Raw genomic sequence first — 115,343 nt, 5'->3', positions numbered from 1 at the left:
GTCTGGATACAGGCTATGCTTGAAGGCGGACTATCGCCTAATGCAAGGGATGAAATAAACAATCAGCCAATAATTTTCAAAAGTTTTCAAGCGGTTAATACAGAGACATTGAGTGCTCTAATAGCTTACAAAGCTGATGTTAATATCAAAGGGGCTATGAACAGAACGCCATTAATTAATGCGCTGTATAACAGTTGCCCAGAACACATTGAGGTTCTTTTGGCTCATGGAGCTAATCCATTAGCCAAAGATGATTTTAATGACAGCTTCCTCTCTCTGATTTTTGCGGAAATAGCTAAAGGGGATAAGAGCAATGCGTATATAAAGAAACTAATTAAAATTAAAGAAAAAATAAAACAGGTGAATTAGATAGTCTCGACTATCATGGGGGACAATGCTGGTCTTCTTTCAGTGCGGTAACATGACGTTATGATATACAGGAAGATGATGGAATGAGCCACCAAAGAGCACCCAGCCGACGGCGACGAGAGTGCTGTTGTTAAGTCCCGTTTGTGACGCCATCTCTTTGAACAGTGGCGAACCCACAAGCAGCGTTTCTATGTTGAAACCTGCACATTGATAGGGATGCTGGCGTAAGCGACGCTCAGAGATAGGATGCTTTATGCCTGACGACAAGGCCGCGACAGCAGGTGTTGTGGGCTGCTTCAGGCAACAAAAAACCCGATAATCTTGAACCTAAAAGGCGGGATTATCGGGCTCCACAAAATGGGGACATCAAAGAAAAGCAGTGGCACTAATTCAGACTGCGGCCCCCAACGAAAGTTCTGGCCGGCGACAAAAAAATCAAAATATTTTTATCGCCGATCCATCTCTCTCGCTAATCGATCAGCCGAGTATGCCCGGCCATAGCACCACGATGAGTGAACCCGCTAGCGTTAACAGCACGTTAGCGATGGCGTAGGTGCCGGCGTAGCCCAGCGCCGGGATGTTGCTGCGCGCGGTATCGCTGATGATCTCCATCGCCGGCGCGCAAGTGCGGGCGCCCATAATCGCGCCGAACAGCAGGGCGCGGTTCATGCGCAGCACGTAGGCGCCGAACAGGAAGCAGATAATCACCGGCACCAGGCTGACGATCAGCCCGGCGATCAGCATCTGGCCGCCGACCGCGCCCAGACTGTGGCCAATGCCGGCGCCGGCGCTCAGGCCTACGCCCGCCATAAACACCATCAGGCCGAACTCTTTCACCATGTTCAGCGCCCCCTGCGGAATGTAGCCGAAGGTCGGGTGGTTGGCGCGCAGGAAGCCGAGCATAATGCCGGACATCAGCAGGCCGGCGGCGTTGCCGATGCCGAACGAGAAGTTGCTGAACTGTATGGTGATCTGGCCGATCAAAAGGCCGATGATGAAGAAGGCGCAGAACGCCAGCAGATCGGTCACCTGGCTGTGAATCGAGATAAAGCCAATTTTCTCCGCCACGCTCTTCACCCGGCGCGCGTCGCCGCTCACCTGCAGCACGTCGCCTTTGTTGAGCACAATGCTGTCGTCGATCGGCATTTCGATCTGGCTGCGGATCACGCGGTTGAGGAAGCAGCCGTGGTCGGTCAGCTTCAGCTGGCTCAGGCGTTTGTTCACCGCGTTGCTGTTCTTCACCACGATCTCTTCGGTCACGATGCGCATGTCGAGCAGATCGCGATCGAACACTTCCTTACCGTTGCGGAAGCTCGGATCCAGCCGCGCGTGGGCGTCCGGGTAGCCGACCAGCGAAATCTCATCGCCCACCTGCAGCACCGCGTCACCGTCCGGGTTGGCTAGAATGCCGTTGCGGCGGATGCGTTCGATGTAGCAGCCGGTCTGGCGGTAGATGCCCAGCTCGCGCAGGTTCTTGCCGTCGGCCCAGGCCACCAGCTCGGGGCCGACGCGGTAGGCGCGGATCACCGGCAGGTAGACCTTGCGCTGGCTGTCGGTGTCCAGGCCGCGTTCACGAGCGATTTGCTGGGCGGAGGTGGACAGATCCTGGTGCTGCAGCTTCGGCAGGTAGCGCGCGCCAAAAATCAGGCTGACCAGACCGATCAGGTAGGTGAGGGCATAGCCGAGGCTCAGATGATCCTGCGCCGCCAGCAGCGCCGGGCCGTTGACGATGGTGTTGCGCAGCGTATCGCCGGCCCCCACCAGCACCGGCGTGGAGGTCATCGAGCCGGCCAGCATGCCGGCGGTCAGGCCGATGTCCCAGTGGAACAGCTTGCCGAGACCGATGGCGATCACCATCGCCGAACCGACCATTACCAGCGCCAGCATCAGGTAATTTTTGCCGTCGCGAAAGAAAATCGAGAAAAAGTTAGGCCCGGCTTCCACCCCGACGCAGAAAATAAACAGCATGAAGCCGAGATTCAGCGCCTCGGTGTTAATGGCGAAGTGTTGCTGGCCGAGCAACAGGGAAACCACTAAAACGCCAATGGAATTACCGAGTTGGACGGAGCCCAGACGGAGTTTACCGAGGCACAGCCCCAGCGCGAGTACCACGAACAGTAACAGAATGTAGTTACCGTTTAACAAACTAGCGACGTTTATGTTCACGGAGGATAACTTATTGTTTACCAGTAAGTGCTTGATATAGATAACTATAAGAGATAAATTCAGCCTTAAAACGACGTCATAAATCACCACCAGCAGAAAGCGAAGCGAACCATCGTTCGGCGGCGTTCATTCTAGACGCTATGACCGATGACAGCCAGCACAGAAAGCTGATTTCCTGCGCCGCCGTGCGCATTTAACTCTCTTTTGACCAAGGAAAAAATTCGGTTCAGCGTCACCTCACGGGTGGCCGGGCTGATTTCTATTGATGCGGTAATTGGGCGGGGGAGAATTCGCATGACGAGTTATCGATATTGGCTGGGCATTCTCAGCTGTTTTCTGTTGTTCAACCTGGTGTTTCTCGGCCAGCAAACCGGCCTGTTCGGCAGCACGGATCATGAGCACCACGGGGAAACCGGCCTGCTGCTGTTTGTGATCCCCGGCGCGATCGCCAGCTATCTGTCGAGCCGCAAGCGGCTGCTGTGTCCGCTGCTGGGGGCGCTTTATGCCTTGCCGCTCTGCCTGCTGATCCGTCACTTCTGGCTGACGCCGTCCTATTCGTTCTGGCAGGAGCTGGCTTACGCCACCAGCGCGGTGTTCTGGTGCGTGTTCGGCGCGATGCTGATGCTGTTCGCCCTCGGTCTGTTGCACACGCTCCAGCAGCTGCATCGGCGGCAGCGGCAATAAAAAAAGGCGCGTTAAGCGCCTTTTTTGTCGTTCAAAAACTTACTGGAACAGGTTCAGGTGTTCTTTAGCGTAAGCTTCGAAATCGGTGCAACCGCCGATGTGCTTCTCGTCCAGGAAGATCTGCGGAACGGTTTCAACCGGTTTACCGACGGTTTTTTCCAGATCGGCCTTGGTGATGCCTTCCGCGTGGATGTCAACGTAACGGAAGTTGAAATCGTCGCGTTCTTCAGTCAGTTTTTCCGCCAGTTCTTTAGCGCGGACACAATAAGGACAGCCAGGACGCCCGAAGATTACTGCAAACATGCAACGCTCCTTAATTGGATTTTCAAAAAATTGTTCGCTACCGCAACGACATCCCGTCACCGAAAAAGTCATTACCTGCGTCAGATGGCGCCTACTATGCCCGTTGAGGCGGTGAAAAAAAAGCAGGAATTACCTGTTAATCTGATTCATGTAACCAATTAGTCTGCCGGGGCTGTCGCCGCCGACGGGAATTCACTACACTGGGGGCAGACCTTCTGGAGAAGAAAAATATGCGTTCATTCGGTGACTTACCGCGCCCGGTGCTGGTGTTGGAAGGGCTGGGCATCGTGATGCTGGTATTGGCCTACCTCAGCATTCACGGGCATCTGCAGCTGCCGGGCTGGCTGGCGTCGCAACAGGCGGCGGTCGGCATGATTTTCCTCGGCGTGGCGCTGATGGTGCCGGCGGCGGCGTTTCTGGTATGGCGCGTGGTGCAGGGGTTCGGGCCGCTGATGCGCGGCGGCCTGCCGCCGGAAAACGATCGCCGCAAGCCGCAAGATACGGACGCATCGAAAAATCATCAGGACAGCGATCCGCGCGCCTGAGCGCCGCGGCCGCTAACCCGCCTGCGGGGCAGGCGTTGGCCTTTTTGGGGTGACGAGTGAAAATTGCCATTCTTTCTCGCGACGGATCGCTCTATTCGTGCAAGCGGCTGCGTGAAGCGGCGGAAGATCGCGGGCACAGCATCGATATCATCGATCCGCTTTCCTGTTATATGAACATCAACCCGGCGGCGCCGACCATTCACTATCGCGGCCGTCAGTTGGAGCGTTATGACGCGGTGATCCCGCGCATCGGTTCCGCCATCACCTTTTACGGCACCGCGGTGCTGCGCCAATTCGAGCTGCTTGGCAGCTACCCGCTCAACGAATCCGTGGCCATTACCCGCGCCCGCGACAAGCTGCGTTCGCTGCAACTGCTGGCCCGGCAGGGTATCGATCTGCCGATCACCGGTTTCGCCCATTCACCGGACGATACCGGCGATCTGATCGAACTGGTCGGCGGCGCGCCGCTGGTGGTCAAGCTGGTGGAAGGCACGCAGGGCATCGGGGTGGTGCTGGCGGAAACTCGCCAGGCGGCGGAAAGCGTGATCGACGCCTTTCGCGGCCTGAACGCCCATATTCTGGTGCAGGAGTACGTGCGCGAAGCGCTGGGCCGCGACGTGCGCTGCCTGGTGGTGGGCGGCCGGGTGGTGGCCGCCATCGAGCGGCAGGCGAAGCCCGGCGAGTTTCGTTCCAACCTGCACCGTGGCGGCAGCGCCCGCAAAGTGACCATCACCGCCAGGGAGCGGGCGATTGCGGTCAAAGCGGCGAACACGCTGGGGCTGGACGTCGCCGGGGTGGATATCCTGCGCGCCGAGCGCGGCCCGCTGGTGATGGAGGTCAACGCCTCACCGGGGCTGGAAGGGGTGGAAACCACTACCGGGCTGGACATTGCCGGCATGATGATCGAATACATCGAGCAGCGCGGCCGGCCGGGGTTCCGCCTGAAATCGGGCGGCTGACGGTACGCGCGTTGCGCTTTTCCCGCCGAGCAATATCTTAATTAGTGAATTAAGCCGCATTGATCGTGGCGTATCGGGTGAATATTCCGTAAGCTATGCGCCTTTTCGCGTTTTGAATATTGTGAGGCTGGTTATTATGGATTCACTCATTGTCCCCGATTTGGCGCTGTTGCGGCGCTGGCTGGATCAGTCGGGCATTTCTTTCTTTGAGTGCGATTCCTGCCAGGCGCTGCACCTGCCGCACATGCAGAACTTCGACGGCGTGTTCGACGCCAAGATAGATCTGGTGGACAACGTCATTCTGTTCTCCGCGCTGGCCGAGGTGAAGCCGACCGCGCTGATCCCGCTGGTGGCGGATCTGAGCCAGATCAACGCCAGCTCGCTGACCATCAAGGCCTTTGTCGACATTCAGGACGACAACCTGCCGAAGCTGATCGTCTGCCAGTCGCTGAGCGTGGCGGTCGGCATCACCTACGAGCAGTTCACCCACTTCATGCAGCAGGGCGAAGAGCAGGTCTCGATGGTCATCCTCGAGGCGCGGGCGAACGATCTGCTGTTTATGGGGGACGAAGAAGAGATCCCCGCTGGCGCCGTGCGTCAGCCGATGCTGCACTGATCCTCGCTGTACCTTAAGCATGCCGTCGCTCCGGCGGCATGCTGCCGTGACTCCCCTCCGCAATTAAATATTCTGCACTTTGGCCTCTGCCGCCCGATCTTTCTCGGCTTTTACGCCGTTAATGCCGTATCACATAGAGAAAAATTGCATAAAAAATCGATAAATGGCGTTTTTTACCCTGGGGGCTGGCGGGTTGCGATGGCAGCGGCTATGCTGCTGATTCTGCAAAGGGCTTGCGATTTCCCTTGTAACCACGCGAGCAGGGCAGTGCAAAAAGGCGCATGCAATCATATGCATAGCCATTCATTTCGCGGTTGCAACGATTGCGCTCAATCAGGAAAGGTTTTGTATCGCTGCAGATACAAGTTCAATTCTATGATTTACCCTGTTTTGGAGGAAGTTACGGATGGTCACCCAACGTAAAAAGTGGTTATCGGGTGTGGTTGCCGGTCTGTTGATGGTCGCGTCCGTCACGGCGTCAGCCGAAGAGAAAACGCTGCACGTGTATAACTGGTCCGACTATATCGCGCCGGATACCCTGGCCAAATTCCAGAAAGAAACCGGTATCAAAGTGGTGTACGACGTCTTTGACTCCAACGAAGTGTTGGAAGGCAAACTGATGGCGGGCAGCACCGGTTACGATTTGGTGGTCCCTTCATCCAACTTCCTCGAGCGTCAGTCGCAGGCCGGCATTTTCGAGCCGCTCGACAAGAGCAAGATCCCCAACTACAAAAATCTCGATCCCGAGATGCTGAAGCTGGTGGCGCATAACGACAAAGACAACAAATACGGCATCCCTTACATGATGGTGACCACCGGCATCGGCTATAACGTCGACAAGGTGAAGACGGCGTTGGGCAAAGACGCGCCGGTCAACAGCTGGGATCTGATCTTCAAGCCGGAAAACCTGGAGAAGCTCAAGAACTGCGGCGTCTCCTTCCTCGATGCGCCGAGCGAGGTCTACGCCACCGTGCTGCATTATCTGGGCAAAGATCCCAACAGCACCAACGCGGCGGACTACACCGGCGCGGCCAACGATCTGCTGCTGAAGCTGCGACCGAACATCCGCTATTTCCACTCTTCTCAGTACATCAACGATCTGGCGAACGGTGACATCTGCGTGGCGATCGGTTGGTCCGGCGACGTGATGCAGGCGGCCAACCGCGCCAAAGAGGCGAAGAACGGCGTGAATGTGGCCTATGCGATCCCGAAAGAGGGGGCGCTGACCTACTTTGACATGTTCGCCATGCCGGCGGACGCCAAAAGCAAGGACGCCGCCTACCAGTTCCTGAACTTCCTGCTGAAGCCGGACGTGATGGCGGACATCAGTAACCACATTTACTACGCCAATGCGGTGAAAGACTCCACGCCGCTGGTGAACGCCGAAGTGCGCGATAACCCGAACGTCTATCCGCCGGCCGATTTGCGCGCCAAGCTGTTCACGCTCAACGTGCAGTCGCCGAAGCTGGACCGTGTCATTACCCGCGCATGGACTAAAGTTAAAAGCGGGAAGTGATGATGGGGGAGCCCCCCATCGTCGGTAAACCGGCAGGCGGGTGTTCCCCGCCTGCATTGCCGTTTTGGGCCACGGCGCTCGCCGTGGTTTTGTGCCGCTTTACGCCGGAGAGCACCCCGATTGAACGACGCTATTCCTCGTCCTCAAGCCAAGTCGCAGAAGGTTTTCACCCCTCTGCTGGAAATCCGTAACCTCACCAAAACCTTCGACGGGCAGAATGCGGTCGAAGACGTCAGCCTCACCATCTATAAGGGTGAGATCTTTGCGCTGCTTGGCCCGTCCGGCTGCGGCAAGTCCACCTTGCTGCGCATGCTGGCCGGTTTTGAACAGCCGACGGAAGGGCAGATCGTGCTCGACGGGCAGGATATGTCGCATGTGCCGCCGTACCAGCGGCCGATCAACATGATGTTTCAGTCGTACGCGCTGTTCCCGCACATGACCGTGGAGCAGAACATCGCGTTTGGCCTTAAGCAGGACAAAATGCCGCGGGCGGAGATCGCCGAAAGGGTGGCGGAAATGCTGGCGCTGGTGCACATGCAGGAGTACGCCAAGCGCAAACCGCACCAGCTTTCCGGTGGCCAACGGCAGCGGGTGGCGCTGGCGCGCAGCCTGGCCAAGCGGCCGAAGCTGCTGCTGCTGGATGAGCCCATGGGCGCGCTGGACAAGAAGTTGCGCGACCGCATGCAGCTGGAAGTGACCGACATTCTCGAGCGCGTCGGCGTGACCTGCGTGATGGTGACGCACGATCAGGAAGAAGCGATGACCATGGCGGGGCGCATCGCCATCATGAACCGCGGCAAGTTCGTGCAGATCGGCGAGCCGGAAGAGATCTACGAGCATCCGAACAGCCGCTTCAGCGCCGAATTTATCGGTTCGGTCAACGTCTTCGACTGCGTGCTGCAAGAGCGTCACGACGATGCGCTGATCCTGCAAAGCCCGGGGCTGCGCCATGCGATCAAAGTGGATCCGGACGCCTCGGTGGTGGACGGCGTGCCGATCCAGGTTGCGCTGCGGCCGGAAAAGATCCTGCTGTGCGAACAAGTGCCGGAAGACGGCTGCAACTTCGCGGTGGGGGAAGTGGCGCACATTTCCTATCTGGGCGATCTGTCCATCTACCACGTGAAGCTGCACAGCGGGCAGATCATCAGCGCCCAGCTGCAAAACGGCCATCGTTTCCGCAAGGGGATGCCCACCTGGGGCGATGAAGTGCGTCTATGTTGGGAAACCGACAGCTGCGTCGTGTTGACGGTGTAGTGGAGCCGGTGAGGAGTAACCCGTATGACCCTGCTTTCTGAACGCGCGCCGGAACCGCCGGCCAAAGCGCCCGGCGCCCTCAGGGCGCTGTTCCATCGCCTGCTGATGGCCCATGGCCGCAAGCTGGTGATCGCGCTGCCGTATTTATGGCTGACGCTGCTGTTTATGCTGCCTTTCCTGATCGTGTTCAAGATCAGCCTGGCGGAGTTGGCGATGGCGGTGCCGCCCTACACCGAGCTGATGAGCTGGGTGGACGGCAAACTGAACATCGCGCTCAACTTCGCCAACTACCTGCAGCTCACCGACGATCCGCTGTATATCGACGCCTATCTGCAGTCGCTGCGCGTGGCGGCGGTTTCGACGTTGTGTTGCCTGATCATCGGCTATCCGCTGGCCTGGGCGGTGGCCCACAGCAAGGCGTCGACTCGCAACATCCTGCTGTTGCTGGTGATCCTGCCTTCCTGGACCTCGTTCCTGATCCGCGTCTATGCCTGGATGGGCATTCTGAAAAACAACGGCACGCTGAACAACTTTCTGATGTGGTTAGGGGTGATCGACCAGCCGCTGGTGATCCTGCACACCAACCTGGCGGTGTATATCGGCATCGTCTATTCCTACCTGCCGTTTATGGTGTTGCCGATCTACACGGCGCTGATCCGGCTGGATTACTCGCTGGTGGAGGCGTCGCTGGATCTGGGCGCCCGGCCGCTGAAAACCTTTTTCAGCGTGATCGTGCCGCTGACGCGCGGCGGCATCATCGCCGGCTCGATGCTGGTGTTCATTCCGGCGGTGGGGGAGTTCGTGATCCCGGAGCTGCTCGGCGGGCCGGACAGCATCATGATCGGCCGCGTGCTGTGGCAGGAGTTCTTCAATAACCGCGACTGGCCGGTGGCCTCGGCGGTCGCCACCATCATGCTGCTGTTGCTGATCGTGCCAATATTGTGGTTCCACAAGCACCAGAACAAGGAAATGGGAGGCCAGGCATGAACAACTTGCCGGTAGTGCGTTCACCGTGGCGCATCGCCATCCTGACTGTCGGCTTTACCTTCCTGTATGCGCCGATGCTGATGCTGGTGATTTACTCCTTCAACAGCTCCAAGCTGGTGACGGTGTGGGCCGGTTGGTCCACGCGCTGGTATAGCGAACTGTTCCACGATTCGGCGATGATTAGCGCGGTGGGGCTCAGCCTGACCATCGCCGCCGCCGCCGCCACTGCCGCGGTGGTGCTGGGCGCCATCGCCGCGGTGGTGATGGTGCGTTTCGGCCGTTTTCGCGGCTCGACCGGCTTCGCGTTTATGCTGACCGCGCCGCTGGTGATGCCGGACGTGATCACCGGCCTGTCGTTGCTGCTGCTGTTCGTGGCGATGGGGCACGCCTTCGGTTGGCCGTCGGAACGCGGCATGTTCACCATTTGGCTGGCGCATGTCACCTTCTGTACCGCTTATGTGGCGGTGGTGATCAGTTCGCGCTTGCGCGAGGTGGATCGCTCAATTGAAGAGGCGGCGATGGACCTGGGGGCGCCGCCGCTGAAGGTGTTTTTCGTCATCACCTTGCCGATGATTGCGCCGGCGCTGATCTCCGGCTGGATGCTGGCGTTTACCCTGTCGCTGGACGATCTGGTGATCGCCAGTTTCGTCTCCGGCCCAGGCGCCACCACGTTGCCGATGCTGGTGTTCTCCAGCGTGCGCATGGGGGTGAATCCGGAAATTAACGCGCTGGCCAGCCTGATCCTGCTGGTGGTGGGCATTCTCGGCCTGATCGCCTGGTGGTTTATGGCGCGCTCGGAAAAACAACGATCGCGTGAATTGCAGCGGGCGGCCCGTAGCTGAATCGTAACAAACCTGCTATTTTTGCAATCAATAAGTATTGCAACTAACTACCTGACTTTACATGCGCCATTTGAATGGCTCCAATGAATTTCACACTGCCGCCAACAACGCGGCAATGTGAAAGGCGTAGGGGCAGTGGCGCGTCGTAGCGGAACACGGATATGTCAGACATGCTGAAAAGCGGGCAGGGAATAAGATCGACTTCGGATGCGCCGGTGCCGGTGATGGTGGCGGGCACCGCCATGGTGGCGATCAAGTGTATCAGCGTGGTGCTGCTGCTGGGCGAGCTGGGCGTCGACGGTGCGAAGGAGTTTGTCAGCACCAGCGCGCAGGCGTGGGATTCCACCTTTATCTTTCTGGCCGGGCTGATGCTGCTGTGCCTGCAAATCAGCTGCGGTTTTGCGGTGATGCGCGGCCGCAACTGGGGGCGCTGGGGCTACGTGGCCTGTCAGTGCATCGTGGTGCTTTACCTGCTGCTGGCCACCATCGGCAGCGTCTTCCCCGAGGTGTTCACCGTGGAAGGGGAAACCAGCGGCCAAATCCTGCACGTTCTGATCCTGCAAAAGATCCCCGACGCGGTGATCCTGGCGCTGCTGTTCGTCCCCACCGCCAGCCGCCGCTTCTTCACCGCGCGCAAGTGAGATTTTAGGCGCGTGGAGTGGTAAACTCTGCGCCCTTAATTCGTCATCCTGAACTTCACGGTATCTTCATGCATTGCGCTTTGTATACGGCGGGCACCTGCCGCTCCTGTCAGTGGCTGGAAAAGCCCTATCCGCAGCAGCTGGCCGACAAACAGCATCACCTGCAATCGCTGCTGGCCGGGCGCGATGTCGCGCAGTGGCTGCAGCCGGTGGCGGGGGAGCTGAGCGCATTTCGCAATAAAGCCAAGATGGTGGTCAGCGGCAGCGTGGAGCGCCCGCTGCTCGGCATGCTGCACCGCGACGGCACGCCGGTCGATCTGAGCGACTGCCCGCTGTATCCCGCCGGCTTTGCGCCGATGTTTGCGGTGCTGAAAAGCTTCATCGCCCGCGCCGGCCTGACGCCGTATAACGTGGCGCGCAAACGCGGCGAGCTGAAATACCTGCTGCTGACCCAAAGCACGCTCGACGGCGGCGTGATGCTGCGCTTCGTGCTGCGATCGGAAACCAAGCTGGCGCAGCTGCGCGCCGCGCTGCCGTGGCTGCAGCAGCAGCTGCCGCAGCTCAAGGTGATCTCCGCCAATATTCAGCCGGTGCATATGGCGATCATGGAAGGGGAGCGCGAGATCGCGCTGACCGATCAGCAGGCGCTGGAGGAACAGTTCAATCAGGTGCCGCTGTTCATCCGCCCGCAAAGCTTCTTCCAAACCAACCCGCAGGTGGCCGCCGATCTGTATGCCACCGCCCGCGACTGGGTGCGCGCGCTGGGTATCGACAGCATGTGGGATCTGTTTTGCGGCGTCGGCGGTTTCGGTCTGCACTGCGCGCAGCCGCAAACTCGCCTGACCGGCATCGAAATCAGCGCGGAAGCGATCGCCTGCGCGCGCCAGTCGGCGCAGCGATTGGGGTTGCTGCAGGTCGATTTTCAGGCGCTCGATTCCACCCGCTTCGCCACCGCCGAAGGGCAGGTGCCGCAGCTGGTGTTGGTCAACCCGCCGCGCCGCGGCATCGGCCTGGCGCTGTGCGATTATTTGAGCCGGATGGCGCCGGATTACATTCTGTATTCCAGCTGCAACGCCGAGAGCATGGCGAAAGATATCGAGATGTTGCCGGGATACCGCATCGAACGGGTGCAGCTGTTCGACATGTTCCCGCATACCGCGCACTACGAAGTGTTGACGCTGTTGGTGCGGCGTTAAAGGCGCTTTTTGGCAGCGGTGTAAGCCGCTGAACGTTCGCGTTTGCCCACAGACAGGACCAGAACCACGATCTCCGTTTCCATGACGCGATATACCAAACGAAAGCCTGAGGCTCTGAGTTTGATTTTGTAGCAATCGGGCAAACCGGCGAGTTTGTTGGCGGGGACGTGGGGATTAACCAGCACCGATGCCAGCTTTTTTTTTGAACTGTTCCCGGATCACCGGGGACAGTTTTTTAAATTCCTTCAGCGCGTGTTCTTCGAATTCAAGCTTATAAGTCATCCAAATTGACCTTAATGCGTTTGCCGTTCATCCGTGAACGAACGATTTCAGCGAGTTCGAGATCTTCCAGGTACTCCGCGATCGCCTCCCAGGTTTCCGGAGAGACGTAATATCCCGAAATCTTACCGTTGGTCAGGACGGCGACCGGTTGCCCTTGTGCCTCTTTAAGGGCGGCGTTGGGCGATTTTTTAAAATCGCTGATGCTGACTGCGGAGTCGGCGAGAATGGGTTGAACCGTCATGATGTTATCCTTGATGCTAAATTCAGTATCAAATTTAGCACTAACCGGATGCGGTAGCAATCCGATGGAGCCGCCGAAGGAGGGCGACTCCACATGCGGACTTACTGCGGGAACCACTTGTCGTTGATGGCCTTGTAGGTGCCGTCGGCCTTGATGGCGTCCAGCGCGGCGTTCAGCTTGGCCAGCAGCGCCTGATTGTCTGGGCGCACCGCGATGCCGAGGCCGGTGCCGAAGTATTGCGCATCGGTGATATGTTCGCCGACCGGCGCCAGCTGCGGGTTGGTTTTGAGCCACTCGTTCACTACGGCGGTATCGCCGAAGACGCCGTCGATACGGCCGTTTTTCAGCTCCAGAATAGCGTTCTGGTAGCTGTCGTAAGAGACGGTGTTAATCTCCGGGTGCTTGTCCTGCATATATTTCTGGTGGGTGGTGCCGTTTTCCATGCCGAGCTTTTTGCCTTTCAGATCAGCCAGCGAGCTGAACTTGCCTTTTTGCGCGATCACAATCGCCGAGTTGGCATAGTAAGGTTGGGTGAAGGCGACCTGTTTGCTGCGCTCCGGCGTGATGTCCATACCGGAAATCACCGCATCGTATTTTTTGAATTTCAGCGCGGCGATCAGGCTGTCGAACGCCTGGTTGGTGAAAGTGCACTGCGCCTGCATCTGTTTGCACAACGCGTTGGCCAAGTCGATATCGAAGCCGACGATCTGGTTGTTGGCGTCCAGCGATTCGAACGGCGGATAGGTGGCGGAGGCGGCGAAGCGGATAGTCTCGGCCGCGGTGGCGTTAAAGGTCATTCCGGCCAACATCGTCGCGGCAAGCAGCAGTTTTTTCATGCGTAGAGCTCCTGTCTGGATCCTGAAAGTGATTATTTCGCTATCGTTTGTTTTTACTGGTAATCGCCAGAGGTTTTTGCGAGGACACCTGCTGATAACCCTGCCATTGAGTGAATTAAAATGCAATATAAATGATTAAATATTGCAATGGGGGTAAAAAAAGCCCCGCGCAATGGCGGGGCTGGAAAGGGGGATGGCTTCAGTTGCGGCGCTCAAACGCCAACGCGCGGCGCTCCACCAGCCGCATCAGCAGCGTCAGCAGGCCGTTGACGCACAGATACACCAGACCTGCGGCGCCGAACACCATCACGTCGTAGGTACGGCCGTACATCAGCTGGCTATAGCCCATCACTTCCATCAGCGTGATGGTGTAGGCCAGCGACGTGCTTTTGAACACCAGCACCACTTCGTTGGAGTAAGACGACAGCGCGCGCTTGAAGGCGAACGGCAGCAGAATGCGCAGCGTCTGCCGGCGCGACATGCCCAGCGCTTCGCACGACTGCCATTGTCCGGCGGGGATGGCGCGCACCGCGCCGTAGAACAGTTGCGTGGTATAGGCCGCGCTATTCAGCGCCAGCGCAATCATCGCGCACAGCCAGGGCTGCGACAGCAGGTTCCACAGCCACGGGTAGTCGCGGATCGCCGGAAACTGACCGGGGCCGTAGTAGATCAGGAAGATCTGCACCAGCAGCGGCGTGCCGGTGAACAGCGTCACGTAGATCTTGACCAGCGGCGTCAGGATCGGCGTTTTCAGCGTCAGGATCACCGTCAGCAGCAGCGACAGCAGCAGCGCGACCAGCAACGCGGCGACGGTTAGCGTCAGGCTGGTATGCAGCCCTTTGAGGATTTCCGGTAAATATTCAATCATCAGACCGGCCCCCGTTCAAACCGCGTGGCGCGCAGCTCAATGCGCTTGATGACGTATTGGCTGAACAGCGTCACCAGCAGATAGATGGCCGCCGCGATCACGTACCAGGTAAAGGGTTCCTGGGTGCGGGTGGCGATGCTTTTGGTTTGCAACATCAGATCGTTCACGCTGATCAGCGACACCAGCGCGGTGTCTTTCAGCAGCACCAGCCACTGATTGCCGAGGCCGGGCAGGGCATGGCGCCACATCTGCGGCATGATCAGGCGAAAGAAGATCGCCGCTTTGCCGAGACCCAGCGCCTGGCCGGATTCCCACTGCCCCTGCGGCACCGCTTTGAGCGCGCCGCGCAGCGTCTGCGAGGCGTAGGCGGAATAGAGCAAGGCCAGGGCGATCACCCCGCACAGGAACGGGCTGACTTCGAAATTGTCGATCGCCAGCTGAATCGGCAACTGAAACAGACCGAGGTTAAGGGTAAAGCCGTCGGAGAGCATCAGCAGCAGCTGCGACGAGCCGAAATAGATAAACAGCACCACCAGGATTTCCGGCAGGCCGCGCAGCACGGTCACCCAGGCGGTGCCGAGCCAGCTGACGGCTTTCCAGCGGGACGATTCCCATACGGCGAACAGCATCGCCAGAATCAGCCCGAGGATCAGGGCGCAAACGGCAAGGCCGACGGTCATGCCGGCGGCGCTTGCTAAAGGTTGTAATTCATTCATCGGGGCGTATTACTGCTGGAACCATTTTTTGTAGATGGTTTCATAGGTCCCATCCTGCTTGATCTTGTCCAGGGCGGCGTTGAACTTGCCCTGCAGATCGGTATTTTTCTGGCGTACCGCGATGCCGAGGCCGGTGCCGAAGTAGTCTTTATCCGTTACTTTGGCGCCTACTGTCGCCAGCGCGTCATTCTGCTTCAGCCACTCGTTGACCACCGCGGTATCGCCGAACACCGCATCAACGCGGCCGTTCTTCAGATCCAAAATGGCGTTTTGGTAGCTGTCGTAAGGCACGGTGGTGATTTCCGGGTGCTTGTCGGTCAGGTATTTTTGGTGAGTGGTGCCGTTTTGCACGCCGACTTTCTTGCCTTTCAACGCCGCCACGTCGGCGATTTTGCCTTTCTGCGCGATGAACAGCGCCGAGTTATCGTAGTACGGCTTGGTGAACAACACCTGCTTTTCACGCTCCGGCGTAATGTCCATACCGGCCATGACCGCATCGAAACGCTTGAACTTCAGGCTTGGGATCAGGCTGTCGAACGCCTGATTGGTGAAGGTGCACTCGGCCTGCATCTCTTTGCACAGCGCGTTGGCCAGATCGACATCAAAACCCTGAATTTTGTTGCCGGCGTCAATAAATTCAAATGGAGGATAGGAGGCTTCGGTAGCGAAACGGATGGTTTCGGCTGCGGAGGCGGAAACGCTGATGCCGGCCAGAACGGCGGCGATTATTAGTTTTTTCATCGCAAACTCCCCAAATTACAGCAAGTTAATTGTTAGTGTGATAAGTAGTTGGCAAACTCGGTGGTCCGCGGCTGCGTGAAGTGGCTGCTGTCGCCTTGCTCCACCACATGGCCGTTTTCCATGTACACCACGCGGCTGGCGGTCTTGCGCGCCACTTCCACTTCGTGGGTGACGATCACCTGAGTGATGCCGGTGCCGGCCAGTTCGCGAATGATGCTGACGATCTGGGCGGTGATTTCCGGATCCAGCGCTGCGGTCGGTTCATCGAACAGCAGCACCTGCGGCTCCATCATCAGGGCGCGAGCGATCGCTACGCGCTGCTGCTGGCCGCCGGAAAGGTGCAGCGGAAAGCGATCGGCGAAGTCGGTCAGGCGCAGACGCTTGAGCAGCTTGTCGGCGCGCTCCATCGCCTGAGCCTTGGTCAGACCCAGCACGCGGCAAGGCGCTTCGATCAGGTTCTGGACCACGGTGAGGTGAGGCCACAGGTTGTATTGCTGGAAGACCATGCCGACATTTTGCCGCAGTTCGCGAATGGCTTTTTCGCCCGGCGCCTGCTTGAAATCGAATTGGTTGCCGGCGATCTTTAGCTGACCCGAACGCGGCATTTCCAGCAGGTTAAGCACCCGCAGCAATGAACTTTTCCCGGCGCCGCTTGGGCCAAGCAGCACCAGGGTTTCCCCGGCTGGACATTCCAGCGTGATGTCAAACAGCGCCTGGTGAGCGCCGTAATAGCAATTGATACCGTTAAGTTGAATACTCATGCGCCAGAATTGAATAGACATTGATGCCGCAAATGTTAACTTCCACAGAATACTTATGCAATCTTTGTGCGTTAAAATTTATGAGTGTGCGGCGGGACAGTAAAAGATTAGCACAAGATACCGCGACTCAGGCCGAGGGAGGGGATTTGTGGCGCAGGCTGTGAGATCGGTAGCGAAATTTTTTCTATCGGACGAAATCTGAGCGGCGCAAGGGGCGACGGGAACGACCGACGCGGCGGGCCCGCGTCGGCCGGGGAGTGCGGGTTATCGGTTTTCCAGCACCTGACGCACGCTGCCGTTGGTGGCGTGCGCTGGAACATTCAGGTAGCGAATATCATCAACCACCCAGCAGGTGCCTTCGCGCACCATCAGCACTTCGTCTTGCCAGTTCACGGTGCTGTTGGCGTCTTTCTGGTAGCTCAAGTCAACGCGCAGCGGGATGTTCTTCGCGTCGGTGTTGGGAATGGTCGAGGCGCTGGCGACGGACGCGCTGCTTGGCCCTTGCGCGTTGCCGGAGAACAGATCGCCGGTTATCTGATGCTTGCCCGGATTTTGAGCGGTGCTGACCAGATCCTGATACAGCACTTTGCTCAGATAAGGCTGCAGCTGCGCCAGGCGGTTGCTGTCCGGCAGGCTGGAACCTTGCTGGATGCGCAGGTCATAGAACTTTTGCGCGACCGTATCCGGGCCGCCTTCCACACAGCTGCCGCTGCGGGTGCCGATTTCCTTGTATGCCGGTTCCACCGTGGTACAGGCACTCAGCAACAGCGCTAAGGGTAAAACAGCCGCAATCGTTTTTGTTTTCATCTTATTACCTTATGTGAAAGTCTCTACCATGAAGACCGATAGCTTACAGTATAAATGCGTTTTTTGGCCTTGCATTCGTACTGCGTGCCATTGATTAAGCGAACATAATGACAATCTTCTGGTCATAGATACGTTGAATTAATCAAACAAGGAGTTCTGATGCAGCTTTCAACTACCCCGACCCTGGAAGGGTTTACCATCACCGAATACTGCGGCGTCGTCACCGGCGAAGCGATCCTCGGCGCCAACATTTTTCGTGATTTCTTCGCCGGCGTGCGCGATATCGTCGGCGGCCGCTCGGGCGCTTATGAGAAAGAGCTGCGCAAGGCGCGCCTCATCGCATTCGAAGAGCTGGAAGACCAGGCGAAAGAGCTGGGCGCCAACGCGGTGGTCGGCATTGATATCGATTATGAAACCGTTGGCAAAGACGGCAGCATGCTGATGGTGACCGTCAGCGGCACCGCGGTGAAAGTGAGCCGCTAACGCCATGCTTTCTTTTCGCCCCGGCCATTCCGCCGGGGCGACATCCTCTTGATTTATCCCACCTTGTGCTGCTCGACGATTGGGCGGTGTTCCTGCGGCTTCGTGGGCACCGGCTCCTGGCGATGCGGCATCGGCTGAACGGACGTCTGATGGCGCTGCGGCGCCGGGGCCGCATGCGGCATGATGCGCTGTTGCGGCGCCGGCATCGGGCTTATCGCCGCCGGATGCTGCGGCGCTGCCGGTTCGCGGAGCACCGGCTGAGCGACGTGCGGGGCCTGCAGAACCTGCGGGCGCGCGACGGCTGGATGCACCGGCGCAGCGGCCGGCATCGGATGCGTCTGTAGCGGCGCTGAATGTACGGCTGTCGGCTGCTGCGGGTGAGGTGCCGTCGGAACGGCATGCGTGAACGTCGGCGTGCTCATCGGCTGCTGTGCATGAGGCGCGATGACCGGCTGTCGCACGTGCGGGACGGCCGCTACCGGCTGGTGTATGGCTACCGGCTGCTGTACGTGAGGCGCCACCGGCTGGGTATGCGCAAAGTTCGGCAGCGTCATCGGCGCATGGGCCGCAGGCGCGACGTGCGGCTGTTGCGGCGCGCCGATGGGCGTCGGTTGAGTGACGCGGGGCGCCGGCGCGGCGGCGGTATTGTAGTTGTTCACCGTGCTGGTGCTGCTGCGATTCACAGTGTTCACGTTGTTATATTGGTTGATGTTGGTGACGCGATTCACCACGGTGGTGGAGTGTGAGACATAGGGCGCATTGCGGTAGACCACCGGCTGGCGGCGATCGTCCCAGCGCATATCCCAGCTGTGCCAGCCGCTGTCGTGCTGGTTAAGCAAGGTAGCCACCGCGATGCCGACGCCGAAGCTGATCACGCCGGCCGCCAGCATGTCGCCGCCGCTGTAGCCCGAGGGCTGATACTGATAGCTCGGATAGGCCGGGACCGGCGTGCCGTAGGCTTGCCAGGGATCGTAATGCGGGACGTAAACCGTATCCGGCTGGCTGGGTTCGATAACGATGGTCTCGCCCGGCGCCGCCACCACGCGCTGGCGATAGGGCTGCTGTTCGACATAACGCGTCGTCGGCGCCACGACGATGCGCTGCTGCGGGGTGTTTTTCAGCGTGCCTTGGTTGGCCGCCCGTTGACGCATCACCTGAATGGCGTTCATCACGTCGGTGGGATCGTTCAGGTAGGCACTGCCCAGGGCGGTGGTCCAGGGGATGTTTTTCGCCATTTGATCGAGCACGTCGGGGAATTGCACCAGGCCGCGCACGCTGGGATCCCAGGGCTGAGCGTCGGCCGCTGAGCTGAGCGCCGCCGGTTGCAATCCGCGGTTTTGCGCCAGCCAGGCATCCGCGGCGCTGATTTGGTCAGGATAGCCCGCGCCGGCCAACACCTGCGCCAGCAGCTTGTCGGGGAACAGCGCCACCGGGCTGACCAACTGGTACAGTTGATCGGCGCTCAGCGGCGTATAGGCCGGCGCGCTGGCACTCGCGACGGGCGCGGCCGAGGGCGGGGCGCTCCCGCCCATCGCATCGGCGACTTTTTGCCGATCGCAGCCGCTGAGCGGCAGCATGGCGGCACAGAGCAACCAGGACAGATAGCGTGGCGTGAACATGTTCGACTCCGCTCTTTCAGCGCAGATGATACTTTGAGACTATCATGGGCGGGAAAGGCCGCCAGCCGGGAGCAACACTCGCTTGCACATCGGCGCTATCTGTCATTATTTCTCGATGAGCGTGATGATTGGATACAGATCAATCGCGTCGCGTTACATCTTTCACGGACGTCAATCAGGAGGATAAGTGAAAATTTGGCCAGGGATCATCGCCGCCGCGCTGTTGGCGGGATGCCAAAATCCGCAGCAGGACACGCTCGTTGATCGTGGCGCTTACCAGCTCGAAACCTTGCATCAGGCGCAGGGTGCCGATCAGCGCATTCGGTTTCTGGTGATGCACTATACGGCGGAAGACTTTCATTCATCACTGAAAACGCTGACCGATGAACACGTCAGCGCACACTACCTGTTGCCGGCGCACCCGCAGCGCGAACACGGCAAACCGACGGTGTACCGGTTGGTGCCGGAGGCGATGCGCGCCTGGCATGCCGGCGCCAGCGGCTGGCGCGGGCGCAGCAATCTCAACGACACCTCGATCGGCATTGAAATCGTCAACAAGGGTTTCACCCGCAGCATGCTGTTCACCCGCTGGCAGCCCTACACGGCGGAACAGATCGCCGTGTTGATTCCGCTGAGCCGCGACATTATCCAACGCTATGGCATTCAGCCGCAGGACGTGGTGGGGCACAGCGACATCGCGCCGCAGCGCAAACAGGATCCCGGCCCGCTGTTCCCCTGGCGGCAACTGGCGCAGGCCGGCATCGGCGCATGGCCGGACGAGGCAGACGTGCAGCGGCTGCTGGCGGGGCGAGACAGACAGGCGCCGGTGCCGCTGGCACCGCTGCTCGAAAAGCTGGCGCGTTACGGCTACGCGATCGACCCGTCGTGGGATGCGCGGCAGCAGCGCAATGTGCTGGCGGCGTTTCAGATGCATTTCCGGCCCGACGATGTTCGCGGCGAGCCGGATGCAGAGAGTGAGGCGATTATCGATGCGCTGCTGTTGAAGTACGGCGCGTGGCGTTGATTACAGGCCGTGCAGTTTGCCGTGATCTTTCAGCCAGCGGGCGGTGCGCGCGATGCCTTCTTCCAGCGAGACGATCGGCTGATAGCCCAGCTCTTGCTGCGCGCGGGTGGTATCGAGCGTGAGATCGAAGTTGAGTTTGGCGACGCCGTAATGGGTCAGCACCGGCTCCTTTTCGCTTTTGCTGCCCAGGCGCTCCATGCCGCGCGCTATCATGTCGAGCATCGGATAGGGGACGGAGCGGATGCGGCACTTCATGCCCAAATCGTCGATCAGCTGCTGCACCACGGTGCGAAGCGGGCGCGGCTGCTGGTTGGTGATGTTGTAGGCGCGGCCGGACGGCGTGTCTTCTTTTAGCGTCGCCAGCCACATGGCGTGCACCGCATTCTCCAGATAGGTCATGTCCACCATCGCCGCGCCGCCGCGCGGCAGCAGCAGGTTGCCGTAGCGTTTGATCATCTGCAGCAACCGCGGCAGCATCACCTTGTCGTGCGGCCCGAACAGGCCCTGCGGGCGCAAAATGGTGAAATGGGTCTGCGGATTGGACAGCGCCAATTGCTGGATCACCTGCTCGCCGGCGGCCTTGCTGCGCGCGAACTCGTTGGCGTAACGCTGCGGGCGAAAGTCTTCGGTTACGTTGCGGTGATGGTGGTAGTCGAAATAGATCGCCGGGGAAGAGATGTGAATGAACTGCGCCACGCCATAGGCCGCCGCCCATTCGCCGAGGCGGCGGGTGGCGCGGACGTTGGCCAGTTCGAAGGCTTCTTCGGTGCCCCAGGGCGAGGTAAAGCTGGAGCAGTGCCACAGCACATCGACGTCCGCCAGCATCGCTTTGGCCTGCGAAGAGATCAGGTTGGTGAGATCGGCATGAATGAACTCCGCGCCCATTTTTTCCAGCAGGCCGCCCATCGCCTGATTACGACCGGTGGCGCGCACTTTGATGCCCTGGCGGCGCAGATATTCAACGGCGTTACGGCCTAACCCACTGGTTGCACCGGTGACCAATACCTTCATAACGGACTCTATTCTCACCCAAAATCGGAATACCGGCGGGCGCTTGCGGCGCTCCCAGCAAATAAGATGCCATTCTTCCGTGATTTCGTGCGCTATGCAATCGGAAAGCCCCGAAGCACAGCGGCAAACTGTGCGGTTGATCGACAAATGAACGGCATTCAGCGCTGTTGGCGGTCCAGGTTCTCGGCCAGCGTCGCGATGCGCTTCGCCATGCCGCGAAAAATGAACAGATGCGCGGGCATCATGGCGAACCAATACAGCAGCCCGCTGAAGCCGGCCGGATGCCACCAGGCGCGCACGTCCAGCGTGCGGCGATCGCCGCGATCGGTAATGGTGAAGCTCAGCCGCCCGAGCCCCGGCGCCTTCATGCCGAACAGCAGCGCCAGCTGCCGCAGCGGCTTCAGCGTGATGACTTTCCAGCCGTCGATCTCGTCGCCCAGCGCCAGGGACGCGCGCGCAGGGCGGCCATAGACCACGCCGTTGCCGATCATGTCGTCCATGCGGGCGCGGATCCGCCACAGGATATTGGCGTAGAAATAGCCTTCCTCGCCCCCCAACTGCTGCACCGTTTGCCACAGCGCCTGGCTGGAGGCGGCGGTGTCGAGCGAACACCCCGCCTGTTTCGGGTAATAGCCGTAGCCGGGGCGCCAGCGGGCCCGCGCCGCCGGATCGTAGCCCCAGTCGGCGGAATCGACCACCTCCAGCTCGCGCTGCAGCGTGGCGGTGACCGCCTGATCGAAGGTGTGCAGACGTTGCGGGATCAGGGCCTGCAACGGTTTGCCGTCGGCGGGCAGATCGTGCTTCAGGCCCTGAATCAGCGCGCGCGCGATCGGCGTCGGCACCGAGGTGATCAGGCTGATGAACCACACTGAAATCAGCCGCGTCGGCAAGGGGATCGGGATCAGCCAGCGCCGTTTGCCGCTGATGGCGATAAAGCGTTGGAACATGTCCTGATAGCTGAGGTATTCCGGCCCGGCGACGTCAAAGATGCGGTGTTCCTCCGCCGGGTGCGCCAGCAGATCGGCCAGATAAACCAGCAGGTTTTCCAGCGCCACCGGCGAGGACTTCGAGCGCACCCAGCGCGGCGGCGTCAGCACCGGCAGGTTATAGACCATGTCGCGCATCACTTCGAACGCCGCCGAGCCGGGGCCGACGATGATGCCGGCGCGCAGCTCGGTCACCGGCACGCCGCTCTGGCGCAGGATCTCGCCGGTCAGGCGGCGCGCCGCCAGGTGCGGCGAACTGTCGTCGTTCGGCTGCAGCGCGCCGAGAAAGATCACCTGCTTGACGCCGGTATTGCGCAGCGCGTCGCGCAGGTTTTCCGCCGCCTGGCGTTCCTTCTCGATAAAGTCGTCGCCGTCGCCCATCGCGTGCACCAGATAGTAAAGCGTATCTATCTCCCACAGCGCCGCGCTCAGGGTTTCCGGGCGGTACAGATCGACATACAGGCAGTTGACCTGCGGCCAGTTCTGCTCCTGCAGCCACTCGATGCGCCGCGCGGCGGCGGTAATCTGGTGCCCCTGTTCGATCAGGTGCGGGATCAGGTTCTGGCCTATATAGCCGCTGGCTCCAAGAACCAGTACGCGTTGGGGTGTCATCGGGCCGCCTTGTGCGGTAGAGGATTGGCAGAACGACAGGATGCCAAATTCAGGGTTTAAATGCACTTTTTGTATGGGTATAAGCCGGTTGCATCCGCCGCGGCGCGAGTTCACACTACGCGCCCCTTATCGCACGAAAAACCGAATGCCATGAAACTCAATGTGATTTGTTACGCCCTGCTGGGCCTGGCGCTGATCGCCAGCCTGTTCTCGCCGCATCCGGTGTGGATGTGGCTGCTGTCGGCCAACCTGCTGACGTTTCTGATCTACGGCGGCGATAAGCTGGCGGCGCACAAGGGATGGCGACGGGTGCCGGAGACGACGCTGTTGCTGTTCGGCGCGCTGGGCGGCTGGTTGGGCGCGCTGCTGGCGCAGCAGCTGTTTCGCCACAAGACCCAGAAGCAGCCGTTTAAAACCTGGTTCATCCTCAGCGTGGCGCTCAATCTGGCGGCGGTGCTGGGGCTGTGGTACTGGGTTTACGGCCGCTGGATCTTCTGAGTGCGGGGCGCGGTCTGCGCCCCGAGCGATCAGGCGTGCTGCAGAAGAAACTCCCGCCACAGTTCGACCACCCGCTGCAGATCCTGACGGCTGACGTCGAGGTGGGTCAGAATGCGCGTCAGCGGGCCGCTGCTGATCAGCACGCCGCGTTCGCGCATCCACGGGCCGAGTTTGGCCGCCAGCGCCGGCGTTTGGCGCAGGTACAGCACGTTGGTCTGCGCGCCGGGATCGGCGATCTCTACGCCGATCTGCCGCAGCTGTTGCTCCAGCCAGACCGCGTTGTCATGGTCTTCGCGCAGCCGCGCGACGTTATGCTCCAGCGCGTAGAGGCCGGCCGCCGCCAAAATGCCGGCCTGGCGCAGCCCCCCGCCGGTCATCTTGCGCCAGCGCAGCGCGCGTTGGATGAAAGCCTCGCTGCCGCACAGCAGCGAGCCGACCGGCGCGCCCAACCCTTTCGACAGGCAAATGGTGAAGGTGTCGCAGTATTGCACGATCTCTTTTAGCGGCAGGTTCAGCGCCACGGCGGCGTTGAAGATGCGCGCGCCGTCGATATGCAGCGCCAACTGCCGCTCGCGGGTAAACTGCCACGCCTGCTGCAGGTAGTCCTGCGGCAAGACTCTGCCGCTGATGGTGTTTTCCAGGCTCAACAGTCGGGTGCGGGCGAAGTGGATATCGTCGGGTTTGATGGCGGCGGCGAGCTTGTCCAGCGGCAGCGTGCCGTCGGCGTCGGCCTCGATCGGCTGCGGCTGGATGCTGCCCAGCACCGCTGCGCCGCCGGCTTCGTATTTGTAGTTGTGCGCCTGCTGGCCGACCAGATATTCATCGCCGCGCTGGCAGTGGCTCAGCAGCGCCACCAGGTTGGCCTGGGTGCCGCTGGGCAGAAACAGCGCCGCTTCTTTGCCCGACAGACGCACCGCTTCCGCCTCCAGCGCGTTGACCGTCGGATCATCGCCGTAGACGTCGTCGCCGACTTCTGCCTGAGCCATCGCCTGGCGCATGGCGGCGCTGGGGCGGGTGACGGTGTCGCTGCGTAGATCGATAAGCATAGGGTTCCTGGAATATAAGGGAGAGGAAAAGGGTACATGGCATCATATACCCTTTATTTCACCGGGGCAGCTTGCTTAGCGCAGCCAGTTGGTTTTCGCCAGCTCGACCACTTCGTCGCCGCGGCCGTTGATGATGGCGCGCAGCATGTACAGGCTGAAGCCTTTCGCCTGTTCGAACTTGATCTGCGGCGGCATCGCCAGTTCTTGCTTGGCGGTGACCACGTCCAGCAGCGCCGGGCCGGGGTGCGCCAACATCTCCTGCAGCGCGCCGTCCAGAACGGAGGCTTTTTCCACGCGGATGCCCTTGATGCCGGCGGCGTTGGCGATCGCCGCGAAGTCCGGATTATGCAGATCGGTGCCGTCGGTCAGGTAGCCGCCGGCCTTCATCTCCATCGCCACGAATCCCAGCACGCTGTTGTTGAACACCACGATTTTCACCGGCAGCTTGAGCTGCGCCAGCGACAGGAAATCGCCCATCAGCATGGTGAAGCCGCCGTCGCCGCACATGGCGATCACCTGTTTATCCGGCGCGGTGGCCTGAGCGCCGATCGCCTGCGGCATGGCGTTGGCCATCGAACCGTGGTTGAACGAACCGAGCAGGCGACGCTTGCCGTTCATTTTCACGTAGCGGGCGGCCCACACCGTCGGCGTGCCGACGTCGCAGGTGAAGATGGCGTCGTCGCTGGCATAGTGGCTGAGCTGCTGCGCCAGATACTGCGGGTGGATCGGTTGGTCGTCGCCGGCGGTCGCCAGCCCGTCGAGATCCTTGCGCGCGTTGCGGTAATGCTCCAGCGCCTTGTCGAGGAACGCCCGATCGCGCTTCGGCTCCAGCTGCGGCAGCAGGGCGGTGAGGGTGGTGTGGATATCGCCTACCAGAGCCATATTGACCGGGCAGTGCGCGCCGATGCTGCCGGGGTTGATGTCGATCTGAATGATGTTGGCGTTGGTGGGATAGAACGCCCGATAGGGGAACTGGGTGCCGAGCAGCACCAGCGTGTCGGCGTTCATCATCGCGTGGTAGCCGGAAGAGAAACCGATCAGCCCGGTCATGCCGACGCTGTAGGGGTTGTCCCATTCGATATGCTCTTTGCCGCGCAGCGCGTGCACCACCGGCGCCTGCAGCAGTTCGGCCAGCTTGACCACTTCATCGTGCGCGCCGGCGCAGCCGCTGCCGCACATCAGGGTGATGTTCTTCGCCTTGTTCAGCGTTTCCGCCAGCTTGTTCAGCTCGCTCATCGGCGGCTGCACCAGCGGCAGCGCCGGGGTATGCCAGGTCACGGCCGCGTCTTCCGGCGCCATGCGCAGCGCCACGTCGCCCGGCAAGACGACCACCGACACGCCGCGATTGAGGATCGCCTTGCGCATGGCGATCTCCAGCACGCGCGGCAGCTGTTCCGGGTTGGAGACCAGTTCGCAATAGTGGCTGCATTCGCGGAACAGCTCCTGCGGATGGGTTTCCTGGAAGTAGCCGCTGCCGATTTCGCTGGAAGGGATGTGCGCGGCGATCGCCAGCACCGGCACATGGTTGCGGTGGCAGTCGAACAGGCCGTTGATCAGATGCAGGTTGCCGGGGCCGCAGGAACCGGCGCACACCGCCAACTGGCCGGTGAGCTGGGCTTCGGCGCCGGCGGCGAAGGCGGCCACCTCTTCATGGCGGGTGCCCAGCCATTCGATGGTGCCCATGCGGTGCAGGCTGTCGCTGAGGCCGTTGAGCGAATCGCCGGTCACGCCCCAAATGCGTTTTACGCCGGCTTGATCCAGCGTTTTGGCGATCAGTGTGGCTACGGTTTGCTTCATGGTTCCCCCAAACATGGTTTGAAAAACGATGTGGACTCGATCCGGTGAGTGGCAGCAGAACAACTGCAAGCATAGCTTACCGGCTGTGGACGAGATGCGGTCAGGAAGGGTAAAGAGCGTAGGACGGGGAAAAGTGTAACCGGGCTGGCCACGGGGAACTTGCCGATAAATGCCCCATCGCGGCGATGGGGCCAGGGATCACGCCAGCGTGACGTCGCCCTGCAGCTGGCAACTGCAGGCCAGCACGTAGCCCTGCGCTACCTCTTCCTCGCTCAACGTCATGGTGCTGGTGGTGGTGTAGTCGCCCTCGAGGATGCGGGTTTTGCACGAACCGCATACTCCGGCGCGGCAGGCGGCGTTGACCGGCAGGGCATTGGCCTCCATCGCTGCCAGCAGGGTGCTGCCGACCGGCACGCGGAATTCGCGCAGCGGGCGGGCGGCGCGCAGCGTCAGCCCTTCGGTTGCGTCAGCCTGTGCCGTCGGCGTGTGGAACTGCTCCTTATGGAAACGCTCGGCCGGCACGCCGAGCCGGCGACAAAGTTGCTCCACCTGATCCATGTAGGGCGCGGGGCCGCAGGTCATTACCGTGCGTTCGGCGATATCCGGCGCCGCCTGCCGCAGCGTCTGTTCATCGATGCGGCCGCTGAGGTAGCCGGGTTGCAGATCCTGCTCGGCCATCAGCGTCAGGCGCAGCTGCGGATGGGCGGCGCACAGCGCGCGCCACTGATCGGCGAAAATCGTGTCGGCGGGCGTGCGCACGTTAACGATCGCGGCGATATCACAGGTTGGACGGTTGGCGGTCAGCCAGCGGCACATCGAGACGATCGGCGTCACGCCGCAGCCGGCCGCCAGCATCAGATAACGATCGGCCGGGTGGCGCTCGCAGCAGAATTCGCCCTGCGCGTCGGACAGCCACAGCGTGTTGCCGGGCTTGACCTCTTGCGTCAGCCAGCGCGATCCGACGCCGTCCGGCAGGCAGCGCACGCTGATGCTGAGAAAGCGGCTCTGGCCGGGCGAGGAGGAGAGCGTATAGGCGCGCAGCGTCTCCTCGCTGTTGCGAATGCTGACCAGCGCGAACTGGCCGGCCTGGTAAGGATAGAAAACATCGCAGATCAGGTTCAGCGTCCAGACGTCGGCGGTTTCACGCCGGATGGAATGCACCTGCATGCGGTTCGGGCAAAGCGGAGTGGGTTGAGTCATCGGGCACCTCAAAAAGCAAAGGGGCCGGCGCAGGCGGCCCCATAACGTAACGGCATCAGGCGAGCAGCGCTGCGATATCCTGCTCGACGGTGGTGATCGGACGCAGGCCGAATTTCTCGTTGAGGATCGCCATCAGGTTGTCGGTCAGGAAGCCCGGCGCGGTCGGGCCGGTGACGATGTTTTTCACCCCCAGCGACAGCAGCGTCAGCAGAATGACGATCGCCTTCTGTTCAAACCACGACAGCACCAGGCTGAGCGGCAGCTCGTTGACGCTGCAGCCGAGCGTATCCGCCAGCTTGACCGCCAGCATGATGGCAGAGTAGGCGTCGTTGCACTGGCCGACGTCCAGCAGGCGCGGCAGCCCTTCCAGCGTGCCGAAATCCAGCTTGTTGAAACGGTATTTGCCGCAGGCCAGCGTCATGATCAGGCAGTCTTGCGGCACGCTGCGGGCGAAGTCGGTGAAATAGCTGCGTTCGTCACGGCTGCCGTCGCAGCCGCCCACCAGGAAGACGTGGCGCAGTTTTTTCTGCGACACCAGGTCGATGACCGTGTCGGCGGCGTTCAGCAGCGTCTGGCGGCCGAAGCCGACGGTGATCAGGTGCTCAATCTCGGTGTAAGGGAAGCCGTTCATGCCCTGCGCCTGGCGGATCACGGCGCCGAAGTCGTCGCCTTCCAGATGGTTGACGCCCGGCCAGCCGACGATGCTGCGGGTCCAGATGCGATCGCCATAGTTGCCGACGTTAGGATCGATGATGCAGTTGGAGGTCATCACGATCGGGCCGGGGAATTTGGCGAATTCCGTCTGCTGGTTTTGCCAGCCGCTGCCGTAGTTGCCCACCAGGTGCTTGAATTTTTTCAGTTCCGGATAGCCGTGCGCCGGCAGCATTTCACCGTGGGTGTAGACGTTGACGTTTTGCCCTTCGGTTTGCTCGAGCAGCATGCGCAGATCTTTGAGATCGTGGCCGGAAATCAGAATGGCTTTCCCGGCTACAGGGCGCACGTTGACCGCGCTGGGCTGCGGATCGCCGTAGGCCTGGGTCTCACCGCGATCGAGGATCGCCATCACGTTGAAGTTCATCTTGCCGATGCCCATGGCGTTGTTCAGCAGGGTGTCGACGTCGCGCGGCCGGGTGCCGAGCCAGGCCATGAAAGCGTGGTAGTCGGCATAGAGCTGTTCGTCGAACTGGCCGAGCACGTGCGCGTGTTCCATATAGGCCGCCGCGCCTTTCAGGCCATACAGACACAGCAGGCGCAAACCGTGTACGTCGTCGCCGACCTCGGCCTTGTCGCTGTCGAGGGCAAACTGCGCCGCCTGCTGCAGCAGCGCAGGCATAGCGTCGCCGGCCAGCTGCAGCGCCGCCATCGGGTGATCGACGCGCACGCCGGCATCCAGCAGCCGGCAACGGGCGGCCAGCGAGTCGCGCAGCAGCAGGGTTTCCCGCGCGTAACCGATGATGCGCTGGGAGTCGAAGTTAACGTTGGTCAGGGTGGAGAAGAAGGCGCGCGGGGCGAAGCTGTCGATTTCGTGGTCGACGATGCCCAGCGAACGCGCCTGCAGCGCCCAGGCGGAGAGGCCCTGCAGCGCCGCCACCAGCAGATCCTGCAGATCGGAGGTTTCCGCCGTTTTGCCGCACATGCCCTGAGCATACGCGCAGCCGTTGCCTGCCGGGGTTCGAATGGTTTGTTCACATTGCACACAGAACATAGTCGCTTCCTTTTATTTTTAAAGTTGCATTTATAATGCTTGTTTAAAAGCATAGATCGGCGATCGGGGTTGCAAAAGGGTTTTGTGCGACTACTGCGGGCAAGTTTGATTTAGCGCAATTTTGCCGTGCGGATGGGAATGATTACGCTTTGGGGGCCGGGTGACCCCCAAGGGGAAAGGATCAGGAGAACAGGGCGATCAGCACCGGCGCCAGCAGGCTCAGCAGAAAACCGTGCACGATGGCGGGCGGCACCATGTCCAGTCCGCCGCTGCGCTGCAGCACCGGCAGGGTGAAGTCCATCGAGGTGGCGCCGCACAGGCCGAGGGCGGTGGAGCGGCTGCGGCGCACCAGCGTCGGGATCAGCATGATCGCCACCAGCTCGCGCGCAAGATCGTTGAAGAACGCGGCGCTGCCCATCACCGGGCCGTAGGCGTCGGTGATCAGAATGCCGGACAGCGAGTACCAGCCGAAGCCAGAGGCCATCGCCAGCCCGGCCTTGACCGGCAGCCCCAGCAGCTGCGCCGCCAGCGCGCCGCCGGCCAGAGACGCGACGACCACCGCCAGCGCCACCAGCGTGCCGCGGCGGTTGAGCACGATCTGGCGCAGCGTCATGCCGCTGTTGCGCAGCTGAATGCCGACCAGCAACAGCAGGAAGATCAGCGCATATTCGCTGCCTTTATGGGCGAACTGCAGCCATTGCCACTGCGTCAGGCCGAGCAGGAAGCCGCCGAGCACCACGCCGCACAGCTTGAGCGACTCCAGCGCCATATGCACGCGCGAAGGCAGCTTTTCCTGTTTATGGCTGCTGCGCCACGGCATGCGCCGCTCCAGCAGCGCCAGCAACAGCAGATTGGCGCAGAGAATGCAGAAGAAGAACGCCGCGCTGTACTGGAAGATCAGCATCAGATTGCTGCTGAGATTCTCCATAAACGCCAGGCTGATGCCCATGAAAAACAGGATCACATACACCATCCAGCTCAGCAGCCGGTTGATAAGCACCAGCAGCGGGCGATGGCGTAAGGGAATGAGGTAACCGACAATCAGCGGTAACAGAATAATCAACAGTCCTGAGTACATGGTGCAACGAGTGTCCTTGAGTTTTGATGCGCGACGAACGGCGGCGAGGAGCACACGCTAACCAAAAGCCCGGCCGGAGTAAAGCGGCAGATTTGACGCTGGCCGCTTGACCTGCAAGGGGTTTTTTGACCATGCTCTGTGAAAGTCTCCTCATTGAAGAGGCGACGGCGCGCACGGGAGGCGGCAGATGTTCTTGGAGCGTATCGAAATTGTAGGTTTTCGCGGTATTAATCGGCTGTCCCTGATGCTGGACGACAATACGCTGTTGCTCGGCGAAAACGCCTGGGGTAAATCCAGCCTGCTGGATGCGCTGACGCTGCTGCTGGCGCCGGAGCAGAAACTGTATCGATTTGAAGCGCACGACTTCCATTTTCCCCCCGGTGAGGAGGCGGCCAAAGAGCGCCACCTGCAGGTGGTATTCACCTTCTGCGAGAAAGACATCGGCCACGCGCACCTGCCGCGCTACCGCCATCTGACGCCGTTGTGGGTCAAGGGGGAAGACGGCCTGAGCCGCATTCATTACCGCTGCGAGGGCGAGCTGGCCGATGACGGCACGGTGTGCACCTGGCGCGGTTTTCTCGACGCCGACGGCAACGCCTTTCAACTGCACCATATCGAACAGCTGGCCCACGCCATCATCCGCATCCACCCGGTTTTGCGCCTGCGCGACGCGCGCTTTATTCGCCGCCTGCGCCCCAGCAGCCTCGGCGATGAACGCAAACCCGATACGCAGGCGTTGGCGCAGCAGCTGGATCAGCTGACGCGCGAGCTGGTGCGCAATCCACAGAAGCTGACCAACGGCGAGCTGCGTCAGGGGCTGGCGGCGATGCAGCAGTTGCTCGAGCACTACTTTGCCGAGCAGAGCTCGCAGGTGGCGCGGCCGCGCCGCCGCGGCGGTGAACCGGAGCAGGACGCCTGGCGCGCGCTGGACGGCATCAACCGCATGGTCGCCGAGCCGAACAGCCGCAGCATGCGTCTGATCCTGCTGGGCATGTTTTCCACCCTGCTGCAGGCCAAGGGCGACGTCAAGCTGGATCCGCACGCCCGGCCGCTGCTGCTGGTGGAAGACCCGGAAACTCGCCTGCATCCGATCATGCTGTCGGTGGCCTGGGGACTGCTCAATCAGCTGCCGCTGCAGCGCATCACCACCACCAACTCCAGCGAATTGGTGTCGCTGGTGCCGGTGGAGCACGTGTGCCGGCTGGTGCGCGAGTCGGGCCGCGTCGCGACCTATCGTCTCGGGCCGCGAGGGTTGAGCGCCGAAGACGGGCGGCGCATCGCGTTTCACATCCGTTTCAACCGGCCGTCGTCGCTGTTCGCCCGCTGCTGGCTGCTGGTGGAGGGCGAGACCGAAGTGTGGCTGCTGAACGAACTGGCGCGCCAGTGCGGCTATCATTTCGAGGCGGAAGGAGTAAGGGTCATCGAGTTCGCTCAGTGCGGCCTGAAGCCGCTGCTGCGCTTTGCCCGTCGCATGGGCATCGAGTGGCATGCGCTGGTGGACGGCGATGAGGCGGGCAAAAAGTACGCCAACACCGTGCGCAGCCTGCTGGACAATCATGAAGACAACGAACGCGATCGGCTGACCGCGCTGCCGGCGCCGGACATGGAACACTTCATGTTCCGCGAAGGGTTCGCCCCGGTCTATCACCGAATGGCGTCGGTGCCGATCAACGCGCAGATGCCGGTGCGCAAGGTGATCCTGAAAGCGGTCCACCACTCTTCGAAGCCGGATCTGGCGATCGAGGTCGCGATGCAGGCCGGCGAATGGGGCACGGACTCGGTGCCGCCGCTGCTGAAGAAAATGTTCTCACGGGTGATCTGGCTGGCGCGCGGCCGGGCGGACTGACGGCCCGCCGGGCGTTATCGGGCGCAGAAGTGCGCCGCCAATCCCTGTTCCAGCTCGTCCAGCAGCTGATAGCGGCGGCGATACTCGGCACGCTTCTTGCTGGCGATCTCTTCGATCGGCTTGCGGGCGATGCGTTCGGGCAGCAGGAAATAGCCGCTGTCGAGCGGTTTGGCGCCCATCGACAGCCAGAACTGATCGTAATCGGCGTGCAGCTTGTCCTTCTTCTTACTCTGGTAGCGCCAGTTTTGATAGATATGGGTGGCGTTGCCGACCGCCACGATCTGGCGGATGCCGAGGTGCCGCGCCAGCGTGCAGATGCCTTCCAGCACCAGCCGTTTAGGGAACAGGCCGTGACACTCTTTGGTGGTGTGCTGGATCTCGGCGTGCGGCACGTCATGGTTCGCGCCCTGCAGGCCGCCGATGAACAACGTCGGCTGCTGCTGATAATGCATCAGCGCAAAGGTGATCTCCGCCAGCATCACGCCGTTGGCGTTGCGCAGCAGCAGCGTGGCTTCCCCTTCCTTATTCAGTTTGTCGATCGCCGCCAGCTCCAGCGTGATCGGCGCTTCGTTCTTGCCCATCGCGCTGGCCAGCACGAAGGCGTGCGGGCCGAGGTGGCCGAGGCGCATCTTCAGCGGCATGCGCTGTACGATGAGATCGTAATGATCGCGCAGGGCGAACAGGCATTCGATCTTGCTCATGTTGGCCGCCAGGTAGGGACGATGCAGTTTGCACGGCAGGTTCGGCTGCGCGCTCAGGATCTCCTCCAGCAGCGGATTGCTGGCCAGGGTGCTGAGCAGGCCGCTGGTGGTGCGCCAGTTGAGCAGCGAACGGCCGAGAAACTTCAGGCGAAACGAGGTTTTTTTCCAGGCGTTGCTCGGTGCCTTTTCGCCATTGATCAGCGCCGTCATCAGTTGCCAGCCGTTAAGCGGCCGGGCGGAGGCGAGTGGGTAGCTGAGCTGTGACATGATGAAATCCTTGGCTGTGTTGAATGGCGCTATTTCATCAAGGCTTCACTAAACGGGAGTTCAATGCCGAACTGTAACCAAGCGTGTCTCCACATTGTGTTGAGCTAAGGTTTAGTTATTCCCTACGGTGCGTGCTAATTTAGCTCCGCCGCCGCAATGGGCGGTCGATATTCACAAGCACAGGCAGGTCAATTTTGACAGGGTTTAAAGGACATAAACGCCGCTGGATACTCGCACTGGCGGTGATTGCGGCGATTGCCGCGGCGGCCGTTTGGCACTTCCGCCATCCGGCGCCGACCGATTTCAAAACGGTAAAGGTCACCAAGCGCGACCTGCAGCAGAACGTGTTGGCGACCGGCCAGCTGGACGCAGTGCGCAAGGTTGACGTCGGCGCGCAGGTCAGCGGGCAGTTGGAAAAGCTGTATGTCGAGATCGGCGACAAGGTGAAAAAAGGTCAGTTGCTGGGGGTTATCGATCCGCAACAGGCGCAGAACAGCATCCGTGAAGGCGAGGCGACGCTGCGCGAGCTGCATGCGCAGCTGTTGCAGGCGCAGGCGGAACAGCAGCTGGCGGCGGTTACGCTGCAGCGCAACCAGGCGCTGGCCAAACTGCAGGCGGTATCGCGTCAGGATCTGGATCAGGCGGCGACGCAGCTGGCGGTGAAGAAGGCGCAGGTAGGCACCATCAATGCGCAGATCGCCCGCAACCAGGCCAGCCTGGATACCGCCAAGATCAATCTGGCCTATACCCGCATCGAAGCGCCGATGGATGGCGACGTGGTGCAGATCACCACGCTGCAGGGCCAGACGGTGATCGCGGCGCAACAGGCGCCGAACATTCTGACGCTGGCGGATCTCGGCACCATGCTGGTGAAGGCGCAGGTCTCGGAGGCCGACGTCATTAACCTCAAACCGGGTCAGAAGGCCTGGTTCACGGTGCTGGGCGATCCGACCCGGCGCTTCGACGGCGTGCTGAAAGACATTCAGCCGACGCCGGAAAAGGTCAACAACGCCATCTTCTATTACGCGCGTTTCGAAGTGCCCAACCCGGAAAGGCTGCTGCGCTTGCAAATGACGGCGCAGGTGCACATTCAGCTGGCCGGCGTCCAGCAGGCGCTGGTGATCCCGCTGGCGGCGCTGGGCGATCAGATCGCCGACAATCGCTACCACGTTTCGGTGCTGAAACAGGGCAAGGAAGAGAAGCGTGAAGTGGCCATTGGCCTGCGCAACAATATCGATGTGCAGATCCTCAGCGGGCTCGAGGCGGGCGATGAGGTGATCGTCAGCCGCGGCGGCGTGGAGGCCGGCTGATGGCGGCGCTGTTGCAGCTGAACGGCATCCGCCGCAGCTACCGTTCCGGCGAGCAGACGGTGGAGGTGCTGAAGGGGATCAGTCTGAGCATCGACGCCGGTGAAATGGTGGCGATCATGGGGGCTTCCGGCTCCGGCAAATCGACGCTGATGAACATCCTCGGCTGCCTGGACAAGCCGAGCGCCGGCGTCTATCGGGTGGCCGGCCAGGACGTGGCGACGCTGAGCGACGATGCGCTGGCGCAACTGCGGCGCGAGCATTTCGGCTTTATCTTTCAGCGTTATCATCTGCTGCCGCACCTGAGCGCGGCGCATAACGTCGAGGTGCCGGCGGTGTACGCCGGGCTGGGCAAAGCGGCGCGGCGCGAACGGGCGGAGGCACTGTTACGCCGTCTGGGGCTGGGGGAGCGCGTCAACTATCGGCCGAGCCAGCTTTCCGGCGGCCAGCAGCAGCGCGTCAGTATCGCCCGCGCGCTGATGAACGGCGGGCAGGTGATCCTGGCGGATGAGCCGACCGGCGCGCTCGACAGCCATTCTGGCGAAGAGGTGATGGCGATCCTCAAACAGTTGTGCGCCCAGGGCCACACGGTGATCCTGGTGACTCACGATCCGGCGGTGGCGCGCCAGGCTGAACGGATCATCGAGATCCGCGACGGCGAAATCATCGCCGATTCCCGTCCGGCGCCGTCGGAGGATGCCCAGGCCAAGCCGCTGGCGCTGGCCGCCGCGGCGCCTTCCTGGCGGCAGATGGGCGGCCGCTTTCGCGAAGCGCTGGTCATGGCCTGGCGCGCGATGGCGGCCAACAAGATGCGCACTGCGCTGACCATGCTCGGCATCATTATCGGCATCGCCTCGGTGGTATCGATCCTGGTGATCGGCGACGCCGCCAAGCAGATGGTGCTGGCGGACATCAAATCGATCGGCACCAACACCGTCGATATCTACCCCGGCAAGGACTTCGGCGACGACGATCCGACCTACCGGCAATCGTTGAAATACGGCGATCTCGACGCGCTGCGCGAACAGCCGTACATCAGCGCGCTGTCGCCGAGCATCAGCAGCAGCATGCGGCTGCGGCTGGGTAACGTCGACGCGGCGGCCAACGTCAACGGCGTCAGCGAGCAGTTCTTCCGCGTGTACGGCATGAGCTTTACCCAGGGCGTCGGCATCGACCCGATGCAGGTGCAGTCACAGGCGCAGACGGTGGTGATCGACGCCAATACCCAACGGCGGCTGTTCCCGCACCAAAAAAACGTGGTAGGCGAGGTGATCCTGGTGGGCAACATGCCGGCGACGGTGGTCGGCGTGGCTAAAGAGAAGCAGTCGATGTTCGGCAGCAGCAAGACGCTGAACGTGTGGGTGCCGTACAGCACCATGGCCAACCGGCTGATGGGCAACAGCTATTTCGATTCGATCACCGTGCGCATCCGCGACGGCTACGACAGCAAGGAAGCGGAACAACAGCTGTCGCGTCTGCTGACGTTGCGCCACGGCAAGAAGGATTTCTTCACCTATAACATGGACAGCCTGGTGCAAACTGCGGAGAAAACCACTCGCACGCTGCAGCTGTTCCTGACGCTGGTGGCGGTGATTTCGCTGGTGGTGGGCGGCATCGGCGTGATGAACATCATGCTGGTGTCGGTGACCGAGCGCACGCGCGAGATCGGCATCCGCATGGCGGTGGGCGCGCGTTCGGGCGATGTGTTGCAGCAGTTCCTGATCGAGGCGGTCTTGGTCTGCCTGGTGGGGGGCGCGCTGGGGATTACGTTGTCGTTCGCTATCGGTTTGGCGGTGCAGCTGGTGTTGCCGGGTTGGCAGATCAGTTTCCCGCCGGCGGCGTTGCTGAGCGCGTTCCTCTGTTCCACCGGCATCGGCGTGGTGTTCGGCTATCTGCCGGCGCGCAATGCCGCGCGGCTGAATCCGATCGATGCGCTGGCGCGCGAGTAAGTCACAGGCATAAAAAATGCCAGTCACACGGCGGCTGGCATTTTTATCGCAGTCAGAGTCAGTGCAGCGCGACGCTGCCGGAAGCGTTTAGGACAGCGCCTCGCTTTCCACTGGCACAATAAGACTGGCATGGTTGCCTTTGGGCCCTTGATGCACGTCAAAGCTGACCTGCTGGCCCGCCTTCAACGTTCTGTAACCATCCATCTTGATTGTGGAATAATGCGCGAAAATATCTTCGCCGCCGCCGGCTGGGCAGATGAAGCCAAAACCTTTGGCGTTGTTAAACCATTTAACAGTACCCGTCTCCATGCTTTTACATCCCTCGCAACGCTATTTTAAGTGAGATGAATAACTGATTTCGCACTCGCCGTGGGCGAGTAGCAGGGTGGACAAGGGGTGGTTAAAAGACCACCAGCCACGAATTTACACTCTAGAGCAAATGATCGGGGCGTCAAGGGATCGGCTTTTGTCGGCGGGGAGCAGTTCACCAAAGTTTGAAGCAGGTAACGCTATTGCCACGATTCAGTCACAATTGGCCCGTTTTTTTGCGCACGTTACAGTGCGGCGGGACGATGCCGAAGATGATAAAATAGTAACTATCCCCACTTTGAATAACCGAAACCTGTCCCCATATCAGAGGGCAGAGCAGAGAAGATGAGCAGCGATGGGCAATAACAACGATTGGCTAAACTTTGAACACTTGGCCGAAGAAAAACAAATCGATGCGGTAAAACCGCCGTCTATGTATAAAGTTATACTTAACAACGACGATTACACACCGATGGAATTTGTGATTGACGTTCTGCAAAAGTTCTTTTCTTATGATATTGAACGCGCAACGCAACTGATGCTCACGGTCCACTATCAAGGCAAGGCGATCTGTGGTGTTTTTACCGCCGAGGTGGCGGAAACCAAAGTCGTCCATGTGAACCGGTACGCAAGGGAGAACGAGCATCCGTTGCTTTGTACGCTGGAAAAAGCCTGAATAAGGCAATCTATTGGGGAGGTGCTTATGCTCAATCAAGAACTGGAACTCAGTCTCAACATGGCTTTCGCCAGGGCGCGTGAGCACAGACACGAGTTTATGACCGTGGAGCACCTGTTGCTGGCGTTGCTGAGCAACCCTGCCGCGCGAGAAGCGCTTGAGGCATGTACGGTGGATCTGGCCGCGTTGCGCCAGGAGCTGGAAGCCTTCATCGAACAAACCACACCGACGCTGCCCGCCGGCGAAGAAGAGCGCGACACTCAGCCGACGCTCAGCTTCCAGCGCGTGCTGCAGCGCGCGGTCTTCCATGTGCAATCCTCCGGCCGCAGCGAAGTGTCCGGCGCCAACGTGTTGGTGGCTATTTTCAGCGAGCAGGAATCGCAGGCGGCCTATCTGCTGCGCAAGCACGACGTCAGCCGTCTCGACGTGGTGAACTTCATTTCACATGGCACGCGTAAAGACGAGCCGGGCCAAGCGCCGAATGCGGAAAACCCGGTGAACGAAGAGCAGTCCGGAGGGGAAGACCGTATGGAAAACTTCACCACCAACCTCAATCAGTTGGCCCGTGTGGGCGGCATCGATCCGCTGATCGGCCGCGATCGTGAGCTGGAGCGCGCGATTCAGGTGCTGTGCCGTCGTCGTAAAAACAACCCGCTGCTGGTCGGCGAATCCGGCGTGGGCAAGACCGCCATCGCCGAAGGCCTGGCCTGGCGTATCGTGCAGGGCGACGTGCCGGAAGTAATGGCGGACTGCACGCTGTATTCGCTGGATATCGGTTCACTGCTGGCCGGCACCAAATACCGCGGCGACTTCGAGAAACGCTTCAAGGCGCTGCTCAAGCAGCTGGAACAGGATCAGAACAGCATCCTGTTCATCGATGAAATTCACACCATCATCGGCGCCGGTGCGGCTTCCGGCGGGCAAGTGGATGCCGCCAACCTGATCAAACCGTTGCTGTCGAGCGGCAAGATCCGGGTGATCGGCTCGACCACCTACCAGGAGTTCAGCAACATCTTCGAAAAGGATCGCGCTCTGGCGCGCCGTTTCCAGAAGATCGATATCACCGAACCGACGGCGGAAGAGACCGTTCAGATCATCAACGGCCTGAAGACCAAGTATGAAGCGCACCACGACGTGCGTTATACCGCCAAGGCGATCCGCGCCGCGGTGGAGCTGTCGGTGAAATACATCAACGATCGCCATCTGCCGGACAAGGCGATCGACGTGATCGACGAGGCGGGCGCCCGCAGCCGGTTGATGCCGGCCAGCAAGCGCAAGAAAACCGTCAACGTGGCCGATATCGAATCCGTGGTGGCGCGTATCGCTCGCATCCCGGAGAAAACCGTGTCGGCCAGCGATCGCGACGTGCTGAGAAACTTGGGCGATCGCTTGAAGATGCTGGTATTCGGCCAGGATCAGGCGATCGAAGCGTTGACGGAAGCGATCAAGATGAGCCGCGCCGGTCTGGGCCACGAGCGCAAACCGGTCGGTTCCTTCCTGTTCGCCGGGCCGACCGGGGTCGGGAAAACCGAGGTCACCGTACAGCTGGCCAAGGCGATGGATATCGAGCTGCTGCGTTTCGACATGTCCGAGTACATGGAGCGGCATACCGTCAGCCGTCTGATCGGCGCGCCTCCGGGCTACGTCGGTTACGATCAGGGCGGGCTGCTGACCGATGCGGTGATCAAGCATCCGCATGCGGTGGTGCTGCTCGATGAGATCGAGAAGGCGCACCCGGACGTGTTCAACCTGCTGCTGCAGGTGATGGACAACGGTACGCTGACCGACAACAACGGCCGCAAGGCGGACTTCCGCAATGTGATCCTGGTGATGACCACCAACGCCGGTGTGCGGGAAACCGAACGCAAGTCGATCGGCCTGGTGCAGCAGGACAACAGCACCGACGCGATGGAAGAGATCAAGAAGGTGTTTACGCCGGAATTCCGCAACCGTCTGGACAACATCATCTGGTTCAACCATCTGTCTACCGAGGTGATCCAGCAGGTGGTCGACAAGTTTATCGTCGAACTGCAGGCGCAGCTGGATGCGAAGGGCGTCTCGCTGGAAGTGAGCGACGAAGCGCGCGACTGGCTGTCGGTGAAGGGCTACGACCGTGCGATGGGCGCTCGTCCGATGGCGCGCGTCATGCAGGAAAACCTGAAGAAACCGTTGGCCAACGAATTGCTGTTCGGTTCGCTGGTGGACGGCGGTTCCGTGAAGGTCGAGCTGGACAAGGACAAGAAACAGCTGACTTACCACTTCCTCAGCGCCGCCAAGCGCAAGGCGGACGAGGGCGCGGTGCACTAAGGCTGCCTTCAGGCAAAGAAAAAGCGATGCTTCGGCATCGCTTTTTTTATGGGTGAGATTCACCGTACAACAGAAACGAGTGAGCCCTCTCAGTTTACCTGCGCACCTGCAACCCGTTGTTTAACGTCGCTGCGGGGGTAAACGGAAAGGGCTCCCGAGGGATTACATCCTCGATGCCGCCAGCGTGTGGCGCGCGGTGAGCCGATTAACGGCTACGGAAGACAATGCGGCCTTTGCTCAGGTCGTACGGGGTCAGCTCTACAGTGACTTTGTCGCCCGTCAGGATGCGGATATAGTTTTTACGCATTTTACCGGAGATGTGTGCGGTTACCACGTGCCCGTTTTCCAATTCAACGCGGAACATGGTGTTGGGCAGCGTATCAAGAACGGTGCCCTGCATTTCAATATTGTCTTCTTTGGCCATCGAATCCTCTAGGTCTAACTACCTTAGTTTTTAACCGGCAAGATAATGCCGAAAAACCCCCATTATGTAAAGATGTGTCGGTGAACATTGCACCGTTTCCATCAATTAGTTTACTGGATAGGGCGGTTCAACCGGCTGTGGGGATATGACTTGCGGCTCCCAGCACGCCGGTGCCAAAGGCCGCCGTTGAAGGGTGCTGAGCTGCTGCAAGAATTGACGGCGCGGAATTTCACGCGCGCCAAGGCGGGCAGTGTGAGCGTTCAGCACCTGGCAGTCAATCAATTCCCCGCCATAAGCGGCAAAATGGCGGCAAAAGGCCATCAATGCGCATTTTGAGGCGTTGGTGACGCGGCTGAACATCGATTCGCCGCAGAACAACGCGCCCTGCGCCACGCCGTACATGCCGCCAACCAGTTGATCATCCTGCCAGACCTCCACCGAGTGCGCGTAGCCGAGGCGATGCAGATGCTGATAGGCGCGCTGCACCTCCGGGCCGATCCAGGTGCCTTCATCCGGCCGCTGGGCGCAGGCGGCGATCACCGCGGCGAAGTCGTGATTGAGCGTGATGCGAAACGGATCGTGGCGCAGAAAGCGTTTCAGGCTGCGGTTAAGATGAAACTCGGCCGGGAACAGCACCGCACGCGGATCGGGCGACCACCACAGGATGGCCTCTCCCGGCGAATACCAGGGGAAGATGCCGCGCTCATAGGCCGCCAGCAGCCGCGGCGCCGTGAGATCGCCGCCGATCGCCAGCAGGCCGTTGGGATCGCGCAGGGCGCCCTCAGGCGAGGGAAACGCCAGCGACTGGGGGGAAAGCTTAACGATGCGCATACAGGGTCTCTGCGTCCTCTACGGGCCGATTAAGGCGCCAGGTTGCTGATACGGTTGCGAAAGCGGGCATAGCGGCCCTGCTGGCGCATCAGGGTGGCGTGATCGCCCTGTTCGACAATTTGGCCGTCGTCCATCACGCAAATGCGGTCGAGATGTTCCAAGCCATACAGGCGGTGCGTCACCAGGATCAGCGTCTTGCCCTGACAATGCCGGCGCAGCAGCGCCAGGATCTGCTGTTCGGTTTCGGCGTCCAGCCCTTCGGTCGGTTCGTCAAGCAGCAGCAGCGGGGCCGGATGCAGCAGCGCGCGTGCGATGCCCAGTCGGCGCTGTTCGCCGCCGGACAGCTGCCGGCCGCCTTCGCCGAGCCAGGCGTTCAGTCCGCCGTCGCCGGCCAGCAATTTGCCGAGCCCCACCTGCTGCAGGACGTCACTCAAACGAGCGTCGTCGGCATCCGGTGCGGCTAGCCGCAGGTTTTCCCGCAGCGTATCGCTGAAGATATGCACTCGCTGGCTGACGACCGTGGTCATTCGGCGCAGCGTGGTTTCATCATAATCCTCCAGCGGTTCGCCGTTGAGCAGAATTTTGCCGCCGTCGGTGCGCCAGGCGCGGGTCAGCAGCTGTAGCAGTGTGGACTTGCCGCAGCCGGTGCGGCCGAGCAAGGCGATGTGTTCGCCGGCCGCCACCTCGAGCGTAACGTCGCGCAGCACCGGCTGCGGCTGATCGGGGTAGGTGAAACTCAACTGCTGCAGGCTGAGCTGCGCCCGATCGGCAGCGGCCGGGCCGGCGGCAGGGAAGGTGACTTCCGGTTGGCGATCGATGATCTGTTTGACCCGCGTGGCGGAGGCGATCACCTGACCGAGATGCTGGAAGGCGCCGGCCACCGGCATCAGCGCTTCGAACGACGCCAGCGCGGCGAAGACAAACAGCGCGATCAACGCGCCGGGTTGGGTATCGCCGCCGATGCCCGCGGCGGTCAGCCACAGCAGCAGCGTCACCGTCAGCCCGCTGGCGAGGATCATCAGCGCCTGCGCCTTGCCGCTCAGCGAGGCCTGCTGCCACTGGCGGCGTTGCCACCGCTGTTCGGTGGCGTTCAGCGTCTGGCGGAAGTCGTTGACGGCGCCGAACACCACCAGTTCCGCCTGCCCCTGCAGCCAGGCGGTCAGGTCGGTGCGGTATTGACCGCGCAGCGCGGTGAGTTGGCCGCCGATCGGTTTGCCGGCGCGATAGAACACCGGCGGCACCAGCAGCAGCAGCAGCAGCAGAATGCCACCCAGCGTCAGGGCGAGTGCAGGATCCAGCCAGCTCAGGCCGTAAGTGACGACCAGGATCACCACCGCCGCGCTGATCAGCGGCGAGATCACCCGCAGATAAAGATGATCCAGCGTGTCCACATCCGCCACCAGGCGGTTGAGCAGGTCGGCCTGGCGGAAACGGGCGATGCCGCCCGGCGTCAGCGGCAGGATCTTGCTGAAGGTGAACACCCGCAGGTGCGACAGCACGCGGAAGGTGGCGTCGTGGCTGACCACACGCTCGGCGTAGCGCCCGGCGGTGCGGAAGATCGCCGCGCCGCGCACGCCGGCGGCGGGCAGCATGTAGTTGAAGGTTAGCAGGCCCGCCAATCCGGCCAGCGAAGAGGCGGCCAGGAACCAGCCGGAGAGCGCCAGCAGGCCGATGCTGGCCAGCAGGGTGACGATCGCCAAAATGATGCCCAGGCTAATCAGCAGGCTATGGCGGCGATACAACGCCAAAAACGGCAGCAACACGCGCATGATTAAAGCTCCCCGCGGCGGTGGGCGATCAGAGTGGCGAACAGGCCCGGTTGGGCGCTGAGGGTGGCGTAATCGCCCTGTTGCACGATACGCCCGTTATCCATCACCCAAATCTGATCGTAGTCTTCGGTATCTTCCAGCTGATGCGTCACCAGCAGGGTGGTTTGTTGATGCGAAGCGGCATTCAACGCCTGCATCACCCGTTGTTCGCTATGGGCATCGAGGCTGGCGGCCGGTTCATCGAGCAGCAGCAAGCGGCGCGGGCCGATCAGCGCCCGGGCGACCGCCACGCGCTGCGCCTGGCCGACCGACAGGCGGGCGGCGTTATCGCCCACTTCGGTGTCGAGCCCCTGCGGCAGATACGGCAACAGCTCGCTGACGTAGGCGTGTTCCACCGCCTGCTGCAGCTGCGCTTCGTCGGCCTGCGGGCAGCCCAGCAGGATATTGGCGCGCAAGGTTTGCGCCGGCAGGTGCGGGTTTTGCCCGACCCAGCTCAGCTGCTGCCTCCAGTTCTCTGCGGACAGGTCACGCAGTTCGATGCCGTTGACGGTCAACGACCCACGGTAGGGCAGAAAACCGAGCAGCAAATTGAGCAGCGAACTTTTGCCGGCGCCGCTCAGCCCGACCAGCGCCACGCGCTGCTGCGGTTGCAGGGTGAAACTCAGCGGCCCGGCCAGCAGCACGCCGTTCGGCGACAGAATTTCCAATTCGTTCGCCTGTAGCGTCAGCGGTTGATCGGCGGGCAACTTCCGCGTGCCGTTGCCCATCTGCTCGCCTTCGGCGCTGAGGAAGGTTTCCAGCGCTTCCGCCGCGCCGACCGCCTGCGCCTTGGCATGATAGAAGGTGCCGAGATCGCGCAGCGGTTGGAAGAACTCCGGCGCCAGAATCAGCACCAGAAAACCGGAAAACAGCGTTACGCCGAGGCCATAGCTGCCGAAGTTGAGTTCGCCGAGGTAAGAAAAGCCAAAATACACCGCCACTACGGCGATGGAGATCGACGCGAAGAACTCCAGCACGCCGGAGGAGAGGAAGGCCATGCGCAGCACTTCCATGGTGCGGCTGCGGAAGTCTTCGGAGGATTTGGCGATCTGCGCGGTTTCGGCCTGCGCGCGGTCGAACAGCCGCAGGGTGTCCAGGCCGCGCAGGCGGTCGAGGAAGTTACCGCTCAATCGCGCCAGCGCCACAAAGTTGCGGCGGTTGGCGTCGGCTGCCCCCATGCCCACCAGCGCCATAAACAGCGGGATGAGCGGCGCGGTCGCCAACAGAATCAAACCGGCGGCCCAGTTGATCGGGAAGACGGCGATCAGGATCAGCAGCGGGATAAACACCGCCAGATACATCTGCGGTAGATAGCGCGAGTAATAGTCCTGCATATCCTCGATCTGTTCGACGATGATGCTGGCCCAACTGCCCGCCGGTTTGCCCTGGATCCAGGCCGGCCCGAGCTGCTGCAGCTTATCCAGCACCTGCCGGCGCATACGCTGGCGGATCACCTGCCCACACAGAAAACCGACCCGTTCCCGCAGCCAGCTCAGCAGCGCCCGCAGCGCGAACGCGACGGCCAGCCAGATAAACGAAGGGATCAGTTGCTCACGCGGGGTGTGTTCGATGATAAGGGCGTGCAGCAGGCTGGCCAGCAGCCACGCCTGCGCCACGATCAGCAGGCCGCTGAACAGCCCCAACAGCATGGAAAGGCGCAGCCAACGCTGCGCTAACGAACTCTGGGTTTTAAGCCAACGGGTTAACTGTTGCTGTCTGGTTTTTTTCATCAGATATGCGTCTGCGTCGCCGGCGCCCGTTTGTTACGGGCTGGGTTAACGTACTGTTAAATAATAGTGTTTGGCGCAATCGGCGACAAACAAGCGAGGCCTCATGTTACCTCGTGACCCGGCAGACTGAAAAGAATAAAGCGGGCAAATATGGCTATAACAGATGGGAGGGAGAGATTGCTGAACCCAGAAACAAAAAAAGCGGCTCGAGAGCCGCTTTTTGCTGATGGCGAGTAAGTCTTAGCAGACTTCTGCGCCGGCGATGCCGTCCAGATAACGCTCTGCGTCCAGCGCCGCCATGCAGCCGGTGCCGGCGGAGGTGATCGCCTGACGGTAGATGTGATCCATCACGTCGCCCGCGGCGAAGACGCCGGGGATAGTGGTTTGGGTCGCATTGCCGTGAATGCCGGACTGCACCTTGATGTAGCCGTTTTCCAGCTCCAGCTGACCACCGAAGATGCCGGTGTTCGGGCTGTGGCCGATGGCGATGAACACGCCGGCCAGTTCCAGCTCACGGGTTTCGTTTTCCGCTTTGGTGCTGCGGATACGCACGCCGGTCACGCCCATTTCATCGCCCAGCACTTCGTCCAGCGTATGGTCGGTGTGCAGCACGATGTTGCCGCTTTTCACTTTTTCCATCAGCCGGTCGATCAGGATTTTCTCCGAACGGAAGCTGTCGCGACGGTGGATCAGGTGAACCTCGGCGGCGATGTTGGACAGGTACAGCGCTTCTTCAACGGCGGTATTGCCGCCGCCGACCACCGCGACTTTCTGGTTGCGGTAGAAGAAACCGTCGCAGGTTGCGCAGGCGGAAACGCCTTTGCCCTTGAACGCGTCTTCGGAAGGCAGGCCAAGATAGCGGGCGGAGGCGCCGGTCGCGATGATCAGCGCGTCGCAGCTGTATTCACCGCTGTCGCCGAACAGTCGGAACGGACGCTGCTGCAGATCGACGCTGTTGATGTGGTCGAAGACGATTTCAGTCTGGAACTTCTCCGCGTGCTCGCGCATGCGCTCCATCAACGCCGGGCCGGTCAGGCCTTCGGCGTCGCCGGGCCAGTTTTCCACTTCGGTGGTGGTGGTCAGCTGGCCGCCTTGTTCCAGACCGGTGATCAGCACCGGGTTCAGGTTGGCGCGCGCCGCGTAGACGGCGGCGGTGTAACCGGCCGGGCCGGAACCCAGAATCAGTAATTTGCTATGTTTAGCCGTGCCCATGAATAACCTCTTTATTCCACAATGGCGGACAATGAAGCCGATTGTAGGGAAAATGGCGCAGTAAAAAAAGCGCCGGGCGACGTTGTTAACGATTTGTATGATAGTTGTCGCCTATTAATGCATCCGTTGTCGGTAAATCGGTCGTCGAACGCAGAAATTTAACTTATCAAAGCCGCATTCGGCCAGCGAATCGCCAACCGTGCAAAAACGGCGCACTCTGCGGCTTCCGCCGCTCCCGACCGGGGTTTATCAGCCAGCGATTCATAATCAAAAATGGGATGCAGACTTTTCATGACGGTACGTTGTTCTGATTTTGCTTCTTTTACTTTGACAATCCGCTGCGCATTTGCGAAAACATCATAGGAAGAAGAAATTATCCCCGTAACACCAGCAAATCGTACGTATTTGCGCCGCAAGGCGACGATACGCAGCGGGAGTGCGGAGCAGGGCGCGCAAGCGTTTGCTGATTTTTTCTCGACCGAAATATCGTTGCCGGCGCTGCGCGGAGTTGGACAGACAGGCTGCGCGGCGTGGAATGATGGTAGTGAAGAAGCACATGACAGGCATCGGGTCTTCGCTTGGAACGAACCCTTACACATTGACGTTGGCTAGGGTGTGGCAAGTGCACGGAAGAAAATAAGAGAGACAATAATAATGGCAGACAACAAGAAACGCCCGGGTAAAGATCTTGACCGTATCGACCGCAACATCCTGAATGAGCTGCAGAAGGATGGGCGTATTTCGAACGTCGAGCTTTCGAAGCGCGTGGGGTTATCCCCGACACCATGTTTGGAACGCGTGCGCCGTCTCGAGCGCCAGGGTTTCATTCATGGCTATACCGCATTGCTGAACCCGCATTATCTGGATGCGTCCCTGCTGGTTTTCGTGGAGATCACGTTGAACCGCGGCGCGCCGGATGTGTTTGAGCAATTCAACTCGGCAGTGCAGAAGCTTGAAGAGATTCAGGAGTGTCATCTGGTTTCCGGCGATTTCGACTACCTGTTGAAAACCCGCGTACCGGACATGTCGGCTTACCGCAAATTGCTGGGCGAAACCTTGCTGCGTTTGCCGGGGGTTAACGACACCCGTACCTACGTAGTGATGGAAGAAGTGAAACAGAGTAACCGTCTGGTTATCAAAACACGGTAAGGTGCAGGTGCAAAACCTGATTAAATTGGTTACACTCCTGTTTATTCATACAGTTTCGGCGCCGGGGCAGTTTCTCGGCGCTGTTGCTATGTCAGCTAACAGGAACCTGGAGAGCCTTTCTTGAGCCAGGAATATACAGAAGATAAAGAAGTTACCCTGAAAAGACTCAGCAGTGGCCGGCGTTTGCTGGAAGCTGTGCTTATCGTGGTAGCGATTTTTGCCGTTTACCTCATGGCTGCGTTGGTCAGTTTCAACCCGTCTGACCCAAGCTGGTCGCAGACCGCGTGGCATGAGCCGATTCACAATCTGGGCGGCGGTGTCGGGGCCTGGTTGGCCGATACGCTGTTCTTCACCTTCGGGGTGCTCGCCTACGCGATACCGCCGATCATGCTGGTCCTGTGCTGGGCGGCTTATCGCCAACGCAGCAACAGAGACTACATCGACTATTTCGCGCTTTCCCTGCGCCTGATCGGCACCCTGGCGTTAGTGCTCACCTCCTGCGGGTTGGCGGCGTTGAACGTCGACGATCTCTATTACTTCGCCTCCGGCGGCGTGATCGGCAGCCTGCTGAGCAACGCCATGTTGCCGTGGTTCAACGGCATCGGCGCCACGCTGGCGCTGCTGTGCGTATGGGCGGCGGGGTTGACGCTGTTTACCGGCTGGTCCTGGCTGGTGATCGCCGAGAAGATCGGCGGGGCGGTGTTGGGCGTTGCGACGGTGATGACCAATCGCTCACGTCGCGAAGAGCGCTATTTCGAGGATGACGAGCGTTACGTTGACGACGAGCCTGAGCAGGCAGGGAAGGGCGCCGCCGCAGCGGTTGCCGCGACCGCCGCCGGAGCTGCGGCCGCCGATGACGACGTGCTGTTCTCCGCGCCTTCGGTCACCGAAAGCGCCAAAGCGGCGGCGGAAGACGCCGCCGATCCGTTGCTCAGCGGCCTGCGCGCCGACGATGGCGAGTTTGAAGCAGAAGCCGCACCCAGCGCGCCGGCGGCTTCGCCTGCACCGACGGTGAAGGCAGAGATCCACGAGCCCGTTGCTGCGCCGATCGCCGCTCAGGCGCCGTCGGTAACGGTGGCGCCGGCCGCGCCGGCCTCGGTCAATCAGCACCCGGTAAGTGCGCCGGCGCAAGACGCTACGCCGCCGCTGTATTCCTTCGAGATCCCGGAAGAAACGCCTGCGCCTAAGGCGACGCGTCCTGTCGATCCTTATCAGGATGACGATGAGCCGCGCCTGGGCAATTGGCAAGAGCCGGCCCCGCAGCCGGCAGCGCGTTCTCCCTTTGATTTTACCGCCGCGCAGCGCGACAGTGCCGACGTCAGCGGAGCAGGTGGTTTCAGCGCCGCCGGCGCCAAGCCACAACTGGATACGGCAGCCGCTGCCGCTGCGGGCGCCGCGGCGGCGACCTTTATGCCGGCCTTCACGGCGACCAGCGACGGCAATTCTCAGGTTAAACAGGGTATCGGCCCTGAGTTGCCGCGGCCGAATCCGGTGCGTATTCCGACCCGTCGTGAGCTGGCTTCCTACGGCATCAAGCTGCCTTCGCAGCGTGCTGCCGAACAGGAACAGCGCCAGGCGGAGCCTCAACAGCCGACGGCGATAAATCCGCAGGAAGAAGAGGCGCTGCAGGAAGCCGCGCTGCGCCAGGCGTTCGCCACGCAGCAAAGCGAGCGCTATGGCGAAAGCTACGAGCCGGAGCAGGATGATGAAAATGCTCAGCAGGAAGCCGAGCTGAGCAAGGCGTTCGCCGAACAACAGAATCAACGTTACGGTGAAGTCCAACAGGACGATGAAGAGGCGCGGCAAGAGGCTGCGCTGCGTCAGGCTTTCGCCGAGCAGCAGCAGGCGCGTTATGGCCAGCAAGAGACTGCCCCGCAGGCGCCGGCCGCCAGCCCGGTCGATACCCGCAATGCTTTCAGCTTCTCGCCGATGGCGGATTTAGTGGACGATGGCCCGAGCGAGCCGATGTTCACGCTGTCCCCACAGCTTGAAGAGCGCATTGAACAGCAAAGCGAGCAAGAGGACGACGTGCCGTTTGGCCAGTTTGAGCCTGCGGCGCCGGCTGCTCAACCTCAGCAACCGCATGCGCAACCGCAACAATACCAACAGCCGCAGCAGCAACCTTATCAGCAGCCGCAGCAACAACAGCAGTATCAACAGCCGTCGCAGCAGCAATATCAGCAGCCACAGCAACCGGTGCAGCAGCAGCCTCAGCAAGCTCCGGCCGAGCCGCACCCGGCGATGGACAGCTTGATTCACCCGTTCCTGATGCGCAACGATCAGCCGCTGCAGAAGCCGACTACGCCGCTGCCGACGCTGGACCTGCTGACCGAAGCGCCGAAAGAGGTGGAGCCGGTCGACTCCTTCGCGCTGGAACAGAAAGCGCGCCTGGTGGAGGCCAGTTTGGCCGATTACCGCGTAAAAGCCGACGTGGTGGATATCCTGCCGGGGCCGGTCATCACCCGCTTCGAGCTGGATCTGGCGCCGGGCGTCAAAGCGGCGCGCATTTCCAACCTGTCGCGCGATCTGGCGCGCTCGCTGTCGACTTCGGCGGTGCGCGTGGTGGAAGTGATCCCCGGTAAGCCTTATGTCGGTCTGGAACTGCCGAACGCCAAGCGGCAAACGGTGTATCTGCGCGAAGTGCTGGACTGCCCGGCCTTCCGCGACAATCCGTCGCCGCTGTCCATCGTATTGGGTAAAGACATCTCCGGCGAACCGGTCGTGGCCGATCTGGGCAAAATGCCACACTTGCTGGTCGCCGGTACTACCGGCTCCGGTAAATCGGTCGGGGTCAACGCCATGATCCTGAGCATCCTGTATAAGGCCACGCCGAAAGAAGTGCGCTTTATCATGATCGACCCGAAAATGCTGGAGCTGTCGGTTTACGAAGGTATTCCGCACCTGTTGACCGATGTGGTCACCGACATGAAAGACGCCGCCAACGCGCTGCGCTGGTGCGTGGGTGAGATGGAACGCCGCTACAAACTGATGTCTGCCCTGGGCGTGCGTAACCTGGCCGGCTACAACGAGCGTGTCGATCAGGCCGAAGCGATGGGGCGTCCGATCCCGGATCCGTTCTGGAAACCGACCGACAGCATGGACATCACGCCGCCGGTGTTGGAGAAAGAGCCGTACATCGTGGTGATGGTCGACGAATTCGCCGACCTGATCATGACGGTTGGCAAGAAGGTTGAAGAGTTGATCGCTCGCCTGGCGCAAAAAGCGCGTGCGGCGGGCATCCACCTGGTGCTGGCGACCCAGCGTCCTTCGGTGGATGTGATCACCGGCCTGATCAAGGCCAACATCCCGACGCGTATCGCCTTTACCGTGTCGAGCAAGATAGACTCCCGCACCATCCTCGATCAGGGGGGCGCCGAGTCCTTGCTGGGCATGGGTGATATGCTTTATCTGGCGCCGAACTCCTCGATCCCGGTGCGCGTACATGGCGCATTCGTGCGCGATCAGGAAGTGCACGCGGTGGTCAAGGATTGGAAAGCGCGCGAGCGGCCCCAATATAAAGAGGGCATTCTCAGCGGCGGTGAAGACGGCGAGGGCGGTGCCGGCGGCGGTATGGACGGTGACGAAGAGCTGGATCCGCTGTTTGATCAGGCGGTGGATTTCGTGGTGGATAAACGCCGCGCCTCCATCTCCGGCGTACAGCGCCAGTTCCGCATCGGCTATAACCGCGCCGCGCGCATCATCGAACAGATGGAAGCGCAGGGCATCGTCAGCGAGCAGGGGCACAACGGCAACCGCGAGGTGCTGGCGCCGCCGCGGCACGATTGATGGTCGTTTAGCCATTGCAACTCAATAAGAAAGGGCCGCTTAAGCGGCCCTTGTGCAAAGAAGCGTAAACCCGTTTCTTCTCGGAACATTGGCCTACCGGCCGTTCGCCGGCTTCGGGTAAAGTAACGGGGTAAAGGGTTGATTTGACCCGCACGGCGCCGCCTTGCGGTTAACGCATTTCATAAGGTATCTGGAATAATGAAAAAACTGTTAGTTGCCTGCTGTCTGCTTTCGGGATTCGCTTCTACCTCCGTGCTGGCCGACGCCGCACAGGATCTGCAAAGTCGCCTGGCGAAGGTGAACAGTTTCCACGCCAGCTTCTCGCAAACCGTGACCAGCGCCGACGGTGCCGCGGTGCAACAGGGTGAAGGCGAGCTGTGGGTGAAGCGGCCGAACCTGTTCAACTGGCACATGACGTCACCCGATGAGAGCGTGCTGGTCTCCGATGGCCAAACCCTGTGGTTCTATAACCCGTTCGTTGAGCAGGTGACGGCGACTTGGCTGAAGAACGCCACCGGCAATACGCCGTTTATGCTGATCACCCGCAACAATGCCAGCGACTGGAAGCAGTACAATGTGAAGCAAAAGGGCGATGATTTCGAGCTGACACCGAAATCCGCCAGCGGCAACCTGAAGCAGTTCGCCATCAGCGTGACCAACAGCGGCACCATCCGCAGCTTCGCCGCGGTGGAGCAGGACGGCCAGCGCAGCGCTTATACGCTGAAAAGCCAGCAGAACGTCACCGCCGATCCGGCCAAATTCAAATTTACCCCGCCGAAGGGGGTGACGCTGGACGACCAGCGCCAGTGAGGTGCAAGTGAGTAATAATCTGTCGCTCGATTTTTCCCAGAACGAGTTCCAGCCGTTGGCCGCGCGTATGCGGCCGACCACGCTGGCGCAGTATATCGGCCAGCAGCACCTGCTGGCCGCCGGCAAGCCGCTGCCGCGCGCCATCGAGGCCGGGCAGCTGCACTCGATGATTCTATGGGGGCCGCCGGGCACCGGGAAGACGACGCTGGCAGAGCTGATCGGCCGTTATGGTCAGGCGGACGTCGAACGGATATCCGCCGTGACCTCAGGGATCAAGGAGATCCGCGAGGCGATCGAGCGGGCGCGGCAAAACCGCGACGCCGGCCGCCGCACTATCCTGTTCGTCGATGAAGTGCACCGCTTCAACAAAAGTCAGCAGGACGCCTTCCTGCCGCACATTGAAGACGGCACCATCACCTTTATCGGCGCCACTACCGAAAACCCTTCGTTCGAACTGAACTCGGCGCTGCTGTCGCGCGCCCGCGTCTATTTGTTGAAGGCGCTGACGGCCGAAGACATCGGCCAGGTGCTGGATCAGGCGATGAACGACAAGGCGCGCGGTTTTGGCGGCCAGAACGTCGAGCTGCCGGCGGAAACGCGCCGCCTGCTGTCGGAGCTGGTGGGGGGCGATGCGCGCCGGGCGCTGAACAGCCTGGAAATGATGGCGGACATGGCGGAGCTCGACGCCAAAGGCGTACGGGTGCTGACGCCGGAGCTGCTGAAGGAGGTGTCGGGCGAGCGCAGCGCGCGCTTCGACAACAAGGGCGACCGTTATTACGACCTGATTTCCGCGCTGCATAAATCGGTGCGTGGTTCGGCGCCGGACGCCGCGCTGTACTGGTATGCGCGCATCATTACCGCCGGCGGCGATCCGCTCTATGTGGCGCGCCGTCTGTTGGCGATTGCCTCTGAAGACGTGGGCAACGCCGATCCGCGCGGCATGCAGGTGGCGATCGCCGCCTGGGATTGTTTCACCCGCGTGGGGCCGGCAGAGGGCGAGCGCGCCATTGCGCAGGCGATTGTTTACCTGGCTTGCGCGCCGAAAAGCAACGCGGTTTACACCGCGTTCAAGGCCGCCATGCGCGACGCCAAAGAGCAGGCCGATTATGACGTGCCGGAGCATTTGCGCAACGCGCCGACCAAGCTGATGAAGGAGATGGGGCTGGGGGCGGAATACCGTTACGCTCACGACGAACCCAACGCCTACGCCGCCGGCGAGAACTACTTCCCGCCCGAAATGGCCAACACGCGCTACTACCAACCGACCTCGCGCGGGCTGGAAGGGAAAATCGGCGAAAAGTTGGCATGGCTGGCTGAGCAGGATCAAAATAGCCCGACAAAACGCTACCGCTAGCGTGGCCGTTGCGGTAAGGTTAGCGGGTATCACTCTTCTTTTATGCGGCTATAAATCAGCCGCATAGAACAACAACACTTCTTTCAATAACAACAAGCACAGGATTAGCATGCTCGATCCCAATCTGCTGCGTAATGAGCTAGACGCAGTCGCCGTCAAACTGGCTCGCCGAGGCTTTAAACTCGATCTGGATCTGCTGCGTTCGCAGGAAGAACGCCGCAAAGTTCTGCAGGTAGAAACTGAAACGCTGCAAGCGGAACGCAACTCCCGATCGAAATCCATCGGCGCGGCCAAAGCGCGTGGGGAAGACATCGAGCCGCTGCGTCGCGAAGTGAACGAGCTGGGTGACAAGCTGGATGCCGCCAAGGCGGAACTGGATGCGCTGCAGAGCGAGATCCGCGATTATGCCCTGACGCTGCCTAACCTGCCGGACGACGCCGTGCCGGACGGTAAAGACGACAGCGAAAACCTGGAAGTCACCCGCTGGGGTGAACCGCGCCAATACGACTTCGCGGTGCGCGATCATGTCGATCTGGGCGAAATGGCCGGCGGGCTGGATTTTGCCGCCGCGGTTAAGCTGACCGGTTCGCGCTTCGTGGTGATGAAAGGGCAAATCGCCCGCATGCACCGCGCGCTGTCCCAGTTCATGCTGGATCTGCACACCGAACAGCACGGCTACCTGGAGGCCTACGTGCCTTACCTGGTCAACCACGCCACGCTGTACGGCACCGGCCAACTGCCGAAGTTCGGCGAAGACCTGTTCCATACCCGCCCGCTGGAAGAAGAAGCCGACAGCAGCAACTACGCGCTGATCCCAACGGCGGAAGTGCCGCTGACCAACCTGGTGCGCGACGAGATCGTGGAAGAGGAAACTCTGCCGCTGAAGATGACCGCGCACACGCCATGCTTCCGTGCGGAAGCCGGTTCTTACGGCCGTGACACCCGCGGTTTGATCCGTATGCACCAGTTCGACAAGGTCGAAATGGTGCAGATAGTCCGTCCGGAAGATTCGATGGATGCCCTGGAAGAGCTGACCGGCCATGCGGAGAAAGTGCTGCAGCTGCTGAACCTGCCTTACCGCAAGGTGCTGCTGTGCACCGGCGACATGGGCTTCGGCGCCTGCAAGACTTACGATCTGGAAGTGTGGCTGCCGGCGCAGAACACCTACCGCGAGATCTCGTCCTGCTCCAACATGTGGGACTTCCAGGCGCGCCGCATGCAGGCTCGCTGCCGCAGCAAGGCCGACAAGAAGCCGCGTCTGGTCCACACGCTGAACGGCTCCGGCCTGGCGGTCGGCCGTACGCTGGTGGCGGTGCTGGAAAACTACCAGCAGGCCGACGGTCGCATTCAGGTGCCTGAAGTGCTGCGTCCTTATATGGGCGGCCTGGAATACATCGGTTAAACGGCAAAGCATTTGAAAAAAGCGCCTGCGGGCGCTTTTTTTTATGTCGGAAATTCAGTTTGTCGCCAGTGCGTAGGCCTGTTTAATGTAGTCCGCCAGGTGCTTGCTTTTCACTTCGGCGGGCGTGTGGAGCTTGATGTGCCGCCGATATTGGCCGTTGCCTTCAAGTTGCTGATAGCGATCTTCCAGTCGGTGCCCTTGGCCGAATTCCACCGTGACGTGATTGCGGTAGGCGAAAACGCCGCAGAAAAATTGAGTATGCGAGAACATGATGCCGCCGTATTTGACCGATTCGGTGATGCCACTGCCGCTCGCCGCAGCGACCCGGCGCACCTGTTGTACGATCTCCAGCAGCTCACCGTGCGTGCTGCCGATGTCTGCCAGCAAGGTCTCGACCGCCGCATTATTTGCCTGACTCATCTCGCTTCTCCGTCGTTAAATCCGCTCTGCGCTGAGCATAGCGCTTTTTCAGCCGCTTAGCCGGAAACAAATCGTGCGCTGGAATGATAAGAGGCGATTGACTTTTTTATCGCCAGTGGCATGATGCGCGCACTCTCATTGCGCGTTCGGTCACAATTTCACTATGTCCGCTTACTCCCGCCCGGTGCTCTTATTGCTCTGCGGCCTCTTGCTGCTCACGGTATCCATTGCCGTTTTGAATACGTTAGTGCCGCTTTGGTTAACCCATGCTCAGCTGTCGACCTGGCAAGTGGGTATGGTCAGCTCCTCTTATTTCAGCGGCAACCTGTTGGGCACGTTGGTAGCGGGCAAACTGATCCAGCGCGTCGGCTTCACCCGCAGCTATCATCTCTCTTGTTTGCTGTTCGCCGCCGCGACCGCCGGCATGGTGCTGTCGATCGATTTCTGGAGCTGGCTGGGCTGGCGCTTCTTCGCCGGCGTCGGTTGCGCCTGGATCTGGGTGATCGTGGAGAGCGCGCTTTTGCGCAGCGGCAATTTGAGCAACCGCGGCCAGCTGCTGGCGGCCTATATGATTGTCTATTACCTCGGTACGGTGACCGGCCAATTACTGTTGAGCATGACCTCGACCGAATTGCTGCATGTGGTGCCGTGGGTGACCGCGATCGTGATCAGCGCCATGTTGCCGATGTTGTTCGCGCGGGTAAACCGCCATGAAGACGAGCCGCAGCAGGCGGCGGTATGGACAATGTTGAGACGCCGCAGCGCGCGCCTGGGCATCAACGGCTGCATCATCTCCGGCATTGTGCTCGGTTCGCTGTATGGCCTGATGCCGCTGTATCTCTCTCATCAGGGCATGAGCGACGCTAACGTCGGTTACTGGATGGCGCTGTTGGTCAGCTCCGGCATCGTCGGCCAATGGCCGGTCGGGCGCCTGGCCGATCGTTACGGGCGCCTGCTGGTGCTGCGGATTCAGGTGTTTGTGGTGATCCTCGCCAGCGTGGCGATGCTCGGCAACTACGCCATGGCACCTTCACTGTTCATCCTCGGCTGCGCCGGCTTTACCCTGTATCCGGTGGCGATGTCCTGGGCCTGTGAGAAGGCAATGCCGCACGAACTGGTGGCGATGAACCAGGCGCTGCTGATGAGTTACACCATCGGCAGCTTGCTGGGCCCATCGATGACGGCGCTGCTGATGCAGAACTATTCCGACCGCGTGCTGTTCGTGATGATTGCCGCCGTGGCGTTGGTTTACCTGCTGATGCTGCTGAAAAAGCAGAAGCCGGATCGCCATCACACGCCGTTCGCCGCCGCCTGAGCATAAAAAAAAACCGGCCATGAGCCGGTTTTTTCTTTGGCGCTGCGTCAGTCAGTAAATCACTTTGTGGCCGTAGCTTTCCAGGATGCCTTTGACGCGATCCATGGTCTCGGCCTTCGGCGGATGTACGCCGTCCAGTTTGTACTCTTCCCCCATCGCTATCCATTTGTGCTTGCCCAGCTCGTGGTAAGGCAGCAGCTCGATTTTCTCGATGTTGGTCATGTCTTTGGTGAACTCGCCCAGCAGGTGCGCCGATTTATCGTCGTCTGACCAGCCCGGCACCACCACGTAACGGATCCAGGTGCGCTGGTTGCGTTTCGCCAGATAGCGGGCGAATTCCAGCGTGCGGTGGTTGGAGACGCCGACCAGATTCTGGTGGATCTCGTCGTTCATCTGTTTCAGATCCAGCATCACCAGATCGGTGGTGTCCAGCAATTCGTCGATCACCGGATCGTAGCGGCGCACGAAGCCATTGGTGTCCAGGCAGGTGTTGATGCCTTCGGCATGGCAGGCGCGGAACCAGTCGCGCACGAATTCAGCCTGCAGGATCGCTTCGCCGCCGGACGCGGTCACGCCGCCGCCGGAAGCGTTCATGAAGTGGCGGTAGGCCACCGCGTCTTTCATCAGCTCTTCGACGGTCACTTCTTTACCGCCGTGGGTGTCCCAGGTGTCACGGTTATGGCAATAGAGGCAGCGCATCAGGCAGCCCTGGAAGAAGACGATAAAGCGGATCCCGGGTCCATCGACGGTGCCGCAGGATTCGAAGGAGTGGATGCGACCAGTTACTGACATTGCGGGGTTTTCTCCAATATGGACTGTCAAACGCAGTCTAAAAATAGGCGCGTGGCCGCCGGCCAGGTATCTGCGATGCAGCGGCGGGAGATCCGCCACCGGGGGTAATGATGCCTGTCGGCCGGTCAGTTGCCGGATAACTGTTTTGCCGGCTATCCATTCAGTATAGATATCCGGCAAAACAGACTCGCACAGAGTCAGGGGAGAGCGGTGGGAGAAAAGGGCCGGCAGAACCGGCCCCGACGTTGGCACCGGGCGGTTTCCCGCCCGGTCGGCGTTATTACATCGTTTGAGTGAAGGTACGAGTAATGACGTCCTGCTGTTGCTCTTTGGTCAGCGAGTTGAAGCGCACGGCGTAACCGGAGACGCGGATGGTCAGCTGAGGGTATTTCTCAGGATTTTCCATCGCGTCCAGCAGCATTTCGCGGTTCATTACGTTGACGTTCAGATGCTGACCGCCTTCGATGGAGGCTTCATGGTGGAAGTAACCATCCATCAGGCCCGCCAGGTTGGCTTTACGCACGTCGTCGTCTTTACCCAGCGCGTTAGGCACGATGGAGAAGGTGTAGGAGATCCCGTCTTTCGCGTAGGCAAACGGCAGTTTGGCTACCGAGGTCAGGGAGGCGACTGCACCTTTCTGATCGCGACCGTGCATCGGGTTGGCACCTGGGCCGAACGGTGCGCCTGCGCGGCGGCCATCCGGGGTGTTACCGGTTTTCTTACCGTACACCACGTTGGAGGTGATGGTCAGTACGGACTGAGTCGGTACCGCGTTGCGGTAGGTGCGCAGTTTCTGAATTTTCTTCATGAAACGTTCCACCAGGTCGCAGGCGATGTCATCGACGCGGGCGTCGTTGTTACCGAACTGCGGGTACTCGCCTTCCACTTTGAAGTCGATGGCCAGGCCATCTTCGTCGCGAATGGTGGTGACTTTCGCGTACTTGATGGCGGACAGGGAGTCGGCCGCCACGGACAGACCGGCGATGCCGCAAGCCATGGTGCGATAAACGTCACGGTCATGCAGCGCCATCAGCGCAGCTTCGTAGCTGTACTTGTCGTGCATGTAGTGAATGATGTTCAGCGCGGTCACGTACTGCTTGGCCAGCCAATCCATAAAGTGGTCCATGCGGGCCATGACTTTGTCATAGTCCAGCACTTCGTCCATCATCGGCGCTTCTTTCGGGCCGACCTGCATTTTCAGTTTCTCGTCAACGCCGCCGTTGATGGCGTAAAGCATGGTTTTCGCCAGGTTGGCGCGGGCGCCGAAGAACTGCATTTGCTTACCGACGATCATCGGGCTGACGCAACAGGCGATGGCGTAGTCATCGTTGTTGAAGTCAGGACGCATCAGGTCGTCGTTTTCGTACTGTACGGAAGAGGTGTCGATGGACACTTTCGCTGCGAATTTCTTGAAGTTCAGCGGCAGCTTCTCAGACCACAGGATGGTCATGTTCGGCTCCGGAGACGGCCCCATGGTGTACAGGGTGTTCAGGAAGCGGAAGCTGTTTTTGGTGACCAGGGTACGGCCGTCGACGCCCATACCGGCCAGGGATTCGGTCGCCCAGATTGGGTCGCCGGAGAACAGTTCATCGTACTCAGGGGTACGCAGGAAGCGCACCATACGCAGTTTCATCACCAGGTGGTCGATCAGTTCCTGCGCTTGCTCTTCGGTCAGTTTGCCCGCCTTGATGTCGCGTTCGATGAACACGTCGAGGAAGGTGGACACGCGGCCGAAGGACATGGCGGCGCCGTTCTGGGATTTCACCGCGGCCAGGTAGCCGAAGTAGGTCCACTGCACCGCTTCTTGGGCGCTGGTGGCCGGGCCAGAGATGTCGTAACCGTATTTGGCGGCCATCTCTTTGATCTGAGCCAGAGCGCGATGCTGTTCAGCGATCTCTTCGCGCAGCTGGATGGTCATTTCCAGGTCTTCGCCGTTTTCCAGTTTTTCCTGCAGCGATTTGAACTGGTTCAGCTTGTCGGCCATCAGGAAGTCGATGCCGTACAGCGCCACGCGGCGGTAGTCGCCGATGATGCGGCCGCGGCCGTAAGCGTCTGGCAGACCGGTCAGCACGCCGGATTTACGGCAGTTCAGGATGTCTTTGGTGTAAACGTCGAATACGCCCTGGTTGTGGGTTTTACGGTATTCGGTGAACACTTTTTTCAGCTGCGGATCCAGTTCGCGGCCGTACACTTTGCACGAACCTTCGACCATTTTGATGCCGCCGAACGGGATCAGCGCGCGTTTCAGAGGGGCGTCGGTCTGCAGACCCACGATGGTTTCCAGCTCTTTGGCGATGTAACCCGCGTCGTGAGAAACGATGGTTGAAGCAACGTTGGTGTCGAAATCAACCGGCGCATGAGTGCGGTTTTCCAGTTTGATCCCTTCCATAACCTTGTCCCACAAGGTGGTGGTGGCTTGAGTTGCGCCAGCCAGGAAGGATTCGTCACCTTCATAAGGCGTGTAGTTTTTCTGGATGAAGTCACGAACGTTGACTTCATTCTGCCAGTCACCCTTGCTGAAACCTTCCCAAGCGTTGGCTAATTTCTCGTTAAGTTCGGTCATTGTACACCTACCTTTGATTGTGGATTTCTAACTCTGCGCGCGGTAACTCACAGCTTAGTGCTGTTCGCGGCCCCCACGCAGATAAATTACCCAGTAAGTCAGCCCAACCAGCAGACCGCCGCCGATGATGTTACCAATGGTGACCGGAATCAGGTTGTCGATGATGAAGTTGCTTACTGTCAGATGAGCGAATTGCTCAGGTACCGCCCCTACGGCTTGCCAGAATTCCGGCGTGGCGAAGTGTTTGACCACGATGCCCATAGGGATCATAAACATGTTGGCGATGCTGTGTTCGAAGCCGCTGGCGACAAACATACCGACCGGCAGCACCATGGCGAGCATCTTGTCGGTCAGGGTACGGCCGGAGTAGCTCATCCAGACCGCCAGGCAGACCATCAGGTTAGCCAGAATGCCGAGGCAGACGGCTTCGATAAAGGTGTGATGCAGCTTGTGGTCCGCGGTTTGCAGAACATTCAGGCCCCACTGGCCGTTGGCGACCATATACTCGCCGGAGAACCAGATCAGCGCCACGAAGAACAGCGCGCCGACCAGGTTGCCGAGATAAACGTTCAGCCAGTTGGCGCCCAGTTGGCCCCAGCTGATGCGGCCGCTGGCCTTGGCGATGACGATAAGCACGGTAGAGGTGAACAGGTCGGCGCCCGACACCACCACCAGCATTAACCCGAGAGAGAAACAGATGCCGCCGACCAGTTTAGCCAGTCCGAAAGGCACGCCGGCGGTGCCGGTGGTCGCCGTGATGTAGAAAACGAAGGCGATGGAAATGAAGACACCGGCGGTGATCGCCAAATAAAACGTTTTCAGCGGATGTTTGGTGGCTTTATACACGCCGGCATCTTCAGCGATTTTCGCCGTTGCCGCAGGTAAAATCAGATCGAATGGGCTGTCAGTTTTCAAACTAACTCTCGCTCTTAAGGGTTAAAACAACGCAATGAGATACTAGCAAAGCAGTATAGGGGAAAATTTGATTTGGATCATAAGGCGGGGAAGTAGAGCGCCAAAATGGCATGTTTTATGTGTGGTTTTTATTGTTAATTTATTGAATTTAAACAAAAAACAATTTTTTAATGTTTGCAATTTTTTTTGAATCCACCCGATGTGCCGAGGGTGTCAAAGTTAAATTTTTAGGCGTTTTGTCGCCGTTCGTCGCTGAAAGTTTAATTATCGGTTAATTATTATTTCACCGTCCGGCAACAATCGCCGGTTTATTTATTCTTATGCTCGTTTAACCACCTATTTTCCTGCGGGAAAATAAAACAGAATGCGTTGAAATAAACCGCAAAATGAAAACGCCGCAGCGGAGTGCGGCGTTTGACCGGGGAGGGTACCCCAAAAGTGGCGGTACCCCCAATGGCGATTAGGCCTTGGCCCAGTGACGGCGCTTGGCCGCCTGCAGCTTCTCGTAGGCCGCCAGCAGCGCCTGATGGGCCGGCAACGCCTTCAGATCGGCATCGACGGCGAACAGCCCGTTGAAGCGCTCTTCACCGCTGATGGCGGCCGAGGCCGCGTCCACCGCTTCCTGGCCGTACATTTTCACGAACGCGGTATAGTATTGCGTCGCTTCGCGCTCAGGCTCCTGCGCCAGCAACAACAGCGTTTGCAGGCAACGGTAGTAGTTGCTGCGCGCCGGGCTCAGCACCGAGGCGTTGAAGTCCTGCGTCCATTCGGTCCAAATCAGCGCCTGATCCAGATCGCCGCCCGCCAGCGCCAGCATCGACTTCAGCTCGCCCACGCGCAGGGTATACCAGGCGTTGTCTTTGCCGCTGGCAATGCCCAGCAGTTCGCGTACGCGGGTGAAATCGTCCAGCCCTTCGTCGTCCAACTGCTCGATCAGCGCCAGGTATTCTTCCGGCTCCCACTCGTTGCCCGGCAACGCCAGCAGCGTATCGCGCAGGTGCGCGCCCATGCTGTTGTTGGCCAGCAGCAGGTCTTCCGCCGGGTAGATATCGGACATGCCCGGCACGATGATGCGGCAAGCGTAGACGCCCAGGTGTTCGTAGTCGGCGATGTACACTTCCGCGTCTTCTTTGTCGAAGATGCTCATCAGGGTGGCGAACTCTTCCTGCGTGCTGCCGCTGAAGCTCCAGTCAACGAACGGATAGTCCGCGTCCTGCTTGAACAGATCCCACGAGATCAGGCCGCTGGAGTCGATGAAGTGCGTTTCCAGGTTGGTGTGTTCCGCCACTTCTTCGTCATCGAAGGTCGGCGCGGTGAACACGTCGAGATCTTTCAGGCTGCGGCCCTGAAGCAGTTCGGTCACCGTACGCTCCAGCGCCACGCCGAAGTCCGGGTGCGCGCCGAACGAGGCGAAGCAGGTGCCGTTGGTCGGGTTGAACAGCACCACGCAGATCACCGGGTAGTTGCCGCCCAGCGAGGCGTCGTAGGAGAGGATTGGGAAACCTTCCTCTTCCAGCTTGGCGATGGCTTCCACCACGCCCGGGTAGCGGTTCAGCACCTCGTCCGGGATCGCCGGCAGGCTGATGGATTCGGCGATAATGCGGTTTTTCACATAGCGCTCGAACACTTCCGACAGGCCCTGCACGCGCGCTTCGTTGGCGGTGTTGCCGGCGGACATGCCGTTGGAAACATACAGGTTGCCGATGATGTTCATCGGAATGTACACCGTTTGCTGATCGGACTGACGGGTGAACGGCAGCGCGCAGATGCCGCGATCGGCATTGCCGGACTGCAGATCGACAAGATCGCTGGCGCTCAGCTCTTGTTGCGGATCGTAGAAGGCGTGCAGACGCTCGTCGAGGATGCCGGCCGGCAGCGCATCGTCCGCCGGGATCGGGAACCATTTCTCATTCGGGTAGTGCACGAAGTCGCCTTCGGCGATCTGCTTGCCCAGATAGAAATCGGCGAAGAAGTAGTTGGTGGACAGGCGCTCGAAGTATTCACCCAGCGCAGAGGCCAACGCGGCTTTTTTGCTGGCGCCTTTGCCGTTGGTGAAGCACAGCGGGCAATCGCGATCGCGAATGTGCACCGACCATACGTGCGGCACCGGGTTCAGCCAGGAGGCTTCTTCGATGTTGAAACCGAGATCGCTCAGTTTCTGCTGGAAACGGGCGATGGAATCTTCCAGGGCGGCGTCTTTACCGGGGATAAAAGTTTGCGTCATTGTCTTCACTTTTTGCGCGTACTAAAAACGCGCAATGATACGGGGTTTTACGCTGGAGCTCCACGTATTCCTAAAGCGGCGGCAAAGTCACAGTTTTTTTAAGGATAAAGGCCATAATTCAGCGAGTTATCTGTCACGGAGAAATCTAATGAAATCAGTGAAACTCAGCGTGTTAACCCTTTTGTTGACCGGCGTCAGCGCCTCGGCGCTGGCGCTGCCCAACATCACCCTGCTGGCGACCGGCGGCACCATCGCCGGCGGCGGCGATTCGGCGACGAAATCCAACTATACCGCGGGCAAACTGGGCGTCGAGGCGCTGGTCGATGCGGTGCCGGCGCTGAAGAACATCGCCAACGTGCAGGGGGAGCAGGTGGTTAACATCGGCTCGCAGGACATGAACGATCAGGTCTGGCTGACGTTGGCGAAGAAAATTGACGCCGACTGCGGCAAAACCGACGGCTTCGTCATCACCCACGGCACCGATACGCTGGAAGAGACGGCCTATTTCCTCGATCTGACGGTGAAGTGCGACAAGCCGGTAGTGCTGGTCGGGGCGATGCGGCCGGCGACGGCGATGAGCGCCGACGGCCCGTTCAATCTGTATAACGCGGTAGTGACGGCGGCGGATCCGCAATCGGCCAACCGCGGGGTGCTGGTGGCGATGAACGACAGCGTGCTGGACGCACGAGATGTCACCAAGACCAATACCACCGCCGTGCAGACCTTCCAGTCGCCGAACTTCGGCCCGCTGGGGTACATCCACAACGGCAAGATCGATTACCAGCGTTCGCCGCAGCGCAAGCACACCCGGGAGACGCCGTTCGACGTCAGCAAGCTGAACGAGCTGCCGAAGGTCGGCATCGTCTACAACTACGCCAACGCCTCCGATGCGCCGGCCAGGGCGCTAATCGCCGAAGGGTACCAGGGCATCGTCAGCGCCGGGGTCGGCAACGGTAACCTGTATAAAACCGTGTTCGACACCCTGGCGACGGCGGCGCACAACGGCGTGGCGGTGGTGCGTTCTTCGCGCGTGCCGACCGGCGCCACCACCGAGGATGCGGAAGTGGACGACGCCAAATACGGCTTCGTGGCCGCCGGCACGCTGAATCCGCAAAAAGCGCGCATTCTGCTGCAGCTGGCGCTGACGCAAACCAAAGACGCGAAGCAGATCCAGCAGATGTTCAACCAGTACTGATCGTTTTCTCTCCTGCGGGGGCCGTCCGGGCTCCCGCAGCCATCTCGGCTGAATACAGCATAAAATACCGCGTTAACCCGCTGAATTTCCCCATGTCGCAGGGTTTTATCGTCCAAAAAAACGCGCCGACCGCAGAGCCTGTCATCACCCGGCGCGACCGTTTGCCGCCGACGGGCGAATAAGCGTTGCAGCCATGGGGCGTGAGTGATAAAACCGATGGGTTGGTTAACGCGAGCGTTAACTTCGGGCGTCTTTTCGACAGGTCGCTTTTCTGCGGCGAACAGTGAATGTGGTGAGGGGAAATGACTCAGGTTTATAATTTTAGCTCTGGCCCGGCGATGCTGCCGGTGGAAGTGTTGCGTCGTGCGGAACAGGAACTGTGCAATTGGCACGGCCTGGGCACGTCAGTGATGGAGATCAGTCACCGCAGCAAAGAATTCATCGCCGTTGCCGAGCAGGCGGAACAGGATCTGCGCGATCTGCTGAAAGTCCCCTCCAACTACAAAGTGCTGTTTTGCCACGGAGGCGCCCGCGCGCAATTCGCCGCGCTGCCGCTGAACCTGCTGGGCGACAAGGCCACCGCCGACTACATCGACGGCGGCTATTGGGCGCACAGCGCCATCAAGGAAGCGGAAAAGTATTGCACCCCGAACGTCATCGACGTGAAAACCCGCATCGACGGCCTGAGTGGCATCAAGCCGATGAAAGAGTGGCAGCTGAGCAACGACGCGGCTTACGTGCACTATTGCCCGAATGAGACCATCGACGGCGTGGCCATCGATGAAACGCCGGACTTCGGCGACAAAGTGGTGATCGGCGATTACTCCTCGACCATCCTGTCCCGCCCGCTCGACGTCAGCCGTTTCGGCGTGATTTACGCCGGCGCGCAGAAAAATATCGGCCCGGCCGGCCTGACGCTGGTGATCGTGCGTGACGATCTGTTGGGCAAGGCGCGCAAAGAAGTGCCGTCGATCCTCGATTACACCGTGTTGGCCGAGAACGATTCGATGTTCAACACCCCGCCGACCTTCGCCTGGTACCTGTCCGGGCTGGTGTTCAAATGGCTGAAAGAGCAGGGCGGCCTGGTAGAGATGCAAAAACGCAATCAGGCCAAGGCCGAGCTGCTGTACGCGACCATCGATAAATCCGACTTCTACCGCAGCCAGGTGGCGATCGCCAACCGCTCGTGGATGAACGTGCCGTTCCAGCTGACCGATGCGGCGCTGGATAAGGTGTTCCTCAGCGAAGCCGAGGCCATCGGCCTGCAAGCGCTGAAAGGTCACCGGGTAGTTGGCGGCATGCGCGCTTCTATTTACAATGCGATGCCGCTGGCCGGCGTACAGGCGCTGACCGACTTTATGACCGATTTCGAGCGTCGTCACGGTTGATCCCGTCAGCTCGCCGGGCGCGGGCTGCTCAGGCTGTTGTCCTTTTGCATTAAAGCGGCTCCGGCATTATTCCGGAGCCGTTTCGTTTATCAGAATTGGAGAGTTTTGTTCACATGGTGGATTCCCTGACGTTACAACCGGTTGCCTTGGTCAATGGCACCGTCAACTTACCCGGCTCCAAGAGCGTTTCCAACCGTGCTCTGCTGCTGGCGGCGCTGGCGGAGGGAACGACCCGGCTGACCAACCTGCTGGACAGCGACGACGTGCGTCATATGCTGAATGCACTGCAGGCGTTGGGCGTGAACTACCGGCTTTCCGCCGACCGCACCGTGTGTGAAGTCACCGGCGTGGCCGGGCCGCTGGTGGCCGACCAGCCGCTGGAACTGTTCCTCGGCAACGCCGGCACCGCGATGCGCCCACTGGCGGCGGCGCTGTGCCTCGGCGAAGGCGACGTGGTGCTGACCGGCGAACCGCGTATGAAAGAACGTCCGATCGGCCATTTGGTGGACGCGTTGCGCCAGGGCGGGGCGCAAATTGATTACCTCGAACAGACCGATTATCCGCCGATTCGCCTGCGTGGCGGCTTCCAGGGCGGCGACGTCACCGTTGACGGCAGCGTCTCCAGCCAGTTCCTGACCGCGTTGCTGATGACCGCGCCGCTGGCGCCGCAGGATACGCAAATCCACATCAAAGGCGAGCTGGTTTCCAAGCCGTACATCGACATCACGTTGCACCTGATGCGCACCTTCGGCGTATCGGTGAGCCACGACAATTACCGGGTGTTCCATATTCAGGGGCGCCAGACGTATATCGCGCCGGGCGACTATCTGGTTGAAGGCGACGCTTCTTCCGCGTCCTACTTCCTGGCGGCGGCGGCGATCAAAGGTGGCACCGTGCGCGTGACCGGCATCGGCCGCAAAAGCGTGCAGGGTGACACCAAATTCGCCGATGTGCTGGAGAAGATGGGGGCGCGCATCACCTGGGGCGACGATTTTATCGAGTGCAGCCGCGGTGAACTGCGCGGCATCGATATGGACATGAACCACATTCCGGATGCGGCGATGACCATTGCCACCGCGGCGCTGTTCGCCGAGGGGCCGACCACCATCCGCAATATCTACAACTGGCGGGTGAAGGAAACTGACCGTCTGGCGGCGATGGCCACCGAGCTGCGTAAAGTGGGGGCGGAAGTTGACGAGGGCGAAGACTACATTCACGTCGTGCCGCCGGCCAAACTGCAGTTCGCCGAGATCGGCACCTACAACGATCACCGCATGGCGATGTGCTTCTCGTTGGTGGCGCTGTCGGATACCCCGGTCACGATCCTCGATCCGAAGTGCACCGCGAAAACCTTCCCGGACTATTTCGAACAGCTGGCGCGCATCAGCCAGCCGGCGTAACCGTCAGATCATTTCTTTTAAGGCCCCTTTGCGGGCCTTTATCGTTTTTAACCCCCGGCGACCGGCGTTTCTTCTATACTTTTTCGCGGTTGTGCGCTTATTTTCAACAACCGGACAGTTCCAGGGTAACAGATCGCCGTAGGGCAGCGTATAATACGCCACCGTATTTGCCCCTGATTGGGCAGGTGACAGAGCACCCGGGCTTCGAGTCGAAGCGCGCCGTGCCTCTGTGAGGTTTTCTACCTGAAGGAGAGAGAAATGACGGCTACAGCCCCGGTGATAACCGTTGATGGACCAAGTGGCGCAGGCAAAGGCACGCTGTGTAAAGCGTTGGCCGAGTCCCTTGGTTGGCGTTTGCTGGATTCCGGCGCGATCTATCGCGTGCTGGCGCTGGCGGCGTTGCATCATCAGGTGGATATCACTTCTGAGGAAGCGCTGGTTCCGCTGGCCGCACATCTCGATGTTCGCTTCGTTGCCCAGGACGGCAAGCTGCAAGTGATTTTGGAAGGTGAGGACGTCAGCAATGAGATCCGCACCGAAACCGTCGGCAACACCGCGTCGCAAGCGGCGGCGTTTCCGCGCGTGCGCGAGGCGCTGCTGCGCCGCCAGCGCGCGTTTCGCGAGGCCCCCGGCCTGATTGCCGATGGCCGCGACATGGGCACAGTGGTGTTCCCGGACGCGCCGGTCAAGATTTTCCTCGACGCCAGCTCGGAGGAGCGCGCGCACCGCCGCATGCTGCAGTTGCAGGAAAAGGGCTTTAATGTTAACTTTGAACGTCTTTTAGCCGAGATAAAGGAACGGGACGACCGTGACCGTAATCGGCCTATCGCGCCTCTGGTGCCCGCTTCTGACGCCCTCGTGCTGGATTCTACCAGCATGTCGATCGAAGAAGTGATCCGGCAGGCGTTGACGTATGCACAGAAAGTGTTGGCGTTGCCGCAGCAATAAGCGCGGCGGCGCTATTGGCTTTTTGTCATATTTGTCATAGCGGTATCGCAATATATCGGGTAAAATTTTACCCCTGTAACCTTAAACCCTGTCGGCATGGAGCCAATGGCGGGGTATGTGAAACAACCCCATTCGGCGGGACGCTAAATGGACGTTAAACTAAAGAACCCTGAAGATTAACAACATGACTGAATCTTTCGCTCAACTCTTTGAAGAATCCTTAAAAGAAATCGAAACCCGCCCGGGTTCCATCGTTCGTGGCGTCGTTGTTGCTATCGACAAAGATATCGTACTGGTTGACGCCGGTCTGAAATCTGAGTCTGCCATCCCGGCTGAGCAATTCAAAAACGCCCAGGGCGAGCTGGAAATCCAGGTTGGTGACGAAGTTGACGTTGCTCTGGATGCTGTTGAAGACGGCTTCGGTGAAACCCTGCTGTCCCGTGAGAAAGCTAAGCGTCACGAAGCTTGGATCACGCTGGAAAAAGCCTACGAAGAAGCTGAGACTGTAACCGGTGTTATCAACGGCAAAGTGAAGGGTGGCTTCACCGTCGAGCTGAACGGCATCCGCGCGTTCCTGCCAGGTTCCCTGGTTGACGTGCGTCCGGTACGTGACACTCTGCACCTGGAAGGCAAAGAGCTTGAGTTCAAAGTCATCAAGCTGGATCAGAAGCGCAACAACGTTGTCGTTTCTCGCCGTGCGGTTATCGAATCCGAGAACAGCGCTGAGCGCGATCAACTGCTGGAAAACCTGCAGGAAGGCATGGAAGTTAAAGGTATCGTTAAGAACCTCACTGACTACGGTGCATTCGTTGATCTGGGCGGCGTAGACGGCCTGCTGCACATCACTGACATGGCTTGGAAACGCGTTAAGCATCCAAGCGAAATCGTCAACGTTGGCGATGAAATCACTGTTAAAGTGCTGAAGTTCGACCGCGAGCGTACTCGTGTATCCCTGGGCCTGAAACAGCTGGGCGAAGATCCATGGGTTGCTATCGCGAAACGTTACCCAGAAGGCACCAAGCTGACTGGCCGTGTAACCAACCTGACTGATTACGGCTGCTTCGTAGAAATCGAAGAAGGCGTTGAAGGTCTGGTACACGTTTCTGAAATGGATTGGACCAACAAAAACATCCATCCGTCCAAAGTTGTTAACGTGGGCGACGTAGTGGAAGTGATGGTTCTGGACATCGATGAAGAACGTCGTCGTATCTCCCTGGGCCTGAAGCAGTGCAAATCCAACCCATGGCAGCAGTTCGCAGAGACCCACAACAAGGGCGACCGCGTTGAAGGTAAAATCAAGTCTATCACTGACTTCGGTATCTTCATCGGCCTGGACGGCGGCATCGACGGCCTGGTTCACCTGTCTGACATCTCCTGGAACGTTGCAGGCGAAGAAGCAGTACGTGAATACAAGAAAGGCGACGAAATCGCTGCGGTTGTTCTGCAAGTTGACGCAGAGCGCGAGCGTATCTCCCTGGGCGTGAAGCAACTGGCTGAAGACCCGTTCAATAACTACCTGTCTATGAACAAGAAAGGTGCTATTGTTACTGGTAAAGTCACTGCAGTTGACGCCAAAGGTGCTACAGTTGAATTGGCAGGCGGCGTAGAAGGTTACCTGCGTGCATCTGAAGCCTCTCGCGACCGCATTGAAGATGCAACTCTGGTTCTGAACGTAGGTGACGAAGTTGAAGCTAAATTCACCGGCGTTGACCGTAAGAACCGCGTTGTAAGCCTGTCCGTACGTGCTAAGGACGAAGCTGACGAGAAAGACGCCATCGCAACTGTTAACAACAAACAGGAAGAAGGCAACTTCTCTAACGCAATGGCTGAAGCTTTCAAAGCGGCTAAAGGCGAGTAATGACGGGGGGCGGTCTCTGACCGCCCCGATACGGTAGTTTAGCTGCAAAGCTTGGAGGTACTATGACCAAGTCTGAACTTATTGAAAGACTTGCTGGCCAGCAATCTCATATTCCGGCGAAGGCCGTTGAGGATGCAGTGAAAGAGATGCTTGAGCACATGGCCGCTACGCTGGCCGAGGGCGAACGCATTGAGATCCGCGGATTCGGCAGTTTTTCTCTTCACTACCGTGCCCCGCGTGTAGGTCGCAACCCGAAAACCGGTGACAAAGTTGAGCTGGACGGCAAGTACGTTCCTCACTTCAAACCAGGCAAAGAGTTGCGTGACCGCGCCAATATCTATGGCTAGTCGCTGACTGCTCATAGCGTTGTTGCTTGAAAAGAATATAAAACGGTGCCTGTAAGGCGCCGTTTTTTTTGCCTGCAATTCGCCGCGACACGCTCGCGAGTTGCGTACTGCGCCGCATTGACGATGTGGCTCCTGCATAGATCTCTCTTATCCTGCCATGTTCAGCGCATCTTCGTTAAAGCCCGCTGGCGGCGACGTGTCGCCTGAATGATCCTGCTTGCTTGCCGTGACGCGTCTTTGCTCATGGCGGAGCCGATGGGAGAAAAGCGATCAAAATTTCGCTGGATCTGGCGATATTCGCCGTTATCTGCGGCATCCTGCCGCTATTGGTTTTACCGCAGTTGCCTGAGCAATGGCAGCTGTGGCCGCTTTTGCTTGTTGTCTGTTTACTGCTGCGTACGCGCAGGCCATTCTGCCGTTATTTGGCCTGCCTGGGGTTGGGGTTCGCGTGGGCGGTTTTCAATGCCGGAAGCCTGATAGGGCAAATGGAGCGTTTGAGCCGCGGGCCGGAAGTGACGGCGGTGGTGCAGGTAAGCAGCATCGCGTTGAATCCGGCCGCCAGCAAGCAGACGCTGATGCGTATCGAGCGGATCGATGGCCATTGGCTGGCGCCTGCATTGATGTTTACCACACTATGGGCCCCGGAACAGCAGCGGCTGTGCGCCGGGCAGCGTTGGCAATTGAAACTGCGCTTGCGGCCGGCGCACGGCAAGCTCAATGAAGGGGGCTTCGACAGCCAACGTTGGGCGATCGCACAGCGCCAGCCGTTGACGGGCCTGGTCAGGCAGGCCCGTTTGCTGGATGGCGATTGTAGCCTGCGTCAGCGCATAATCAGCCATGCGGAAACCAACATCGGTGAGCTGCGTTACAAGGCGGTATTGTTGGCGCTGGCGTTTGGGGAGCGAACCGCGCTGGAACAGCCTTTACGCACGCTGATGCTGAAAACCGGCATTGCGCATTTAATGGCCATTTCAGGGCTTCATGTGGCGATGGTCGCCATTTTGTTCTGGGCCGCGCTGCGGGCGCTGCAGTTTTTTCTGCCCTCCCATCTGATTGGCTATCGTTTTCCTCTGGTCGCGGGCTGGGTGGCGACGCTGATCTATGTCTGGTTGGTGGGCGCCCAGCCGCCGGCGGTGCGTACCGTGTTGGCCATGACATTGTGGATGTTGCTGCGCCTGCGCGGCGTTCATTGTTCTTCCTGGCAGGTGTGGCTATGGTGTATCGGGCTGATTTTGCTGTGCGATCCGCTGGCGGTATTGTCAGACAGTTTCTGGCTGTCGGTGCTGGCGGTAGGTTGCCTGATTTTTTGGTTTGAATGGGCGCCGCTCGGCGAGCGATTCCGGTCGGCCTGGTATTGGGCGCCGGTGCGCTGGCTGCATATTCAGCTCGGCATGACGCTGCTGCTGGTGCCGATGCAGGCCGCGCTGTTTCTGGGCCTGACGCTGACCTCGCTACCCGCCAATCTGTGGGCGGTACCTATTGTCTCATTGGTGACGGTGCCGCTGATTTTGCTGGCGGTGATATTTGGCTTCTTTCCCTCGTTAAGCTACGGGCTATGGTGGCTGGCGGACTTCACGCTGTACTGGGTGTTTGTGCCGCTGCATTACCTGCAACGCGGTTGGGTGGATCTGGGGGCTGCCTCGCTGCTGGCCAGCGCGGCGGGGTGGCTCATCGTCGTCTGTTGGCGCTTTCATTGGTGGCGGCGTTATGCACCGGGGCTGGCGACGATAGCGATATGCTGTGTGCTGTGGCGGGAAAAAGAGCCGGGATACCGCTGGCGAGTCGATATGCTCGATGTCGGGCACGGCTTGGCGGTGGTCATTGAGCGAAACGGCAAGGGAATACTGTACGATACCGGCGATCGTTGGCCGGGCGGCAGCGCCGCCGAACGGCATATTTTGCCAATGTTGAACTGGCGGGGAATTGAATTGGAACAGATCATTATCAGCCATGATCATCTCGATCATACCGGTGGCCTGCCGACGGTGCGACGGGCGTTTCCAGGGGCTACGGTACGCAGCCCGATGCGCGGGGAGGGGCACTTGCCCTGCGTCGCCGGTGAGCGCTGGCGCTGGCAAGGGTTGCAATTCGAAGTGCTGTGGCCGCCGAAAACGCGTAAAAAGCCGGGCAATGACGACTCTTGCGTGATCCGTATCGACGACGGGAAACACAGCCTGCTGCTGACCGGCGACGCGGAAAAAAAGGCGGAGGCGCAGCTGCTCCGATTGCGGCGCGATCGCTTGGCGGCGACGGTGTTGCAGGTGGGGCATCATGGCAGCAAAACCTCTTCCACGCCGCCGTTTCTGCGCGCGGTCAATCCTCAGGCGGCATTGGCGTCAGCATCTCGTTACAACAAATGGCGTTTGCCGGCGCGTAAAGTGGTCGCCAGATACCGGGCAAATGGCATTATATGGCGCGATACGACGCGCTCCGGCCAGTTATCGGTACTTTTTTTCGACAACGATTGGCAAATTAAGGGCTTTCGCGAACAATTAATGCCCCGTTGGTACCATCAGCGGTTTGGCGTAGAGGGTGATAATGAGTAAAATAGGCCGCTATTTCTTCCGATGCTGGTATTTGCATGATGAATGATAAAGATCTCTCGACCTGGCAGACATTCCGTCGACTCTGGCCGATGATCACTCCTTTTAAGACCGGGCTGATTGTAGCCGCCATTGCGTTGATTATGAACGCAGCGGGGGACACGCTGATGCTGTCTCTGCTTAAACCGCTATTGGACGATGGGTTTGGAAAAACCGACAGCAGCGTGCTGGTGTGGATGCCGTTGGCCGTCATCGCGCTGATGTTGATGCGCGGCGTAACCAGCTTTGTTTCAAGCTACTGCATTTCCTGGGTTTCCGGCATGGTGGTGATGCAGATGCGCCGCCGCCTGTTTGGCCACATGATGAGAATGCCGGTGGCCTTCTTCGATCAACAGTCCACCGGGACCCTGTTGTCGCGCATTACCTATGATTCCGAACAGGTGGCTTCCTCCTCTTCCAGCGCGCTGGTGACCGTGGTGCGCGAAGGGGCTTCGATCATTGGCCTGTTCATCATGATGTTCTATTACAGCTGGCAGCTGTCGGTGATCCTGATCGTGCTGGCGCCGATCGTCTCCATTGCCATTCGCCTGGTGTCCAAGCGTTTCCGCAACATCAGTAAGAACATGCAGAACACGATGGGGCAGGTGACAACCAGCGCCGAACAGATGCTGAAAGGCCATAAAGAAGTGCTGATCTTCGGCGGCCAGCAGGTGGAAACCGAGCGCTTTAATTCGGTCAGCAACCGCATGCGTCAGCAAGGCATGAAGCTGGTTTCCGCGTCTTCGATTTCCGATCCGATCATTCAGCTGATCGCTTCGTTGGCGCTGGCGTTCGTGCTGTTTGCCGCCAGCTTCCCAAGCGTGATGGAAACCCTGACCGCCGGTACCATTACCGTGGTGTTCTCGTCGATGATTGCGCTGATGCGTCCGCTGAAGTCGCTGACCAACGTCAATGCCCAGTTCCAACGCGGGATGGCGGCGTGCCAGACGCTGTTCTCCATTTTGGATATGGAACAGGAAAAAGATACCGGCACCCGCGAAGTGAAGCGCGCGAAAGGCGATATCGAATTCCGCAATGTCACCTTCTACTACCCGTCCAAGGAAACGCCGGCGCTGCGTGATATCAACCTGAACATCGCCGAAGGCAAGACCGTAGCGCTGGTGGGCCGTTCCGGTTCGGGGAAATCGACCATCGCCAACCTGTTGACGCGTTTCTATGATATCCAGGAAGGCGAAATTCTGATGGATGGCCACGATCTGCGCGAATACACCCTGGCCTCACTGCGTAATCAGGTGGCCCTGGTTTCGCAAAACGTGCACCTGTTCAACGACACCATCGCCAACAATATCGCCTATGCGCGTGAGAGCGAATACAGCCGCGAGCAGATCGAGAAAGCGGCCGAAATGGCGTACGCGATGGACTTCATCAACAAGATGGAAAACGGTCTGGATACGGTGATCGGTGAAAACGGCGTCATGCTGTCCGGCGGCCAACGCCAGCGCATCGCCATCGCGCGCGCGCTGCTGCGTGACTGCCCGATCCTGATCCTGGATGAGGCGACCTCTGCGCTGGATACCGAGTCCGAGCGGGCCATTCAGGCCGCGCTGGACGAACTGCAGAAAGACCGAACTTCACTGGTGATCGCGCACCGTCTGTCGACCATTGAAAAGGCGGACGAGATCCTGGTGGTGGAAGACGGCCGCATCGTCGAACGCGGTGAGCACGCCGAGTTGCTTGAGCGGCAGGGCGCCTATGCGCAGCTGCACCGCATGCAGTTTGGTCAATAATGATTGAGCGCATCTGGTCCGGCGGTTCGCTGCTTTATCTGGCGCTATTGCCGCTCTCGTGGCTGTATGGCCTGTTCAGTTGGCTGATCCGCCTCAGTTACCGCTGCGGCCTGCGTAAAAGTTGGCGTTCGCCGGTGCCGGTCGTGGTGGTGGGTAACCTCACCGCCGGCGGCAACGGCAAAACGCCGATGGTGATCTGGCTGGTGGAGCACCTGCAGCAACGGGGCTACCGCGTTGGGGTGGTGTCGCGCGGCTACGGCGGCAAGTCAGCGGTTTATCCTCTGGTGCTGGGTCAGAATACGTCGACCCGCGAGGCGGGCGATGAGCCGGTGCTGATTTATCAGCGTACCGGGGCGCCCGTGGCGATCGCGCCCAAGCGCGCCGAGGCGGTGCAGGCTCTGCTGCAACAACAGCCGCTGGATGTGATCATCACCGACGACGGCTTGCAGCACTACGCTTTACAGCGTGACTTCGAGCTGGTGGTCATCGACGGTGTGCGTCGTTTCGGTAACGGCTGGTGGTTGCCGGCCGGGCCGATGCGCGAGCGCGCTGCGCGGCTTGGCAGCGTCGATGCGCGCGTCGCCAATGGCGGCGTGGCGCAGGCCGGGGAAATTGCCATGCGTCTGCAGGCGCGTGATGCGGTGAACCTGCTGAGCGGTGAACGTCGCCCGGCGGCCGAGCTGCCGCGCGTGGTGGCGATGGCGGGTATCGGCCATCCGCCGCGTTTCTTCGCGACGTTGGAAAAGTTGAACGTCGAAGTCGTGCAGGAAGTGGCGTTTGCCGATCATCAGGAATATCAGCAGGCGCAGCTGGCGGCGTTGGTTAATGCAGATCAAACGCTGTTGATGACGGAGAAGGACGCGGTGAAGTGTCGCGCCTTTGCCCAGCCCAATTGGTGGTATCTACCGGTTGATGCGGTGCTACCATCCGCTCAGGCTGAGCAACTGCTGCAGGATATCGAGTCCCTGCTGTCCAAGTAATCTCAGGATGCCAGCGTGACAAGCCCCAAGGCTTGCGCGCAGGCTTCCAGCGAGCGCTGCTGGGTTTGCTGATACAGCGCCAGCTCGTCGATCACTTCACTGCCCAACGCTTGTTCAAACGCTGCCCGGCTTGACGCCGCATTGTACTGTGCATGGCGGCTGTCCCCCAGATTCGATTGGAAAATCCCCGCCGCGCTGACCGGCAGAAAATCTTCATATACCAGTGGCTGGAAGCGAACGTGTTCTTTCTCGATCAGTTGCTCCAGGGTGCTGTGCTTATCCAGTGATTCTTTGGCCGCCAGGCCGCATTCGGTCGGGAAATAGCGGAACCAGGCCAGCTGTTGCTCGCGCAGCGTGGCGTAATCATCCGGAAACGCCCGGAAGTTTTCTTCCAGCAGCTGATAATAGCGTTCGGCATTTTTCTCGCTCGGCGGCGCCTGCAGCGCATCGTTGGTGGCCTTCAGCAGACGGTCGTAGAGTTCTCTTCCTTTAGTCGTCAGCGCCACACCGCGCTGTTCAATCTCGCCGAAGCGCGCGGTATGATGGCCGGCGACGACGCGGCCGTCATGCTCGACGAAATCGACGCGTTCTTCCAACGCCTTGAAGCTGGTCTGGCGCAGCAGGATCGCGCGACGGCGACGCGGCGGCCCCTCGATGACCGCCTTGGGCGTAATGCCACGGGCGGGCATCGCCTGCTGAACGCGATCGATATCCAGCGTGCGCGGTGTTAGATGATTGATATGCGGCCCTTTAAACGCCACCACGTCGGCGATCAGGCGATGCTGATCGTGCAACTGCCGGTATTCTTCGGCGCTGACCGTCGCCTGGTTGTGCCAGCGGAAGGTTTCCAGTGCTTGTTCGACAAATTCTTGCGCCTGCACTTCATTCAGCCCGCCTTGCGCTTCCTGCAGCGCGATCAGTTCCAACGCGCGATCGGTAAAGATGCGGCGGCGCGCCAGCAAGCGCTCAGCCAGCTCACGCAGCGCGGGATCTTCTATCAGCTCCAGGCGCAGCAGGGAGGTAAACACGCGGAACGGACTGATTTGCAGGGCGTCTTCGTGTACGGCGCGAAAGGCGGTCGAGTGCACGGGAACGCCCGCCACCGACAGATCATAGTAACCGACCGGCGCCATGCCCATCACCTGGAACAGACGGCGCAGGGTGGCCAGTTCGTCCGCCGTGCCGACCCGGATCGCGCCGTGGCGCTCCATCGCAAGGCGTTCGATCTCGCCGGTGATTTGCAGTTGATGAGCCAGTGCGGCATCTTCGCGCAGAACCTGTCGGTTGGTTTCCGCCACCAGTTCCAGCAGATCGCCGTACAGCGGTACCTCCTTTTGGTACATGTCCGACATCGCGTGAGAGAATCTGGCGCGGATTTCATTAGGTGAAACGAACTGCTGGGCGGTCATGCGCATAGCTCCTTGATTCAGCATAATCTGAAAAATAGTGTTTTTAGCGGCAAAAGTGCTGGCGAAAAAGCCGTCTGCCTTGTTTTCCCCTCAAGTTTAGCCATCTGATTTGGGATTTGTTATAGACGTGGCAAGCATATTAGAGTTTTATGCGTTAGCTCTCATTTGCAGCGCACGGACGGACAAATGATGCCCCGGTGAGGAGGGGAACGCGATGGATCGGCCGCGGCGAGCGTTAAATTAAGTCATGCATATTCAGGGGGATAAAAATAAATTCGACGTATTTATGAATTTAATGCAATAAACCCCTTGTGCATTCACCATTTTTATGAGTAAATGCAAGTCGGCCTGTGATCCAGACCTATTTATGTTCGAGTTTAGAGTTAAGCAGTTCCTCCAAAAACGTTATCATCCGATTCCGCTTCAAAGACGAACCTTCTAAGTACCTCCCATAAGTAATGTTTCTGAAATGGCCGCAATTGCCTCTTATGGCAGATTTTGTAAATATATTTAAAGGTAAAAGTAATGTCTAAGAAGACGGGTCAAGTTAAGTGGTTCAACGAAAGCAAAGGTTTTGGTTTCATTGAGCAGCACGATGGCGGCAAAGATGTATTCGTACACTTCTCCGCAATCATGACCGACGGTTTCAAGACCCTGGCTGAAGGCCAGCGCGTCGAGTACACCATCCAGGACAGCCCGCGCGGGCCGGCTGCCGCCAACGTAGTTGCTCTGTAAGAAGACAGGGAACGCGTATAAAGAGATCTTAATACAACCATGGTGACGCTCAGCGCTGAGTCATGCGGAAGATATTAAGTTCAACAAGCCCGCCTTAGTGCGGGTTTTTTAATTTTTTGCTCACGAGAGGTTTGTTACGAAAAACTTTAGGATGGGCTGGTAGCGTCCAGACAATATAAAAAATGACGTTGTCAAGGACGCTCAAGTAAAAGGATATAAGTTATGTTTAAAAATACTGTGTTAAAAATGGGCCGTGTGAAATGGTTTAATCAGGCCGAAGGCTATGGTTTTATTTCACCGGTAGATGGCAGCGACGAAATCTATGTCAATCGCAACGCTATCGCCAACACCAAAAATAAGTCGTTGAACGAAGGTCAGAACGTTGAGTTCTCGATCTATCGCAGCTCGCATGGGCTGTCCGCGGCAGACGTTATCGCGTTCTGATCGCATCCTCCTTCCTCGCCAGTGCCGGTGTCGCCACCCGCAAGCACTGGCGAAGATAAATCCCGCGATATCCACTATTATCAGGCCATTGCCTACTCGCCACGGATATCAGGATGACCACCCCGACCATTTCCCTTACCGCCGCTCGCGCGCTGCACCTTGCCGCCCAGGGGCTGCTTTTTCCGCTTAAACGCCAGGCTCGGCCCGATGACGTCGTGAGTGCGATCCAGCGCATGGGGCTGTTACAAATCGATACCATTAGCGTCGTTGCTCGCAGCCCGTATCTGGTGCTGTTCAGCCGTTTGGGAGCCTATCAGCCGGAGTGGCTTGAGCAGGCGCTCGCCGGCCGCAAGCTGTTCGAGTATTGGGCGCACGAGGCCTGTTTCCTGCCGATCGAAGATTTTGGTCTGCTGCGCCATCGCATGCTGGCGCCGCATGATATGGGCTGGAAATACTCCGCCGACTGGGTGCAGCAGCACCAGGCCGCGATGGACAGCTTGCTGCGGCACATCGAACAACAGGGGCCGGTGCGCTCCGCGGATTTCAGCGCCGAGAAGAAGGGCAACAGCGGGTGGTGGGACTGGAAACCGGAGAAACGGCATCTGGAGATCCTGTTTACCGCCGGCAAGCTGATGGTGGCCGAACGTCGCAATTTCCACCGGGTTTACGATCTGACCGAAAGGCTGCTGCCGGCCTGGGACGATGCGCGGCATGCGCTGCCCGTGGAGCAGGCGCGCCGGCAGATGCTGTGCCGCACCTGCCGCTATCTGGGCATTTTCCGCGCTGAGTGGTTGGCGGACTACTATCGGCTGAAGCGCGTGGCGCCAAAAGCCTTGCTGGCAGCGCTGCAGGAGCAGGGCGAGATTACGCCGGTGCGGGTCGAGGGGCTGGAAGGGCCGTTTTATGTGCATGAATCACTGGCGGAACTGCTGCCGCTGGCGGAGCAGGGCAAACTCAAATCGACGGTCACCAGCCTGTTGTCGCCTTTTGATCCGGTGGTGTGGGATCGTCGTCGGGCGCTGGAGCTGTTCAACTTTGACTATCGGCTGGAGTGTTACACGCCGAAAGAAAAACGCCGCTACGGTTACTTCACGTTGCCGGTGCTGCATCGGGGCGATCTGGTGGGGCGGATTGACGCCAAGGCTCACCGACGCCAGGGCATCTTCGAGATCATCAGTTTCCATGCGGAGCCGCAGGTGCGCTTCGGTAAACAGCGTACGCAGGATATCCGGCAAGCCATCGCGCGCACGGCTCATTGGCACGGCGCGCAACGCGTTGCGCTGGGCGACATTCCGGCGGCGTTGGCCGCTGAATGGGGAGCCGGCTGGGAAGTGGGATAACGAGCGACGCCGTCGGTGGGGTAAAACGAAGTTAAGCGCCGCTCGTTACAAAGGGGGCTCAGTGGCTGAAGTTAGCGAACAGAGCGATGATTTTATGCAGACGTTTGATCACGTATTACGGTCTTTTTTGTGATTTTCATCACAAAATTCTACGCCGTGTGGCGCCGCAGTTCAAGCCGTTGCGCGGACGCCATGAGGAAATATCGGCGGCTTGGCGCCGCCGATGATTAACCTGAGGCCGGGCGTTATGCTATCCTCACAGCCTTCCCAGATGACCTATCCCCTTGCGGAGGATGCATGGACCACCGTTTACTCGAAATCGTTGCCTGCCCGGTATGCAACGGCAAACTCTATTTCAATAAAGAAAACCAGGAGCTGGTGTGCAAAGCGGACGGGTTGGCTTACCCGCTGCGCGACGGCATTCCGGTGCTGTTGGAAAATGAAGCGCGTGCGCTGTCGCTGGACGAGAAGCACGCATGAGTTTTATCGCTATTATTCCCGCCCGCTACGCCTCAACCCGTTTGCCGGGCAAACCGCTGGCCGATATTCACGGCAAGCCGATGGTGGTGCACGTGATGGAACGCGCCCGTGAGTCCGGCGCCAGCCGCGTCATCGTGGCGACCGATCACCCTGAAGTCGCCAAAGCGGTGGAAGCCGCCGGCGGCGAAGTGTGCATGACCAGCCCGGATCACCATTCCGGCACCGAGCGTTTGGCGGAAGTGATCGCGCACTACGGCTTTGCCGACGACCAGATCATCGTTAACGTGCAGGGCGATGAGCCGCTGATCCCACCCGTTATCGTGCGGCAGGTGGCGGAAAATCTGGCGGGCAGCCAGGCTGGCATGGCGACGTTGGCGGTGCCGATCGACAGCGCCGAAGAGGCATTCAACCCCAATGCGGTGAAGGTCGTGATGGACGCGCAGGGCTACGCGCTCTACTTCTCGCGCGCCACCATTCCCTGGGATCGCGAGCGTTTCGCCGCATCGAAGGAGAGCATCGGCGACAGCCTGCTGCGCCACATCGGCATCTATGCGTACCGCGCCGGTTTCGTGCGCCGCTACGTCAGTTGGGCGCCGAGCCAGCTGGAGCAGATCGAGCTGTTGGAACAGCTGCGCGTGCTGTGGTACGGTGAAAAAATCCACGTGGCGGTCGCGAAAGCGGTCCCGAGCGTGGGGGTCGATACGCCGGAAGATCTCCAGCGCGTGCGCGACAGCATTCAACCCTGAGCCTGATTTCGTCGGCGCGGCGCGCAACGCGCCGACGATGCAATACCTCCCATTATTGATCCCCGTTTTGTTGATCTGCGTTGAAGAATTTTTCCGCTCACCGTTCGATGATGTTACGCATACCCCCTTATTAGCCTGAGGTGAATGCCTTATGGAGCAGTTACGCGCCGAACTGAGCATCGTGCTGGGTGAGTCCGTCAGCCGGCTGGAGCGAGTGAGCGAACAGCCTTATGCGCACATGTATTCACTGTACGATCGCCAGGGCAACGCTATCCCGCTGATGGCGAAAAGTTTTATCTGCCAGGGCATCGCCCAGCAGGAGGCGTACAAGCTGTCGATGCTGGCGCGCGACGGGGATATCCGCCTGCCCACGGTGTACGGCGTGGTATGCACCCACCAGGCGCCGTATACGGAAATCCTGCTGATCGAGCGTCTGCGCGGCGTGTCGGCCGAAGCGCCAACGCGTTCGCCGGATCGCTGGAACATGTTAATGGAGCAGATCGTTGACGGGATGTTGGCCTGGCACCGCATCGACAGCCATGGCAGCGTCGGCACCGTTGACAGTACGCAGGAGAATGACTGGTTTTGCTGGTATCAACAGCGGGTCGAAGTGCTATGGGCGACGGTGGTCAATCTCACAACCCCACAGCTGACCATGGCAGATCGGCGTTTGCTGTACCGCACGCGCGAAGCGCTGACCCATTTCTTCGTCGGTTTCGACGATCCCTGCGTCCTGGTGCACGGTAACCTGTCGCTGCGCAGCATGTTGAAAGATCCCAAAAGCGATCAGCTGTTGGCGATGCTTAATCCCGGTGTGGTGCTGTGGGCGCCGCGCGAATACGATCTTTTCCGCCTCTGTGAAGCGGGCATGCCCAGCCAACTGTTGTTCAGCTATCTGCAGCGGGCGCCGGTCGCCGACGCTTTCCTGGCGCGGCGCTGGCTGTACGTGGTGTGGGAAGCGGTAGGGCGTTTGATCCATACCGGCAAGCTGGAGCGGCAGCCGTTCGACTATGCGTCGCAACAGCTGCTGCCCTGGCTGGCCGGTTGAACGGGGCCTTACTCGGCGCCGGCGCTATCCGCGCCTTTCAGCCGTTGCCACAGGCTGCCCAGCGTTTCATACCAGGCGCGCTCGGTATGGCCGAGGAACATGGACGACGGCGTGGCGCGATCCCAGATATTCAGCGGCGAGTCGATCGCCAATTGGTTGGCCGGGGCCGGGATCGGGTGCAGGCCCTTAGCCTCGAAGAAACGCATGGCGCGCGGCAGATGGTTGGCGGAAGTCACCAGAAGGAAGGGGTGTTCGCCGACCAGCTTGGCGACCTGAGCGGCTTCTTCCTCGGTATCGCGCGGTTCCCCCAGGATCACCATGTCGCTGCGCGGCACGCCCAGGCTTTCCGCTACCAGCGCTGCCGTGGCGGCGTTGCTCTGCATGCGTCCGCCGGGCGCGCCGGTAAACACCATCCTGGCGCCAGGGTGCGCCAGGTAGAGCCGCACGCCCTCCGTCACGCGGGGCAGACTGTTGCCGAGCAGGTTCGAGCTGGGTGCCCAGTCGGGATTGTAGGTATAGCCTCCGCCCAACACCACGATGTAGCTGACCGCATCGTTGCCGCGATATGTCTGGTATTCGGCTTCGATCGGCCGCAGCAGGCGGTCGGCCACCGGTTGCAGGCTGAAAAGCAGTAAAAACAGCCAGCTCAGCGTGAAAATCGTCTTACCGCTTTTTTGCCAGCGGGTGAACCACAGCAGCAGCAGCGCCAGCCCCATCAGCAGCATCAACAGCGGCAGCGGCATCAGCAGAGCGCCAAAGAACTTTTTCAGGTTGAACAGCATCGAAAATCAGATCCTTTTGAGTGAAAAAACGGCATCCAGGCATAAACAGGCCGCAAGAAGATACATTCTAAGCCAGTCTGTGCCAAAATAGCAGGTTTGAATGGGCGTGCGCTTTGCCGCCGACAAGACTGAGATCAGCGGAGCCGTTGTCCATGCAGGATCGTAATTTTGACGATATTGCTGAAAAATTTGCGCGTAATATTTACGGCACCACGAAAGGAAAAATCCGCCAGGCGGTGGTTTGGCAGGATCTGACCGGGCTGCTGGCCCAGTTGCCGCAGCGGCCGCTGCGCATCCTCGATGCCGGGGGCGGTGAAGGCCATATGGCTTGCCAACTGGCAGAATTAGGACATCAGGTGTTGTTGTGCGATCTTTCTGGTGAGATGATCCAGCGCGCCGCGCAGCTGGCGGAGCAGAAAGGTGTGAGCCAGAACATGCAATTCGTACAAAGTTCTGCGCAGGATATCGCTCAACATTTGGAACAGCCGGTTGATCTGATATTGTTTCATGCAGTGCTTGAATGGATCGCTGAACCCGTGGCGGCGCTGCAGGCGTTGTGTGATTGTCTGACGCCGGGCGGCGCGCTGTCGCTGATGTTCTTCAACGCCAACGGTCTCTTGATGCGTAACGTGGTGTTGGGTAACTTCCAATTGGTGGATCCCGAGGTCAGACGGCGCCGCAAGCGTTCGCTGTCGCCGCAATATCCGCACGATCCGCTATTGGTCTACGGCTGGCTGGAACAGCTGGGCATGCGCATCAGCGGCAAAACCGGCGTGCGGGTGTTCCACGACTATCTGCAGAGCAGACAGCTGCAAACCCAAAAATTTGAAGAGTTACTGGCGCTTGAACAGCACTATTGCCGGCAGGAGCCGTACGTGAGTTTGGGGCGCTATATTCACGTCATGGCGCATAAACCAAACCTGAAGGACGAACTATGAGTGAATTTTCCCAGACAGTACCCGAACTGGTCGCCTGGGCACGGAAAAATGATTTCTCTATTTCGCTCCCTACGGAGCGTCTCGCATTTCTGCTCGCTATCGCCACCCTGAATGGCGAACGGCTGGACGGCGAGATGAGCGAAGGTGAGCTGGTTGATGCATTTCGCCATGTCAGCAAGGGTTTTGAACAGACGCATGAAACGGTGGCGATGCGCGCCAACAATGCGATCAACGACATGGTGCGCCAGCGCCTGTTGAACCGCTTTACCAGCGAACTGGCGGACGGTAACGCGATTTACCGCCTGACGCCGCTGGGTATCGGCATTACCGATTACTATATTCGCCAACGCGAATTCTCCACGCTGCGTCTGTCGATGCAGCTGTCGATCGTGGCGCAGGAACTGAAGCGCGCCGCCGATGCCGCCGACGAGGGCGGCGACGATTTCCATTGGCACCGCAACGTGTTCGCGCCGTTGAAATATTCGGTGGCGGAAATCTTCGACAGCATCGACATGACGCAACGCGTGATGGACGAGCAGCAGCAGAGCGTGAAAAACGACATCGCGGCGCTGCTGAGCAAAGACTGGCGGGCGGCGATCTCCAGCTGCGAAATGCTGCTGTCGGAAACCTCAGGCACCCTGCGCGAACTGCAGGATACGCTGGATGCGGCGGGCGACAAGCTGCAGGCCAATCTGCTGCGCATCCAGGACGCAACCCTCGGCAACGTGGAGCTCGGCTTCGTCGACAAGCTGGTGTTCGATCTGCAGAGCAAGTTGGATCGCATCATCAGCTGGGGCCAGCAGGCGATCGACCTGTGGATCGGCTACGATCGTCACGTGCACAAATTTATCCGTACCGCTATCGATATGGATAAAAACCGCGTGTTCGCCCAACGCCTGCGCCAGTCGGTGCAAACCTATTTCGACCACCCGTGGGCGCTGACTCATGCCAATGCCGATCGTCTGCTGGACATGCGCGACGAAGAACTGGCGCTGCGCAGCGAGGAAGTGACCGGGGAACTGCCGCCAGATCTGGAGTTCGAAGAGTTCAGCGAGATTCGCGAACAGCTGGCGGCGATGATCGAAGAGGCGTTGAAGGTGTACCAGGAACAGCAGATGCCGCTCAACCTTGCAGCGGTGATGCGCGATTACCTGGTGCAATATCCGCGTGCGCGTCATTTCGACGTGGCACGTTTAGTGGTCGACCAGGCAGTGCGCCTCGGTGTGGCTGAAGCAGATTTCTCAGGGTTGCCGGCGGAATGGCAGGCAATCAATGATTACGGAGCCAAGGTCCAGGCCCATGTCATCGACAAATATTGAACAAGTAATGCCAGTCAAGCTGGCCAAAGCGTTGTCCAACTCGCTGTTCCCGGCGCTGGACAGCCAACTGCGCGCGGGTCGTCACATCGGTATCGATGAGCTGGACAACCACGCCTTTTTAATGGATTTCCAGGATGAGCTGGAAGAGTTTTACAACCGTTACAGCGTCGAGCTGATTCGGGCGCCGGAAGGTTTCTTCTATTTGCGCCCGCGCTCCACCACGCTGATCCCGCGGTCGGTGCTGTCCGAGCTGGATATGATGGTCGGCAAGATCTTGTGTTACCTGTATCTCAGCCCCGAGCGCCTGGCGCACGAAGGCATTTTCAGCCATCAGGAGCTGTACGATGAACTGCTGAGCCTGGCGGATGAGAACAAGCTGCTCAAGTTCGTCAACCAGCGCTCCACCGGTTCGGATCTCGATCGGCAGAAGCTGCACGAGAAGGTGCGCACCTCGCTGAACCGCCTGCGCCGCCTCGGCATGGTCTATTTCATGGGCAATGACAGCAGCAAGTTCCGCATTACCGAGGCGGTGTTCCGCTTCGGCGCCGACGTGCGCAGCGGCGACGATCCGCGTGAAGCGCAGCTGCGCATGATTCGCGACGGCGAGGCGATGCCGGTTGAAACCAGCCTGTCGCTTAACGATGAGAATGACGCTGAGGATCAGCAGGTTGATAACGCTCCTGACGGTGCAGAGGATGAACAGGAATGATTGAACGCGGTAAATTTCGCTCGCTGACGCTGGTTAACTGGAACGGCTTCTTTGCCCGCACCTTTGATCTCGATGAGCTGGTGACCACGCTGTCCGGCGGGAACGGGGCGGGGAAATCCACCACCATGGCGGCCTTCGTCACCGCACTGATCCCCGATCTGACGCTGCTGCACTTCCGTAACACCACCGAAGCGGGTGCCACCAGCGGTTCGCGCGACAAGGGCCTGCACGGCAAGCTGCGCGCCGGCGTGTGTTACTCCACCCTCGACGTCGTCAACTCGCGCCACCAGCGCGTGGTGGTTGGCGTGCGTCTGCAGCAGGTGGCGGGACGCGATCGCAAGGTCGATATCAAACCTTTCACCATCCAGGGCCTGCCGACAGCGGTACAGCCGACTGAATTGCTGACCCAGACCGTGGGTGAGCGCCAGGCGCGCGTGCTGTCGCTGCAAGAGTTGAAAGAGCGCGTGGAAGAGATGGAAGGCGTGCAGTTCAAGCAGTTCAACTCGATCACCGATTACCACTCGCTGATGTTCGATCTGGGCGTGATCCCGAAACGCCTGCGTTCGTCCGCCGATCGCAGCAAATTCTATCGTCTGATTGAAGCGTCGCTGTACGGCGGCATCTCCAGCGCCATCACCCGCTCGCTGCGCGACTACCTGTTGCCGGAAAACAGCGGCGTGCGCAAGGCGTTCCAGGACATGGAAGCGGCGCTGCGCGAAAACCGCATGACGCTGGAAGCGATCCGCGTTACCCAGTCGGATCGCGACCTGTTCAAGCATTTGATCTCCGAGGCCACCTCTTATGTGGCGGCGGACTATATGCGCCACGCCAACGAACGCCGCATCCACCTGGACGGCGCGTTGGCGCTGCGCAGCGATCTGTTGGGCAGCCGCAAGCAGCTGGCCGCCGAACAGTATCGCCATGTGGAAATGGCGCGTGAGCTGAGCGAGCAGAGCGGCGCCGAATCCGATCTGGAAACCGATTACCAGGCCGCCAGCGACCACCTGAACCTGGTGCAGACGGCGATGCGTCAGCAGGAGAAGATCGAACGCTATGAAGCCGATCTGGAAGAGCTGACCTACCGTCTGGAAGAGCAGAACGAAGTGGTGGCCGAGGCGAGCGAGCAGCAGGCCGAGAACGAAGCGCGCGCCGAAGCGGCCGAGCTGGAAGTGGATGAGCTGAAGAGCCAGCTGGCCGACTACCAGCAGGCGCTTGACGTGCAGCAGACCCGCGCCATTCAGTACCAACAGGCGCTGCAGGCGTTGGAGCGCGCGCGCGCGCTGTGCCAACTGCCGGACCTGACCGCCGACAACGCTGAACAGTGGCTGGACACCTTCCAGGCTCGCGAGCAGGAGGCGACCGAAGCGCTGCTGATGCTGGAGCAGAAGCTGAGCGTGGCCGACGCCGCGCACGGCCAGTTCGAGCAGGCCTATCAGCTGGTGGGTAAAATCGCCGGCCAGGTCAGCCGCAGCGAAGCCTGGCAGTGTGCGCGCGAATTGCTGCGCGACTGGCCTTCGCAGCAACACCTCGCCGAGCGCGTTCAGCCGCTACGTTTGCGCCTGAGCGAACTGGAACAGCGCCTGCGCTCGCAGCAGGACGCCGAGCGGCTGCTGCAAGAATTTTGCAAACGCCATGGTCAGGAGTACCAGCCGGACGATCTCGACATGCTGCAGCAGGAGCTGGAAGAGCGCCTGGAAGCGCTGTCGCAGAACGTCAGCGAAGCCGGTGAACGCCGCATGGAGATGCGCCAGGAGCTGGAGCAGATCCAGCAGCGCATCCGTGAGCTGACGGCGCGTGCGCCGGTTTGGCTGGCGGCGCAGGACGCCCTGAGCCAGCTCAGCGATCAGAGCGGAGAGCCGCTGGAAAATAGCCAGCAGGTGACCGAATACATGCAGCAGCTGCTGGAGCGCGAGCGTGAAACCACCGTCGAGCGCGACGAAGTGGCGGCCCGCAAGCGCGAAGTGGAAGCGCAGATCGAACGTCTCAGCCAGCCGGGCGGCGCGGAAGATCAACGCCTGGTCACCTTGGCCGAACGTTTCGGCGGCGTGTTGCTGTCGGAAATTTACGATGACGTCACCATCGACGACGCGCCTTACTTCTCGGCGCTGTACGGCCCTTCGCGCCACGCCATCGTGGTGCCGGATCTGTCGCTGGTGCGCGAGATGCTGGAAGGGCTGGAAGATTGCCCGGAAGATCTTTACCTGATCGAAGGGGATCCGCAGTCGTTCGATGACAGCGTATTCGCCGTCGAAGAGCAGGACAAAGCGGTGGTGGTGAAGATCGCCGATCGCCAGTGGCGTTATTCCCGCTACCCGGAAGTGCCGTTGTTCGGCCGCGCGGCGCGCGAAAACCGCCTGGAAGTGCTGCATGCCGAGCGTGAAACGCTGGCGGAGCGCTATGCCACGCTGTCGTTCGACGTGCAGAAAACCCAGCGTTCGCATCAGGCCTTCAGCCGCTTTATCGGCACCCATCTGGCGGTGGCGTTCGACGCTGACCCGGAAGCGGAGATCCGCAATCTGAACGCCCGTCGCGGCGAGATCGAACGTGCGCTGAACAATCACGAAGCGCAGAATCAGCAGCAGCGCCAGCAGTACGATCAGGCCAAAGAGGGCATTTCCGCGCTCAACCGCCTGATGCCGCTGGTGTCGTTGCTGAACGATGAAACGCTGCAGGATCGCGTCGACGAGATCCGTGAAGAGCTGGAAGAAGCGCAGGACGCCGCGCGCCACATTCAACAGCACGGGGTGTCGCTGACCAAACTGGAGCCGCTGCTGTCGGTGCTGCAGAGCGATCCGCAGCAGCATGAACAGCTGCAGCAGGACTACGCGCAGGCGCAAAGCGTGCAGCGTCAGGCCAAACAGCAGGCGTTCGCGTTGACAGAAGTGGTGCAGCGTCGCGCGCACTTCAGCTATACCGACTCCGCCGGCATGCAGAATGCCAACAACGATCTCAACGACAAGCTGCGCCAGCGTCTGGAACAGGCGGAAGCCGAACGCGCCCGCGCCCGTGAGCAGCTGCGTCAATATCAAACCCAGTTCACCCAATACAGTCAGGTGCTGGCCTCGCTGAAAAGCTCGTATGACGCCAAGCGCGACATGCTGAAAGAGCTGAGCCAGGAGTTGGTGGATATCGGCGTGCAGGCCGACGCCAACGCGGAAGCGCGCGCGCGTCAGCGCCGCGACGAGCTGCATGCGGCGCTGAGCAACAACCGCGCTCGCCGCAATCAGTTGGAGAAACAGCTGACCTTCTGCGAAGCCGAAATGGATGGCCTGCAGAAGAAACTGCGCAAGCTGGAACGCGACTACCATCAGCTGCGCGAGCAGGTGGTGACCGCCAAGGCGGGCTGGTGCGCGGTGATGCGTCTGGTGAAAGACAACGGCGTGGAACGCCGCCTGCACCGCCGCGAGCTGGCGTATATGGATGGCGACGAGCTGCGCTCGATGTCGGATAAGGCGCTCGGCGCGCTGCGTCTGGCGGTGGCGGACAACGAACACCTGCGCGACGTGCTGCGTCTGTCGGAAGATCCGAAGCGGCCAGAGCGTAAGATTCAGTTCTATATCGCGGTGTACCAACACCTGCGTGAACGTATCCGCCAGGACATCATCCGTACCGATGATCCGGTCGAGGCCATCGAGCAGATGGAGATTGAGCTGGGCCGTCTGACCGAAGAACTGACCGCGCGCGAGCAGAAGCTGGCGATCAGTTCGAAAAGCGTGGCCAACATCATTCGCAAAACCATTCAGCGCGAGCAGAACCGCATTCGCATGCTGAACCAGGGGTTGCAGGCCGTTGCTTTCGGCCAGGTGAAAAGCGTCCGTCTGAACGTCAACGTGCGCGAAGCGCACGCCACCCTGCTGGACGTGCTCTCCGAGCAACAGGAACAGCATCAGGATCTGTTCAACAGCAACCGCCTGACCTTCTCCGAAGCGTTGGCCAAGCTGTATCAGCGTCTGAATCCGCAGATCGATATGGGGCAGCGCACGCCGCAGACCATCGGTGAGGAGTTGCTGGATTACCGCAACTACCTGGAGATGGAAGTGGAAGTGTATCGTGGCTCCGACGGCTGGCTGCGTGCGGAAAGCGGCGCCTTGTCTACCGGTGAAGCCATCGGTACCGGGATGTCAATTCTGGTGATGGTGGTGCAGAGCTGGGAAGAAGAATCCCGCCGCCTGCGCGGTAAAGACATCTCGCCATGTCGCTTGCTGTTCCTCGATGAAGCGGCGCGTCTGGATGCCAAATCGATCGCCACGCTGTTCGAGTTGTGTGACCGTCTGGAGATGCAGCTGATTATCGCGGCGCCGGAAAACATCAGTCCTGAGAAGGGCACCACCTATAAACTGGTGCGTAAGGTGTTCCAGAACCACGAGCATGTGCACGTGGTGGGGCTGCGCGGTTTCGCCAGCGAGCCGCCGGCGCTGGGCACTGCGCCGGTCGAAACGCCGTAACGCAGAAAAACGCCCTAAAAATCTGAAAATAGCCGCCGCAGGGTGGCTATTTTTTTGTGCGCGTGGATGATAGTCCTGCTTTTTTATCCGTTGAAAAGCGGTTAGTTTAATCAGATAAACAGTAATTCGACGTCCGCAGGGCGAAACGGCCTTTCTGTTTGTATACTGAAGCTATATGCAGTTTTTTGACGTTTTTTTTTGTGAGCATACAGGGGGCAAGGGATGTTGCTTAAAAAGGGAAACTCTCTACGACGTTTGGCGCTGAGTGGCGCTATCGCCTGTAGTCTTGTGTCGTCGTTTTCCGCATTGGCCACCGTAACGGCGTTACCGGTGGCATCAGCAGGCATGTCCGTTGCGCAGAGCCGTTCTGAACTGCTGGCCGCGTTGCCGCGCGGCATGGATCTGCACTACCTTTCCACGCTGGCGCCGCTGTATGCGGCGAATCATATGCAGCCGATGTGGCAGGATCGCGAGGCCGTTCAGCAGTTTCAACAGCAGCTGGCCGAGCTGGCGATGTCCGGCGTGCAGCCGCAGTTCACCCAATGGGTGAAGATGTTGACCAATCCGGCGCTCAATGACGTAGGCCGCGATGTGGTGCTGTCCGATGCGATGTTGGGCTATTTGCAGTTCGTGTCCGCTATCGGCGCCAACGGCACCAGTTGGCTGTACAGCAATATTCCCTACAAGCTTAGCTTGCCGCCCACTGCGGTGATCAACCAATGGCAGCTGGCGGTGCGTCAGGCGCGCACGCTGAGCTACGTGAATTCGCTCGCGCCGCAGCACCCGCAATACGCCAAGATGCATCAGGCGCTGCGCGATATGCTGGCGGATAACCGCCCCTGGCCGCAGGTGGGCAGCGGCCCGAGCCTGCGCCCAGGACAAATGAGCAACGATATTCCTGCGCTGCGTGAGATCCTGACGCGCACCGGCATGTTGGCCGCTTCGGCACCGGAGGCCGAGCCGGAGCCGGCGGTAGTCTCGGCGAAGAGCAATGAGCCTGATGACGGCGGGCTGACGGTAGACGAAGAGAAGGGGCGTGTGACGGTCAGTCCGTCGGCGGCGCCAGTGACGGAGTTGACCGCTGAACAGACGCCGCCGCAGGTCGGCAGCGTGGTGAGCGACAACCTCTACACCAACGAGCTGGTGGAGGGCGTCAAACGTTTCCAGAAATGGCAGGGGCTGACGGCGGACGGCGTGATCGGCGTGCGTACTCGCGAGTGGCTCAACGTGTCACCGAAAACCCGCGCCGCGCTGCTGGCGCTGAATATCCAACGTCTGCGAATTTTACCGGGGCATGTCGGCACCGGCATTATGGTGAATATTCCCAACTACTCGCTGACCTACTACCAGAACGGCAACGAAGTGCTGTCCTCCCGCGTTATCGTCGGGCGGCCGAGCCGCAAGACACCGCTGATGAGCAGCGCGTTGAACAACGTGGTGGTCAACCCGCCTTGGAACGTACCGACTACGCTGGTGCGTGAGGATATCGTGCCGAAGGCGATGCGCGACGGTAACTATTTCCAGAAACACGGCTATACCGTGCTGTCGGGCTGGAGCAACGATGCGGAGGTGATCAACCCGGCGATGATCGACTGGAGCATGGTCTCTGCGCGCAACTTCCCGTATCGTGTGCGCCAGGCGCCGGGCGCCACCAACTCGCTGGGGCGTTTCAAGTTCAATATGCCGAGTTCGGACGCGATCTACCTGCACGATACCCCGAACCACAGCCTGTTCCAGAAAGACATTCGCGCGCTCAGCTCCGGCTGCGTGCGGGTGAACAAGGCTTCCGATTTGGCAAATATGCTGCTGCAGGATGCCGGCTGGAACAATAGCCGCGTTTCCTCCACGCTGAAAGAGGGGAATACTACTTATGTGAATATTCGCCAGCGTATTCCCGTAAAACTGTATTATCTGACCGCCTGGGTTTCGGATGACGGCCAACCGCAATTCCGTACAGATATTTACAATTATGATAATACGGTGAGATCGGGCGCACAAATTTTGGCTCAGGCCAAAAAATTAATGCAGTAAATGCAGTAATTATAAATAAATAACGGTCAGAATGTTTGGCTATACCGCAGGCCCTCTTACCTGGGGGGCCTGTAAACCTAGGCGTATCGCGGGTTGACTCAGCATACGCAGGCGGTTATGGTTCGGACAGTGCGCTGCTTTGTGCATTTATTTTGACATTCTTGCCGGGTTTAACAGAGTCATGGACAAAATTGATCATCATCGCCGTAAATGGCTGGCGCTAGGCGGCGCAGCTATGGGCATAGCGCTGCTCCCTGGGCAGGCGTTTGCCAGTCTTTCCACCGCTCGACCGCGTATTTTAGTGTTGAATAACCTGAATACCGGTGAATCTATTAAAGCCGAGTTCTTTGACGGCAAAGGCTACAATAAAGAAGAGTTGGTTCGGCTAAATCATCTGTTCCGCGATTATCGCGCCAACAAGGTTAAATCGATCGATCCCAGTTTGTTTGATCACCTCTATCGCCTGCAGGGGCTGCTGGGTACCAGCAAGCCGGTGCAGCTGATCTCCGGTTACCGTTCCGTAGATACCAACAACGAATTGCGCGCGCACAGCCGTGGTGTGGCCAAGCACAGCTACCATACCAAGGGCCAGGCGATGGATTTCCATATTGAAGGTATCCAATTGAGTAATATCCGTAAAGCGGCGTTAAAAATGCGCGCTGGTGGTGTAGGATATTACCCACGTAGCAACTTCGTGCACATCGATACCGGCCCGGTTCGGAGCTGGTAATCGCGGTGCCCTCAGTGAATAACGCCGCTCCTTGCGGAGGCGGCGTTATTGTCGTTGGAGCCTTATGAAATACCATCTTATTCCCGTTACCGCTTTTAGCCAGAATTGCAGCCTGATCTGGTGTGAAAACACGCAGCAGGCGGCGTTGGTCGATCCCGGCGGCGAAGCGGAAAAAATCAAAGCGGAAGTGGCGAAGCAGGGTGTGACAATCACGCAGATTTTGCTGACGCACGGCCATTTGGATCACGTCGGCGCGGCGGCGGAGCTGGCGGAACATTATCAGGTGCCGATTTACGGCCCGGATAAAGAGGACGCTTTTTGGCTGGATGGTTTGCCGGCGCAGAGCCGGATGTTCGGGCTGGAAGAGTGTGCGCCGCTGACCCCGACCCGTTGGTTGTCGGAAGGCGATGAGATGCAGGTGGGCGAGATGAAGCTCAAGGTGTTGCATTGTCCTGGGCACACACCGGGCCACATCGTCTTTATCAATGAGCAGGCGCGTTTGGCGCTGGTGGGTGACGTGCTGTTTAACGGCGGCGTGGGGCGCAGCGACTTCCCGCGCGGTGACCATCAGGCGCTGATCGCCTCTATTCGCACCAAGCTGTTGCCGTTAGGCGACGACATGCGCTTTATTCCCGGCCACGGTCCAATGTCGACCTTCGGTCACGAGCGCCAGACCAACCCGTTCCTGCGCGAAGAGCCGGCGGTGTGGTAACGATCATTTCCCGGCAGAAATAATTAAGGGGCGCATAGCGCGCCCCTTCAAACTGGTGGCTTTCGCCGACGCGCTTAGAGCACGGCGACGATGGCTTCACACAGCGGCGCCATATTGTCCGGCGTCATGCCCGCCACGTTCACCCGGCCCGAGTTCACAGCGTAAACGCCAAACTCTTCACGCAGACGCAGCACCTGCTCTTTGGTCAGGCCGCTGAACGAGAACATGCCGTTCTGCTGGATGATGAAGCTGAAGTCCTGCTGCGCGCCTTTCTCCTGCAGGGTGTTCACAAACAGCTGACGCATGCGGTGAATGCGTTGGCGCATATCGGTCAGCTCTTGTTCCCACATCGCGCGCAGCGCATCGTTGCCCAGAATGGTGGCGACAACGGCGGCGCCGTGTGACGGCGGGTTGGAGTAGTTGGCGCGAATGGCCGCTTTCACCTGGCTGAAGGCGCGATCGGCGGTTTCGGCATCGGCGGCTACAATAGTGCAAGCGCCGACGCGCTCATTGTACAGACCGAAGTTTTTCGAATAGGAACTGGCGACGATCAGTTCTTTATGTTTGGCGGCGAAAATACGCAGGCCCTGCGCATCTTCTTCCAGGCCGTTGGCGAAGCCCTGATAAGCGAAGTCGAACAGCGGCAACCACCCGTTGGCGACGGAAAGTTCAGCCAGCTGCGCCCACTGTTCCGGCGTTGGATCGATACCGGTCGGGTTATGGCAGCAGCCGTGGAACAGCACGACATCGCCGGCCTGCGCCTGTTTCAGGCTGTTCAGCAGACCGTCAAAATCCAACGCGTGGTTGGCGGCGTCATAGTAGGCGTATTCCAGCACTTCCAGGCCCACGGCGCTAAAGACGTTCTTGTGGTTCGGCCAGCTTGGGTTGCTGATCCAGATGCGTTTGGCGCTGGTCTGGTTGGCGATAAAGTCTGCCGCCACGCGCAGGCCGCCGGTGCCGCCAGGTGTCTGTGCGGTGCGCGCGCGGCGATCGGCGACGATCGGGCTCTCTTTACCGAACAGCAGCTCTTGCGTGCAGCTGGCGAACGCCGGGATGCCCTCAATGCCGAGATAGTTTTTGGTGGTCTCATTTTCCAACAGATACTGTTCAGCTTTCTTTACGCTGGTCAGCACCGGAGTTTTACCGGTTTCGTCTTTATAAACGCCAATGCCTAAATTGATTTTATTCGGGCGGGCGTCGGCGCGGAAAATGTCGGTCAGGCCCAGGATCGGGTCGGCGGGTGCGGCGGTGATTTTTTCAAACATGTCAGGTGCTTCCAAATCTCGGAGTTAAGCAGACAGAAGCATCAGGGTAGCGCCAGTTATCGGCTTTGCCAACCGTTTGCGATAAAAACACCGCGATCTTATGAACGTGAAGGATTCGACAGAAAAAATGATGGGGAAGGGGGAATCGGCAGGATAAAAAGTTACCGGCTGATACAAACAAAAACAGGGCCGAAGCCCTGTTTTTTTAACTTAGCCGACGGTGAACCGCCGATAAGCGAGACAACTTAGAACTGGTATACCAGACCAACGCCTACGATATCGTCAGTTGCGATGCCGTTAGCTTTGGTGAAGTCGTTGTCATCCAGCAGGTTGATTTTGTAATCAACGTAGGTGGACATGTTTTTGTTGAAGTAGTAAGTGGTACCAACAGAAACATATTTAACCAGGTCAGCGTCGCCGCCGTTGAAGCGAGCGCCGTTCGCGGTGCGGCCAGCCAGATCCTTGCCTTTAGACTGCAGGTAAGACACTTCTGGGCGCAGACCGAAGTCGAACTGGTACTGAGCGGTCACTTCGAAGTTCTGAGTTTTGTTAGCGATAGTCAAGTCAGACTCGCCGTATGGGGTCATGTTGCGAGTTTCTGCATACATCGCCGCCAGGTAGACGTTGTTGGCGTCGTATTTCGCGCCCACGGTCCATGCGTCAGCTTTGTCGCCTTTAGCGGTAGCGTTAAGCTTCTGATCGTCGGTACGGTTGGAGGACGCATAGGCAGCGCCGAAGCTTACGCCTTCGCCGATGTCATAAGTAGAGGAGAGGCCCCAGCCGTCGCCGTTCTGTTTTTTCAGAGCACGGCTGTCGTTCTGGTTTTTACCCTGGTACTGAACGGCGAAGTTCAGACCGTCAACCAGACCGAAGAAGTTGTTGTTACGATAGGTCGCAACGCCGTTGGTACGGCCGGTCATGAAGTTGTCGGAGTAGGTGTAAGTATCGCCACCGAACTCTGGCAGCATATCGGTCCAGCCTTCCACGTCGTACAGTACGCCGTAGTTACGGCCGTAGTCGAAGGAGCCGTAGTCAGCGAATTTCAGACCGGCGAAGCCCAGACGGGTTTTGGTGCCTTCGGTGCCCTGAGATTCGGCGTGGTTGGACTGAACGTTGTATTCCCACTGGCCGTAACCGGTCAGTTGGTCAGTAATCTGGGTTTCACCTTTGAAGCCGAAACGAACATAGGTCTGATCGCCGTCATTACCTTTGTCTTTGGAGAAGTAGTGCAGACCGTCAACTTTGCCGTACAGATCCAGCTTGTTGCCGTCTTTGTTGTAGATTTCAGCTGCGTTTGCTGCACCAGCAGCCAACAGAGCCGGGATTACCACTGCAAGAATGTTGCGCTTCATCATTATTACCCTCATTGGTGTTATTCGGACACCTTTGCCACTGCCGCCAATAATTCTTTGGGAACTATTGTTGATAGATTGGTGTCGTCCTGTGTCTGAACGCAGTGTTCCATTCACAGGCGGGTTAATCTAGGACGAAAATGATACCAATGTCCCAATCAGGTTGCAAAAGGAAAGTATGTGTAACCAAATGTAATTTTTCGGGAACTTTGTGACGTGCGTCAATATTAAAAAATGCGAAAGGCCAGCGATGCTGGCCTTTGTTTTGTAACGAAATCGTTTAAAAAACGTGTGATCGTATAAATTAGAAGCTTGCGTTACGCGGCGTGCGCGGGAATGGAATCACATCGCGCACGTTTTGCACGCCGGTGACATAGGCGATTAAACGTTCAAAGCCCAGGCCGAAACCGGAATGCGGCACGGTGCCGTACCGGCGCAGATCGCGATACCACCAGTAGTCTTCTTTATTCAGCCCCATCTCTTCCAGACGCTGATCGAGCACGTCGAGGCGTTCTTCACGCTGCGAGCCGCCGATGATTTCGCCGATGCCCGGCGCCAGCACGTCCATGGCCGCGACGGTCTTGCCGTCTTCGTTCATGCGCATGTAGAACGCTTTGATGTCTTTCGGGTAGTTTTTCACCACCACCGGCGCCTGGAAGTGTTTCTCCGCCAGGTAACGTTCATGCTCGGAAGAGAGATCGATGCCCCAGGAAACCGGGTTTTCGAAGGTTTGGCCCGAAGCCAGCAGGATCTCAATGGCGTCGGTGTAGTCCACCTGGGCGAAATCGGAAGACACGAAGCGCTCCAGACGAGCGATAGCGTCTTTATCCACGCGCTCGGCGAAGAATTTCAGATCGTCGGCACGTTCATCCAGCACCGCCTGGAACACATACTTCAGCATGCTTTCGGCCAGGCCGGCGACGTCGTCCAGCGTAGCGAAGGCCACTTCCGGTTCGATCATCCAGAACTCCGCCAGGTGGCGGCTGGTGTTGGAGTTTTCGGCGCGGAAGGTTGGGCCGAAGGTGTAAACCTTCGACAGCGCGCAAGCGTAGGTTTCGCCGTTCAGCTGGCCGGAAACGGTGAGGAAGGCTTCCTTACCGAAGAAGTCTTCGCTGAAATCGACGGTGCCTTTGTCGGTGCGCGGCAGGTTTTCCAGATCCAGCGTGGACACGCGGAACATCTCGCCGGCGCCTTCGGTATCGGAGGCAGTGATCAGCGGAGTAGAGACCCAGAAATACCCATTTTCATGGAAGAAGCGGTGGATCGCCTGCGCCAGAGTATGACGTACGCGCGCCACGGCGCCGATCAGGTTGGTGCGCGGGCGCAGGTGAGCCACTTCGCGCAGGTATTCGATGCTGTGGCGCTTGGCCGCCATCGGGTAAGTGTCCGGATCGTCGACCCAGCCGACCACGTTGATTGCGGTAGCCTGCAGTTCGAAGCTCTGGCCTTCGCCCGGTGAAGCGACGACTTTGCCGGTGACTTCAACCGAACAACCGGTGGTCAGATGCAGCACTTCATCCTGATAATTCGGCAGAGAATTATTAACGACGGCCTGTAACGGATCAAAGCAGGAACCGTCATAGACGGCCAGGAAGGAGATACCAGCTTTTGAATCTCTCCGGGTACGTACCCAGCCGCGTACGGTGACTTCACTGTCAACCGCAGCACGACCTTGCAGTACGTCGACTACAGGCACTACGCTCATAGATTTCTCTCTTTAATAATTTGGTTTAGAAATAGCTTACAACCCAAGAATATGGGGGTAATGGCTATGTTACTTGCCGCGGTGCAGAGCACAAGCAGAAATCATCGGATTGTCGCAACATTTATCGCGGCTGACTGAAAAGAGGGCGTTCGGGATAAAAACAAAAAAGCCGGCGCGTAAACCGGGCCGGCTTTCTTTCTCTCTATATAGAGAAGGTTCAGCTGGCTTTCTTCACCAGCGGCAGATCGAAGGCCTTGCGCAAGGCCCGCACGAATGCCTGGTCCTGGCAGATGGTCTTGCCGGGGCTGTCGGAGAGCTTAGCCACCGGTTTGCCTTTGCATTCGACCAGCTTGATCACGATATTCAACGGCTTAACGCCGGGAATATCACAGGTCAGGCGCGTGCCGATACCGAAGCTGAGATTGATGCGCTGATAGAAGTGGCGATAGAGCGCCAGCGCTTTTTCCAGATCCAGGTTGTCCGAGAACACCAGCGTTTTGCTCATGGGGTCGATGCCCAGTTTCTGATAGTGGGCAATGGCTTTCTCACCCCACTCGACGGGATCGCCCGAATCGTGGCGCAGCCCCTGATAACGCTCGGCGAACTGCGGGCCGAAGTCGCGCAGGAAAGCATCCATGGTAATGCAGTCGGTGAGCGCGATGCCAAGCTGATCGGGGTATTCATCCAGCCAGGCCTGCAATGCGGCGCGCTGGCTGTTGGCCAGCACCGGGCTTATCTGCTGATGCGCCTGGAACCATTCATGCGCCTGCGTGCCGACCGGCGCCAGGCCGAGCTGATGCGCCAGATCGTAATTGCTGGTGCCCGACAGGTACGGGAATTCGGCCTGCAAGGTGCTGACGATGGCCTGTTGTACGCCCTGGGAGAAACGGCGACGGGTGCCGAAGTCCATCAGCTTGAAGCGTGAAAGATCCAAATCGCCCGCCAGCGTCTTGAACTGCGCCAACTTGGTTTGCAGGTGGGCTACCGCCTGTTCCGGCGTCGCCAGCGGAGAACGCCGGCGGTGCACCACTTCGCTGATCACCGCCAGCAGCGGCACTTCCCACATGATCACTTCACGCCACGGCCCGGCGATGCGGATTTGCAGCTTGCCGTCGCGGTTGTCGATGGTCACCTGCTGCGGATCGTATCGGAACGTGCGCAGCCAGCTCAGGTAATCTTGACGGAAGAAGGGCAGGCCCGAAAGGTAAGCGAATTCGGCGTCGGTCAGCGCCAGCTGGCTCATCAGGGCGACCTGCGCGCGGATCTCGTCGGCATATTCGCCCAGCAGTTCGTCGCCGCGGCAGCGGAATTCCGCCGCCACGCTGATCGCGGGATAGCGATGGAACACTGCTTGCTGCATATGAAGCTTGTAAGCATCGGTATCAAGCAGTGATGTCAAAATCGGGGAAGCGTATTGAGTCATAGCGCGTTACAGCATCCTCGTCAGGCGCGTGTCCAAATCCGGATAATCATAAAAGTGGGGGTGGAGTATACCCGGATTATCCTGTTATTGAAGCTGCATCACACCATAAATCACCGAAGCGGGTCGAGGATTAAACGTGCCTTTATGGCGGGCTGGCGACGGCGGCGGGGGAAAAAAGCCAGATATGCCTGTAAGGTGAATGACTTAGCCTAATTAGTCATAAAAATTATAATGTTAATTATTTTAAACAACAAATCAGATAAACCCGGCCTGGGTGTGCACGCTGACCCGATCCTTGCCGTTCTTTTTGCAAAAATAGAGCGCTTCGTCCGCCTGTTTGATCGCCGCCTGCAGCGCAGTGAACGCGTTGACCGGCGCAATGCCGCAGCTGGTGGTGAAACGCACTTGCCGCCCGTCGGTCAGATTCAGCGTCAGGCGATGGGTGCGGGCGCGCAATTGCTCCATGATGTCCCGCGCGTTGTCCAACGAACAGTTGCCCAGCAGCACCGCGAACTCTTCACCACCGTAGCGGCAGAAGATGTCGCTGGCGCGAAACGCGCGTTGCAACAGATGGCCGAATTCCACCAGCGCCCGGTCACCGACATCGTGGCCGTAGCTGTCGTTGAGCTGTTTGAAGTTGTCGATATCGATCAGGCAAAAGGCCTGCGGGTAGCTACCGTCGCCCAATAGCTGGCATTCGAGGAAGAATTTACGGCGGTTATAAATGTTGGTGAGCGGATCGAGGAAGGAAGAGGCCTCAAGCTCTTTAATCAGCAGCTGTTTCTCGCTTTCCAGCGAGACCTTGTCCAACTGATATTGTCTGAGCTGTTGAATGGCGTCGCTGATGGCGATCAGTTCCCGGCTGTAGAAGGCGTCGTTGCGATCGATATTCATCTCGCCGCGCGACAGCCGCACGATATTGTTGTGGGTTTTGGTCAACCAGCGGTTGATGTTGGTGCAGAACACCAGCGCCGGCAAAATGAACAGCAGCACCCCCAGACCGGCGAGCGCGATCATGCCGTAAATGGTGGTCTGGCTGTCATAAATCTTGTGACGCGAAGCGACGGTTTCCAGCTCGAAGCTGCGTTGATACAGCGTCTGCGAAAGCCCGCTCAACTCGTCGACATAGCGCGAGATCAGCGCGGCGGGATAGGGCTTTTGGGTATTGATGGCGGTGTATAGCCCATCGGTAATCTGCTTGAGGCGTTCGGTAGACACCTGGCTGAGCAACTGATTGACGATGCTGGTGGTTTGCACGTCGTCGTAGTTGAGCTTCATGAAGATCAACCGGGTGCTCAGCGCGTTCAGGACGCCGGTCAACTGAATGGACTTCAGATAGGCGTCTTTGCGATCGAGCGGGCTGACGTTGACGTCGATAATCTGATCGCTTAACTCCGTCAGCGACATATTTAGCCGGTTGTTGAGGCGAATGGCCTCGAGAAACATAAAGGAGTCGGTATCCACCATTCGGGTATCGTAGGTGTAGCGGTAATAGCTCTTGCTGGTTTGCGAGATGTAATAGGCGCTGTTGATGTTGAACAGGTTGGCGTTGGCGTTGTTGACCTGCGAAAGCTGCAGGTTGTCGTTATCCAGCAACTGTTCCATCAGGCCGATCATCGACAGCGCGGCGATTTTTTGCCGCACACCCAGCTCCCTGGCGACCGTGTCGTTCAGATGCTCGCGGATCCGGGCGATTTTCTCACGCGCCACCCGATCGGCGGCCAGACACTGCGCGCGAGTGATTTGCGGATCGATCAGGCTCAAGCGTTTGAGACGGTGAGCCTGCAGCGAAGCCTGAAAGGCCTCGGAGATTTCTTTGGCGCGATCGATCTTATACAGGTTGAGCTGGTTATCGCGGTACTCGGTATGGGCTTCGAGCAGTTCCTCGACGATGAACAGCGAGAAGGAGGTCATCAGGCACAGGGTGAAAAAATAGATTGCGTATTTGATTTTCATAGTGCGAGTCATCCCTGAGCCTGATTCGGCAATTATACCATCATGCCGCCTGTGCCGCCTCAACAATGCCCGAGCGCCGCGAAGGCGGTTTTTTAGCATTAAATGCTGATTTTTATTTATCCATTGGTCACCCGCGCTGCCATCTGGTGGGTGAACTATGATTTGCCTCTGATTTCTTTATCGCGCTTGCCCGGCGGATCTGGGCTTTTCAGCCAGCTGTGATACAGTTTATTCACAATCAGGTTCGCCGAGCGCCGCAGGGGAAATCTCCAGCGACGGCGCGGAGGAGAAGAGCGGCCTGGCACCTATAACTCACTGAGACGTTTAAGGGTTTTTATGACACAACAGCCACAGGCAAAATATCGCCACGATTATCGCGCGCCCGATTACACCACGACCGACATCGATTTGGACTTCAGTCTGGACGCGGAAACCACGCGCGTGACCGCCGTCAGTAAAATCAAACGTCAAGGCGCGGCCGGCGCACCGCTGGTGCTGGATGGCGAGGATCTGACGCTGGTGAGCATTCAGGTCGACGGTCAACCGTGGAGCGCCTATCGTCAGCAGGATAACCAGCTGATCGTCGAAGCGTTGCCGGCACAATTCACTCTGACCATCGTCAACGATATTCACCCGGCGAAAAACACCGCGCTGGAAGGGCTGTATCTGTCCGGCGATGCGCTGTGCACGCAATGCGAAGCCGAAGGCTTCCATCATATTACCTATTACCAGGATCGCCCGGACGTGCTGGCGCGCTTTACCACCCGCATCGTGGCCGACAAGGCGCGCTATCCGTTCCTGCTGTCGAACGGCAACCGTATTGGCCAGGGTGAATTGGCCGATGGTCGCCACTGGGTGCAATGGCAGGATCCGTTCCCGAAACCTTGCTACCTGTTCGCGTTGGTGGCGGGGGACTTCGACGTGCTGCGCGACAGTTTCACCACCCGTTCCGGCCGTAAGGTCGCGCTGGAGCTGTTTGTCGATCGCGGTAACCTGGATCGCGCCGACTGGGCGATGACCTCGTTGAAAAACTCGATGAAGTGGGACGAGACCCGCTTCGGTCTGGAATACGATCTCGACATTTATATGATCGTGGCGGTCGATTTCTTCAATATGGGCGCGATGGAGAACAAAGGGTTAAATATCTTTAACTCCAAATACGTGTTGGCGAAGGCGGAAACCGCCACCGATAAAGATTACCTGAACATCGAAGCGGTGATTGGCCACGAATACTTCCACAACTGGACCGGCAACCGCGTCACCTGCCGCGACTGGTTCCAGCTCAGCCTGAAAGAGGGGCTGACGGTGTTCCGCGATCAAGAGTTCAGTTCCGATCTGGGCTCGCGTTCGGTCAACCGTATCGATAACGTGCGCGTGATGCGCGGCGCGCAGTTCGCCGAAGACGCCAGCCCGATGGCGCATGCCATTCGTCCGGATAAAGTCATCGAGATGAACAACTTTTACACCCTGACGGTGTATGAGAAAGGTTCTGAAGTGATCCGCATGATGCACACCCTGCTGGGGGAAGAGAACTTCCAGAAAGGGATGCAGCTCTATTTCGAACGCCACGACGGCAGCGCCGCCACCTGCGATGACTTCGTACAGGCGATGGAGGACGCGTCCAACGTGGATCTGTCGCGCTTCCGCCGTTGGTATAGCCAGTCCGGCACGCCGCTGTTGACGGTGCGCGACGAGTACGATGCGGAAACTCAGCAATATCGCCTGCATGTCAGCCAGAAAACCCCGCCGACCGCCGATCAGCCTGAGAAGTTGCCGCTGCATATCCCGCTGGATATCGAGCTGTACGACAGCGAAGGTAACGTCATCGCGCTGCAGAAGGGCGGCCTGCCGGTCAACAACGTGCTGAACGTCACCGAAGCGGAGCAGACCTTCGTGTTCGACGGCGTGGCGCACAAGCCGGTGCCGTCGCTGCTGCGTGAATTCTCTGCGCCGGTGAAACTGGATTATCCGTATAGCGATCAGCAACTGACCTTCCTGATGCAGCACGCGCGCAATGAGTTTGCGCGTTGGGATGCGGCGCAGAGCCTGCTTGCGACCTACATCAAACTGAACGTGGCGCGGCACCAGCAGAAGCAGCCGTTGTCGCTGCCGCTGCACGTGGCCGACGCGTTCCGTGCGGTGTTGCTGAACGAGACGCTGGATCCGGCGCTGGCGGCGCAGATCCTGACGCTGCCGTCGGAGAACGAAATCGCTGAACTGTTCGCCACCATCGATCCGGAAGCGATCGCCGCGGTGCACGAAGCGATCGTTCGCTGCCTGGCGCGGGAGTTGGCCGATGAGTGGCTGGCGGTGTATCACGCCAACAAGACCGACGGCTACCGCGTGGAGCACGCCGACATCGCCAAGCGCGCCTTGCGCAATGTGTGCCTGGGTTATCTGGCGTTCGGCGAAGATGCGGCGCTGGCGGACCAACTGGTGAGCGAACAGTATCGCCAGGCGGATAACATGACCGACTTGCTGGCGGCGCTGTCCGCCGCGGTTGCGGCCCAGTTGCCGTGTCGCGATGCGCTGTTGGAGGCGTTCGACGAGCGCTGGCATCAGGATGGCCTGGTGATGGACAAATGGTTCGTGCTGCAGGGGAGCAGCCCGTCGGCGGATGTGTTGAGCAAGGTGCGTGCGCTGCTGCAACACCGCTCGTTCAGCCTGAGCAATCCGAACCGCACCCGCTCGCTGATCGGCGGCTTCGCTTCCGGCAACCCGGCGGCGTTCCATGCGGCGGATGGCAGCGGTTATCAATTCCTGGTGGAGATCCTAAGCGATCTCAACCAGCGCAACCCGCAGATCGCCGCGCGCCTGATCGAACCGCTGATTCGTCTGAAGCGTTACGACGCCGGTCGCCAGGCGCTGATGCGCAAAGCGTTGGAACAGCTGAAAGGGTTGGAAAACCTGTCCGGCGATCTGTACGAGAAGATCAGCAAGGCGCTCGACGCCTAATCTTTTCACCGTGAATACCCAAAGGGACGGCCTGTGCCGTCCCTTTTTTCGTTCAATTCGCCGCCTGGCGTGGGCTGGCCGCGGTGACCGGCGGCGATAACACCCGCTCCAGCACTTCAGCTTCCAGTTCCGCCAGCCTGGCCGAGCCTTTGCGGCGTGGCCGCGGCAGATCGATGCTCAGATCCAGTCCGATGTGGCCCTCTTCAATCAGGATCACCCGATCCGCCAGCGCGATGGCTTCGCTGACGTCGTGCGTCACCAGCAGTACGGTAAAACCGTGCTGTTGCCACAGCGATTCTATCAGCCCCTGCATCTCGATGCGCGTCAGGGCATCCAGCGCCCCGAGCGGTTCGTCCAGCAGCAGCAGGCGGGGGCGGTGGATCAACGCGCGTGCCAGGGCGACCCGCTGCTTTTGTCCGCCGGACAGCGCCGCCGGCCAGTCGCGGGCGCGATCCGCCAAACCGACCGCGGCCAGCGCCTGCAGCGCCGCGTCGCGCCAGTGGCCGCGCAGCCCCAGACCCACGTTGTCGATCACCGTTTTCCACGGCAACAGGCGCGCATCCTGAAACATCAGCCGGGTATCCTCTTTGGCGGCGGCAAGCGGCGCATTGCCGCTGAGCAGCGCTCCGCTGCTGGCCTGTTCCAGGCCGGCCAACAGACGCAGCAGGGTGCTCTTGCCGCAGCCGCTGCGGCCGACCACCGCCACGAACTGCCCGGCAGAGATGCGTAGCTGAATGTTATCCAGCACGGTGCGGTTGCCGTAACGTTTGCCGATGGACTCCAGCGTCACCGGCGTGCCTTGCGCAAGGCGAGCGGGAAGGGTCATAGCGCTTCTCCCTGTTTCAGTTGATAGGCCGGATGCCAGCGCAGCCAGACGCGTTCCAGCAGTTGCGCACCCACGTCTGCCAGCTTGCCGAGCAGGGCGTACAGCACGATCGCCACCACCACCACGTCGGTTTGCAGAAATTCACGCGCGTTCATCGCCAGATAACCGATGCCGGAGTTGGCCGAGATGGTTTCGGCGACGATCAGCGTCAACCACATGAACCCGAGGGCGAAACGCACGCCGACCATAATCGACGGCAACGCGCCCGGCAGCACCACCTGCGTGAACAGGCGAAAACCGCTCAGACCGTAGCTGCGCGCCATCTCCAGCAGGCCGCGATCGATGTTTTTGATGCCGTGATAGGTATTGAGATAAATCGGGAACAACGTGCCGAGCGCCACCAGAAAGATCTTGGCGGATTCATCGATGCCGAACCACAGGATCACCAGTGGGATTAGCGCCAGGTGCGGCACGTTGCGGACCATTTGCACCGAACTGTCCAACAGGCGTTCACCCCAGCGCGACAGCCCGGTAATAAAGCCGAGAATCAGTCCGATGCTGCCGCCGATGGCGAAGCCTAACAACGCACGCTGGCTGCTGATGCTCAGGTGCTGCCACAGTTCGCCGCTTTGGCTCAGGCGCCAGAAGGCGGCCAGCACCGCACTCGGCGCCGGCAAAATGCGGTTGGACAGCCAGCCGGTTTCGACGGCGACTTGCCAGATGATCACCAGCGCCAGCGGCAGCGCCCAAGGGGCCAGCCGGTACAGGATGCGTTGCGCGTTCTTTGCCATCGGGGCGCTCCTCAGCTCTGCGACACTTTTTGCGGAACATAGATGTTGGCCACCACTTCGCCCTGCGGGCGCACCGGTTGAAGGCGCGCGGGCGTTTCCTCCTGTGCCAGGTCGAGGTGCGGAAACAGCAGTTCGCCGACGCGGTAGGCCTCTTCCAGATGCGGATAGCCGGAGAGAATAAAGGTGTCGATGCCCAGATCGGCGTATTCCTGCATGCGCGCCGCGACCGTCGGGCCATCGCCCACCAGCGCGGTGCCGGCGCCGCCGCGCACCAGGCCGATGCCGGCCCACAGGTTCGGGCTGATCTCCAGATTATCCTTCTTGCCGCCGTGCAGCGCCGCCATGCGCCGTTGGCCGACGGAGTCGAAGCGGGCAAAGGCCTGCTGCGCGTTGGCGATGGTTTCCTCATCGAGGTGAGCGATCAGCCGATCGGCGGCGCGCCAGGCCTCTTCGGTAGTTTCCCGCACGATGACGTGCAGACGGATGCCGAAACGTACCTGCCGGCCCTTCGCCGCCGCTTTGGCGCGCACCTCTTCGATCTTCTCTTTGACCTGCGCCGGCGGCTCTCCCCAGGTGAGGTACATTTCTACCTGCTCGGCGGCCAGATCCTGCGCGGCGGCGGAGGATCCGCCGAAATAGAGCGGCGGGCGCGGTTGCTGCACCGGCGGGAACAGCAGTTTGGCGCCTTTCACCTGAATATGCTTGCCGTGGAAATCGACGGTTTCACCTTCCAGCACCCGGCGCCAGATATGAGTGAACTCGGTCGAGGCTTCGTAACGCTCTTCATGACTGAGATGCAACCCCTCCGCCGCCAGCTCTTCCGGATCGCCGCCGGTGACCAGATTGAACAGGGCGCGCCCGTTGGACAGGCGATCCAGCGTCGCCGCCTGACGCGCCGCCAGCGTAGGGGAGATGATACCCGGCCGCAGCGCGACCAAAAATTTCAGCCGCTGGGTGACCGGGATCAGCGAGGCGGCCACCAGCCAGGAGTCTTCGCAAGAGCGACCGGTGGGGATCAGCACGCCGCCGAATCCCAGCCGGTCCGCCGCTTGGGCGATTTGTTGCAAGTAACCGTGATCGACGCTGCGAGCGCCCTGTGCGCTGCCAAGATAGTGGCCGTCGCCGTGGGTGGGTAAAAACCAGAAAACGTTCAGGCTCATCGTCAATGCTCTCCCGTATTTATTGCGCGCTTGGGCGCCAGATGCGTTGCGAGATGTCGACCTTCACCGGCACCAGCCGGTTGGCGTAAAACAGGTCGGCGGTTTGCTGCTGCGCGGCGATCGTATGCGCATCGAGCGGTGTGATGGCGGTCGGGGGACGGTGATCCAGATAGCTGGCGATCACCGGTTCCGGTAGCCCCATGGCGTTGGCCAGCAAGGTCACGCTTTGCGCCCGGTCGCTGCGGGTGAGCGCATCGGCCTGGGTCAGCACCGTCAGGAGCTGGCTGATAAAGGCGCCATTGGCTTCGACATAAGGGCGCGCCGCCAGATAGAAGGAACCGGTCTGGTTCAGATCGGTGCCGTCGCCGAGCACCCGAACGCCGCCCTGCAGCAGCGCGGCGGAATAATAAGGATCCCAGATAGCCCAGGCATCGACGTTGCCCTGCTGGAATGCGGCGCGCGCATCGGCGGGAGTCAGGTAGGCGGGTTGGATATCCGTAAATTTCAGGCCGGCCTTTTGCAGCGATCGCAGCAGCAGGTTGTGTGAGCTGGATCCTTTCTGAAATGCGACCTTATGGCCTTTCAGATCGGCGACGGTTTTGATCGGGCTGTTTTCCGGCACCAGGATCACTTCCGCCTTCGGTTTGGGAGGCTCAACGCCGACATACAGCAGGTCCGCCCCGGCGGCCTGCGCGAAGATCGGCGGAATATCACCGGTGCTGCCCAGATCGATGCTGCCGACGTTCAAGGCTTCCAGCATCTGCGGGCCGGCGGGAAATTCAATCCAACTGATGCGGGTGGCGGGGAAGCGCTCCTCCAGCAGCCGGTGGCTTTTCGCCAGCACCAGACTCACCGATCCTTTCTGGTAACCGATGCGAAATTGCGCCGGATCCTGCGCGACGGCGGCGTTGGCCCAGACCAGCGACAGCAGGCCGGTGAAGGCCGCTGCGTTCAGCCAACGTCGCAAAGCGTTGCGTTGTTTCATTCAGGCTCTCCTTTTCCAGGCATTTCAGGCGGTTTGACGCGCCGTCAGCGGCGAGGCGACGCGCAGCGCGGGCGGTTTGCGGCGCCCAAGCGCCAGATAGAAACTGGCGAGCGCTTCTTCCAACCGGGCGGCCACGGCGTCGGTGAGCGTGGCGCTTTCGCCGGTCAGCTGGATCTGACTGTCGTCGGCGAACACGCCGTGCAGCACCTCTTGCGCTTTCAGCGCCGCCAGCACCGGTTTCAGCGCATAGTCCACCGCCAGCATGTGACCGACAGAACCGCCGGTCGCCAGCGGCAGCACCACTTTATGGTCCAGCGCGCGTTCCGGCAGCAGGTCCAGCAGGGTTTTCAGCGCGCCGGAGAACGACGCTTTATAAACCGGCGTGGAAATCAGCAGGCCGTCGGCCTGCGCCAGCTGGTCGGCAAACGCCTTGATCGCCGGACTGTTGAAGTTGGCGTACAGCAGATCTTCGGCATCGAAGTCGTGCAGGGTATAGGCCGTCACCTCCACCCCTTGTTGCCGCAGCCAGTTCTGACTCAGCGAGAGCAGCGCGGCGGAACGTGATGGGATGCGTGGGCTACCGGCCAGTGATATAACGCGCATTGCCACTCCTTATAACTAAAAGTTAGGTTTAATTAGAAAATTAATGGGAAGTGTTTTAAACCTACCAGCAACCGGGCGCGTTTTTTAAATCTCATTTTTTGATTTGGATATGCGTAAAAGCGGATTGGCGCCGATTTGGCGATGAAGAGGGAAAACGATTGCGTAAAAACGGCTTTTTTTGCCTTTAATCAATTCCAATTAGGCGGGGGATACCGGATAATACGCCCCCGGTTTGCAACCGGGAAATCAGGAGAGTCCATGTACTACCCCCTCATCAGGAAAGCGTTGTTCCAGCTCGATCCGGAGCGCGCGCACGAAGTGACCTTTCGTCAGCTCAGCCGTATTACCGGCACCCCATTAGCGTTTCTTGTCCGTCAGTCCGTGCCGACCAAACCGGTCAGCTGCATGGGGCTGTCGTTTAAAAACCCGCTGGGGTTGGCCGCCGGTCTGGATAAAAACGGCGAATGCATCGATGCGTTCGGCGCGATGGGCTTCGGCCATGTGGAAGTCGGCACCGTGACGCCGCGTCCGCAACCGGGCAACGACAAGCCGCGCTTGTTCCGCGTGGTTGAGGCGGAAGGCCTGATTAACCGCATGGGGTTCAATAACCATGGTGTGGACAATCTGGTTGAAAACGTTAAGAAATCCCATTTCGGCGGCATTCTTGGGATCAATATCGGCAAGAATAAAGACACGCCGGTCGAGCAGGGCAAAGACGATTATTTGATCTGCATGGATAAAGTTTATCCGTATGCCGGATATATCGCGATTAACATCTCTTCACCGAATACGCCGGGGTTACGATCCTTACAGTATGGCGAAGCGTTGGACGATCTTTTGGCTGCGATTAAAAATAAGCAGCAGGAATTACATGCGCGCCATCACAAATATGTGCCGGTGGCGGTAAAGATCGCGCCGGATCTTTCTGAAGAAGAATTGATCCAAATTGCCGATAGCCTGATGCGGCATAATATCGATGGCGTGATCGCCACCAATACCACGTTGGATCGAAAATTGATCCAAGGGCTGAATTACTGCGAACAAGCGGGCGGGTTAAGTGGGCGTCCGTTGCAATCACGCAGCACCGAAGTGATCCGTCGCCTCTCCACCGAGCTGCAAGGACGTCTGCCGATTATCGGCGTAGGCGGCATCGATTCGCTGACGGCGGCGCGCGAAAAAATGGAGGCCGGCGCGAGCCTGCTGCAAATTTATTCCGGATTTATCTATCACGGCCCGCGTTTGATTAAAGATATCGTTACCCATATCTAATATTTTTCCTCTCATTTTATTCCGGGGGTTTATTTCTGCCCCCGGCTCGTCTATATTTTGTTCGTTAGCTTAAATATCGTTCGCGGAATTATCCGATGTTTAAGCTATTTCATCGGTGATAAAATCGCCTTTTAGGGTGAGTGCGGCGTTGGCATGGGCAGCGAGAAGGATACGAAATGAAGATAAAACCTGACGATAATTGGCGTTGGTATTTTGATGCCGAACACGATCGGCTAATGCTGGATTTAGCTAATGGTATGATCTTTCGTTCACGTTTCCCGGCCAAAATGTTAACGCCGGACGCCTTCGATGAATGCGCTTTTTGCGTGGATGACGCCGCCCTTTATTTCACCTATGAAGAACAGTGCAAGCAGGTCAAGCTGAGCCACGAACAGCGCGCCGAGCTGGTGTTGAATGCGCTGGTCGCCTATCGCTTCCTGAAACCGCTGATGCCGAAGAGCTGGCATTTCTCGCAGCAGCACTACCCGTTGCAGCCGAAAAACGGCGAGCTGGCGGCGGTGAAAGTGATGGAAAGCGGCGCGGAAGCGCGCCTGCTGGTGGTGGAGGCCGGGGATAACGCCAGCCTGTGCCTGCTGGCGCAAAATCAGCTGACGGTCGCCGGCCGTACCATGGTCTTGGGCGACGCCATCAAGGTGATGCACGATCGGCTGAAACCCTGCGCGCAGGATGAAAGCGCCGCCCCGGCTTACGACAGGGCGGTATAAGGCGGATTACGCCAACGTCAAATCAGTTTTCGGGATGCAGCTGCAGCACAGGATGGTGCCGTTGTCGCCCAGCGCGCTTTTCTTCAGGGGCGCGACTTCACCGCTCAGCAATGTAATGCGGCAGCTGCCGCAAATCCCGGCGCGGCACGAGTAAGGCACGCGAATGCCTTGCTGTTCCAGTTGTTCGAGCAGGATCTGCTGGTTATTGCCGGTAAATACCTTTCCTTCATATTCGATAGTGACGCTGTGCGCGCTGTCCTGCGGCGCCTGCACGCTCTCCACCACTTTACCTGCGCCATAAGGGCGCGGCGGCTTGGTTGACAAGACTTCCACCGTATCGCCCACGCGAATGATGCCGCTGTTGCGCGCGATCATATTCTGGCCGAAATCGATGTCGCCGTTGTCGGCGGAGCGGAATTTTTGCAGCGTGCTGAGCGGTTCGCCGCTCGGGTGCTTGCGGCCACGCTCGGTGCTGACGGTGGTGAGCACGCAGCGGCTGCAGGGTTTCACTAGATCGAACATCACGTCGCCGACGCGGATCACCTGCCAGCCGTCTTCAGCCCAGGCGGTAGCGCCGCTCACCACCAGATTGGGGCGGAACTGTTCCAGCTTGATGCTGCCGGGGCAACGCTGCTGCAGGTCGTTGAACGAGGCTTGGTTAATCAGCAGATAAGGGTAGCCGTCGGCAAACGTCAGCGGGATTTCAGGGTGTTTCTTGACCCGGCGGGTCAGCTCCGGCCCCAGCCAGCGCAGCTGCACGTCGCGCTGGAAGTAGCCGCTCAGCCAGCGGTTGATCTCATCCGGCGCGATCAGCGCGGTGAAATGGTTGCCCCACACCTCGGTCGGCTGCGGCGTGGCCGCGAAGTCGCTGAAGCGAATGGCGGCGCTTTCACCGTCCGGCGCGGTCAGAAACAGCCCGTCCGGCAACAGCGCCGGCGTGAACAACACCATCTGCGGATATTGGCGCGCGGTAATAAAGGTGCCGTCCGGTTCGGTGATCATAAAGTTGCGGTCAAAGGCCAGACCGCTGCTGCCGACCTGGGCGTAGGAAAGCTGCAAGCCGCGCAGTGATTTAACCGGATGGACGTAGAGTCTGGAAAGCGTGATCACCCTTATCTCCGTGCGATGATTAAATAGAAGGGAGCAACTTTATGACAAGCGGTGCGGATTAGCTATAATGCGCAACAATTTTCTTTTTGGTGATAAGTACGATATGAACTCTCTGTTTGCCAGCACGGCGCGTGGATTGGAAGAACTGTTAAAAAGCGAGCTGGAAACGCTTGGCGCTCACGACTGCAAAGTGGTGCAGGGCGGGGTACATTTTCAGGGTGACGATCGTCTTCTGTACCAAAGCCTGCTGTGGAGCCGCCTGGCTTCGCGCATTTTGTTGCCGCTGAACGAATTCCGCGTGCACAGCGACCTGGATCTGTACCTCGGCGTGCAGGCGATTGACTGGCCGAGCATTTTTGGCGTGGATAAAACCTTCGCCGTGCATTTCAGCGGCGTGAACGAAGAGATCCGCAACAGCCAGTATGGCGCGCTGAAGGTGAAAGACGCCATCGTTGACAGCTTCACCCGTAAGCTCGACCAACGCCCGACGGTTGCCAAACAGCAGCCGGACATTCGCGTTAACGTCTTCCTGCAACGCGATATGGCCAGCGTGGCGCTCGATCTGAGCGGCGAAGGCCTGCACCAGCGCGGCTACCGCGATCTCACCGGCCAGGCGCCGTTGAAGGAAAACCTGGCGGCCGCCATCGTGTTGCGTTCCGGCTGGCAGCCGGGCACGCCGATGCTCGATCCGATGTGCGGCTCCGGCACGCTGTTGATCGAAGCGGCGATGATCGCCGCCGATCGCGCGCCGGGCCTGCACCGTCAACACTGGGGCTTCAGCGCCTGGAATGGTCACAACGCCGAACTGTGGCGTGAAGTCACCACCGAAGCGCAGGTGCGCGCGCGTCGCGGCCTGCAGGAAACTACCTCTCGCTTCTTCGGTTCCGATATCGATCGCCGGGTGATTGAGATGGCGCGCGGCAACGCCCGCCGCGCCGGCGTCGCCGAGCTGATCACCTTCAACGTCGGCGACGTCGCGCGCTTGACCAACCCGCTGCCGGAAGGCCCGCACGGCACGGTGATCAGCAACCCGCCGTACGGCGAGCGTCTGGAAAGCGAACCGGCGCTGATCGCGCTGCACAACATGCTGGGCCGCGTGATGAAAAGCGCCTTTGGCGGTTGGCAGCTGTCGCTGTTCAGCGCCTCGCCGGAGCTGTTGAGCTGCCTGCAGCTGCGCGCCGAGCGCCAGTTCAAGGCGAAGAACGGCCCGCTGGAGTGCGTGCAGAAAAACTATCAGCTGGCGGCAAGCCCGGCCGGCAACGCTACCGGCGGCGTGCAGGTGGCGGAAGATTTTGCTAACCGTCTGCGCAAGAATTTGAAGAAGCTCGACAAGTGGGCGAAGCAACAAGGCATCGAATGCTACCGCCTGTACGATGCCGATCTGCCAGAATACAACGTCGCGGTGGATCGTTACGGCAGCAAGGTGGTGGTGCAGGAGTATGCGCCACCGAAAACCGTCGATGCGCAGAAGGCGCGTCAGCGCCTGTTCGATGTGATCAACGCGACGCTGGCGGTGCTGGAATTGCCGTCGAATCAGCTGATCCTGAAAACCCGCGAGCGGCAGAAGGGCAAAAACCAGTACGAGAAACTGGCGCAGAAGGGCGAGTTCTTGCTGGTGGAAGAGTATAACGCCAAGCTGTGGGTCAACCTGACCGACTATCTCGATACCGGCCTGTTCCTCGATCACCGCATTGCGCGCCGTATGCTGGGCGAGATGAGCGGCGGCAAGGACTTCCTCAACCTGTTCGCCTATACCGGCACCGCCAGCGTGCATGCCGGGCTGGGCGGCGCGCGCAGCACCACCACGGTGGACATGTCGCGCACTTACCTGGAATGGGCGGAGAAGAACCTGCGCGCCAACGGCCTGACCGGCCGCCAGCATCGGCTGATCCAGGCCGACTGCCTGTCGTGGCTGAGCAATGCCAATGAACAGTTCGACGTGATCTTCATCGATCCGCCGACGTTCTCCAACTCCAAGCGGATGGAGAACACCTTTGACGTGCAGCGCGATCACCTGGCGCTGATGAAAGATTTGAAACGGTTGCTGCGCCGCAACGGGACCATCATGTTCTCGAACAACAAGCGCGGTTTCCAAATGGATATGGCAGGGCTGAGCGCGCTGGGCCTGGAGGCGAAAGAGATCACCGCCAAGACGCTGTCGCAGGATTTTGCCCGTAACCGTCAGATCCACAACTGCTGGCTGGTGACTCACGCCGGCGAAGGAAAATAATTACTATGTCGTTAATCAGCATGTCCGGCGCCTGGCTCTCTTTCAGCGATGCGCCATTGTTAGACAACACCGAAATTCATATCGAAGACAACGAGCGCGTGTGTCTGGTCGGGCGCAACGGCGCCGGCAAATCCACGCTGCTGAAGATCCTAGGCAAAGAGATCCCGCTGGACGACGGCCGGGTGATCTACGAACAGGATCTGATCGTGGCGCGTCTGCAACAGGATCCGCCGCGCAATATCGGCGGCAGCGTGTTCGACTTCGTGGCGGAAGGCGTCGCGGAGCAGGCGGAACACCTGAAGGCGTATCACGCGATCTCTCACCTGGTGGAAAGCGATCCGAGCGAGAAAAACCTGGCGCGCATGGCGCAAATCATGGAGATCCTCGATCACCAGGGGCTGTGGCAGCTCGACAGCCGCATCAGCGAAGTGCTGCTGCAGCTGGGGCTGAACGGCGACGCAGAGCTTTCCTCGCTGTCCGGCGGCTGGCTGCGCAAAGCGGCGCTGGGCCGCGCGCTGGTGAGCTCGCCGCGCGTGTTGTTGCTCGACGAACCGACCAACCACCTGGATATCGAAACCATCGACTGGCTGGAAGGTTTCCTGAAAGAGTTCGACGGCAGCATTGTCTTCATCTCGCACGACCGTTCGTTTATCCGCAACATGGCGACGCGCATCGTCGATCTGGATCGCGGCAAGCTGGTTTCCTGGCCGGGTAACTACGATCTGTACCTGCAGAGCAAAGAAGAAGCGCTGCGGGTGGAAGAGCTGCAAAACGCCGAGTTCGACCGCAAGCTGGCGCAGGAAGAGGTCTGGATCCGTCAGGGCATCAAGGCGCGCCGCACTCGCAACGAAGGCCGCGTGCGCGCGCTGAAGGCGCTGCGCGTCGAGCGTTCAGAGCGCCGTGAAGTGATGGGCACCGCCAAGATGCAGGTGGAAGAGGCGACCCGCTCCGGCAAAATCGTATTCGAGCTGGAAGACGTCAATTATCAGGTTGGCGAAAAGGTGCTGGTACGCGGTTTCTCCGCCCAGGTGCAGCGCGGCGACAAGATTGCGCTGGTGGGGCCGAACGGCTGCGGCAAAACCACGCTGCTGAAACTGATGCTCGGTCAGCTGAAAGCCGACAGCGGCCGCGTGCACTGCGGCACCAAGCTGGAAGTGGCCTATTTCGACCAGCACCGCGCCGATCTCGATCCAGAGCGCACGGTGATGGACAACCTGGCGGAAGGCAAGCAGGAAGTGATGGTCAACGGCCGTCCTCGCCACGTGCTGGGCTACCTGCAGGACTTCCTGTTCCACCCGAAACGCGCGATGACGCCGGTGAAGGCGCTGTCGGGCGGTGAGCGTAACCGCTTGCTGTTGGCTAAGCTGTTTCTGAAACCGAGCAATCTGCTGATCCTCGATGAACCAACCAACGATCTCGACGTCGAAACGCTGGAGCTGCTGGAAGAGCTGATCGACGGCTATCAGGGCACCGTGTTGCTGGTCAGTCACGATCGTCAGTTCGTCGACAACTCGGTGACCGAGTGCTGGATCTTCGAAGGCAATGGCGTGATCAACGCCTTCGTCGGCGGTTACTACGATGCGCATCACCAGCGCGCGACAGCGAAACCGATTCGTCAGGCGGCGCCGAGCGCGAGCAAACCGGCGGCGGAGAAAAAGGCCGAACAGCCGAAGAAAGCGGCGGCCAAGCTGAGTTACAACCTGCTGCGCGAACTGGAACAGTTGCCGCAGCGGCTTGAACAGCTGGAAGTGGAAATCGAAGCGCTGCAGGCGCAGATGAGCGATGCCGACTTCTTCACGCGGCCGCACAGCGAAACGCAAGAAGTGCTGACGGCGTTGGCTAACGCCGAGCAGGCGCTCGAGCAGGCCTTCGCCCGCTGGGAAGAGCTGGAAGCGATGAAAAACGGCTGACCGTTGCGATACCGCCCGCGCGCTGCTGCGGGCGGTATCGACGTGCCGGTGAGCAACGTTATTTAGGAGGAATATGGTGTGTTCCCACAACAATCATCAGCAGCATAGTCATTCCGCACCCTCGGCGGCGCACCAGGATAACCTGATGCTGTGCCCGCAGTGCGACATGCTGGTGGCGCTGCCGCCGCTGGCCTATGGCAGCAAAGCGGTATGCCCGCGCTGCAAAACCACGCTCAGCGCCCGCTGGGACGAGCCGCGCAAGCGGCCGATCGGTTACG

The 115,343-nt window shown here is 59.7% G+C and carries 95 protein-coding genes and 2 pseudogenes (1 of these 97 running past the window's edge); 53 read left to right on the top strand and 44 right to left on the bottom strand.

Annotated features, from left to right (window positions below; genetic code table 11):
- A protein-coding gene (locus ACSBQV_RS07015) for an ankyrin repeat domain-containing protein (protein WP_099783614.1) crosses the window boundary here: on the top strand, nt 1–369 show its end. It extends 375 nt beyond the left edge of the window; only the last 369 of its 744 coding nucleotides appear in the window; its start codon lies beyond the left edge, outside the window; the stop codon is at nt 367–369.
- 477 nt (nt 370–846) lie between these two features.
- On the opposite strand, the gene ACSBQV_RS07010 is transcribed toward ACSBQV_RS07015, so the two are convergent.
- Entirely contained in the window at nt 847–2,535 is a 1,689-nt protein-coding gene (locus tag ACSBQV_RS07010) for an aspartate:alanine antiporter (protein WP_004938680.1), read from the bottom strand.
- 294 nt (nt 2,536–2,829) lie between these two features.
- Here ACSBQV_RS07010 and ACSBQV_RS07005 point away from each other — a divergent pair, with 294 nt between their 5' ends.
- Complete coding sequence (locus ACSBQV_RS07005; protein WP_033642521.1) at nt 2,830–3,219, top strand: inner membrane protein YbjM; 390 nt, start codon at nt 2,830–2,832, stop codon at nt 3,217–3,219.
- A gap of 39 nt (nt 3,220–3,258) precedes the next feature.
- Here the strand turns inward: ACSBQV_RS07005 and ACSBQV_RS07000 are convergent, their stop codons facing one another.
- Complete coding sequence (locus tag ACSBQV_RS07000) at nt 3,259–3,522, bottom strand: GrxA family glutaredoxin (RefSeq protein ID WP_004938676.1); 264 nt, start codon at nt 3,520–3,522, stop codon at nt 3,259–3,261.
- A gap of 230 nt (nt 3,523–3,752) precedes the next feature.
- Between ACSBQV_RS07000 and ACSBQV_RS06995 the strand changes: the two genes are divergently transcribed.
- The 9 genes from ACSBQV_RS06995 to rlmC all read left to right on the top strand — a co-directional run bounded on the left by ACSBQV_RS06995 (nt 3,753) and on the right by rlmC (nt 12,078).
- A complete protein-coding gene (locus ACSBQV_RS06995) occupies nt 3,753–4,067 on the top strand; it encodes a YbjC family protein (RefSeq protein WP_094142953.1) in 315 nt (104 codons plus the stop codon).
- 56 nt (nt 4,068–4,123) lie between these two features.
- Nucleotides 4,124–5,026 carry a 30S ribosomal protein S6--L-glutamate ligase gene (gene rimK / locus ACSBQV_RS06990; RefSeq protein WP_099783616.1) on the top strand — a complete coding sequence of 301 codons (903 nt, stop codon included), beginning with the start codon at nt 4,124–4,126 and terminating at the stop codon, nt 5,024–5,026.
- A 136-nt stretch (nt 5,027–5,162) separates the two neighbouring features.
- Nucleotides 5,163–5,642 carry a YbjN domain-containing protein gene (locus tag ACSBQV_RS06985; RefSeq protein ID WP_004938666.1) on the top strand — a complete coding sequence of 160 codons (480 nt, stop codon included), beginning with the start codon at nt 5,163–5,165 and terminating at the stop codon, nt 5,640–5,642.
- Between the two features lie 406 nt (nt 5,643–6,048).
- Entirely contained in the window at nt 6,049–7,158 is a 1,110-nt protein-coding gene (gene potF, locus ACSBQV_RS06980; protein ID WP_099783618.1) for a spermidine/putrescine ABC transporter substrate-binding protein PotF, read from the top strand.
- Nucleotides 7,159–7,278: 120 nt separating this feature from the next.
- Nucleotides 7,279–8,412, top strand: a complete 1,134-nt coding sequence (gene potG, locus ACSBQV_RS06975) for a putrescine ABC transporter ATP-binding subunit PotG (RefSeq protein WP_004938650.1) — start codon at nt 7,279–7,281, stop codon at nt 8,410–8,412.
- Nucleotides 8,413–8,436: 24 nt separating this feature from the next.
- Nucleotides 8,437–9,399, top strand: a complete 963-nt coding sequence (gene potH / locus ACSBQV_RS06970) for a putrescine ABC transporter permease PotH (protein ID WP_042784087.1) — start codon at nt 8,437–8,439, stop codon at nt 9,397–9,399.
- A complete protein-coding gene (potI, locus tag ACSBQV_RS06965; protein ID WP_042784088.1) occupies nt 9,396–10,241 on the top strand; it encodes a putrescine ABC transporter permease PotI in 846 nt (281 codons plus the stop codon). The genes potH and potI overlap by 4 nt, the downstream gene beginning before the upstream one ends.
- Before the next feature lie 161 nt (nt 10,242–10,402).
- Nucleotides 10,403–10,882, top strand: a complete 480-nt coding sequence (locus ACSBQV_RS06960; protein ID WP_047024958.1) for a YbjO family protein — start codon at nt 10,403–10,405, stop codon at nt 10,880–10,882.
- Nucleotides 10,883–10,950: 68 nt separating this feature from the next.
- On the top strand, nt 10,951–12,078 hold the full coding sequence (gene rlmC / locus ACSBQV_RS06955) for a 23S rRNA (uracil(747)-C(5))-methyltransferase RlmC (RefSeq protein ID WP_099783620.1): 1,128 nt from the start codon (nt 10,951–10,953) through the stop codon (nt 12,076–12,078).
- Here rlmC and ACSBQV_RS06950 read toward each other — a convergent pair.
- The 8 genes and pseudogenes from ACSBQV_RS06950 to ACSBQV_RS06915 form a co-directional block, all read right to left on the bottom strand.
- Nucleotides 12,075–12,360, bottom strand: a pseudogene (locus ACSBQV_RS06950) (type II toxin-antitoxin system RelE family toxin). The gene rlmC and the pseudogene ACSBQV_RS06950 sit on opposite strands and share 4 nt — an antisense overlap.
- Nucleotides 12,350–12,601 (bottom strand): type II toxin-antitoxin system Phd/YefM family antitoxin, encoded by a 252-nt coding sequence (locus ACSBQV_RS06945; protein WP_016928356.1) that lies wholly within the window; start codon nt 12,599–12,601, stop codon nt 12,350–12,352. The pseudogene ACSBQV_RS06950 and the gene ACSBQV_RS06945 overlap by 11 nt, the downstream one beginning before the upstream one ends.
- Nucleotides 12,602–12,702: 101 nt before the next feature.
- The gene (gene artJ, locus ACSBQV_RS06940) at nt 12,703–13,437 is read right to left on the bottom strand and encodes an arginine ABC transporter substrate-binding protein (protein ID WP_015377297.1); all 735 of its coding nucleotides are present in this window, start codon (nt 13,435–13,437) and stop codon (nt 12,703–12,705) included.
- Nucleotides 13,438–13,636: 199 nt separating this feature from the next.
- Nucleotides 13,637–14,305, bottom strand: coding sequence for an arginine ABC transporter permease ArtM (artM, locus tag ACSBQV_RS06935; RefSeq protein ID WP_099783622.1), 669 nt, complete (start codon nt 14,303–14,305; stop codon nt 13,637–13,639).
- Nucleotides 14,305–15,021 carry an arginine ABC transporter permease ArtQ gene (gene artQ, locus ACSBQV_RS06930; protein ID WP_025159684.1) on the bottom strand — a complete coding sequence of 239 codons (717 nt, stop codon included), beginning with the start codon at nt 15,019–15,021 and terminating at the stop codon, nt 14,305–14,307. The genes artM and artQ overlap by 1 nt, the downstream gene beginning before the upstream one ends.
- A 9-nt stretch (nt 15,022–15,030) precedes the next feature.
- Nucleotides 15,031–15,762, bottom strand: a complete 732-nt coding sequence (gene artJ, locus ACSBQV_RS06925; RefSeq protein WP_033642533.1) for an arginine ABC transporter substrate-binding protein — start codon at nt 15,760–15,762, stop codon at nt 15,031–15,033.
- Between the two features lie 32 nt (nt 15,763–15,794).
- Complete coding sequence (gene artP, locus ACSBQV_RS06920) at nt 15,795–16,523, bottom strand: arginine ABC transporter ATP-binding protein ArtP (protein WP_089192582.1); 729 nt, start codon at nt 16,521–16,523, stop codon at nt 15,795–15,797.
- Nucleotides 16,524–16,787: 264 nt separating this feature from the next.
- Entirely contained in the window at nt 16,788–17,330 is a 543-nt protein-coding gene (locus tag ACSBQV_RS06915) for a lipoprotein (RefSeq protein WP_099783624.1), read from the bottom strand.
- A gap of 159 nt (nt 17,331–17,489) precedes the next feature.
- On the opposite strand from ACSBQV_RS06915, the gene ACSBQV_RS06910 reads away from it, so the two are divergent.
- Nucleotides 17,490–17,813, top strand: a complete 324-nt coding sequence (locus ACSBQV_RS06910; RefSeq protein ID WP_004928400.1) for a heavy metal-binding domain-containing protein — start codon at nt 17,490–17,492, stop codon at nt 17,811–17,813.
- A 53-nt stretch (nt 17,814–17,866) separates the two neighbouring features.
- Here the strand turns inward: ACSBQV_RS06910 and ACSBQV_RS06905 are convergent, their stop codons facing one another.
- Nucleotides 17,867–19,432 (bottom strand): DUF3300 domain-containing protein, encoded by a 1,566-nt coding sequence (locus ACSBQV_RS06905; RefSeq protein WP_099783626.1) that lies wholly within the window; start codon nt 19,430–19,432, stop codon nt 17,867–17,869.
- 187 nt (nt 19,433–19,619) lie between these two features.
- Here ACSBQV_RS06905 and ACSBQV_RS06900 point away from each other — a divergent pair, with 187 nt between their 5' ends.
- Nucleotides 19,620–20,456, top strand: a complete 837-nt coding sequence (locus ACSBQV_RS06900) for an N-acetylmuramoyl-L-alanine amidase (protein ID WP_047024954.1) — start codon at nt 19,620–19,622, stop codon at nt 20,454–20,456.
- On the opposite strand, the gene ACSBQV_RS06895 is transcribed toward ACSBQV_RS06900, so the two are convergent.
- Together ACSBQV_RS06895 and ACSBQV_RS06890 are read right to left on the bottom strand one after the other, a co-directional pair.
- Nucleotides 20,457–21,467: an NAD-dependent epimerase/dehydratase family protein gene (locus tag ACSBQV_RS06895; protein ID WP_099783628.1), complete on the bottom strand. Its 1,011-nt coding sequence runs from the start codon at nt 21,465–21,467 to the stop codon at nt 20,457–20,459. It lies immediately after the preceding gene.
- A 158-nt stretch (nt 21,468–21,625) separates the two neighbouring features.
- Nucleotides 21,626–23,065, bottom strand: coding sequence for a DUF2867 domain-containing protein (locus ACSBQV_RS06890; RefSeq protein WP_099783630.1), 1,440 nt, complete (start codon nt 23,063–23,065; stop codon nt 21,626–21,628).
- 150 nt (nt 23,066–23,215) lie between these two features.
- On the opposite strand from ACSBQV_RS06890, the gene ACSBQV_RS06885 reads away from it, so the two are divergent.
- On the top strand, nt 23,216–23,563 hold the full coding sequence (locus ACSBQV_RS06885; RefSeq protein ID WP_099783632.1) for a DUF1294 domain-containing protein: 348 nt from the start codon (nt 23,216–23,218) through the stop codon (nt 23,561–23,563).
- A gap of 29 nt (nt 23,564–23,592) precedes the next feature.
- On the opposite strand, the gene ltaE is transcribed toward ACSBQV_RS06885, so the two are convergent.
- From ltaE to ACSBQV_RS06860, 5 genes are all read right to left on the bottom strand, one after another.
- Entirely contained in the window at nt 23,593–24,609 is a 1,017-nt protein-coding gene (gene ltaE, locus ACSBQV_RS06880) for a low-specificity L-threonine aldolase (RefSeq protein ID WP_099783634.1), read from the bottom strand.
- 75 nt (nt 24,610–24,684) lie between these two features.
- Nucleotides 24,685–26,406, bottom strand: coding sequence for a ubiquinone-dependent pyruvate dehydrogenase (gene poxB, locus ACSBQV_RS06875; RefSeq protein ID WP_099783636.1), 1,722 nt, complete (start codon nt 26,404–26,406; stop codon nt 24,685–24,687).
- Between the two features lie 198 nt (nt 26,407–26,604).
- Complete coding sequence (gene hcr / locus ACSBQV_RS06870; RefSeq protein WP_099783638.1) at nt 26,605–27,606, bottom strand: NADH oxidoreductase; 1,002 nt, start codon at nt 27,604–27,606, stop codon at nt 26,605–26,607.
- 55 nt (nt 27,607–27,661) lie between these two features.
- On the bottom strand, nt 27,662–29,311 hold the full coding sequence (hcp, locus tag ACSBQV_RS06865; RefSeq protein WP_015377309.1) for a hydroxylamine reductase: 1,650 nt from the start codon (nt 29,309–29,311) through the stop codon (nt 27,662–27,664).
- A gap of 181 nt (nt 29,312–29,492) precedes the next feature.
- Nucleotides 29,493–30,389, bottom strand: a complete 897-nt coding sequence (locus ACSBQV_RS06860; RefSeq protein ID WP_033642544.1) for a lysine exporter LysO family protein — start codon at nt 30,387–30,389, stop codon at nt 29,493–29,495.
- A gap of 187 nt (nt 30,390–30,576) precedes the next feature.
- Here ACSBQV_RS06860 and ACSBQV_RS06855 point away from each other — a divergent pair, with 187 nt between their 5' ends.
- Nucleotides 30,577–32,235 (top strand): ATP-dependent endonuclease, encoded by a 1,659-nt coding sequence (locus ACSBQV_RS06855; protein WP_033650660.1) that lies wholly within the window; start codon nt 30,577–30,579, stop codon nt 32,233–32,235.
- A 14-nt stretch (nt 32,236–32,249) separates the two neighbouring features.
- Here ACSBQV_RS06855 and ACSBQV_RS06850 read toward each other — a convergent pair whose 3' ends face one another.
- A complete protein-coding gene (locus ACSBQV_RS06850) occupies nt 32,250–33,203 on the bottom strand; it encodes a VirK/YbjX family protein (RefSeq protein ID WP_033642547.1) in 954 nt (317 codons plus the stop codon).
- A gap of 194 nt (nt 33,204–33,397) precedes the next feature.
- Between ACSBQV_RS06850 and macA the strand changes: the two genes are divergently transcribed.
- Both macA and macB read left to right on the top strand, forming a co-directional pair.
- Nucleotides 33,398–34,513 (top strand): macrolide transporter subunit MacA, encoded by a 1,116-nt coding sequence (gene macA / locus ACSBQV_RS06845; protein ID WP_033642548.1) that lies wholly within the window; start codon nt 33,398–33,400, stop codon nt 34,511–34,513.
- Complete coding sequence (macB, locus tag ACSBQV_RS06840) at nt 34,513–36,459, top strand: macrolide ABC transporter ATP-binding protein/permease MacB (RefSeq protein ID WP_099783644.1); 1,947 nt, start codon at nt 34,513–34,515, stop codon at nt 36,457–36,459. The genes macA and macB overlap by 1 nt, the downstream gene beginning before the upstream one ends.
- An 87-nt stretch (nt 36,460–36,546) precedes the next feature.
- Here the strand turns inward: macB and cspD are convergent, their stop codons facing one another.
- Nucleotides 36,547–36,768 carry a cold shock-like protein CspD gene (gene cspD, locus ACSBQV_RS06835; RefSeq protein WP_004928349.1) on the bottom strand — a complete coding sequence of 74 codons (222 nt, stop codon included), beginning with the start codon at nt 36,766–36,768 and terminating at the stop codon, nt 36,547–36,549.
- Nucleotides 36,769–37,123: 355 nt separating this feature from the next.
- Between cspD and clpS the strand changes: the two genes are divergently transcribed.
- Together clpS and clpA are read left to right on the top strand one after the other, a co-directional pair.
- Nucleotides 37,124–37,444: an ATP-dependent Clp protease adapter ClpS gene (gene clpS / locus ACSBQV_RS06830; protein ID WP_004928347.1), complete on the top strand. Its 321-nt coding sequence runs from the start codon at nt 37,124–37,126 to the stop codon at nt 37,442–37,444.
- A 27-nt stretch (nt 37,445–37,471) separates the two neighbouring features.
- Nucleotides 37,472–39,751 (top strand): ATP-dependent Clp protease ATP-binding subunit ClpA, encoded by a 2,280-nt coding sequence (clpA, locus tag ACSBQV_RS06825; protein ID WP_025302261.1) that lies wholly within the window; start codon nt 37,472–37,474, stop codon nt 39,749–39,751.
- A 205-nt stretch (nt 39,752–39,956) separates the two neighbouring features.
- Here clpA and infA read toward each other — a convergent pair whose 3' ends face one another.
- From infA to ACSBQV_RS06795, 6 genes are all read right to left on the bottom strand, one after another.
- A complete protein-coding gene (gene infA / locus ACSBQV_RS06820) occupies nt 39,957–40,175 on the bottom strand; it encodes a translation initiation factor IF-1 (RefSeq protein ID WP_002211347.1) in 219 nt (72 codons plus the stop codon).
- A 105-nt stretch (nt 40,176–40,280) separates the two neighbouring features.
- Nucleotides 40,281–41,006 (bottom strand): leucyl/phenylalanyl-tRNA--protein transferase, encoded by a 726-nt coding sequence (gene aat / locus ACSBQV_RS06815; RefSeq protein WP_099783646.1) that lies wholly within the window; start codon nt 41,004–41,006, stop codon nt 40,281–40,283.
- A 29-nt stretch (nt 41,007–41,035) separates the two neighbouring features.
- Complete coding sequence (gene cydC / locus ACSBQV_RS06810; RefSeq protein ID WP_099783648.1) at nt 41,036–42,775, bottom strand: heme ABC transporter ATP-binding protein/permease CydC; 1,740 nt, start codon at nt 42,773–42,775, stop codon at nt 41,036–41,038.
- A 2-nt stretch (nt 42,776–42,777) separates the two neighbouring features.
- Complete coding sequence (gene cydD / locus ACSBQV_RS06805) at nt 42,778–44,544, bottom strand: heme ABC transporter permease/ATP-binding protein CydD (RefSeq protein ID WP_099783650.1); 1,767 nt, start codon at nt 44,542–44,544, stop codon at nt 42,778–42,780.
- A gap of 240 nt (nt 44,545–44,784) precedes the next feature.
- Nucleotides 44,785–45,756, bottom strand: coding sequence for a thioredoxin-disulfide reductase (gene trxB / locus ACSBQV_RS06800; protein ID WP_019454557.1), 972 nt, complete (start codon nt 45,754–45,756; stop codon nt 44,785–44,787).
- A gap of 158 nt (nt 45,757–45,914) precedes the next feature.
- Entirely contained in the window at nt 45,915–46,355 is a 441-nt protein-coding gene (locus ACSBQV_RS06795) for a hypothetical protein (protein WP_143557060.1), read from the bottom strand.
- A gap of 55 nt (nt 46,356–46,410) precedes the next feature.
- Between ACSBQV_RS06795 and lrp the strand changes: the two genes are divergently transcribed.
- From lrp to serS, 5 genes are all read left to right on the top strand, one after another.
- Nucleotides 46,411–46,905: a leucine-responsive transcriptional regulator Lrp gene (gene lrp / locus ACSBQV_RS06790; protein ID WP_004928318.1), complete on the top strand. Its 495-nt coding sequence runs from the start codon at nt 46,411–46,413 to the stop codon at nt 46,903–46,905.
- A 120-nt stretch (nt 46,906–47,025) separates the two neighbouring features.
- Nucleotides 47,026–50,691, top strand: coding sequence for a DNA translocase FtsK 4TM domain-containing protein (locus ACSBQV_RS06785; RefSeq protein WP_099783652.1), 3,666 nt, complete (start codon nt 47,026–47,028; stop codon nt 50,689–50,691).
- A gap of 198 nt (nt 50,692–50,889) precedes the next feature.
- Nucleotides 50,890–51,501: an outer membrane lipoprotein chaperone LolA gene (lolA, locus tag ACSBQV_RS06780; RefSeq protein WP_033642555.1), complete on the top strand. Its 612-nt coding sequence runs from the start codon at nt 50,890–50,892 to the stop codon at nt 51,499–51,501.
- Nucleotides 51,502–51,568: 67 nt separating this feature from the next.
- Nucleotides 51,569–52,855 (top strand): replication-associated recombination protein A, encoded by a 1,287-nt coding sequence (locus tag ACSBQV_RS06775; protein WP_046897122.1) that lies wholly within the window; start codon nt 51,569–51,571, stop codon nt 52,853–52,855.
- Nucleotides 52,856–52,964: 109 nt separating this feature from the next.
- Nucleotides 52,965–54,257 carry a serine--tRNA ligase gene (gene serS, locus ACSBQV_RS06770; RefSeq protein WP_033642556.1) on the top strand — a complete coding sequence of 431 codons (1,293 nt, stop codon included), beginning with the start codon at nt 52,965–52,967 and terminating at the stop codon, nt 54,255–54,257.
- A 54-nt stretch (nt 54,258–54,311) separates the two neighbouring features.
- On the opposite strand, the gene ACSBQV_RS06765 is transcribed toward serS, so the two are convergent.
- Nucleotides 54,312–54,677 (bottom strand): DUF1801 domain-containing protein, encoded by a 366-nt coding sequence (locus tag ACSBQV_RS06765; protein WP_099783654.1) that lies wholly within the window; start codon nt 54,675–54,677, stop codon nt 54,312–54,314.
- Nucleotides 54,678–54,840: 163 nt separating this feature from the next.
- Between ACSBQV_RS06765 and ACSBQV_RS06760 the strand changes: the two genes are divergently transcribed.
- Nucleotides 54,841–55,992, top strand: coding sequence for an MFS transporter (locus tag ACSBQV_RS06760; protein WP_033642558.1), 1,152 nt, complete (start codon nt 54,841–54,843; stop codon nt 55,990–55,992).
- A gap of 51 nt (nt 55,993–56,043) precedes the next feature.
- On the opposite strand, the gene pflA is transcribed toward ACSBQV_RS06760, so the two are convergent.
- The 4 genes from pflA to ycaO form a co-directional block, all read right to left on the bottom strand.
- Complete coding sequence (pflA, locus tag ACSBQV_RS06755) at nt 56,044–56,784, bottom strand: pyruvate formate lyase 1-activating protein (protein WP_031299859.1); 741 nt, start codon at nt 56,782–56,784, stop codon at nt 56,044–56,046.
- A 280-nt stretch (nt 56,785–57,064) separates the two neighbouring features.
- On the bottom strand, nt 57,065–59,347 hold the full coding sequence (gene pflB, locus ACSBQV_RS06750) for a formate C-acetyltransferase (RefSeq protein WP_004928286.1): 2,283 nt from the start codon (nt 59,345–59,347) through the stop codon (nt 57,065–57,067).
- Nucleotides 59,348–59,401: 54 nt separating this feature from the next.
- Complete coding sequence (focA, locus tag ACSBQV_RS06745) at nt 59,402–60,262, bottom strand: formate transporter FocA (RefSeq protein ID WP_019454548.1); 861 nt, start codon at nt 60,260–60,262, stop codon at nt 59,402–59,404.
- Nucleotides 60,263–60,722: 460 nt separating this feature from the next.
- Nucleotides 60,723–62,486: a 30S ribosomal protein S12 methylthiotransferase accessory factor YcaO gene (ycaO, locus tag ACSBQV_RS06740; RefSeq protein WP_099783656.1), complete on the bottom strand. Its 1,764-nt coding sequence runs from the start codon at nt 62,484–62,486 to the stop codon at nt 60,723–60,725.
- Between the two features lie 148 nt (nt 62,487–62,634).
- On the opposite strand from ycaO, the gene ansB reads away from it, so the two are divergent.
- The 9 genes from ansB (at nt 62,635) to lpxK (ending at nt 74,932) form a co-directional block, all read left to right on the top strand.
- Nucleotides 62,635–63,681, top strand: a complete 1,047-nt coding sequence (gene ansB, locus ACSBQV_RS06735) for an L-asparaginase 2 (protein ID WP_099783658.1) — start codon at nt 62,635–62,637, stop codon at nt 63,679–63,681.
- A 302-nt stretch (nt 63,682–63,983) separates the two neighbouring features.
- Nucleotides 63,984–65,069 (top strand): 3-phosphoserine/phosphohydroxythreonine transaminase, encoded by a 1,086-nt coding sequence (gene serC / locus ACSBQV_RS06730; protein ID WP_099783660.1) that lies wholly within the window; start codon nt 63,984–63,986, stop codon nt 65,067–65,069.
- 113 nt (nt 65,070–65,182) lie between these two features.
- Nucleotides 65,183–66,469, top strand: coding sequence for a 3-phosphoshikimate 1-carboxyvinyltransferase (gene aroA / locus ACSBQV_RS06725; protein WP_046686772.1), 1,287 nt, complete (start codon nt 65,183–65,185; stop codon nt 66,467–66,469).
- A gap of 258 nt (nt 66,470–66,727) precedes the next feature.
- Nucleotides 66,728–67,417 carry a (d)CMP kinase gene (cmk, locus tag ACSBQV_RS06720; protein ID WP_004928270.1) on the top strand — a complete coding sequence of 230 codons (690 nt, stop codon included), beginning with the start codon at nt 66,728–66,730 and terminating at the stop codon, nt 67,415–67,417.
- A gap of 184 nt (nt 67,418–67,601) precedes the next feature.
- Nucleotides 67,602–69,275, top strand: coding sequence for a 30S ribosomal protein S1 (gene rpsA, locus ACSBQV_RS06715; RefSeq protein WP_004928267.1), 1,674 nt, complete (start codon nt 67,602–67,604; stop codon nt 69,273–69,275).
- Nucleotides 69,276–69,337: 62 nt separating this feature from the next.
- Entirely contained in the window at nt 69,338–69,622 is a 285-nt protein-coding gene (gene ihfB / locus ACSBQV_RS06710; RefSeq protein ID WP_004928264.1) for an integration host factor subunit beta, read from the top strand.
- Nucleotides 69,623–69,891: 269 nt separating this feature from the next.
- Nucleotides 69,892–72,168 carry a ComEC family protein gene (locus ACSBQV_RS06705; RefSeq protein ID WP_404758077.1) on the top strand — a complete coding sequence of 759 codons (2,277 nt, stop codon included), beginning with the start codon at nt 69,892–69,894 and terminating at the stop codon, nt 72,166–72,168.
- Nucleotides 72,169–72,203: 35 nt separating this feature from the next.
- Nucleotides 72,204–73,952 (top strand): lipid A ABC transporter ATP-binding protein/permease MsbA, encoded by a 1,749-nt coding sequence (gene msbA / locus ACSBQV_RS06700; RefSeq protein WP_033642563.1) that lies wholly within the window; start codon nt 72,204–72,206, stop codon nt 73,950–73,952.
- On the top strand, nt 73,952–74,932 hold the full coding sequence (lpxK, locus tag ACSBQV_RS06695; RefSeq protein WP_042784110.1) for a tetraacyldisaccharide 4'-kinase: 981 nt from the start codon (nt 73,952–73,954) through the stop codon (nt 74,930–74,932). Before msbA ends, lpxK begins: the two co-directional genes overlap by 1 nt.
- 2 nt (nt 74,933–74,934) lie before the next feature.
- Here lpxK and hglS read toward each other — a convergent pair whose 3' ends face one another.
- Nucleotides 74,935–76,341, bottom strand: a complete 1,407-nt coding sequence (hglS, locus tag ACSBQV_RS06690) for a 2-oxoadipate dioxygenase/decarboxylase HglS (RefSeq protein ID WP_069100873.1) — start codon at nt 76,339–76,341, stop codon at nt 74,935–74,937.
- Nucleotides 76,342–76,866: 525 nt separating this feature from the next.
- Here hglS and cspE point away from each other — a divergent pair.
- The 6 genes from cspE to ACSBQV_RS06660 all read left to right on the top strand — a co-directional run bounded on the left by cspE (nt 76,867) and on the right by ACSBQV_RS06660 (nt 81,134).
- Nucleotides 76,867–77,076, top strand: coding sequence for a transcription antiterminator/RNA stability regulator CspE (gene cspE / locus ACSBQV_RS06685; RefSeq protein WP_004928244.1), 210 nt, complete (start codon nt 76,867–76,869; stop codon nt 77,074–77,076).
- Between the two features lie 222 nt (nt 77,077–77,298).
- On the top strand, nt 77,299–77,520 hold the full coding sequence (locus tag ACSBQV_RS06680) for a cold-shock protein (RefSeq protein ID WP_004928241.1): 222 nt from the start codon (nt 77,299–77,301) through the stop codon (nt 77,518–77,520).
- Between the two features lie 113 nt (nt 77,521–77,633).
- Nucleotides 77,634–78,860 carry a winged helix-turn-helix domain-containing protein gene (locus tag ACSBQV_RS06675; RefSeq protein ID WP_099783667.1) on the top strand — a complete coding sequence of 409 codons (1,227 nt, stop codon included), beginning with the start codon at nt 77,634–77,636 and terminating at the stop codon, nt 78,858–78,860.
- A gap of 297 nt (nt 78,861–79,157) precedes the next feature.
- On the top strand, nt 79,158–79,340 hold the full coding sequence (locus ACSBQV_RS06670) for a Trm112 family protein (protein ID WP_004928237.1): 183 nt from the start codon (nt 79,158–79,160) through the stop codon (nt 79,338–79,340).
- A complete protein-coding gene (kdsB, locus tag ACSBQV_RS06665) occupies nt 79,337–80,086 on the top strand; it encodes a 3-deoxy-manno-octulosonate cytidylyltransferase (protein ID WP_033642567.1) in 750 nt (249 codons plus the stop codon). Before ACSBQV_RS06670 ends, kdsB begins: the two co-directional genes overlap by 4 nt.
- 151 nt (nt 80,087–80,237) lie before the next feature.
- Nucleotides 80,238–81,134 (top strand): YcbJ family phosphotransferase, encoded by an 897-nt coding sequence (locus tag ACSBQV_RS06660; protein WP_033642568.1) that lies wholly within the window; start codon nt 80,238–80,240, stop codon nt 81,132–81,134.
- A gap of 8 nt (nt 81,135–81,142) precedes the next feature.
- On the opposite strand, the gene elyC is transcribed toward ACSBQV_RS06660, so the two are convergent.
- The gene (gene elyC / locus ACSBQV_RS06655; protein ID WP_042784114.1) at nt 81,143–81,916 is read right to left on the bottom strand and encodes an envelope biogenesis factor ElyC; all 774 of its coding nucleotides are present in this window, start codon (nt 81,914–81,916) and stop codon (nt 81,143–81,145) included.
- 152 nt (nt 81,917–82,068) lie between these two features.
- On the opposite strand from elyC, the gene cmoM reads away from it, so the two are divergent.
- From cmoM to ACSBQV_RS06620, 7 genes are all read left to right on the top strand, one after another.
- Nucleotides 82,069–82,854: a tRNA uridine 5-oxyacetic acid(34) methyltransferase CmoM gene (cmoM, locus tag ACSBQV_RS06650; protein ID WP_033642570.1), complete on the top strand. Its 786-nt coding sequence runs from the start codon at nt 82,069–82,071 to the stop codon at nt 82,852–82,854.
- Entirely contained in the window at nt 82,851–84,173 is a 1,323-nt protein-coding gene (gene mukF / locus ACSBQV_RS06645; RefSeq protein WP_089195724.1) for a chromosome partition protein MukF, read from the top strand. Before cmoM ends, mukF begins: the two co-directional genes overlap by 4 nt.
- Entirely contained in the window at nt 84,154–84,882 is a 729-nt protein-coding gene (gene mukE, locus ACSBQV_RS06640) for a chromosome partition protein MukE (protein WP_004928226.1), read from the top strand. The genes mukF and mukE overlap by 20 nt, the downstream gene beginning before the upstream one ends.
- The gene (mukB, locus tag ACSBQV_RS06635) at nt 84,879–89,327 is read left to right on the top strand and encodes a chromosome partition protein MukB (RefSeq protein ID WP_033642571.1); all 4,449 of its coding nucleotides are present in this window, start codon (nt 84,879–84,881) and stop codon (nt 89,325–89,327) included. Before mukE ends, mukB begins: the two co-directional genes overlap by 4 nt.
- A 222-nt stretch (nt 89,328–89,549) precedes the next feature.
- Nucleotides 89,550–91,358 (top strand): L,D-transpeptidase, encoded by a 1,809-nt coding sequence (gene ldtD / locus ACSBQV_RS06630; protein ID WP_072022477.1) that lies wholly within the window; start codon nt 89,550–89,552, stop codon nt 91,356–91,358.
- A 181-nt stretch (nt 91,359–91,539) separates the two neighbouring features.
- Nucleotides 91,540–92,088: a YcbK family protein gene (locus tag ACSBQV_RS06625; RefSeq protein WP_004928217.1), complete on the top strand. Its 549-nt coding sequence runs from the start codon at nt 91,540–91,542 to the stop codon at nt 92,086–92,088.
- A gap of 64 nt (nt 92,089–92,152) precedes the next feature.
- A complete protein-coding gene (locus ACSBQV_RS06620; RefSeq protein ID WP_033642573.1) occupies nt 92,153–92,800 on the top strand; it encodes an MBL fold metallo-hydrolase in 648 nt (215 codons plus the stop codon).
- Nucleotides 92,801–92,874: 74 nt separating this feature from the next.
- Here the strand turns inward: ACSBQV_RS06620 and ACSBQV_RS06615 are convergent, their stop codons facing one another.
- The 5 genes from ACSBQV_RS06615 to ACSBQV_RS06595 form a co-directional block, all read right to left on the bottom strand.
- Nucleotides 92,875–94,065 carry an amino acid aminotransferase gene (locus ACSBQV_RS06615; RefSeq protein WP_033642574.1) on the bottom strand — a complete coding sequence of 397 codons (1,191 nt, stop codon included), beginning with the start codon at nt 94,063–94,065 and terminating at the stop codon, nt 92,875–92,877.
- A gap of 245 nt (nt 94,066–94,310) precedes the next feature.
- Nucleotides 94,311–95,420, bottom strand: coding sequence for a porin OmpC (gene ompC / locus ACSBQV_RS06610; protein WP_033642575.1), 1,110 nt, complete (start codon nt 95,418–95,420; stop codon nt 94,311–94,313).
- Between the two features lie 301 nt (nt 95,421–95,721).
- Nucleotides 95,722–97,122: an asparagine--tRNA ligase gene (asnS, locus tag ACSBQV_RS06605; protein ID WP_042784118.1), complete on the bottom strand. Its 1,401-nt coding sequence runs from the start codon at nt 97,120–97,122 to the stop codon at nt 95,722–95,724.
- A 217-nt stretch (nt 97,123–97,339) separates the two neighbouring features.
- Nucleotides 97,340–98,545: a nicotinate phosphoribosyltransferase gene (pncB, locus tag ACSBQV_RS06600; protein ID WP_033642577.1), complete on the bottom strand. Its 1,206-nt coding sequence runs from the start codon at nt 98,543–98,545 to the stop codon at nt 97,340–97,342.
- A 255-nt stretch (nt 98,546–98,800) separates the two neighbouring features.
- On the bottom strand, nt 98,801–100,501 hold the full coding sequence (locus ACSBQV_RS06595) for a GGDEF domain-containing protein (protein ID WP_046686783.1): 1,701 nt from the start codon (nt 100,499–100,501) through the stop codon (nt 98,801–98,803).
- Between the two features lie 336 nt (nt 100,502–100,837).
- On the opposite strand from ACSBQV_RS06595, the gene pepN reads away from it, so the two are divergent.
- Entirely contained in the window at nt 100,838–103,456 is a 2,619-nt protein-coding gene (gene pepN, locus ACSBQV_RS06590) for an aminopeptidase N (protein WP_099783671.1), read from the top strand.
- Between the two features lie 52 nt (nt 103,457–103,508).
- Here pepN and ssuB read toward each other — a convergent pair whose 3' ends face one another.
- The 5 genes from ssuB to ssuE are packed head-to-tail and all read right to left on the bottom strand — an operon-like array spanning nt 103,509 to nt 107,821.
- On the bottom strand, nt 103,509–104,282 hold the full coding sequence (gene ssuB / locus ACSBQV_RS06585; RefSeq protein ID WP_042784124.1) for an aliphatic sulfonates ABC transporter ATP-binding protein: 774 nt from the start codon (nt 104,280–104,282) through the stop codon (nt 103,509–103,511).
- Nucleotides 104,279–105,073, bottom strand: a complete 795-nt coding sequence (ssuC, locus tag ACSBQV_RS06580) for an aliphatic sulfonate ABC transporter permease SsuC (protein ID WP_099783673.1) — start codon at nt 105,071–105,073, stop codon at nt 104,279–104,281. The genes ssuB and ssuC overlap by 4 nt, the downstream gene beginning before the upstream one ends.
- Nucleotides 105,074–105,084: 11 nt before the next feature.
- Nucleotides 105,085–106,233 carry an FMNH2-dependent alkanesulfonate monooxygenase gene (ssuD, locus tag ACSBQV_RS06575; RefSeq protein ID WP_016928301.1) on the bottom strand — a complete coding sequence of 383 codons (1,149 nt, stop codon included), beginning with the start codon at nt 106,231–106,233 and terminating at the stop codon, nt 105,085–105,087.
- A 19-nt stretch (nt 106,234–106,252) separates the two neighbouring features.
- The gene (locus tag ACSBQV_RS06570; protein WP_099783675.1) at nt 106,253–107,218 is read right to left on the bottom strand and encodes a sulfonate ABC transporter substrate-binding protein; all 966 of its coding nucleotides are present in this window, start codon (nt 107,216–107,218) and stop codon (nt 106,253–106,255) included.
- Nucleotides 107,219–107,242: 24 nt separating this feature from the next.
- Nucleotides 107,243–107,821 carry an NADPH-dependent FMN reductase gene (gene ssuE / locus ACSBQV_RS06565; RefSeq protein WP_033642583.1) on the bottom strand — a complete coding sequence of 193 codons (579 nt, stop codon included), beginning with the start codon at nt 107,819–107,821 and terminating at the stop codon, nt 107,243–107,245.
- A gap of 258 nt (nt 107,822–108,079) precedes the next feature.
- On the opposite strand from ssuE, the gene pyrD reads away from it, so the two are divergent.
- Together pyrD and ACSBQV_RS06555 are read left to right on the top strand one after the other, a co-directional pair.
- A complete protein-coding gene (pyrD, locus tag ACSBQV_RS06560; protein ID WP_099783677.1) occupies nt 108,080–109,090 on the top strand; it encodes a quinone-dependent dihydroorotate dehydrogenase in 1,011 nt (336 codons plus the stop codon).
- A gap of 176 nt (nt 109,091–109,266) precedes the next feature.
- Nucleotides 109,267–109,815: a cell division protein ZapC gene (locus tag ACSBQV_RS06555; RefSeq protein ID WP_004928171.1), complete on the top strand. Its 549-nt coding sequence runs from the start codon at nt 109,267–109,269 to the stop codon at nt 109,813–109,815.
- 6 nt (nt 109,816–109,821) lie between these two features.
- Here ACSBQV_RS06555 and ACSBQV_RS06550 read toward each other — a convergent pair whose 3' ends face one another.
- Complete coding sequence (locus ACSBQV_RS06550; RefSeq protein ID WP_033642584.1) at nt 109,822–110,925, bottom strand: YcbX family protein; 1,104 nt, start codon at nt 110,923–110,925, stop codon at nt 109,822–109,824.
- A 103-nt stretch (nt 110,926–111,028) separates the two neighbouring features.
- Between ACSBQV_RS06550 and rlmKL the strand changes: the two genes are divergently transcribed.
- The 3 genes and pseudogenes from rlmKL to ACSBQV_RS06535 form a co-directional block, all read left to right on the top strand.
- Nucleotides 111,029–113,155: a bifunctional 23S rRNA (guanine(2069)-N(7))-methyltransferase RlmK/23S rRNA (guanine(2445)-N(2))-methyltransferase RlmL gene (gene rlmKL / locus ACSBQV_RS06545; RefSeq protein ID WP_089192583.1), complete on the top strand. Its 2,127-nt coding sequence runs from the start codon at nt 111,029–111,031 to the stop codon at nt 113,153–113,155.
- A gap of 5 nt (nt 113,156–113,160) precedes the next feature.
- Entirely contained in the window at nt 113,161–115,065 is a 1,905-nt protein-coding gene (locus ACSBQV_RS06540) for an ABC transporter ATP-binding protein (protein ID WP_099783681.1), read from the top strand.
- A 73-nt stretch (nt 115,066–115,138) separates the two neighbouring features.
- Nucleotides 115,139–115,343, top strand: a pseudogene (locus ACSBQV_RS06535) (paraquat-inducible membrane protein A); the annotation flags it as partial.

This window comes from Serratia sp. B501 (assembly GCF_051172315.1).
In the GTDB taxonomy this organism is placed as follows: Bacteria; Pseudomonadota; Gammaproteobacteria; order Enterobacterales; family Enterobacteriaceae; genus Serratia; species Serratia ureilytica.
This window is presented reverse-complemented; position numbering and strand designations above follow the sequence as displayed.

What these genes read in the sequence shown, in the direction of transcription:
- ACSBQV_RS06855 (WP_033650660.1), top strand. Translation starts at nt 30,577, where the DNA reads ATGTTCTTGGAGCGTATCGAAATTGTAGGTTTTCGCGGTATTAATCGG.
- cmk (WP_004928270.1), top strand. Translation starts at nt 66,728, where the DNA reads ATGACGGCTACAGCCCCGGTGATAACCGTTGATGGACCAAGTGGCGCA.
- ltaE (WP_099783634.1), bottom strand. Translation starts at nt 24,609, where the DNA reads ATGCTTATCGATCTACGCAGCGACACCGTCACCCGCCCCAGCGCCGCC.
- ACSBQV_RS06540 (WP_099783681.1), top strand. Translation starts at nt 113,161, where the DNA reads ATGTCGTTAATCAGCATGTCCGGCGCCTGGCTCTCTTTCAGCGATGCG.
- ACSBQV_RS06860 (WP_033642544.1), bottom strand. Translation starts at nt 30,389, where the DNA reads ATGTACTCAGGACTGTTGATTATTCTGTTACCGCTGATTGTCGGTTAC.
- asnS (WP_042784118.1), bottom strand. Translation starts at nt 97,122, where the DNA reads ATGAGCGTAGTGCCTGTAGTCGACGTACTGCAAGGTCGTGCTGCGGTT.
- ACSBQV_RS06995 (WP_094142953.1), top strand. Translation starts at nt 3,753, where the DNA reads ATGCGTTCATTCGGTGACTTACCGCGCCCGGTGCTGGTGTTGGAAGGG.
- poxB (WP_099783636.1), bottom strand. Translation starts at nt 26,406, where the DNA reads ATGAAGCAAACCGTAGCCACACTGATCGCCAAAACGCTGGATCAAGCC.
- ssuB (WP_042784124.1), bottom strand. Translation starts at nt 104,282, where the DNA reads ATGACCCTTCCCGCTCGCCTTGCGCAAGGCACGCCGGTGACGCTGGAG.
- ACSBQV_RS06905 (WP_099783626.1), bottom strand. Translation starts at nt 19,432, where the DNA reads ATGTTCACGCCACGCTATCTGTCCTGGTTGCTCTGTGCCGCCATGCTG.
- cydD (WP_099783650.1), bottom strand. Translation starts at nt 44,544, where the DNA reads ATGAAAAAAACCAGACAGCAACAGTTAACCCGTTGGCTTAAAACCCAG.
- ACSBQV_RS06795 (WP_143557060.1), bottom strand. Translation starts at nt 46,355, where the DNA reads ATGTGTAAGGGTTCGTTCCAAGCGAAGACCCGATGCCTGTCATGTGCT.
- ACSBQV_RS06775 (WP_046897122.1), top strand. Translation starts at nt 51,569, where the DNA reads ATGCGGCCGACCACGCTGGCGCAGTATATCGGCCAGCAGCACCTGCTG.
- ACSBQV_RS06670 (WP_004928237.1), top strand. Translation starts at nt 79,158, where the DNA reads ATGGACCACCGTTTACTCGAAATCGTTGCCTGCCCGGTATGCAACGGC.
- cspD (WP_004928349.1), bottom strand. Translation starts at nt 36,768, where the DNA reads ATGGAGACGGGTACTGTTAAATGGTTTAACAACGCCAAAGGTTTTGGC.
- ssuE (WP_033642583.1), bottom strand. Translation starts at nt 107,821, where the DNA reads ATGCGCGTTATATCACTGGCCGGTAGCCCACGCATCCCATCACGTTCC.
- hglS (WP_069100873.1), bottom strand. Translation starts at nt 76,341, where the DNA reads ATGACCGCCCAGCAGTTCGTTTCACCTAATGAAATCCGCGCCAGATTC.
- ACSBQV_RS06765 (WP_099783654.1), bottom strand. Translation starts at nt 54,677, where the DNA reads ATGAGTCAGGCAAATAATGCGGCGGTCGAGACCTTGCTGGCAGACATC.
- artJ (WP_033642533.1), bottom strand. Translation starts at nt 15,762, where the DNA reads ATGAAAAAACTAATAATCGCCGCCGTTCTGGCCGGCATCAGCGTTTCC.
- ACSBQV_RS06945 (WP_016928356.1), bottom strand. Translation starts at nt 12,601, where the DNA reads ATGACGGTTCAACCCATTCTCGCCGACTCCGCAGTCAGCATCAGCGAT.
- ACSBQV_RS06680 (WP_004928241.1), top strand. Translation starts at nt 77,299, where the DNA reads ATGTTTAAAAATACTGTGTTAAAAATGGGCCGTGTGAAATGGTTTAAT.
- ACSBQV_RS06960 (WP_047024958.1), top strand. Translation starts at nt 10,403, where the DNA reads ATGTCAGACATGCTGAAAAGCGGGCAGGGAATAAGATCGACTTCGGAT.
- elyC (WP_042784114.1), bottom strand. Translation starts at nt 81,916, where the DNA reads ATGCTGTTCAACCTGAAAAAGTTCTTTGGCGCTCTGCTGATGCCGCTG.
- mukF (WP_089195724.1), top strand. Translation starts at nt 82,851, where the DNA reads ATGAGTGAATTTTCCCAGACAGTACCCGAACTGGTCGCCTGGGCACGG.
- mukB (WP_033642571.1), top strand. Translation starts at nt 84,879, where the DNA reads ATGATTGAACGCGGTAAATTTCGCTCGCTGACGCTGGTTAACTGGAAC.
- artP (WP_089192582.1), bottom strand. Translation starts at nt 16,523, where the DNA reads ATGAGTATTCAACTTAACGGTATCAATTGCTATTACGGCGCTCACCAG.
- potH (WP_042784087.1), top strand. Translation starts at nt 8,437, where the DNA reads ATGACCCTGCTTTCTGAACGCGCGCCGGAACCGCCGGCCAAAGCGCCC.
- ACSBQV_RS07005 (WP_033642521.1), top strand. Translation starts at nt 2,830, where the DNA reads ATGACGAGTTATCGATATTGGCTGGGCATTCTCAGCTGTTTTCTGTTG.
- artQ (WP_025159684.1), bottom strand. Translation starts at nt 15,021, where the DNA reads ATGAATGAATTACAACCTTTAGCAAGCGCCGCCGGCATGACCGTCGGC.
- hcr (WP_099783638.1), bottom strand. Translation starts at nt 27,606, where the DNA reads ATGACTCAACCCACTCCGCTTTGCCCGAACCGCATGCAGGTGCATTCC.
- rlmKL (WP_089192583.1), top strand. Translation starts at nt 111,029, where the DNA reads ATGAACTCTCTGTTTGCCAGCACGGCGCGTGGATTGGAAGAACTGTTA.
- ACSBQV_RS06895 (WP_099783628.1), bottom strand. Translation starts at nt 21,467, where the DNA reads ATGAAGGTATTGGTCACCGGTGCAACCAGTGGGTTAGGCCGTAACGCC.
- clpA (WP_025302261.1), top strand. Translation starts at nt 37,472, where the DNA reads ATGCTCAATCAAGAACTGGAACTCAGTCTCAACATGGCTTTCGCCAGG.
- ACSBQV_RS06595 (WP_046686783.1), bottom strand. Translation starts at nt 100,501, where the DNA reads ATGAAAATCAAATACGCAATCTATTTTTTCACCCTGTGCCTGATGACC.
- kdsB (WP_033642567.1), top strand. Translation starts at nt 79,337, where the DNA reads ATGAGTTTTATCGCTATTATTCCCGCCCGCTACGCCTCAACCCGTTTG.
- pyrD (WP_099783677.1), top strand. Translation starts at nt 108,080, where the DNA reads ATGTACTACCCCCTCATCAGGAAAGCGTTGTTCCAGCTCGATCCGGAG.
- ACSBQV_RS06570 (WP_099783675.1), bottom strand. Translation starts at nt 107,218, where the DNA reads ATGAAACAACGCAACGCTTTGCGACGTTGGCTGAACGCAGCGGCCTTC.
- aroA (WP_046686772.1), top strand. Translation starts at nt 65,183, where the DNA reads ATGGTGGATTCCCTGACGTTACAACCGGTTGCCTTGGTCAATGGCACC.
- ssuC (WP_099783673.1), bottom strand. Translation starts at nt 105,073, where the DNA reads ATGGCAAAGAACGCGCAACGCATCCTGTACCGGCTGGCCCCTTGGGCG.
- ACSBQV_RS06915 (WP_099783624.1), bottom strand. Translation starts at nt 17,330, where the DNA reads ATGAAAACAAAAACGATTGCGGCTGTTTTACCCTTAGCGCTGTTGCTG.
- hcp (WP_015377309.1), bottom strand. Translation starts at nt 29,311, where the DNA reads ATGTTCTGTGTGCAATGTGAACAAACCATTCGAACCCCGGCAGGCAAC.
- ansB (WP_099783658.1), top strand. Translation starts at nt 62,635, where the DNA reads ATGAAATCAGTGAAACTCAGCGTGTTAACCCTTTTGTTGACCGGCGTC.
- ACSBQV_RS06615 (WP_033642574.1), bottom strand. Translation starts at nt 94,065, where the DNA reads ATGTTTGAAAAAATCACCGCCGCACCCGCCGACCCGATCCTGGGCCTG.
- ACSBQV_RS06760 (WP_033642558.1), top strand. Translation starts at nt 54,841, where the DNA reads ATGTCCGCTTACTCCCGCCCGGTGCTCTTATTGCTCTGCGGCCTCTTG.
- msbA (WP_033642563.1), top strand. Translation starts at nt 72,204, where the DNA reads ATGATGAATGATAAAGATCTCTCGACCTGGCAGACATTCCGTCGACTC.
- ACSBQV_RS06910 (WP_004928400.1), top strand. Translation starts at nt 17,490, where the DNA reads ATGCAGCTTTCAACTACCCCGACCCTGGAAGGGTTTACCATCACCGAA.
- ACSBQV_RS06890 (WP_099783630.1), bottom strand. Translation starts at nt 23,065, where the DNA reads ATGACACCCCAACGCGTACTGGTTCTTGGAGCCAGCGGCTATATAGGC.
- ACSBQV_RS06675 (WP_099783667.1), top strand. Translation starts at nt 77,634, where the DNA reads ATGACCACCCCGACCATTTCCCTTACCGCCGCTCGCGCGCTGCACCTT.
- ompC (WP_033642575.1), bottom strand. Translation starts at nt 95,420, where the DNA reads ATGATGAAGCGCAACATTCTTGCAGTGGTAATCCCGGCTCTGTTGGCT.
- mukE (WP_004928226.1), top strand. Translation starts at nt 84,154, where the DNA reads ATGTCATCGACAAATATTGAACAAGTAATGCCAGTCAAGCTGGCCAAA.
- ACSBQV_RS07000 (WP_004938676.1), bottom strand. Translation starts at nt 3,522, where the DNA reads ATGTTTGCAGTAATCTTCGGGCGTCCTGGCTGTCCTTATTGTGTCCGC.
- lolA (WP_033642555.1), top strand. Translation starts at nt 50,890, where the DNA reads ATGAAAAAACTGTTAGTTGCCTGCTGTCTGCTTTCGGGATTCGCTTCT.
- cmoM (WP_033642570.1), top strand. Translation starts at nt 82,069, where the DNA reads ATGCAGGATCGTAATTTTGACGATATTGCTGAAAAATTTGCGCGTAAT.
- trxB (WP_019454557.1), bottom strand. Translation starts at nt 45,756, where the DNA reads ATGGGCACGGCTAAACATAGCAAATTACTGATTCTGGGTTCCGGCCCG.
- ACSBQV_RS06985 (WP_004938666.1), top strand. Translation starts at nt 5,163, where the DNA reads ATGGATTCACTCATTGTCCCCGATTTGGCGCTGTTGCGGCGCTGGCTG.
- ACSBQV_RS06850 (WP_033642547.1), bottom strand. Translation starts at nt 33,203, where the DNA reads ATGTCACAGCTCAGCTACCCACTCGCCTCCGCCCGGCCGCTTAACGGC.
- ACSBQV_RS06555 (WP_004928171.1), top strand. Translation starts at nt 109,267, where the DNA reads ATGAAGATAAAACCTGACGATAATTGGCGTTGGTATTTTGATGCCGAA.
- pflA (WP_031299859.1), bottom strand. Translation starts at nt 56,784, where the DNA reads ATGTCAGTAACTGGTCGCATCCACTCCTTCGAATCCTGCGGCACCGTC.
- serC (WP_099783660.1), top strand. Translation starts at nt 63,984, where the DNA reads ATGACTCAGGTTTATAATTTTAGCTCTGGCCCGGCGATGCTGCCGGTG.
- macB (WP_099783644.1), top strand. Translation starts at nt 34,513, where the DNA reads ATGGCGGCGCTGTTGCAGCTGAACGGCATCCGCCGCAGCTACCGTTCC.
- ACSBQV_RS06620 (WP_033642573.1), top strand. Translation starts at nt 92,153, where the DNA reads ATGAAATACCATCTTATTCCCGTTACCGCTTTTAGCCAGAATTGCAGC.
- artM (WP_099783622.1), bottom strand. Translation starts at nt 14,305, where the DNA reads ATGATTGAATATTTACCGGAAATCCTCAAAGGGCTGCATACCAGCCTG.
- pepN (WP_099783671.1), top strand. Translation starts at nt 100,838, where the DNA reads ATGACACAACAGCCACAGGCAAAATATCGCCACGATTATCGCGCGCCC.
- lrp (WP_004928318.1), top strand. Translation starts at nt 46,411, where the DNA reads ATGGCAGACAACAAGAAACGCCCGGGTAAAGATCTTGACCGTATCGAC.
- aat (WP_099783646.1), bottom strand. Translation starts at nt 41,006, where the DNA reads ATGCGCATCGTTAAGCTTTCCCCCCAGTCGCTGGCGTTTCCCTCGCCT.
- lpxK (WP_042784110.1), top strand. Translation starts at nt 73,952, where the DNA reads ATGATTGAGCGCATCTGGTCCGGCGGTTCGCTGCTTTATCTGGCGCTA.
- potI (WP_042784088.1), top strand. Translation starts at nt 9,396, where the DNA reads ATGAACAACTTGCCGGTAGTGCGTTCACCGTGGCGCATCGCCATCCTG.
- ACSBQV_RS06885 (WP_099783632.1), top strand. Translation starts at nt 23,216, where the DNA reads ATGAAACTCAATGTGATTTGTTACGCCCTGCTGGGCCTGGCGCTGATC.
- cydC (WP_099783648.1), bottom strand. Translation starts at nt 42,775, where the DNA reads ATGCGCGTGTTGCTGCCGTTTTTGGCGTTGTATCGCCGCCATAGCCTG.
- ldtD (WP_072022477.1), top strand. Translation starts at nt 89,550, where the DNA reads ATGTTGCTTAAAAAGGGAAACTCTCTACGACGTTTGGCGCTGAGTGGC.
- rlmC (WP_099783620.1), top strand. Translation starts at nt 10,951, where the DNA reads ATGCATTGCGCTTTGTATACGGCGGGCACCTGCCGCTCCTGTCAGTGG.
- pncB (WP_033642577.1), bottom strand. Translation starts at nt 98,545, where the DNA reads ATGACTCAATACGCTTCCCCGATTTTGACATCACTGCTTGATACCGAT.
- potF (WP_099783618.1), top strand. Translation starts at nt 6,049, where the DNA reads ATGGTCACCCAACGTAAAAAGTGGTTATCGGGTGTGGTTGCCGGTCTG.
- ihfB (WP_004928264.1), top strand. Translation starts at nt 69,338, where the DNA reads ATGACCAAGTCTGAACTTATTGAAAGACTTGCTGGCCAGCAATCTCAT.
- ACSBQV_RS06660 (WP_033642568.1), top strand. Translation starts at nt 80,238, where the DNA reads ATGGAGCAGTTACGCGCCGAACTGAGCATCGTGCTGGGTGAGTCCGTC.
- infA (WP_002211347.1), bottom strand. Translation starts at nt 40,175, where the DNA reads ATGGCCAAAGAAGACAATATTGAAATGCAGGGCACCGTTCTTGATACG.
- ACSBQV_RS06625 (WP_004928217.1), top strand. Translation starts at nt 91,540, where the DNA reads ATGGACAAAATTGATCATCATCGCCGTAAATGGCTGGCGCTAGGCGGC.
- clpS (WP_004928347.1), top strand. Translation starts at nt 37,124, where the DNA reads ATGGGCAATAACAACGATTGGCTAAACTTTGAACACTTGGCCGAAGAA.
- ssuD (WP_016928301.1), bottom strand. Translation starts at nt 106,233, where the DNA reads ATGAGCCTGAACGTTTTCTGGTTTTTACCCACCCACGGCGACGGCCAC.
- serS (WP_033642556.1), top strand. Translation starts at nt 52,965, where the DNA reads ATGCTCGATCCCAATCTGCTGCGTAATGAGCTAGACGCAGTCGCCGTC.
- ycaO (WP_099783656.1), bottom strand. Translation starts at nt 62,486, where the DNA reads ATGACGCAAACTTTTATCCCCGGTAAAGACGCCGCCCTGGAAGATTCC.
- pflB (WP_004928286.1), bottom strand. Translation starts at nt 59,347, where the DNA reads ATGACCGAACTTAACGAGAAATTAGCCAACGCTTGGGAAGGTTTCAGC.
- rpsA (WP_004928267.1), top strand. Translation starts at nt 67,602, where the DNA reads ATGACTGAATCTTTCGCTCAACTCTTTGAAGAATCCTTAAAAGAAATC.
- artJ (WP_015377297.1), bottom strand. Translation starts at nt 13,437, where the DNA reads ATGAAAAAACTGCTGCTTGCCGCGACGATGTTGGCCGGAATGACCTTT.
- cspE (WP_004928244.1), top strand. Translation starts at nt 76,867, where the DNA reads ATGTCTAAGAAGACGGGTCAAGTTAAGTGGTTCAACGAAAGCAAAGGT.